The 115343-nt window shown below is 36.6% G+C and carries 115 protein-coding genes, 2 tRNA genes and 5 other annotated features (2 of these 122 only partly in view); of the genes, 25 read left to right on the top strand and 92 right to left on the bottom strand.

Features of this window, described 5'->3' with window-relative positions:
- The 29 genes from NSS74_RS02200 to hemA all read right to left on the bottom strand — a co-directional run.
- Nucleotides 1–389 carry the 5' portion of an ABC transporter ATP-binding protein gene (locus NSS74_RS02200; RefSeq protein WP_340813164.1) on the bottom strand. 388 nt of this gene lie to the left of the window's left edge, so 389 of the gene's 777 nt are visible here — the first part of the coding sequence; it begins with the start codon at nt 387–389; its stop codon lies off the left edge, out of view.
- A 93-nt stretch (nt 390–482) separates the two neighbouring features.
- Complete coding sequence (locus tag NSS74_RS02195) at nt 483–1565, bottom strand: HAMP domain-containing histidine kinase (protein WP_033707976.1); 1083 nt, start codon at nt 1563–1565, stop codon at nt 483–485.
- A complete protein-coding gene (locus tag NSS74_RS02190; protein WP_002034150.1) occupies nt 1555–2262 on the bottom strand; it encodes a response regulator transcription factor in 708 nt (235 codons plus the stop codon). Before NSS74_RS02190 ends, NSS74_RS02195 begins: the two co-directional genes overlap by 11 nt.
- Before the next feature lie 172 nt (nt 2263–2434).
- Nucleotides 2435–3718: a GTPase ObgE gene (gene obgE / locus NSS74_RS02185; RefSeq protein ID WP_002015378.1), complete on the bottom strand. Its 1284-nt coding sequence runs from the start codon at nt 3716–3718 to the stop codon at nt 2435–2437.
- A complete protein-coding gene (locus tag NSS74_RS02180; RefSeq protein WP_002015377.1) occupies nt 3718–4266 on the bottom strand; it encodes a sporulation initiation phosphotransferase B in 549 nt (182 codons plus the stop codon). Before NSS74_RS02180 ends, obgE begins: the two co-directional genes overlap by 1 nt.
- Nucleotides 4267–4329: 63 nt before the next feature.
- The gene (gene rpmA, locus NSS74_RS02175; RefSeq protein WP_000944957.1) at nt 4330–4620 is read right to left on the bottom strand and encodes a 50S ribosomal protein L27; all 291 of its coding nucleotides are present in this window, start codon (nt 4618–4620) and stop codon (nt 4330–4332) included.
- A gap of 3 nt (nt 4621–4623) precedes the next feature.
- Nucleotides 4624–4968 carry a ribosomal-processing cysteine protease Prp gene (locus NSS74_RS02170; RefSeq protein ID WP_002138477.1) on the bottom strand — a complete coding sequence of 115 codons (345 nt, stop codon included), beginning with the start codon at nt 4966–4968 and terminating at the stop codon, nt 4624–4626.
- Nucleotides 4969–4979: 11 nt separating this feature from the next.
- Nucleotides 4980–5288: a 50S ribosomal protein L21 gene (gene rplU / locus NSS74_RS02165; RefSeq protein ID WP_000270907.1), complete on the bottom strand. Its 309-nt coding sequence runs from the start codon at nt 5286–5288 to the stop codon at nt 4980–4982.
- Nucleotides 5289–5302: 14 nt separating this feature from the next.
- Nucleotides 5303–5381: a sequence feature (ribosomal protein L21 leader region), on the bottom strand.
- A gap of 77 nt (nt 5382–5458) precedes the next feature.
- Nucleotides 5459–6868, bottom strand: a complete 1410-nt coding sequence (locus NSS74_RS02160; protein ID WP_113935649.1) for an Rne/Rng family ribonuclease — start codon at nt 6866–6868, stop codon at nt 5459–5461.
- A gap of 42 nt (nt 6869–6910) precedes the next feature.
- On the bottom strand, nt 6911–7771 hold the full coding sequence (locus NSS74_RS02155; protein WP_002088816.1) for a M50 family metallopeptidase: 861 nt from the start codon (nt 7769–7771) through the stop codon (nt 6911–6913).
- A complete protein-coding gene (locus NSS74_RS02150) occupies nt 7764–8510 on the bottom strand; it encodes a M23 family metallopeptidase (protein WP_002143261.1) in 747 nt (248 codons plus the stop codon). Before NSS74_RS02150 ends, NSS74_RS02155 begins: the two co-directional genes overlap by 8 nt.
- Before the next feature lie 133 nt (nt 8511–8643).
- The gene (gene minD, locus NSS74_RS02145; RefSeq protein ID WP_000503308.1) at nt 8644–9441 is read right to left on the bottom strand and encodes a septum site-determining protein MinD; all 798 of its coding nucleotides are present in this window, start codon (nt 9439–9441) and stop codon (nt 8644–8646) included.
- A 2-nt stretch (nt 9442–9443) separates the two neighbouring features.
- A complete protein-coding gene (minC, locus tag NSS74_RS02140) occupies nt 9444–10130 on the bottom strand; it encodes a septum site-determining protein MinC (protein WP_002015372.1) in 687 nt (228 codons plus the stop codon).
- A gap of 35 nt (nt 10131–10165) precedes the next feature.
- A complete protein-coding gene (mreD, locus tag NSS74_RS02135; protein WP_002015371.1) occupies nt 10166–10711 on the bottom strand; it encodes a rod shape-determining protein MreD in 546 nt (181 codons plus the stop codon).
- A gap of 14 nt (nt 10712–10725) precedes the next feature.
- Complete coding sequence (gene mreC / locus NSS74_RS02130; protein ID WP_002138478.1) at nt 10726–11577, bottom strand: rod shape-determining protein MreC; 852 nt, start codon at nt 11575–11577, stop codon at nt 10726–10728.
- Between the two features lie 41 nt (nt 11578–11618).
- Nucleotides 11619–12638, bottom strand: a complete 1020-nt coding sequence (gene mreB, locus NSS74_RS02125; RefSeq protein WP_002015369.1) for a cell shape-determining protein MreB — start codon at nt 12636–12638, stop codon at nt 11619–11621.
- 158 nt (nt 12639–12796) lie between these two features.
- Nucleotides 12797–13474 (bottom strand): DNA repair protein RadC, encoded by a 678-nt coding sequence (radC, locus tag NSS74_RS02120; RefSeq protein WP_002015368.1) that lies wholly within the window; start codon nt 13472–13474, stop codon nt 12797–12799.
- A 50-nt stretch (nt 13475–13524) separates the two neighbouring features.
- Nucleotides 13525–14100 (bottom strand): Maf family protein, encoded by a 576-nt coding sequence (locus tag NSS74_RS02115; protein WP_002143262.1) that lies wholly within the window; start codon nt 14098–14100, stop codon nt 13525–13527.
- Between the two features lie 217 nt (nt 14101–14317).
- On the bottom strand, nt 14318–15280 hold the full coding sequence (locus NSS74_RS02110) for a hypothetical protein (RefSeq protein WP_002143263.1): 963 nt from the start codon (nt 15278–15280) through the stop codon (nt 14318–14320).
- 164 nt (nt 15281–15444) lie between these two features.
- The gene (locus NSS74_RS02105; RefSeq protein WP_002143264.1) at nt 15445–16746 is read right to left on the bottom strand and encodes a bifunctional folylpolyglutamate synthase/dihydrofolate synthase; all 1302 of its coding nucleotides are present in this window, start codon (nt 16744–16746) and stop codon (nt 15445–15447) included.
- A gap of 94 nt (nt 16747–16840) precedes the next feature.
- Complete coding sequence (locus tag NSS74_RS02100; protein ID WP_002143265.1) at nt 16841–19486, bottom strand: valine--tRNA ligase; 2646 nt, start codon at nt 19484–19486, stop codon at nt 16841–16843.
- 38 nt (nt 19487–19524) lie between these two features.
- Nucleotides 19525–19756: a binding site (T-box leader), on the bottom strand.
- A gap of 134 nt (nt 19757–19890) precedes the next feature.
- Entirely contained in the window at nt 19891–20916 is a 1026-nt protein-coding gene (gene ysxE, locus NSS74_RS02095) for a spore coat protein YsxE (RefSeq protein ID WP_002088823.1), read from the bottom strand.
- 72 nt (nt 20917–20988) lie between these two features.
- Entirely contained in the window at nt 20989–21996 is a 1008-nt protein-coding gene (gene spoVID / locus NSS74_RS02090) for a stage VI sporulation protein D (protein ID WP_198286135.1), read from the bottom strand.
- Nucleotides 21997–22075: 79 nt separating this feature from the next.
- Entirely contained in the window at nt 22076–23365 is a 1290-nt protein-coding gene (gene hemL / locus NSS74_RS02085) for a glutamate-1-semialdehyde 2,1-aminomutase (RefSeq protein WP_002143269.1), read from the bottom strand.
- Entirely contained in the window at nt 23365–24354 is a 990-nt protein-coding gene (hemB, locus tag NSS74_RS02080; RefSeq protein WP_002143271.1) for a porphobilinogen synthase, read from the bottom strand. Before hemB ends, hemL begins: the two co-directional genes overlap by 1 nt.
- A gap of 172 nt (nt 24355–24526) precedes the next feature.
- A complete protein-coding gene (gene hemD / locus NSS74_RS02075) occupies nt 24527–25279 on the bottom strand; it encodes a uroporphyrinogen-III synthase (RefSeq protein WP_002015357.1) in 753 nt (250 codons plus the stop codon).
- Nucleotides 25280–25281: 2 nt separating this feature from the next.
- On the bottom strand, nt 25282–26211 hold the full coding sequence (hemC, locus tag NSS74_RS02070) for a hydroxymethylbilane synthase (RefSeq protein ID WP_002143273.1): 930 nt from the start codon (nt 26209–26211) through the stop codon (nt 25282–25284).
- A 17-nt stretch (nt 26212–26228) separates the two neighbouring features.
- Complete coding sequence (locus NSS74_RS02065; protein ID WP_002015354.1) at nt 26229–27062, bottom strand: cytochrome c biogenesis protein; 834 nt, start codon at nt 27060–27062, stop codon at nt 26229–26231.
- 17 nt (nt 27063–27079) lie between these two features.
- Entirely contained in the window at nt 27080–28411 is a 1332-nt protein-coding gene (gene hemA, locus NSS74_RS02060) for a glutamyl-tRNA reductase (protein ID WP_002143275.1), read from the bottom strand.
- 417 nt (nt 28412–28828) lie between these two features.
- Here hemA and NSS74_RS02055 point away from each other — a divergent pair, with 417 nt between their 5' ends.
- Both NSS74_RS02055 and NSS74_RS02050 read left to right on the top strand, forming a co-directional pair.
- A complete protein-coding gene (locus NSS74_RS02055; protein ID WP_002034199.1) occupies nt 28829–29281 on the top strand; it encodes a MarR family winged helix-turn-helix transcriptional regulator in 453 nt (150 codons plus the stop codon).
- A gap of 2 nt (nt 29282–29283) precedes the next feature.
- A complete protein-coding gene (locus tag NSS74_RS02050) occupies nt 29284–29700 on the top strand; it encodes an organic hydroperoxide resistance protein (RefSeq protein WP_002015349.1) in 417 nt (138 codons plus the stop codon).
- 35 nt (nt 29701–29735) lie between these two features.
- Here NSS74_RS02050 and yihA read toward each other — a convergent pair whose 3' ends face one another.
- The 7 genes from yihA to NSS74_RS02015 all read right to left on the bottom strand — a co-directional run bounded on the left by yihA (nt 29736) and on the right by NSS74_RS02015 (nt 39179).
- Nucleotides 29736–30332, bottom strand: a complete 597-nt coding sequence (gene yihA, locus NSS74_RS02045; protein ID WP_002088829.1) for a ribosome biogenesis GTP-binding protein YihA/YsxC — start codon at nt 30330–30332, stop codon at nt 29736–29738.
- Nucleotides 30329–32659, bottom strand: coding sequence for an endopeptidase La (lon, locus tag NSS74_RS02040; RefSeq protein ID WP_340813158.1), 2331 nt, complete (start codon nt 32657–32659; stop codon nt 30329–30331). Before lon ends, yihA begins: the two co-directional genes overlap by 4 nt.
- Before the next feature lie 185 nt (nt 32660–32844).
- Nucleotides 32845–34515: an ATP-dependent protease LonB gene (gene lonB / locus NSS74_RS02035; protein WP_002015346.1), complete on the bottom strand. Its 1671-nt coding sequence runs from the start codon at nt 34513–34515 to the stop codon at nt 32845–32847.
- Between the two features lie 106 nt (nt 34516–34621).
- The gene (clpX, locus tag NSS74_RS02030) at nt 34622–35881 is read right to left on the bottom strand and encodes an ATP-dependent protease ATP-binding subunit ClpX (protein ID WP_000472285.1); all 1260 of its coding nucleotides are present in this window, start codon (nt 35879–35881) and stop codon (nt 34622–34624) included.
- Nucleotides 35882–36145: 264 nt separating this feature from the next.
- Nucleotides 36146–37423, bottom strand: a complete 1278-nt coding sequence (tig, locus tag NSS74_RS02025) for a trigger factor (protein WP_002034203.1) — start codon at nt 37421–37423, stop codon at nt 36146–36148.
- 310 nt (nt 37424–37733) lie between these two features.
- Nucleotides 37734–38732, bottom strand: coding sequence for a hypothetical protein (locus NSS74_RS02020; protein WP_063218781.1), 999 nt, complete (start codon nt 38730–38732; stop codon nt 37734–37736).
- A 198-nt stretch (nt 38733–38930) separates the two neighbouring features.
- A complete protein-coding gene (locus NSS74_RS02015) occupies nt 38931–39179 on the bottom strand; it encodes a hypothetical protein (RefSeq protein WP_001983650.1) in 249 nt (82 codons plus the stop codon).
- A 315-nt stretch (nt 39180–39494) separates the two neighbouring features.
- On the opposite strand from NSS74_RS02015, the gene NSS74_RS02010 reads away from it, so the two are divergent.
- Nucleotides 39495–40109 carry a PH domain-containing protein gene (locus NSS74_RS02010; protein ID WP_000473869.1) on the top strand — a complete coding sequence of 205 codons (615 nt, stop codon included), beginning with the start codon at nt 39495–39497 and terminating at the stop codon, nt 40107–40109.
- A gap of 51 nt (nt 40110–40160) precedes the next feature.
- On the opposite strand, the gene NSS74_RS02005 is transcribed toward NSS74_RS02010, so the two are convergent.
- The 10 genes from NSS74_RS02005 to NSS74_RS01960 form a co-directional block, all read right to left on the bottom strand.
- Nucleotides 40161–40234: transfer RNA gene (locus NSS74_RS02005), tRNA-Arg, on the bottom strand.
- A gap of 1 nt (nt 40235) precedes the next feature.
- Nucleotides 40236–40309 (bottom strand) — tRNA-Gly (locus NSS74_RS02000).
- A 108-nt stretch (nt 40310–40417) separates the two neighbouring features.
- Entirely contained in the window at nt 40418–40921 is a 504-nt protein-coding gene (locus NSS74_RS01995) for a metallophosphoesterase (protein ID WP_002129278.1), read from the bottom strand.
- Between the two features lie 13 nt (nt 40922–40934).
- Nucleotides 40935–41543 carry an XTP/dITP diphosphatase gene (locus tag NSS74_RS01990; protein WP_002143277.1) on the bottom strand — a complete coding sequence of 203 codons (609 nt, stop codon included), beginning with the start codon at nt 41541–41543 and terminating at the stop codon, nt 40935–40937.
- A gap of 11 nt (nt 41544–41554) precedes the next feature.
- Nucleotides 41555–42292, bottom strand: coding sequence for a ribonuclease PH (rph, locus tag NSS74_RS01985; RefSeq protein WP_002015340.1), 738 nt, complete (start codon nt 42290–42292; stop codon nt 41555–41557).
- A 131-nt stretch (nt 42293–42423) separates the two neighbouring features.
- Nucleotides 42424–43473 (bottom strand): GerMN domain-containing protein, encoded by a 1050-nt coding sequence (locus NSS74_RS01980; protein WP_002143278.1) that lies wholly within the window; start codon nt 43471–43473, stop codon nt 42424–42426.
- A gap of 130 nt (nt 43474–43603) precedes the next feature.
- A complete protein-coding gene (racE, locus tag NSS74_RS01975; protein ID WP_002015338.1) occupies nt 43604–44416 on the bottom strand; it encodes a glutamate racemase in 813 nt (270 codons plus the stop codon).
- Between the two features lie 383 nt (nt 44417–44799).
- Entirely contained in the window at nt 44800–45024 is a 225-nt protein-coding gene (gerE, locus tag NSS74_RS01970; RefSeq protein WP_000659484.1) for a spore germination transcription factor GerE, read from the bottom strand.
- A 165-nt stretch (nt 45025–45189) separates the two neighbouring features.
- A complete protein-coding gene (locus NSS74_RS01965; protein ID WP_002143280.1) occupies nt 45190–46485 on the bottom strand; it encodes a purine/pyrimidine permease in 1296 nt (431 codons plus the stop codon).
- A gap of 112 nt (nt 46486–46597) precedes the next feature.
- Nucleotides 46598–47839: an amidohydrolase family protein gene (locus NSS74_RS01960; protein WP_002143281.1), complete on the bottom strand. Its 1242-nt coding sequence runs from the start codon at nt 47837–47839 to the stop codon at nt 46598–46600.
- A gap of 213 nt (nt 47840–48052) precedes the next feature.
- Here NSS74_RS01960 and NSS74_RS01955 point away from each other — a divergent pair, with 213 nt between their 5' ends.
- Nucleotides 48053–48238, top strand: coding sequence for a PspC domain-containing protein (locus NSS74_RS01955; protein ID WP_002088845.1), 186 nt, complete (start codon nt 48053–48055; stop codon nt 48236–48238).
- 74 nt (nt 48239–48312) lie between these two features.
- On the opposite strand, the gene NSS74_RS01950 is transcribed toward NSS74_RS01955, so the two are convergent.
- Nucleotides 48313–48885, bottom strand: coding sequence for a helix-turn-helix domain-containing protein (locus NSS74_RS01950; RefSeq protein ID WP_002034214.1), 573 nt, complete (start codon nt 48883–48885; stop codon nt 48313–48315).
- A gap of 101 nt (nt 48886–48986) precedes the next feature.
- Here NSS74_RS01950 and NSS74_RS01945 point away from each other — a divergent pair, with 101 nt between their 5' ends.
- Complete coding sequence (locus NSS74_RS01945) at nt 48987–49976, top strand: DMT family transporter (protein WP_002143282.1); 990 nt, start codon at nt 48987–48989, stop codon at nt 49974–49976.
- Nucleotides 49977–50093: 117 nt separating this feature from the next.
- Complete coding sequence (locus NSS74_RS01940; RefSeq protein WP_002129292.1) at nt 50094–50759, top strand: MIP/aquaporin family protein; 666 nt, start codon at nt 50094–50096, stop codon at nt 50757–50759.
- A gap of 61 nt (nt 50760–50820) precedes the next feature.
- On the opposite strand, the gene NSS74_RS01935 is transcribed toward NSS74_RS01940, so the two are convergent.
- From NSS74_RS01935 to NSS74_RS01925, 3 genes are all read right to left on the bottom strand, one after another.
- Nucleotides 50821–51252, bottom strand: coding sequence for an Rrf2 family transcriptional regulator (locus NSS74_RS01935; protein WP_002088848.1), 432 nt, complete (start codon nt 51250–51252; stop codon nt 50821–50823).
- A gap of 270 nt (nt 51253–51522) precedes the next feature.
- Entirely contained in the window at nt 51523–52746 is a 1224-nt protein-coding gene (locus tag NSS74_RS01930; RefSeq protein WP_002143287.1) for an ABC transporter permease, read from the bottom strand.
- A gap of 2 nt (nt 52747–52748) precedes the next feature.
- Nucleotides 52749–53633, bottom strand: a complete 885-nt coding sequence (locus NSS74_RS01925) for an ABC transporter ATP-binding protein (RefSeq protein WP_002088851.1) — start codon at nt 53631–53633, stop codon at nt 52749–52751.
- A gap of 353 nt (nt 53634–53986) precedes the next feature.
- Between NSS74_RS01925 and NSS74_RS01920 the strand changes: the two genes are divergently transcribed.
- Entirely contained in the window at nt 53987–54814 is an 828-nt protein-coding gene (locus NSS74_RS01920; RefSeq protein WP_002143288.1) for a 5'-nucleotidase, lipoprotein e(P4) family, read from the top strand.
- A gap of 28 nt (nt 54815–54842) precedes the next feature.
- Here the strand turns inward: NSS74_RS01920 and motB are convergent, their stop codons facing one another.
- The gene (gene motB, locus NSS74_RS01915; protein ID WP_002088853.1) at nt 54843–55628 is read right to left on the bottom strand and encodes a flagellar motor protein MotB; all 786 of its coding nucleotides are present in this window, start codon (nt 55626–55628) and stop codon (nt 54843–54845) included.
- Complete coding sequence (gene motA, locus NSS74_RS01910; protein WP_002088856.1) at nt 55618–56412, bottom strand: flagellar motor stator protein MotA; 795 nt, start codon at nt 56410–56412, stop codon at nt 55618–55620. The genes motB and motA overlap by 11 nt, the downstream gene beginning before the upstream one ends.
- A 264-nt stretch (nt 56413–56676) precedes the next feature.
- Here motA and NSS74_RS01905 point away from each other — a divergent pair, with 264 nt between their 5' ends.
- Complete coding sequence (locus NSS74_RS01905) at nt 56677–57456, top strand: M15 family metallopeptidase (RefSeq protein WP_002088858.1); 780 nt, start codon at nt 56677–56679, stop codon at nt 57454–57456.
- Nucleotides 57457–57492: 36 nt separating this feature from the next.
- On the opposite strand, the gene NSS74_RS01900 is transcribed toward NSS74_RS01905, so the two are convergent.
- The 4 genes from NSS74_RS01900 to sdhC form a co-directional block, all read right to left on the bottom strand.
- Nucleotides 57493–57936, bottom strand: coding sequence for an acyl-CoA thioesterase (locus NSS74_RS01900; RefSeq protein WP_002088859.1), 444 nt, complete (start codon nt 57934–57936; stop codon nt 57493–57495).
- Nucleotides 57937–58181: 245 nt separating this feature from the next.
- The gene (gene sdhB, locus NSS74_RS01895; RefSeq protein ID WP_002088861.1) at nt 58182–58943 is read right to left on the bottom strand and encodes a succinate dehydrogenase iron-sulfur subunit; all 762 of its coding nucleotides are present in this window, start codon (nt 58941–58943) and stop codon (nt 58182–58184) included.
- Nucleotides 58936–60729: a succinate dehydrogenase flavoprotein subunit gene (gene sdhA / locus NSS74_RS01890; RefSeq protein ID WP_002143291.1), complete on the bottom strand. Its 1794-nt coding sequence runs from the start codon at nt 60727–60729 to the stop codon at nt 58936–58938. Before sdhA ends, sdhB begins: the two co-directional genes overlap by 8 nt.
- Nucleotides 60730–60742: 13 nt before the next feature.
- Nucleotides 60743–61369, bottom strand: coding sequence for a succinate dehydrogenase cytochrome B558 (gene sdhC / locus NSS74_RS01885; RefSeq protein ID WP_002015407.1), 627 nt, complete (start codon nt 61367–61369; stop codon nt 60743–60745).
- 298 nt (nt 61370–61667) lie between these two features.
- Here sdhC and NSS74_RS01880 point away from each other — a divergent pair, with 298 nt between their 5' ends.
- Nucleotides 61668–62117 (top strand): YslB family protein, encoded by a 450-nt coding sequence (locus NSS74_RS01880; protein WP_002015405.1) that lies wholly within the window; start codon nt 61668–61670, stop codon nt 62115–62117.
- Nucleotides 62118–62232: 115 nt separating this feature from the next.
- Here NSS74_RS01880 and uvrC read toward each other — a convergent pair whose 3' ends face one another.
- The 8 genes from uvrC to NSS74_RS01840 all read right to left on the bottom strand — a co-directional run bounded on the left by uvrC (nt 62233) and on the right by NSS74_RS01840 (nt 71054).
- Nucleotides 62233–64017: an excinuclease ABC subunit C gene (gene uvrC, locus NSS74_RS01875; protein WP_002129304.1), complete on the bottom strand. Its 1785-nt coding sequence runs from the start codon at nt 64015–64017 to the stop codon at nt 62233–62235.
- A 148-nt stretch (nt 64018–64165) separates the two neighbouring features.
- Nucleotides 64166–64480 carry a thioredoxin gene (gene trxA, locus NSS74_RS01870; RefSeq protein ID WP_000974757.1) on the bottom strand — a complete coding sequence of 105 codons (315 nt, stop codon included), beginning with the start codon at nt 64478–64480 and terminating at the stop codon, nt 64166–64168.
- Between the two features lie 211 nt (nt 64481–64691).
- Nucleotides 64692–65669, bottom strand: coding sequence for an electron transfer flavoprotein subunit alpha (gene etfA / locus NSS74_RS01865; RefSeq protein WP_002143292.1), 978 nt, complete (start codon nt 65667–65669; stop codon nt 64692–64694).
- 36 nt (nt 65670–65705) lie between these two features.
- Nucleotides 65706–66479: an electron transfer flavoprotein subunit beta gene (gene etfB / locus NSS74_RS01860; RefSeq protein WP_002184882.1), complete on the bottom strand. Its 774-nt coding sequence runs from the start codon at nt 66477–66479 to the stop codon at nt 65706–65708.
- A 78-nt stretch (nt 66480–66557) separates the two neighbouring features.
- Nucleotides 66558–67334 (bottom strand): enoyl-CoA hydratase, encoded by a 777-nt coding sequence (locus NSS74_RS01855; RefSeq protein WP_002088868.1) that lies wholly within the window; start codon nt 67332–67334, stop codon nt 66558–66560.
- An 11-nt stretch (nt 67335–67345) separates the two neighbouring features.
- Nucleotides 67346–67933, bottom strand: a complete 588-nt coding sequence (locus NSS74_RS01850; RefSeq protein WP_012261773.1) for a TetR/AcrR family transcriptional regulator — start codon at nt 67931–67933, stop codon at nt 67346–67348.
- Nucleotides 67934–68039: 106 nt separating this feature from the next.
- Nucleotides 68040–69725: a long-chain-fatty-acid--CoA ligase gene (locus NSS74_RS01845; RefSeq protein ID WP_012261774.1), complete on the bottom strand. Its 1686-nt coding sequence runs from the start codon at nt 69723–69725 to the stop codon at nt 68040–68042.
- Between the two features lie 192 nt (nt 69726–69917).
- Entirely contained in the window at nt 69918–71054 is a 1137-nt protein-coding gene (locus tag NSS74_RS01840) for a BclA C-terminal domain-containing protein (protein ID WP_340813155.1), read from the bottom strand.
- Between the two features lie 405 nt (nt 71055–71459).
- Here NSS74_RS01840 and NSS74_RS01835 point away from each other — a divergent pair, with 405 nt between their 5' ends.
- The 4 genes from NSS74_RS01835 to NSS74_RS01820 all read left to right on the top strand — a co-directional run bounded on the left by NSS74_RS01835 (nt 71460) and on the right by NSS74_RS01820 (nt 75507).
- A complete protein-coding gene (locus NSS74_RS01835) occupies nt 71460–72434 on the top strand; it encodes an ABC transporter substrate-binding protein (protein WP_340813154.1) in 975 nt (324 codons plus the stop codon).
- A 7-nt stretch (nt 72435–72441) separates the two neighbouring features.
- Entirely contained in the window at nt 72442–74478 is a 2037-nt protein-coding gene (gene fhuB, locus NSS74_RS01830) for a Fe(3+)-hydroxamate ABC transporter permease FhuB (protein ID WP_002143296.1), read from the top strand.
- 58 nt (nt 74479–74536) lie between these two features.
- Nucleotides 74537–75040 (top strand): DinB family protein, encoded by a 504-nt coding sequence (locus tag NSS74_RS01825; RefSeq protein WP_000284970.1) that lies wholly within the window; start codon nt 74537–74539, stop codon nt 75038–75040.
- Between the two features lie 134 nt (nt 75041–75174).
- Nucleotides 75175–75507: a YfjL-like protein gene (locus tag NSS74_RS01820; RefSeq protein ID WP_340813151.1), complete on the top strand. Its 333-nt coding sequence runs from the start codon at nt 75175–75177 to the stop codon at nt 75505–75507.
- 63 nt (nt 75508–75570) lie between these two features.
- On the opposite strand, the gene NSS74_RS01815 is transcribed toward NSS74_RS01820, so the two are convergent.
- The 7 genes from NSS74_RS01815 to NSS74_RS01785 form a co-directional block, all read right to left on the bottom strand.
- The gene (locus NSS74_RS01815; RefSeq protein WP_088040209.1) at nt 75571–76266 is read right to left on the bottom strand and encodes an ABC transporter permease; all 696 of its coding nucleotides are present in this window, start codon (nt 76264–76266) and stop codon (nt 75571–75573) included.
- Between the two features lie 24 nt (nt 76267–76290).
- Nucleotides 76291–77160, bottom strand: coding sequence for a DUF4097 family beta strand repeat-containing protein (locus NSS74_RS01810; RefSeq protein ID WP_002143300.1), 870 nt, complete (start codon nt 77158–77160; stop codon nt 76291–76293).
- A 37-nt stretch (nt 77161–77197) separates the two neighbouring features.
- A complete protein-coding gene (locus NSS74_RS01805) occupies nt 77198–77902 on the bottom strand; it encodes an ABC transporter permease (RefSeq protein ID WP_002143305.1) in 705 nt (234 codons plus the stop codon).
- 34 nt (nt 77903–77936) lie between these two features.
- Nucleotides 77937–78098 carry a hypothetical protein gene (locus NSS74_RS01800; protein ID WP_002143307.1) on the bottom strand — a complete coding sequence of 54 codons (162 nt, stop codon included), beginning with the start codon at nt 78096–78098 and terminating at the stop codon, nt 77937–77939.
- Nucleotides 78091–79014: an ABC transporter ATP-binding protein gene (locus tag NSS74_RS01795; RefSeq protein WP_002143308.1), complete on the bottom strand. Its 924-nt coding sequence runs from the start codon at nt 79012–79014 to the stop codon at nt 78091–78093. Before NSS74_RS01795 ends, NSS74_RS01800 begins: the two co-directional genes overlap by 8 nt.
- A gap of 126 nt (nt 79015–79140) precedes the next feature.
- Nucleotides 79141–80076: a HAMP domain-containing histidine kinase gene (locus NSS74_RS01790; protein ID WP_002143309.1), complete on the bottom strand. Its 936-nt coding sequence runs from the start codon at nt 80074–80076 to the stop codon at nt 79141–79143.
- Nucleotide 80077: 1 nt separating this feature from the next.
- Nucleotides 80078–80770: a response regulator transcription factor gene (locus tag NSS74_RS01785; protein WP_002143310.1), complete on the bottom strand. Its 693-nt coding sequence runs from the start codon at nt 80768–80770 to the stop codon at nt 80078–80080.
- 169 nt (nt 80771–80939) lie between these two features.
- On the opposite strand from NSS74_RS01785, the gene NSS74_RS01780 reads away from it, so the two are divergent.
- The gene (locus NSS74_RS01780; protein WP_002015431.1) at nt 80940–81113 is read left to right on the top strand and encodes a hypothetical protein; all 174 of its coding nucleotides are present in this window, start codon (nt 80940–80942) and stop codon (nt 81111–81113) included.
- Nucleotides 81114–81308: a YwbE family protein gene (locus tag NSS74_RS01775; protein WP_001014315.1), complete on the top strand. Its 195-nt coding sequence runs from the start codon at nt 81114–81116 to the stop codon at nt 81306–81308.
- Nucleotides 81309–81351: 43 nt separating this feature from the next.
- On the opposite strand, the gene NSS74_RS01770 is transcribed toward NSS74_RS01775, so the two are convergent.
- Together NSS74_RS01770 and NSS74_RS01765 are read right to left on the bottom strand one after the other, a co-directional pair.
- Nucleotides 81352–82551 (bottom strand): class I SAM-dependent rRNA methyltransferase, encoded by a 1200-nt coding sequence (locus tag NSS74_RS01770; protein WP_340813150.1) that lies wholly within the window; start codon nt 82549–82551, stop codon nt 81352–81354.
- Nucleotides 82552–82643: 92 nt separating this feature from the next.
- Complete coding sequence (locus NSS74_RS01765; protein WP_002143311.1) at nt 82644–84434, bottom strand: cation:proton antiporter; 1791 nt, start codon at nt 84432–84434, stop codon at nt 82644–82646.
- A 256-nt stretch (nt 84435–84690) separates the two neighbouring features.
- Between NSS74_RS01765 and isdG the strand changes: the two genes are divergently transcribed.
- Complete coding sequence (gene isdG, locus NSS74_RS01760) at nt 84691–85014, top strand: heme oxygenase (RefSeq protein ID WP_002143312.1); 324 nt, start codon at nt 84691–84693, stop codon at nt 85012–85014.
- A 69-nt stretch (nt 85015–85083) separates the two neighbouring features.
- Here the strand turns inward: isdG and srtB are convergent, their stop codons facing one another.
- The 12 genes from srtB to zapA form a co-directional block, all read right to left on the bottom strand.
- Nucleotides 85084–85848 carry a class B sortase gene (srtB, locus tag NSS74_RS01755; protein ID WP_002129321.1) on the bottom strand — a complete coding sequence of 255 codons (765 nt, stop codon included), beginning with the start codon at nt 85846–85848 and terminating at the stop codon, nt 85084–85086.
- Between the two features lie 31 nt (nt 85849–85879).
- Nucleotides 85880–86650, bottom strand: a complete 771-nt coding sequence (locus tag NSS74_RS01750; protein WP_002088890.1) for an ABC transporter ATP-binding protein — start codon at nt 86648–86650, stop codon at nt 85880–85882.
- The gene (locus NSS74_RS01745; protein WP_002143313.1) at nt 86640–87623 is read right to left on the bottom strand and encodes a FecCD family ABC transporter permease; all 984 of its coding nucleotides are present in this window, start codon (nt 87621–87623) and stop codon (nt 86640–86642) included. The genes NSS74_RS01750 and NSS74_RS01745 overlap by 11 nt, the downstream gene beginning before the upstream one ends.
- Nucleotides 87624–87650: 27 nt before the next feature.
- The gene (isdE, locus tag NSS74_RS01740; RefSeq protein ID WP_002143317.1) at nt 87651–88526 is read right to left on the bottom strand and encodes a heme ABC transporter substrate-binding protein IsdE; all 876 of its coding nucleotides are present in this window, start codon (nt 88524–88526) and stop codon (nt 87651–87653) included.
- 75 nt (nt 88527–88601) lie between these two features.
- On the bottom strand, nt 88602–91835 hold the full coding sequence (locus NSS74_RS01735; RefSeq protein ID WP_340813149.1) for an NEAT domain-containing protein: 3234 nt from the start codon (nt 91833–91835) through the stop codon (nt 88602–88604).
- A gap of 19 nt (nt 91836–91854) precedes the next feature.
- Nucleotides 91855–92598, bottom strand: coding sequence for a heme uptake protein IsdC (gene isdC / locus NSS74_RS01730; RefSeq protein ID WP_002143319.1), 744 nt, complete (start codon nt 92596–92598; stop codon nt 91855–91857).
- A 460-nt stretch (nt 92599–93058) separates the two neighbouring features.
- On the bottom strand, nt 93059–94384 hold the full coding sequence (brnQ6, locus tag NSS74_RS01725) for a branched-chain amino acid transport system II carrier protein BrnQ6 (protein WP_002143320.1): 1326 nt from the start codon (nt 94382–94384) through the stop codon (nt 93059–93061).
- A 113-nt stretch (nt 94385–94497) separates the two neighbouring features.
- Nucleotides 94498–94748 (bottom strand) — a binding site (T-box leader).
- A 107-nt stretch (nt 94749–94855) separates the two neighbouring features.
- Nucleotides 94856–95545, bottom strand: a complete 690-nt coding sequence (locus tag NSS74_RS01720; protein WP_002143321.1) for a 23S rRNA pseudouridine(2604) synthase RluF — start codon at nt 95543–95545, stop codon at nt 94856–94858.
- 196 nt (nt 95546–95741) lie between these two features.
- Nucleotides 95742–98102, bottom strand: a complete 2361-nt coding sequence (locus NSS74_RS01715) for an endonuclease MutS2 (protein WP_002143323.1) — start codon at nt 98100–98102, stop codon at nt 95742–95744.
- Between the two features lie 19 nt (nt 98103–98121).
- Complete coding sequence (gene polX, locus NSS74_RS01710; RefSeq protein ID WP_002088901.1) at nt 98122–99840, bottom strand: DNA polymerase/3'-5' exonuclease PolX; 1719 nt, start codon at nt 99838–99840, stop codon at nt 98122–98124.
- A 55-nt stretch (nt 99841–99895) separates the two neighbouring features.
- Complete coding sequence (locus NSS74_RS01705) at nt 99896–100435, bottom strand: CvpA family protein (RefSeq protein WP_002034246.1); 540 nt, start codon at nt 100433–100435, stop codon at nt 99896–99898.
- A gap of 2 nt (nt 100436–100437) precedes the next feature.
- Complete coding sequence (gene zapA, locus NSS74_RS01700) at nt 100438–100707, bottom strand: cell division protein ZapA (protein ID WP_002088902.1); 270 nt, start codon at nt 100705–100707, stop codon at nt 100438–100440.
- Between the two features lie 123 nt (nt 100708–100830).
- Between zapA and rnhC the strand changes: the two genes are divergently transcribed.
- From rnhC to NSS74_RS01685, 3 genes are all read left to right on the top strand, one after another.
- Nucleotides 100831–101766, top strand: a complete 936-nt coding sequence (gene rnhC, locus NSS74_RS01695) for a ribonuclease HIII (protein WP_002143324.1) — start codon at nt 100831–100833, stop codon at nt 101764–101766.
- Between the two features lie 137 nt (nt 101767–101903).
- Nucleotides 101904–102158, top strand: coding sequence for a hypothetical protein (locus tag NSS74_RS01690; protein WP_080019783.1), 255 nt, complete (start codon nt 101904–101906; stop codon nt 102156–102158).
- A 13-nt stretch (nt 102159–102171) separates the two neighbouring features.
- Nucleotides 102172–102423 carry a hypothetical protein gene (locus NSS74_RS01685; RefSeq protein WP_002143326.1) on the top strand — a complete coding sequence of 84 codons (252 nt, stop codon included), beginning with the start codon at nt 102172–102174 and terminating at the stop codon, nt 102421–102423.
- A gap of 42 nt (nt 102424–102465) precedes the next feature.
- On the opposite strand, the gene NSS74_RS01680 is transcribed toward NSS74_RS01685, so the two are convergent.
- The 5 genes from NSS74_RS01680 to NSS74_RS01660 form a co-directional block, all read right to left on the bottom strand.
- The gene (locus tag NSS74_RS01680; protein WP_000039594.1) at nt 102466–102600 is read right to left on the bottom strand and encodes a YuzL family protein; all 135 of its coding nucleotides are present in this window, start codon (nt 102598–102600) and stop codon (nt 102466–102468) included.
- Nucleotides 102601–102691: 91 nt separating this feature from the next.
- A complete protein-coding gene (gene asnS / locus NSS74_RS01675; protein ID WP_002034242.1) occupies nt 102692–104083 on the bottom strand; it encodes an asparagine--tRNA ligase in 1392 nt (463 codons plus the stop codon).
- A 51-nt stretch (nt 104084–104134) separates the two neighbouring features.
- Nucleotides 104135–104386: a binding site (T-box leader), on the bottom strand.
- A 235-nt stretch (nt 104387–104621) separates the two neighbouring features.
- A complete protein-coding gene (gene pheT / locus NSS74_RS01670; protein WP_159147142.1) occupies nt 104622–107042 on the bottom strand; it encodes a phenylalanine--tRNA ligase subunit beta in 2421 nt (806 codons plus the stop codon).
- Between the two features lie 18 nt (nt 107043–107060).
- On the bottom strand, nt 107061–108095 hold the full coding sequence (gene pheS / locus NSS74_RS01665) for a phenylalanine--tRNA ligase subunit alpha (protein ID WP_002015457.1): 1035 nt from the start codon (nt 108093–108095) through the stop codon (nt 107061–107063).
- A gap of 43 nt (nt 108096–108138) precedes the next feature.
- Nucleotides 108139–108367: a binding site (T-box leader), on the bottom strand.
- Between the two features lie 92 nt (nt 108368–108459).
- On the bottom strand, nt 108460–109257 hold the full coding sequence (locus NSS74_RS01660; RefSeq protein ID WP_002034240.1) for a TrmH family RNA methyltransferase: 798 nt from the start codon (nt 109255–109257) through the stop codon (nt 108460–108462).
- An 82-nt stretch (nt 109258–109339) separates the two neighbouring features.
- On the opposite strand from NSS74_RS01660, the gene sspI reads away from it, so the two are divergent.
- From sspI to NSS74_RS01635, 5 genes are all read left to right on the top strand, one after another.
- On the top strand, nt 109340–109549 hold the full coding sequence (gene sspI, locus NSS74_RS01655; protein ID WP_000009511.1) for a small acid-soluble spore protein SspI: 210 nt from the start codon (nt 109340–109342) through the stop codon (nt 109547–109549).
- A 179-nt stretch (nt 109550–109728) separates the two neighbouring features.
- Nucleotides 109729–110286, top strand: a complete 558-nt coding sequence (locus NSS74_RS01650; protein ID WP_002143328.1) for an HD domain-containing protein — start codon at nt 109729–109731, stop codon at nt 110284–110286.
- Nucleotides 110287–110425: 139 nt separating this feature from the next.
- Nucleotides 110426–111139, top strand: coding sequence for a CPBP family intramembrane glutamic endopeptidase (locus tag NSS74_RS01645; RefSeq protein ID WP_340813147.1), 714 nt, complete (start codon nt 110426–110428; stop codon nt 111137–111139).
- 142 nt (nt 111140–111281) lie between these two features.
- Nucleotides 111282–111653: a hypothetical protein gene (locus NSS74_RS01640; RefSeq protein ID WP_002165001.1), complete on the top strand. Its 372-nt coding sequence runs from the start codon at nt 111282–111284 to the stop codon at nt 111651–111653.
- Between the two features lie 24 nt (nt 111654–111677).
- Nucleotides 111678–112034, top strand: coding sequence for an ammonia permease (locus NSS74_RS01635; RefSeq protein ID WP_340813145.1), 357 nt, complete (start codon nt 111678–111680; stop codon nt 112032–112034).
- A gap of 21 nt (nt 112035–112055) precedes the next feature.
- On the opposite strand, the gene NSS74_RS01630 is transcribed toward NSS74_RS01635, so the two are convergent.
- Nucleotides 112056–113849 (bottom strand): DHA2 family efflux MFS transporter permease subunit, encoded by a 1794-nt coding sequence (locus NSS74_RS01630; protein WP_002143335.1) that lies wholly within the window; start codon nt 113847–113849, stop codon nt 112056–112058.
- Between the two features lie 12 nt (nt 113850–113861).
- Nucleotides 113862–114515: an HlyD family secretion protein gene (locus tag NSS74_RS01625; RefSeq protein ID WP_002190842.1), complete on the bottom strand. Its 654-nt coding sequence runs from the start codon at nt 114513–114515 to the stop codon at nt 113862–113864.
- A 296-nt stretch (nt 114516–114811) separates the two neighbouring features.
- Here NSS74_RS01625 and NSS74_RS01620 point away from each other — a divergent pair, with 296 nt between their 5' ends.
- Nucleotides 114812–115343 carry the 5' portion of a TetR/AcrR family transcriptional regulator gene (locus tag NSS74_RS01620; RefSeq protein ID WP_002015467.1) on the top strand. It continues 86 nt past the right edge of the window, so only the first 532 of its 618 coding nucleotides appear in the window; it begins with the start codon at nt 114812–114814; the stop codon falls past the right edge of the window.

Genomic DNA, 115343 nt, shown 5'->3' with positions numbered 1-115343 from the left:
CTCGCAATTTCAAGTACTTTCGCATCAATTTCTTTTACAGATTTCTTCGCCATTACAAGCGGCAAAATAATATTTTCTTTAATCGATAATGTATCAAGTAAGTTGAAATCTTGGAAAATGAATCCTAGATGTGTACGGCGAAATTCCGCCAATTTTGTAGCACGCATTTGATTAATTTCTTCACCATTTACAAGCACATGACCTGAAGTTTGCTTATCAATTGTTGCTAATAAATTTAAAAGCGTTGTTTTTCCGCTTCCTGAAGGCCCCATAATCCCTACAAACTCGCCTTCTTCAATTTTAAAATTTATATCATTTAAAGCAGTCGTCGCTACTGAACCTTTTGATTGATACACCTTTGTTAACCCTTTTACTTCAAGAACACTCATTTCTAATCCCCCTACGTGTTTTCTTCTTACATTTACTATAAGAAAAATAAGAAAAAGAAACGAGTGATTTCCCTTACAAAACGTTTTGTTATCTTACAGTTTTGTCATTTTTCTCATTAATGTATGATATTCTTCATCTTTTGCAAATTGGAACGTAACTGTTGTTCCTTCCCCTTCAGTTGATTGTACATACACTCCATGATGTAAATTACCGCAAATTTCCTTCGTAATATATAAACCCATACCTGTCGCTTCCCTTGTTTTACGGCCGTTTATTCCCGTAAAGAACGGATCAAATATACGCTTTACATCTTGCTCAGGAATACCAATCCCATTGTCCTTAATATGTAATAACACCTTTTGATCTTTCTCTTCAATTTGAAATTGAATTTCTTTTTTCTCTGCTTCTGAAATTTTTGTATACTTAATTGCATTCACAACAATTTGGCTCATCGCGATACTAAGCCACTTTCTATCAGACGCAATCATACAAGTCTCTTCTTCAAACATCATTTTCGGAAATACAGAAGATTGAATGAACGACTTCCGATTTTCATTAATAATATCTCGAATGACCTCTATAACATTTACTACTTCTACTTTATAGTCTTTCGAAAATTGATCTAACCTTGCCATATGTAACGCTAAATCTAACCCATTTAAAATACGGTTATTTTCTTCACGAATACTTTCAATCGTTCCCCTTGCTTCACGGTGTTCCTTACCATATTTCTGTAACAATAATTCAATAACAGATACTGGTGTTTTCATTTGATGGATCCACTGGTTCATAAAAATCATTTGCTGTTGCTCTTTTGCATGCTGCTTATGAACTTCATTCATATATTGCTGCCTTAATAGCGTAAACGCTTCAACGACCATTTCTTGCTCTGACGTATAAGAAGTATCGATAAGTAAAGAGTCATGTAATGTATGTCCACCGGCAATATACTGTTCTATCCTCTTTAAAAACACACTTCGTTTTCGGTAATCGTAAATAAGGTATACACTAAACACAACTGTCCCTAATAAAAGTCCGTATAACCATGTACTCCAGTCCAGCGCACGCTTTTCTAAAAGGCTTTGCAACTGCAATACGAGTCCAAATAAACAAAGGCTTATAATGTAAGAAAGGATTAAGGAAAAACGTTCTATGAGGTAATTTTTAACCTTCATGCCCTTCGCCCCACTCAGTAAGAAGAGCATAACCGTACCCACGCTTTGTGACAATTGCATTTTTAATGCCTAACTCCTCAAGTTTCTTCCTTACACGCTTTACATTCACGGTTAATGTATTATCATCAACAAAAGCTACTTCATCCCATAAAGCCTCTAACAGCTCTTCACGTGTCACGTATTGATTTGCTTGTTTCATTAAACATTCTAATAAATAAAACTCATTTTTTGTAAGTTCCGTTTGTTGACCTTTCCACTCTACTGTGTGCTGTGATGGGAATAATAACAATCCATTAACACCTAAGCAGTCACTTTCCGCGGCCAAAGCATACTCACCATACCCGCGGCGGAGTGCACTTTTCACCTTTGCCATTACGATATCTAAATGGAATGGCTTTGTAATGTAATCATCTCCGCCATTTTCAATCGCCATTACTTGATCCATTTCCCCTGTTCTTGCAGAAACAAAAATAATCGGTGCATTCGATACAGTGCGGATTTGGCGGCACCAGTAGAAGCCATCAAAGTATGGTAAATTAATATCAAGTAACACAAGATGAGGACTTACTTTTACAAACTCATCTTTTATATGCCGTAAATCGCTCACTCTGAAAGATTGATATCCATACCTTTCTAAATGCTCCTCTAATATCTCTGCAATTTTTTCATCATCTTCTACAATTAATATTTTATACATATTCCTTTTCTCCCCATAAAATATTCTTCTAAAATCACTCCTTTTTCTATTATAAATTGAAACTTTAATCAATGGGGATTTTTTCCTATATCGACTTATGGTTCACCTATATGAATTGGGTTTTTACTGGACTCAAATAACGAAAAAAAAAGACCGCCATATTTCGGCAGTCTTAATCGATAAATTCAAATTGATATTCAAGAATTTTCACAATATCTCCGTCTGTTGCACCACGTGCACGAAGGGCTTCATCAATACCCATTCCACGCATTTGACGAGCAAATCGGCGTACAGATTCATCACGTGAGAAGTCTGTCATCTTGAATGTTTTCTCAATGTCATAACCAGAAATAACAAATGTGCCATCACTTTCGCGTGTAATTTCAAAATTAGATTCAGATTCAAATTTGTACATTACACTTGCTTCAGATTCTTCTACATCATCGTACATTGGGAATTCTGGTGTTGTTTCTAATAAGTTCGCTACTTCAAATAGTAAGTCACGAACACCTTGTTTCGTTACAGCTGAGATTGGGAAAATTTTCACTTCGTCTCCCAATTTCTCTTTAAATGCTTGTAAATTTTCTTCTGCATCTGGCATATCCATTTTGTTTGCAACAACAACTTGTGGACGCTCAGTTAAACGCATATTGTATTCTTTTAGTTCATTATTGATTGTGACATAATCTTCATATGGCTCACGTCCTTCTAAACCAGACATATCGATAACGTGTACAATTACACGTGTACGTTCGATATGACGTAAGAATTGGTGTCCAAGTCCAACGCCGGAGTGTGCGCCTTCAATTAGTCCAGGAAGGTCAGCCATAACGAAGCTGCGGTTATCACCAGTTTCAACAACACCAAGATTCGGAACGATTGTTGTAAAGTGATATTCTGCAATTTTCGGACGTGCTGATGATACAACAGATAATAATGTAGATTTACCTACACTTGGGAATCCAACAAGTCCAACATCTGCTAGCACTTTAAGTTCTAGCGTGACATCACGTTCTTGACCTGGTTCCCCGTTCTCAGCGATTTCTGGCGCTGGGTTCGTCGCTGTTGCGAAACGTGAATTACCACGGCCACCACGGCCACCTCTTGCGATTACAGCTGTTTGTTCATGCGTTACTAAATCGGCAAGAATTTCACCTGTTTTTTCATCTTTCACTATTGTTCCTGGTGGAACCTTTACGATTAAATCTTCAGATTTACGACCGTGCTGACCTTTACTCATTCCGTGCTGACCGCGATCAGCTTTGAAATGACGTTGGTAGCGGAAGTCCATTAATGTACGTAAGCCTTCCTCAACAACAAAAACAACATCTGCACCTTTACCACCGTCGCCACCTGCTGGGCCACCTTTAGGTACATACTTCTCACGACGATACGCAACCATTCCGTTACCACCGTCGCCGCCTTTTACATATATCTTGACCTGATCTACAAACATTATTTCACCACACTTTTTTCGATTAGTTGTAATATAACTGAGACTTCTTCGTCTCGTACTGTATAAGAAATGGAATACCATTTATTGTTTTCGTTCGCAAGCCACGTTTGTAGTTCTTCTACATTCGTTAGCTTTCCACGAAAATCAAAAAAGAAACGAGCATTCTCCGCGTCACTTTCAATTGTGATACAAACATAATTTTCAACATATACGTCTAAACTATGCTGAAGCATTAAGAAAAACTGATTCGTCCATGTACATACAGTCTCATCTAGATGAGATAAGTTATGTAATTTCCCTAATACTTCGTACTCCAATAAGCACGGTTGCTGTTTCCAATTATATGTTAAAATCCACTCTGAAAATAAAGGCATTGATAGCCCCATCAGATTGGATTCTTGTCTCGCTTCTTGGACAAAACGATCGATGAGCCTATGAATCTCTTCCACTTTTCCAAGGGAAAGATTTCCTTTAACCATCTGCAAACGATTGAGCCAATCATGTCTCGAGTGGCTCAACGCATCTATAATTGTCCATTTTTCATTCATTTAGATACCCCTTAATATAGAAAAACTCTAACCTGCACTCAGGTTAGAGTTTTCCGTGAGTTCTTATGCTTCTTGAGCAACAGGATATACGCTCACTTGTTTGCGGTCACGACCAAGACGCTCAAAGCGTACTACGCCGTCAACTTTCGCGTATAAAGTGTCATCGCCACCACGACCAACGTTAACACCTGGATAAATTTTTGTACCGCGTTGACGGTAAAGAATTGAACCACCTGAAACCGTTTGACCATCTGCGCGTTTAGCACCAAGACGTTTTGACTGAGAGTCACGACCGTTCTTTGTACTACCTACACCTTTCTTAGATGCGAAAAACTGAAGATCTAATCTTAACATACGTTACACCTCCTGCACTTTTTCTATTAAACGGATATACTTTCCGTAATCAAGTTCAATCGTCTTAAGTGAAACAACCAATCCTTCTAAAAGTATTTGTGCTTTTTCTGCTGTATGAACGTCTAAATCATTAGGCAATTCATACGTCAAGAATCCGCCATCACTTCCGAGTTCAATAGTTGCCTGCACATTACAAAGTTCTTCCACTGCATTTATAGAACCAAACACAACCGCTGTAGTTCCAGCACAGACAAGATCTTGTCCATGTGGCGCATAATTGGCATGTCCAGTCATTTTAAATGATCGGATACTTCCTAGTTTCGTGCGACTTATCGTAATCTTAATCATCTTAACCAGAATTAAGCGTTGATAGCTTCAACTACTAGCTTAGTGTAAGGTTGACGATGACCTTGTTTCTTACGATTGTTCTTTTTCGCTTTGTATTTGAAAACGATGATTTTCTTAGCGCGACCTTGTTTTTCAACTTTCGCAGTAACTGTTGCACCCTCTACAACTGGGCTACCAACTTTCACGTTTTCGCCACCAACGAAAAGAACTTTGTCAAAAGTAACAGTTTCACCAGCTTCAACATCTAATTTTTCAATGTAGATTGCTTGACCAGCTTCAACTTTAATTTGTTTTCCACCTGTTTCGATAATTGCGTACATACTTGCACCTCCTCTTAATTACTAAGACTCGCCAAAAACGAGGTAGACATAAAATGTCTTTAGGGAACCTGTCTTGTGCGGTTGTAGCATATAGCAGTTTAGGTGCTATAAACTATAACATAAAAATATTACCATGACTCATTGACTATTGTCAATGAATGTTCTGCTAACTATTTTTTCCGTTCTACAATTTCTTTCTTACTTCCAAAACGGATAATAGCGTACTTTTCGATAATATCATCTTTGAAATAAATTTCAAATGGAATATTTTTTTGTAATTCTTTTTGTGAAAAATGTTTTTGTACTTTTTTTGAAGCACCAATCAATACAGCTTCATCCTCTATATTACCATAAGTAATAAGCTCTCTCTCTAGCTCATACGCAATTGTTTCATTAGATATAACGTAACCTGTCGCTTTACAAGGCGCACACTCTTCTAATAATACGTCACGTAACGAATGTTTCTTGCGCTTACGCGTCATCTCTAAAATACCTAACTCTGTAAACCCAAGCACTCTTGTATATGTGCGATCATCTTGTAAAGCTATCATTAAACGCTCTCTTACCTTCTCTTTATCTTCTCGTCTTTTCATATTAATAAAATCAATTAATATCATCCCGCCAATATCACGAAGTCTTAATTGACGAGCAATCTCTTCAGCAGCCATTTCATTTGTGCGAAATACGGTATCTTGTAAATTTTGTTTTCCAGTAAATTTACCTGTATTCACATCAATTACAGTCATCGTCTCCATTTGTTCTACAATTAGATAGGCACCATTTGGTAGCCACACAATTTTTTGAAGTGCTTTCTCGATTTCACGATCTATTCCAAAATGGTTAAACATCGAAGATTTTTCATTATAAAAGGATACTCTTTCTTTCCCTACTTTTTCTTCTAATTCTTTTACTATACTTCTCGTATCTACAACTATTTTTTCAATTGTTTCAATTGGGTTCTCCTGAAATACACGATCTAAAAACGTCGCTGGTTGATGAAGTAGTAAGGGCGCCTTCCCTTGATCTTCTTTTCTTTTTAGCTCTTCATATAACTGCTGCAACCCTTGCATTTCAGCTTGTATTTCATCGATCGTTCCTTTTTCAGAAGCAGAACGGAAAATGTATCCACCTGTTCCTTCTACTTCAATTCCCAGTAACTGTTGTCTTCTTTTATTATTTTTTATTTTCCGAGAAACAGCGCGCATGTCATCATAGGGCATGTAAACGACATATTTTCCGGTAAATTCTATCTTCGCCGTTAATTTTGGCCCCTTCGTATCAATTGCCTCTTTCACAACTTGTACAAGTATCGCCTGTCCTTCATGTATGCGATATGAAGATGGTACATCATCAAATGAAAGATATGCATGTTTTTCTAATCCGATATTTACAAAGGCTGCGTTCATTCCAGCAATTGTTCTTACGATACGCCCAACATAAATATGTCCGACAATCTCCTGCTCTTCATTCCGTTTCCATAAAAGCTCGACAACTTTTTGCTTCTCTTCTATCGCAACACGCTTTTCCGAACCAGTGTAGTTAATATATAACGTCTTCAAAATTCTTTCCTCACTTTTCATTTCTTTTCCTTACAATATAAAAGGTTAGTGTCGTCGTCAACACTAACCAATTAATTCTTCAACAGATGAGGTTGTTCGTTTTTCAGCAAAATACGCATACAACAATTCATTTTCGTCCAATGTGTAATGCTCTTTATATTTTCCATGGACGATAATAGAGTGTTTATATCCTCTGCGAAATTTTGTGAAAATCGTATATAAATGATCTTCCGTTTTCACCTCAATAGGTGCTATTTTTTCAATATCTCTTTTATTCCCATAATAACGCTCTAATAAAAAACGCATAAATGCGTACCGTCTTTGTTTCCATTCTTGATATAAAGAAATCGCTAGAAAAACGAGTAATACCCACATCATAATGTTATTACTATTCCAAAGTAACTGCCATCCTAATATTACACTAAAAAAAACACATGACAATTTCATCATCTTTTCATGTGCTTGTAAATAGGGAAAACGATATGATAATACATTAAATAATACTTTTCCACCATCAAGTGGCCAAATAGGCAATAAATTAAACCCTAAAATAATGACATTATTCCATACAAAGAAATGGTACAAATCGTCAGTTACCCAGCCCGCTTTATACAAAATGTAAGCGACCGCAATCATCCATATATGCTGAATTGGCCCCGCCATAACGACAATTAATTCTTCTTTTAACGATTTGTTCCCATGTTCTTCCATCTCAACTACGCCACCAAACGGCAAAAGCTGAATTTGTTTAATACGCCAATTATAATACGCTGCGGCAAATGCATGCCCAAGTTCATGAACTAAAACGATACAAAATAGTAATAGTAACTCTTTAAAACGTGCTGTAAAAATACCAATGACAATAATAACCCAAAACAACGGATGCACAGAAATTTTCGTGAAAACATCCCTATATTTAATCAAATGAAATCACCTGAATTGGATCAATAAATTTTTCATTCTTTTTTATTGCAAAATAAAATTTGCCATTTTTATTATTTTCATCATTACTCACTATTCCAATTTTTTGTTTCTTTGAAACGTAATCATATAATTTTACTGACATATCATTTAAATTTGCATACCATGACTCCGTGCCATCAGCGTGCTGAATTTGAACTGTATTTCCAAGTTCCTCTTTCTTGCCCGCAAAAACAACTATACCTTCATTTACTGACTCCACCGTTGCATTTGTAGCCGTTTGAACAAATACACCCTGGCCGTTTTTTTGAAATCCTTGCATCACCTTTCCAGAGGCAGGAATCGCATAATCCTTTTGCTGAATAGCCTCTTCTTTTTTCTCATTTGGAGAAAAGAACACGAGAGGTTTTCCAAACTGATTTTCATACCATTTCGATATAGTAGCAAATTGAAATTCTTCTTGCATAACTTTTTCTGTAACAGCTCTAGTACCATCAAAAGAAGAAGGTGCGTTCTTAAATAAAATAGCAACCGAAAGAACTAATATTGCTGATAGCAAAACTTTGAAGAGAAAAACTTCTTTTCGAAATAGAGGATGAATTTCCTTCTCCCCCTCTTCAATAAAGACCGTTTCGCTATCAAAATCTCCTCCCGCAAAATACCGCTCTTCTTCTAGCAATTCTTGCTCTGCTTTCCTTTTCGCAATCCGCTTTTTAATTTCTTCCACACGTCTATTCTTCATACTGTCTCCTTTCTTTCGTTAGCCTTATTCAAATAGAAACAGTTATATACAGTTTGTACATATGTATGAGTTATAGAAGGAAGATATTCATGCGAAGAAAAAAGAAAGCACTCCGCATTTATGCGAAGTGCTTTTAACGGATTCCAAAGAAATTTTTCATCTTTGTAAATACCGATACTTTTTCTTGTTCAAATGCTTGTAATGGTACATTCTCACCTAACAAGCGTCTTGCAATATTACGATAAGCTATTGCTGCTTTTCCGCTCGGTTGCAGCGCTACAGGTTCACCTGTATTCGTAGCACGAATAACTTCATCATCATCCTCGACAACTCCAAGAAGCTCGATTGACAGTGTACGTACGATTTCATCAACGTCTAACATATCCTGTTCATGAAGCATATGACTACGCACACGGTTAATGACAAGTTTCGGTGGTTCAATATCCTCTTTCTCTAAAAGCCCGATAATACGATCCGCATCACGCATTGAGGATACTTCTGGTGTTGTTACAACGATTGCTTTATCCGCACCTGCTACTGCATTTTTAAACCCCTGCTCAATCCCCGCAGGACAATCAATTAATATGTAATCATAATCTTGACGTAATACTTGTATTAATTCATCCATTTGTTCAGGTGTTACCGCCGATTTATCGCTCGTTTGTGCTGCAGGTAATAAATAAAGATCATCAAAACGCTTATCTTTAATAAGAGCCTGAGGTAAACGACAACGCCCTTCAACGACATCAACAAGATCAAATACAATACGATTTTCTAGCCCCATTACTACGTCTAAATTGCGTAAACCGATATCTGTATCAATTAAACACACTTTTTTTCCAGATAACGCAAGGGCTGTACCAATGTTCGCGGACGTTGTAGTTTTACCTACTCCGCCTTTTCCAGATGTAATTACTATTGCCTCTCCCACAGCTATACAATTCCCCTTTCTAACTTTGTTAAATTAGGTCTAAGATGAGTGAGAAGTTGCAGGCGATCGACAACAATGTGATTATTCTCATTAATGTACGCACATTCTGCCGCCTCTGCTCCGTCTTCTTTCTCTTCCGGAGCCCGCATTGTCACATCACTAATTCGGAGTTGCATAGGATTCATAATAGATGCAGCAATAACAGCTTCTGAATCTCCATCATACCCCGCATGTGCAATTCCTCTTAATGATCCCAAGACAAAAATATTCCCCCCAGCGATAACCGTTCCGCCTGGATTAACATCTCCAATTAATAATAAATTGCCTTTTACATGTAACACTTGTCCAGAGCGAACAATTTTGGAAATAGGGACAATTTCTGTTTCTTCTTTCCAAGCTATTGCTTCTGCTTTTGTTATAACATCACTTTCGATTGATTCTACAACAAGGTTCTTCTTATTGCGAATTAACGTACGAATCTCTTCTTGTTGTACTTCTGTTAAATAGCGATTTCCTACTTTAACACGCACTTCAATTAAAGAACGTCCGTCACTCTCATAGTAATGTGTAGAAAGCTTTTCATCCAATTCTTTTAGTAGCTCAGAGAATGAACAGCAATCATCTAAATGAAGTGTTATTCCATCTTTTGTCCCTTTTATCGTTACATTTTGTTGCTTTTTTTCTTCCACTAAAGTTCACCCCACCGATTCAATTCGACATAAAATTAGAAAATCCTTTTTTCTTTTTCTTCTATCGCTTTTGAAAGACGCACTAAATATCGTCTCAGTGGGAAACAAACTATTAATAAGAAAATTCCATTTAGCAATAAAGTAGCAAGGAGACGATCTGTGAAAAAGACAGATGCTGACATGTGAGTACGTCCTAACAAAGTTAAAAACCCATACACATAATACTCTAATGCTGCAATGCCAGCCAGTACGATAGAAGCGACAATAAATAAATTCAATTGTAATACTTTCATCACACTATAAACTAAATAAGCTAAAATCGGATAAGCAAATATATATATACCGACAAGTTCCGTGTATACGGTATCAAATAAGAAACCAAATAATAGTCCGTAGTAAATCCCTTGAACCGGACTATAGTACACTGTAATAAAACATAACACAATTATAAAGAAATGCGGTGCTGCTATACTGCCTTTCCAAAAGACGTCTGTTGGAACAACAGTAGAGAACATATTTTCAAATAAAAAAACAAAAAGGAGCAAAAGAGGAAGAGCTGCTCTTTTTAAAATCGTCATCATCTCTTCTCTCCCTCCTATTCTAACGGCGCTGTAGGCATATCACGTTTTGCAACTATAATATGCTCTACATCATTCAAATCAGCGGATGGTTTTACATAAGCTGTTTTTGTTAAACCGTATGGATCTGGCTGAACATCAACAATTTTCCCAATCGCAAGACCTTTTGGGAAGATATCACCAAGTCCAGATGTTACAACTAGTTGATCTTTTTCTACTTTTGCATCAGAGCTAATCTTTGTGAAAAGAAGTAGTTGTTTTTCTTTATCGTAACCTTCAATTAATCCAAAGATATTTTCTTGTCCTTGTACAATAGCAGAAACACGGTTTGTTCGGCTCATCGAACTTAACAACTCTACTGAAGATGTAAACTGAGATACACTTTTTACGCGTCCAACTAAACCTTTCGGAGTTACAACAGCCATATCTTTTTTGATCCCTTGCTGTGCTCCTTTATCAATTCCAACTAAATCGTACCATTTATCGGGATTACGAGAAACCACACTAGCTTGTACTTCCGTATAATCACCACGGGACTTTTCTTTACCAGTTAATTCTCGTAGTTTTTTATTCTCATCGTCTAAATTTTTCACTACTGCAGATAAATCTGCGGTAGAATCTAATTTTGCTTTCAGCTTTTTATTCTCTTCATACGTGCGCTTTACATCTTCTACGTTCTCGAAGAATCCGGCAACATAATTCGCTGGCTTTTGGAATACACGTTCTACAACACCGACAGTATCTTTTATAAACTGCTCTGGCCATGATAAACTGTTCCGTTCTTTCAATGAGATTCCAATCAATGCCACGAGAAGAATAATACTAACTAACAAAACAATTAATCTTTTGTTTAAGAAAAACTGTGGCACGTTCACACCCTCTTAATTTCATTGATTTTTATTTTGCAATATTATCGAGCAGCAGTTTTGAAAAGGTCGATATTGTCTAATGCTTTACCCGTTCCAATTGCTACGCAATCTAATGGATCCTCTGCAACAAGAACTGGCATATTTGTTTCTTCACTAATAACTTTATCTAAGTTACGTAGTAATGCCCCGCCACCCGTTAATACGATACCGCGGTCCATAATATCCGCTGCTAATTCAGGTGGAGTTTTTTCTAACGTATTTTTAACTGATTCTACAATTGCATCTACTGTATCTTTTAATGCATCTGCAATTTCTTCTGGTTGAATTAGTACTGTTTTAGGTAAACCACTTACTAAATCACGACCGCGAATTTCCATAGGCTCAATACCTTCTGGCTCGCCTGCAGAACCGATTTCTAATTTTAGTGCTTCTGCTGTTCTTTCACCAATCATTAAGTTGTAGCTTTTCTTAATGTACTGAATGATTGAATCGTCCATATCATCACCAGCAACACGAACTGATTGACTTGTTACAATACCACCTAAAGAAATAATTGCAACTTCTGTTGTACCACCACCGATATCAACAACCATACTACCAGTCGGCTCCCAAACAGGTAAGTTTGCACCAATTGCTGCTGCAAATGGCTCTTCGATTGGATAAGCATCACGAGCACCAGCTTGACGAGTCGCATCGATTACTGCACGTCTTTCTACAGCTGTAATACCAGATGGTACACATACCATTACATATGGTTTACGTGAGAAGAATCCATTTGATTTTTGAGCTTGTTGAATGTAGTATTTCATCATTATTGCTGTTGTTTCGTAATCAGCAATTACACCATCTTTCATAGGGCGAAGTGCCACTACATTTCCTGGTGTACGACCAATCATTTGTTTTGCATCGCTACCTACCGCAACGATTTGTTTCGTATCAGTTTGTAATGCTACTACTGAAGGTTCACGTAAAACTACACCTTTCCCTTTCACATATACAAGCGTGTTCGCCGTTCCTAAGTCTATTCCAAGATCGCGAGTAAATCCACCAAATCCAAACATATCATTTATCTTCCCTTCTTATTTTCACGGACTCATTTTTCTTACTTTATATTTATAAAAACAGTACGTTTTTTTATATCTGCATCCTTTTTGTAGATAATTTTCTACAAAAAACTCATAAATCACATTATAAAACAAAATAAGTAAAAAGAATAGTCTTAAATATGACCTTTTTCCTTTAAACTCACGAATTTATGGTCACCTATTATGATATGATCAAGTACTTCAATTCCGATAATTCGACCACATTCTACTAATCGTTTTGTAACTTCAATATCTTCACGGCTCGGCGCCGGATCTCCTGAGGGATGGTTATGAAGACATATAATAGAGGCTGCTGCCCGACGGAACGCTTCTTTAAAAACTTCCCTTGGGTGCACAATCGACGTATTTAAACTTCCAATAAAAATAGTTTGCCTATGTATAACTTGATTTTTCGTATTCAAATATAAACAAACAAAATGCTCCTGTTGCAAAAAACGCATCTCTTCCATCATATAACTCGCACAATCTTCTGGACTTCGAATACTATATCTATTTTGATATTCTAAACGTACCATTCTTCTACCTAATTCAAAAGCAGCCATAAGCTGCGACGCCTTTGCAATCCCAACACCATGAATGCTCATCATCTCTTCTAACGTTGCATCCTTTAACATTCGTAAGCCGTCAAAATGATGTAGAATATTATCTGATAACGTTAACACCGTTTCTTCTTTAGAACCCGTTCTGAGTAAAACTGCAAGAAGTTCTCGATTCGATAAACTTCCTGCTCCTTCTAACAATAAACGCTCCCGTGGCTGTTCTTCTCTCACAACATCACGAATACCGTTCATCTCTCCACCCCTTTTTTTACGATTTCTCCTAAAGAAAACCCCATGCAATTTTACACATGGGTTACATCGCTATCAAACTGTTTTAATTCACGGACAAGACGTGCAATTGGCAAGCCAACTACACTGTAGTAGTCCCCTTGAATATGTTGAACAAAAATAGACCCTTTACCTTGAATTCCATAGCTTCCTGCCTTATCAAGTGGTTCCTTCGATGCAACGTATACGTCTATTTCTTCTTCTGTTAATCCCCAAAATGTTACTTCTGTACGTTCATAAAAAGTTACAGTTTTTTCTTTCGATATAATTGCAACACCTGTGTATACTTCGTGTGTTTTCCCTGATAATAATTGTAGCATTTCTTTCGCCTCAGCCCCATTAGACGGCTTTCCAAGAATACGCGAATCATATGTAACAATTGTATCTGCACCTAGTACAACTTGATTACTATGGTTTTCTGCCACAGCAGATGCTTTTTGCAAAGCAAGCGACATGACAATATCAGAAGGTGATGAATATGCACCAATCTTCTCTTCTACTTCACTAACAACGATGTCAAATGGCACATCTGCTAATTCAAGCAGTTCCTTCCTCCTAGGTGACCCTGAAGCTAAAATAATTTTCCTCATATTTTCTCCTTCCCTTCTCACATGAAGCAGAATAATTCAAATCAATCGTATCAAAGGAATAGTTTCCCCACAAATTCTAGAAATATCATTTTCTCTAAACAAAATAATAGTTCTTTTTAAATACGATTATATGCTGCCCATACAGAAAGCACTTTGTTCTAAATTCAAAAGAAAAGAAAGAAGTATATGTACTTCTTTCCCCTTCATCATTATCTTATTATTTTACTTTTTGTGAAACCATTTTTTCATACGAAAGTATACCATCAATAATAACTTGATTTAATTTAGCTACAGATTCCTTATCGCTCTTCCCTTCCTTAATCGTTTGCACCGCTATTGACGTATACGTATAAAGCTTCTTTGCATCTTCACGCTTCATACTCTTCCCTTCCTTTTCCATAGCTTTCCACTCTTTTTGAATCGCTTCTATATCTTTTGGATTACTTTTTCCACTAGTTTGTACGCTGGACACATATTTTGCTAAATGAGTATATAATGGCTGCACTTTCGCTAAAAACATTCCTACTTCTTTATCATTTTTGAGCAATGCTTTATCTGTAATATCCCAATTTTTTTTCAAAACTGAAACACCATCTTGCTTATACTGATCTATTAATTGATTAACAGCCTGTTCATCGCTCGTAATAGCAACAACTAACGCATACTTATCACCACTCGGTTTCAAAGTAGCCACGCCCCCATTACTTTTCCACTCTTCAATAGCAGCCTGTCCTTTTTCTTCAGAGGAATAAAGCCCTCCTTGAACGAAAAATAGTTTCATTGGGTCTAATGACGTTCCTACCTGTGCTTTTGGTTTTTCCTCTTTCGGTGTTGGTGTTTGTTCTGCCGTTCCACCCACCTTTTGTTCCTCATTACCTGCCTGCTTCGAAGCCGTTACCTTCCCTTCTCCTGTCGTCCCTTGTCCAGTTAATAAATGAATCATACCCATCCCAAATGCAGTACCAATAATTATTGCAGTTGCAACGATTGCGATTATTGTATTGCTCCACTTCTTTCGATATTTTTCCATAGATACTGATTTCGCTTTTTGAAACGGAACGACATTTTTCGGTCTCTCACTTTCTGCTACCATCCAGTCAAACTCATCCTTCTTTTTTTCCTCATACTTCGCTTCTGTTCCATTTACTTTCACCGAGATCGTTCGTGATTGCTTGTCCATACACTCACACCTCACCTCTTGTCATTGTCCGCATCATATCATATTCATTCCACAAAAAAACGAGATATTTGTCAGAGGAATTCGTCAAATAACCCTATATTATTATCTTATATGTATGCATTTGACTTCATTTGTAGAACAAAAAACTAGATAGCAAAGACTATCTAGTTTTTCTCGCGAATATATTTTCGAACTTCAGAAATGAAATAAAGAGAACCTGTTATGATAAAGACATCATTTTCTCCAATCATATCAACTTTTGTATCAATTGCCTCTTTCCAATCTTCAAAAACTAATTTTGATTCTTGTTGTGAATACGATGCAAGCTTGTCAGCAGAAATGGCACGATCAAAGGCAAACGTCGTAAATATTATTTCATCAGCAACTTTTTCTAATTGCCCTACCATGTTATGTAACTGTTTGTCACCAAGAGCAGTAAATAAAACTATTACATTCTTCTTTTTATAATGTGCCTCTACTGTTTTTACAAGACTTTCAATACCTTCTGGATTATGAGCACCATCTATTATAATATCTGGATTACTTTGTAACTTTTCAAATCGACCAATCCAGTATGCTTCTTGTAAGCCAGCTTTTATTTCCTCTTCATTAATTAAAAATGATAAATATGTTTTTAAATACATGACTGCCATAAGTGCTAGCGCTGCATTGCCTACTTGATGAATACCTTTCATTGAAATCCGAACATTTTCAAACGAGGCGAATGGACAAGCAAAATCAAAATGTTCCCCATCTTTATTAGAATGTTTATGTAATGTTGTAAACTGTTTTCCAAATTCATATAAGCTTGCATGATTTTCCTTAGCAACCTTTTGAATTACTTGCAATGCTTCTTCATTTTTCACACCAGTAATAACTGGAACACCAGACTTAATAATCCCTGCCTTTTCATATGCAATTTCTCCTAGTGTATTACCTAAAATATGCATATGATCGTGACCGATATTCGTAATAATCGTGAGAACCGGATGAATAACATTTGTAGAATCAAATCTTCCCCCAAGCCCCGTTTCAAATAAAACGACATCACAGAAATTAACTTTACCGAAATAATAAATTGCCATTACTGTAATAATTTCAAACTCAGTCGCTTCTCCTAAATCCGTCTCATCTAATTTTTCAACGACTGGCTTTACCATATTTACAAGTTCTGCAATCTCTTCATCTGCAATCGGTATTCCGTTTACACTAATACGTTCATTGAATGTTTCTATGTAAGGCGATGTAAACGATCCTACTTTATATTTCGCACCTTCTAACATGTAGCGCATGTATGTTAAAGTTGAACCTTTTCCATTTGTGCCGGCTAGATGAACACATTTTATATGACGCTCTGGATTTCCGAGTTCTTCTAACATCCATTGCATTCTTTCTAGCCCTGGTTTTATCCCAAATTTCAATCGGCTATGAATCCAGTTTATCGCTTCTTCGTATGTATGTATCACGTGTGTTATTCCCCTTTCAAAAGACAACCTTCATACTTCTATTATACGCAAAGAAAAGAGACTCACCAATATAGTGAGTCTCTGAAAAACATTTTTATTTCTCAAGATCAGCTAGACGTTGACGAACCGCTTCGCGTTTTTCTAGATAATCTTGCTCTTTCGCACGCTCTCCGTCAATAACTTCTGCAGGAGCTTTCGCTACGAATCCTTGGTTTGAAAGTTTCTTCTGTACACGTTCTACTTCTTTACCAAACTTCTCAAGTTCTTTTTCAAGACGCGCTTTCTCTTCATCAAGATTGATAAGATCAGCTAACGGTAAGAATAACTCTGCACCTGATACGATTGCAGTCATCGCTTTTTCTGGCGCTTGTAAATCAATCTTAATTGTTAGTTCACTTGGGTTACAGAAACGCTCAATGTAAGAGCTGTTTTTCGTAAGCTGGGCTAGTACTGCCTCGTCTTTTGCTTTAATTTGCATTTGAACTTTTTTGCTCATTGGCGTATTTACTTCCGCACGGATGTTACGAACAGAGCGAATGATATCAACTAGAAGGTGCATTTCCGCTGCCGCTTCTTTATCTTGTAAATCTTCGCGAACTGTTGGCCATGCTGCTACTGTAATAGACTCGCCTTCATGCGGTAAATGCTGCCAAATTTTCTCTGTTACAAATGGCATGAATGGATGTAATAGACGCATTGTTTGGTCTAATACGTAAGCTAAAATCGAACGAGTTGTTTTCTTAGCTGCTTCATCTTCACCGTATAGTGGAAGTTTCGCCATCTCAATGTACCAGTCACAGAAATCATCCCAAATGAAGTTGTATAATGAACGACCAGCTTCACCGAACTCATATTTATCCATGTTACGTGTTACACTTTCGATTGTTTCGTTTAAGCGAGTTAAAATCCACTTATCTGCAACTGATTTTTCACCAGTTAAATCGATTTCTTCATACTTCATGTCATCCATGTTCATTAATACGAAACGTGATGCGTTCCAAATTTTATTAATGAAGTTCCAAGTAGATTCTACTTTTTCCATGCTGAAACGTAAATCTTGACCTGGTGCACTTCCTGTTGATAAGAAGTAACGCATCGCATCTGCACCGTACTTCTCGATAACATCCATCGGATCAATACCGTTACCAAGAGATTTACTCATTTTACGTCCTTGCTCATCACGAACTAAACCGTGAATTAATACATCTTTAAATGGACGCTCTCCTGTAAACTCTAAACCTTGGAAAATCATACGAGATACCCAGAAGAAGATGATGTCATAACCAGTTACTAAAGCATCTGTTGAATAGAACTTTTTAAAGTCTGCTGCATCTTCATTCGGCCAGCCAAGTGTTGAGAATGGCCATAATGCTGAACTGAACCATGTATCAAGCACGTCATTATCTTGATTCCAGTTTTCAAGATCTGCTGGCGCTTCTGTACCTACGTATACTTCACCAGTTTCTTTATGATACCAAGCTGGAATGCGGTGTCCCCACCATAATTGACGAGAAATACACCAGTCATGAATGTTTTCCATCCAGCGTAAGTATGTGTTTTCAAAACGCTCTGGTACGAACGTTACTTTTTCTTCTTCTTTTTGTTGAAGTTCTACCGCTTTTTCTGCAAGTGGAGCCATTTTTACGAACCATTGTGTTGATAAATAAGGCTCAACAACTGCACCGCTACGCTCACTATGACCTACTGAGTGCATATGAGGCTCGATTTCTACTAATACGCCAGCTTCTTGTAAGTCTTTCACTAACTCTTTACGGCATTCGAAACGATCCATACCGTTATACTTACCAGCTTTTTCGTTCATCGTTCCATCTTCGTTCATTACTAAAATACGTGGTAAGTCATGACGGTTACCTACTTCAAAGTCATTCGGGTCATGAGCTGGTGTAATTTTCACAACGCCTGTTCCGAAGTCTTTTTCTACGTATTCATCAGCAATAATCGGAATCTCTCGGCCTACGATTGGAAGTGTAACTGTTTTTCCGATTAAATGTTTGTAGCGATCATCTTCTGGATGAACTGCTACCGCTGTATCACCAAGCATTGTTTCTGGACGAGTAGTTGCAAGGCGAATGTGACCAGAACCGTCTGTTAGCGGATAGTTCATATGGTAGAATGCACCTTGAACTTCTTTATGAATTACTTCAATATCAGAAAGAGCTGTGCGTGTTGCTGGATCCCAGTTGATGATATACTCACCGCGGTAAATTAAGCCTTTTTCATATAATTGAACGAATACTTTATTAACAGCGTTAGATAAACCTTCGTCTAATGTGAAGCGTTCACGAGAATAGTCTAGTCCTAAACCAACTTTCCCCCATTGTTGACGAATGTGAGAAGCGTATTCTTCTTTCCATTCCCAAGCTTTTTCAAGGAATTTCTCACGACCAAGATCGTAACGTGAAATACCTTCTTCACGAAGTTTCCCTTCTACTTTCGCTTGCGTTGCGATACCAGCATGATCCATTCCTGGAAGCCATAATACATCGTAACCTTGCATACGCTTTGTACGAGTTAAAATATCTTGAAGCGTCGTATCCCAAGCGTGACCTAAGTGTAACTTACCAGTTACGTTCGGAGGTGGAATTACAATTGTATATGGTTGTTTCTTCTCATCTCCTGTTGCTTCGAAATATTTGCCTTCAAGCCACCACTTGTAAAGGCCTTCTTCAACGGACATATGATCATATTTAGTTGGTAAATTATTTTCCGTGTTTGACATTATTTTCCCTCCTTAAAATAAAAAATGCCCCTCATCCAAAAAAGGACGAGGGACATCGCGGTACCACCTTTATTTACAAACAAATTCAGAATTTGCTTATACTCTTAATTTGATAACGGACAAATCCGTCTTTTCCTAATAAGAATCATTCCGTTCAGAAAAGATGCTCCAGGGCTACCTTCTAACATAACTATCTAGAGAACCTCCCAGCCAATGGTTCCCCTCTCTGAAGACGTTTCATGTTATACTCTTCCCCTTCAATGCATTTATGTGATTGTTAATTATTATATACAATAGTGTAAAAAACGAAACCTTATTCGTCAAGATAAATTTGAAACTACGGCTTTTATCTCTTTATGGAGCTAATAAAAAAAGATAAGCAGGGTTCTCCCTACTTATCTTCTTTATCCGTTCCCTTGCTGGGCAGCTTGTAATTGCGAAAGGAAATATTCTGTATTACTAATGAGCCAATGCGATTGCTGCAGAATTTTCACCCCGCGAAGCTCATTTTCTTCATTACGACTCTTTCTTCTTTTCGTATACGACTGAATTTGCCGAATAAAATGCGACGGGTACGTCATATACGCAAACATAAGAAGCTGCTCCTCTTTCGTAAATGGAAAATTTTTTTGATACATTTGATACCATTCAAAGCGGTCGCTCCGCGCAATTGGATATGTGTTCAAAGACCTTGAATAAAAGCTGACGATATCCTGTACCGGTGTAGCAAACTGAGACTTTTCTAAACTAATAAAATAACCGTTTCGTTCATAATCAAATAAAAAGTGATTAAGCGATACATTTCCATGAACGAAAGTAGTACGTGTTTTTTCCTTTTCTTTCATTGCATCATGCCATTCACTTAATTGTTTCGTTGCGAACTCACGTGCTCTCATAACGTGGTGATAATACGTACAATATTGTAATTCAAATGGAGACATATACCACTTCGCTTCAGATTCTATGAGAAACTCTTCTAATATCTCGCCATCATTTTCCCAACGGTCGGATATATTTGTATAATGTTTTTCTAAATCTTCTTCTGTATAAGTCTCCTCTTTCACCGTTTTTTGATGCAACGTCCCGAGCGTTTGAAACATCTTATGGTATTGATCATTATCTTCGCCGTTTCCTTCCGCACGTTCTAACCAAGGCATTAAATAATAGCTATACGCCCCATCACTTAAAACATAATTCCCGTCCGTCGTGTGATAGATAGGTACATAATTCGAAAAACCTTTCTCCTTCAAATACTGAATATGGTGTAAAAAATTATTCCGCTCTAATTTTCTATCTTGTATTTTCTTTAACGCATACGGACCTTGATTCGTATAAATTTTCATTACACTTCCGTGCTCTTCCATATGCTGAGTGTCCAATCTATATTGCCTCACAATGGGTTCATAGCGATTTCGTAATTCAATATCCATACGAATAACCCTTTCTTATTCAAAACATAGCTTCTAGGAAAAGAAAAGAGGTGAGTGAAAAAACTCACTCACTTATTTCACTGTTGCTTTTGAAACAGGAATATATATAATTTGCCCTGTAGTTAAATATATATCTTCTGATTGATTTACACGATATAAGCTTTGTACAGTCGTTTCATAACGTTCTGCAACCGATTCAATTGTATCTCCTTCTTGTACGAAGTACATTCTTACCTTCGTAAATTCTTCTTCTGGTTCTTTCGTAAATAATTTCGTTAAATAAAGTGCATTTTCATCTCGCTGTGAATATGCTTCTTCCTCTGGCTCTTCCTGCTTTTTCGCTTTTTCTTTCTTGAAATTTTTCCGCCCGAACAATTCAAATTGTGGCATCTTTTCTTGCTCCTCTTCACGCTCCACAAGTTCATGTTCTTCTAATTCCTCTTCTTCTATTTCTTGCTCTTTTCTTTCTTCTAACTGAAACGGCTCAAATGCATAATCTTCCCATCCATCTGATTCTTTATAGGCTGGTACCTCTTCGTGCGGCGCAGGTCTACTTTCATCTTCTTCAGCTGAATCAGCTTCCAACTCGGCATACACCGTCTCTTCCTCTTCATCCTCGGTTCTTTCTTCGTCACATAAACCTGTAATAGATATATCCGCTAATAGTTGTAAGCAACCATTTTCCTTTAATTCATAATCAAATTCCTCGATTGATACATATAATTCTTCAATTACTTTCACTCGATTTCTTGGAATTGATATTTCGAGCGGAAAGGAATGGACAAGCTCATTAACCCCGTCTGCCCTTGTTTCTACATAATCAATTGCCTTTGCTGGTGATAGCTCTCTTAATGAATAAGCTGAATCATCTTGCCTTGCAACATACTCTCCCGTTAAATCTAATTGCCCCCTCACGATAACTTCATGATCGAGCTCCTCTATCTCAACGTCTGGATCTAACGAAATTGACAAAAGTTCTTCGACTTCCTGTCCCTTCTGGAACCAAACAGATTCTTTTAATGAAAATCGTAATGAATGATCTGTTGCCACTTCTTTTCCCCCTCCCAAACTATATGTCATTACAGATTTATGTTCCCTAAGGCTACTTTATGAATAAAAAAAATCGCTCCCCTAATGGAAAGCGATTTTCTCTAAGAAATTATGCTTTTAATTTTGACATTGCAATTTCGGCCGCCGCAATTGTCGCCTCAATATCTGCATCACTATGTGCTGTCGATAAGAATAAACCTTCAAATTGAGAAGGTGGTAAAAATACACCTTGTTCTACCATTTCACGATAGTAAGCTGCAAAGAATTCTAAGTTTGAAGATTTTGCTGCATCATAATTAATAACTTGCTCATCTGTAAAGAAAATACCAATCATAGAACCTGCACGATTAATGTGATGCGGGATATTATGCTTTTCAGCTGCCTTACGTAGTCCAGCCTCTAACATTTCTGCTTTACGCTCAAATTCCACATATGATTCTGGCGTTAACTGCACTAACGTTTCATAACCTGCTGTCATTGCAAGTGGATTACCCGATAATGTTCCAGCTTGGTAAATCGGTCCGCTTGGTGCAACTTGACGCATAATCTCTGCCTTCCCACCGTATGCTCCTACCGGCAAGCCACCACCGATTACTTTACCTAAACAAGTTAAGTCAGGAGTTACACCGTAGTAACCTTGTCCACAATTATAAGCAACACGGAATCCTGTCATTACTTCATCAAAAATAAGTAGTGCACCGTTTTGCTCTGTCACTTCACGAAGTCCTTCTAAAAACCCTGGTTGCGGGGGAACAACACCCATATTCCCTGCCACTGGTTCTACAATTATACAAGCGATGTCATCACCGAATTGTTCGAAAGCATATTTTACACTTTCTAAATCGTTATACGCTACTGTAATCGTATTTTTCGCTACATCTTCTGGTACACCAGGGCTATCTGGTAAACCTAGCGTTGCTACACCCGAACCTGCTTTAATCAATAAAGAATCACCATGACCGTGATAACAACCAATGAATTTCAAAATTTTGTTACGTCCAGTGTAACCACGAGCTAAACGTAGTGCGCTCATTGTCGCCTCTGTTCCAGAGTTAACCATACGCACAATCTCAATTGATGGTACACGCTCGATAACAAGCTGCGCTAATTTATTTTCAATTTCTGTTGGTGCACCAAAGCTTGTTCCTTTTTCAGCAACAGCTTTTAAAGCCTCAACAACACGATCATTCGCATGACCATGAATTAAAGGTCCCCACGATAATACGTAATCGATGTATTCATTCCCATCGATATCATATACTTTAGAGCCTTTTCCGCGCTCCATAAACAGCGGATTCATACCAACAGACTTAAAAGCACGAACAGGGCTGTTTACGCCTCCAGGCATTAAATTTTGAGCCTCTTCAAACGCCGCAATCGACTTATCAAATTTTTTCATTATTTAGCGCCTCCTTCTTGTAACCATCTTGCTGCATCTTTTGCATGATACGTAATAATTAAGTCTGCTCCTGCGCGTTTCATGCTAATTAATTTCTCAAGTACAACTTCTTTTTCATTAATCCAACCATTTTGTGCTGCTGCTTTAATCATCGAATATTCACCACTTACGTTATAAGCAACGACTGGTAAGTTAAAGTTATTTTTCACATCACGAACGATATCTAGATAAGAAAGAGCTGGCTTTACAATTAAGAAGTCGGCCCCTTCCATTACATCTGATTCTGCTTCACGGAATGCTTCCATACGGTTCGCTGGGTCCATTTGATATGTTTTACGGTCACCAAACTGCGGTGCACCATGTGCTGCATCACGGAACGGTCCGTAAAATGCTGATGAATATTTCACAGCGTACGACATAACTGGTACGTGCGCGAAACCATTTTCATCTAATGCATGGCGAATTGCTGTTACGAATCCGTCCATCATGTTAGATGGTGCAATAATGTCTGCCCCTGCTTTCGCTTGACTTACAGCTGTTTTTGCAAGAGCTGCAAGAGACTCATCATTTAAAATAACGCCATCTTCAATAACACCGCAATGACCATGGCTTGTAAATTGACATAAACATGTATCTGCAACTACTACTAGCTCTGGGAACTCATCTTTAATTTGCTTAATTGCACGCTGTACAATTCCATGCTCACAATATGCCGATGATCCAACTTCGTCCTTTTCAGCAGGTAAACCAAATACAATAACAGAACGAATACCTAAATCAACGACCTCTTGCATTTCAGCTTGCAATAAATCTAAAGACATTTGATATACGCCTGGCATAGAAGGAACTTCATTACGAGTATTTTCTCCTTCTAATACAAAAGTAGGGTAAATAAAATCTTCTGTATGTAAAAATGTTTCACGTACAAGCGCACGCATGCCCCCGCTTTGTCTTAAACGACGATGACGATTAAATTGTAAAGAATTCATAGATTTCTATCCCCATTCTTTTATTTTATCCCGCATTAACGGGCAGTAAGACCCCCACCTCAAAATTCGGCTGGAGCAAAGAAGTTAGGTGGGAGATCAACTGCCCGTAAACGCCCGATTGGTTCAACTAATAATCAGTGGGGGATGAACAAAACCCCCACTGATTAAAGTTTCACTTTATAGATTCACAAATGCATTGTAGTAATGCTTCTACAGTGTACTCTTTTGGCACAATAACATGTGGAAAATAGAGGTTCGCCTCTTTTTCCGTAATAGGCCCTATACAAGCAATTGTACATTTTTTCGTCCATTCTCTCCAGTTTGTACCCTCAAGTAAACGAACAAAACTATCAACAGTTGAAGGGCTCGTAAATGTAATAATATTTACTTCCCCTAATTTCAATGCTGTTATAAGTTCTTGTTTTTTCTCTACATTCACCTTCGTACCATATACAATTAACTCATCTAGAAAAACACCAAACTCCCTAAGTTTAACCGGGATTACATCTCTTGCTAAATTCCCTTTCGGAAATAAAATACGCTCGTTTCCACTTAATTCTTTTAGAAACTCTTCGGCAAATGTTTCTGCAACAAATGCAGTGGGAACAAACTCTACTTGATAGCCTCGCTTTTCTAACTCTAACTTTGTTTTCACGCCTACTGCAGCAATTTTAATCGGTCCGGGGAGCTTCTTTCTCAAACTATCTAGAAAAAAAGCTACACCATTTTTACTCGTGAAAATAACCCAGTCATACGAATGTAGCTGCCCTGCTATATGTTGAATTTGCCTATGAGACGTACCTTCCATACGCAAAAGCGGAATTTCCAATGGAATTCCGCTCCTTTCTTTCACTGCTACACTCATTTGTTTCGCTTGGTGCTGGGCACGTGTAATCAATACTGTTTTGCCAGCGAGAGCGTTCATATTTATTGTTGCTCCTTATTTGCAGCAAGGATGAGCTCTTTTGCTCCTTGTTTAATTAAACGGTCCGCAGCCTCTAATCCAACTTGCTTCGGATCATTACCTATTACTATCTCTTTCAATAAAACAGAACCGTCCATAGAACCGACAAGCGCTGTTAATTCGATTGCATCATTTTCTTTAAGAGTTGCATATCCAGCGATTGGAACTTGGCATCCACCTTCAAGTTTATGAAGAAATACTCGTTCAGCAGCCACTGTTCTTTCTGTTACTGCATCATTAATATGTGCTAACAACTGAAGTAAATCCGTATCATCCTCACGACATTCAATCGCTAATGCACCTTGTCCTACGGCTGGTACACACAACGTTTCATCTAAATGTTCTGTAATAACTTCTCCGTCCCAGCCCATTCTCTGTAATCCAGCTGTCGCTAAAATAATTGCATCGTAATCTTCATCTTTTAACTTACGTAAGCGTGTATCGATATTCCCACGAATCCATTTTACTTGTAAATCTGGTCTCGCAGCTAGTAGTTGTGCACTACGTCTCAAACTACTCGTTCCTAAGATCGCGCCTTCTGCTAAGTCTTTAAACGATTCTCCGTTTTTAGAAATAAAAGCATCACGAGGGTCAACGCGCTTTGGCGTACAACCAATCGTTAATCCATCTGGAAGTACAGCGGGCATATCTTTCATACTATGTACAGCCATATCAATTTCTTTCGTAAGTAACGCATGTTCAATTTCCTTTACAAATAAACCTTTTCCGCCTACTTTTGAAAGAGTAACATCTAAAATAACATCACCTTTTGTGACGATTTCTTTCACTTCAAATTCATATGGTAAACCAAGCGCTTTTAATTGATCAATAAACCAATTAGTTTGTGTTAATGCTAGTTTACTCTTTCGTGAACCTACAATAATTTTGCGCATAATTCTCTCTCTCCTCATTATAAATACCAAAAGTGGAAATTAGATAAACTGCTTAATAGAAAAATGTTAACTAGCATTACGAGAAATGCCCCGATATTCCACTGCACAATTTTCTTACCTTGCAACACATCTGCTGCTCGTAAATATAAGCCCACGCAATATACAAATAGAACGACAAAAGACCCAATTACTTTCGTATCATACCAATGGAAATTATCCAATTTTGTATATCCCCATATGCATCCTAATATAATTGCTAGTAAGAAAAACGGAACAGAAAATAAATTTAATCCGTAAGACATAGATTCAAGCTTCGGCAAATTTCCTAATCTTCTTAATCTCGCATTCCACTTTTTCTTTTTTAATAGTCGGTATTGCAATAAATACATAATAGAAAAAATAAACGATACAGTAAACGTTGCATAAGAAATAATCGCCATACCGACATGCACGTATACAAGTTCTGAAACTAATTGCTCTGCAAGTACTGGCGACATCTTTCCGAGCGGTGTAAAAATAGAAAAAGCGCTTACGCCAAATGCTACAACATTTGTAAAAAAGACTAAAAAGTCAATACGCATAAATCGATTAATGACTAATGACATCGTAATCAATAACCAAACATAAAAATAAATCCCTGATAATAAAGTTAAAATAGGATTCGTTTCTGAATCTGTAGCCCTAAGCAACATAAAGATAGACTGCAGAACCCATACAATCGAAAGTAACCAAAAAGCAAAGCGGTTCGCCTTTCGGTTACTTTGGAAATAATCTATAAAATATAAACTAATGCTACAAGCATATAAAATAATTGCAATATGATAAATAATACTGTTATTTAAAAAACTCATCCGATCATCCTTCCAAGTTATAAAGATGGAACGGATGGTGTCCACGCTCTTTTATGTTCTACTTCTTCCGTATTTCCCGCTTCTTCCACTTCTAAATCAAAAATCTTCGCAAATAAAGCTAATTTTTCGCCAGCTCCCTCTTCAACAGCTAATTCTTTAGCTACTAAAATTGGGTCTTTTAACAATTGGTTAATAATACTTTTCGTATGTTTACTAATTACTTTTTTCTCACGATCACTAAGGTTTGGTATTTTTCGCTCAAGACTTTCCATCGTATCACTTTGAATTGCTAGCGCTTTATCACGAAGAGCTGATATTAACGGTACAACACCTAGCGTACTTAACCACGTTTTAAATAAAACCATTTCTTCTTCAATCATAAATTGAATTTTCTCTGCTTCTTTTAAACGTTCAGCACGGTTTGCTTCAACTACACCTTGCAGATCGTCGATATCATATAAGAAAGAGCCTTCTAATTCATCAATCGCCGGATCAATATCACGTGGTACTGCAATATCAACCATAAATAACGGACGACCAGAGCGCATTCTCTCTACTTTTGTCATCATTTCTTTCGTAATGACATATTCTGATGCACCCGTTGAACTAATTAAAATATCCGCTTCTAATAATGCACATTGCAATTCACTTAAAGGCTTTGCATGTCCCATATATTTCTCAGCCATCACTTCCGCTTTCGTAAGCGTCCTATTCATAACCGTTACTTTACGAGCTCCACTTCCGTATAAGTTTTGCAGTGCAAGTTCACCCATCTTACCCGCACCAAGAATAAGTACATGACAATCTGTTAAATCGCCAAATATTTTCTTTCCGAGCTCAACAGCAGCATAACTAACAGACATCGCACTTTCACCAATCGTTGTTTCTGAGTGCGCACGTTTTGCTAACGTAACCACTTGCTTAAACAACTCATTAAAAATTGTACCTGTCGCTTTTACTTGTTGTGCTTCTAAAAAGCTATCTTTTATTTGACCTAAAATTTGCGTCTCTCCAACAACCATAGAATCCAAACCGCACGTTACGCGGAATAAATGATCTATTGCGCCATCTTGTTCAAAAATAGACAAGTATGGTGCGACTTCTTCTATTTCAAGCTGAAACCAATCAGCTAAAAACTTCTTAATGTAATACCGTCCCGTGTGTAATTGATCGACAACAGCGTAAATCTCAGTGCGATTACAAGTTGATACAATGACATTTTCTAGCACGCTCTTTTGGTTTTGTAATGTATTCATTGCTTGCTCTAGCTCTGCTGCCTGAAATGTGAGTTTCTCACGAAATTCTACAGGGGCTGTTCGATAATTTACACTAACAACAAGAATATGCACGCAGCATGTCCCCCTTCACCCGTTTTATCACTTTATCTACTATCATAATACAACTTTCCTCTTATGAATCTGACAATCGTGTGAACAACTGATTATTTTTTATTTATTCTCCATATGTAATAAAGGAGCTTCAGTAAGATTAATAAAGAACTTCCTACTTTATAATAATTATAAAATAATAACTCTATTTGTACGTTACCAAAAAAAGTCCTCATAATCAAGTGATGGAAACTATTCCATATTAATTATAACATCATCTTTTCTATCTTCTTTCATCATGAAGGAAAATATGTATGATTGTTCCAAAATATAGTACTCACTTTCTCGATGCAATGCATTTGACATTGTATTTCTTTTTCGTTATATTGGTTTTACAAAATTAAATTGCGCACAATTTAAAAATACAAGGAGTTGCCTATGAAAGAAAATCCTTTGCATCTAGATAACCAACTTTGTTTTTCTATTTACGCTTGTTCTAGAGAGGTTACCCGTTTTTACCGCCCCTATTTAGAAGAAATGGGCATTACGTATCCCCAGTACATTACTTTACTCGTACTCTGGGAACAAGACGGACTAACAGTAAAAGAAATTGGAGAACGTCTATTTTTAGATTCTGGTACTTTAACACCTATGTTAAAACGTATGGAATCATTAAAACTTGTACAACGTGTTCGTTCAAAAGAAGACGAGCGAAAAGTTTGTATTGAATTAACAAAACAAGGTAAAGATTTAAAAGAAATAGCTTGTTCATTACCAACAACGATGGCTACAAATTTAGGAATTACAGAGCAAGAATATCATTCTTTATTAATCCAATTAAACACATTAATTGAAACAATGAAAAAAATTAATGACAGAAAAGGGGAATAAACATGGATAAATTATATACTGCTTCAGTAACAGCAACAGGTGGAAGAAACGGTAAGGTAGTTTCAGATGATGGCATATTAAATCTTGATGTAAAAATGCCAAAAGCACTAGGTGGCGCAGGCGGAGAAGCAACAAATCCAGAACAATTATTTGCAGCTGGTTATGCAGCTTGCTTTGATAGTGCATTACAACTTGTAATTCGTACAAAACGTATGAAGGTGGAAAGTACAGAAGTGACTGCACACGTTTCTATCGGTAAAGATACAGATGGTGGTTTCGGACTATCTGCTGTACTTGACGTACATGTTGCTGGTGTTTCTCATGCCGAAGCACAAGAACTTGTAGAAGCCGCTCACGGTGTATGTCCTTACTCTAAAGCAACAAGAGGAAATATTGAAGTTACATTAAACGTACGCTAAAAGTTTAGTAAATAAAAAAAAACGCGCGACATTCGTCACGCGTTTTTTGTTTTTGTCATTTTATGAATTGCTTTCCATGCTTCTTCTTTTCCAAGTCCTGTTTCAGAAGAGAATAGAACGATTTCATCGCCAATTTCAACAGCAAGCGTTTCTTTTACAACTTTTAAATGCTTTTGCCATTTCCCTTTCGGAATTTTATCGGCTTTCGTTGCAATAATAATTGTTGGGATTTCATAATGCTTTAAGAAATCATACATCATAATGTCATCTTTTGTTGGTTGGTGACGTAAATCAACTACTAATACAGCTGCGTCTAATTGCGTACGTGTTGTAAAGTAAGTTTCAATCATTCTGCCCCATGCCGCGCGCTCTGTTTTAGATACTTTCGCATATCCATAACCTGGAACGTCAACAAAATGCATCATTTCATTGATTAAGAAAAAGTTCAGCGTTTGCGTTTTTCCTGGTTTAGAAGAAATACGTACTAACTTTTTACGATTTAAAATTTTATTAATAAAGGAAGACTTCCCGACATTAGAACGACCTGCTAAGGCAATTTCTGGTAAATCACTGTCTGGATATTGTTCCGGTTTAACGGCACTAATTACAATATCTGCTTTTGTTACTTTCATTGTTTCACTCCTACTAATGCGTGCTCCAATACTTCGTCTAAATGAGATGCAAGCACAAACGTAAGGTTTTCTTTTACGCTCTCTGGAATATCATCTAAATCTTTCTCATTTTCCGCCGGTAAAATAATTTTTGTTAATCCCGCGCGGTGAGCACTTAATGTTTTTTCTTTCAAGCCACCAATCGGTAAAACACGACCACGAAGTGTAATTTCACCTGTCATACCAACTTCTTTACTTACAGGAATACCTGTTAGTGCAGAAATAAGTGCCGTTGCCATCGTAATACCTGCTGACGGTCCATCTTTTGGAACTGCTCCTTCTGGAACATGAATATGAATATCGTTTTTCTCATGGAAATCCTGATCAATATGAAGTTCTTCTGCACGAGAACGAATATAGCTAAACGCGGCTTGTGCGGATTCTTTCATAACATCCCCAAGTTTCCCTGTTAAAATTAATTTCCCTTTTCCTGGCGCTACAGACACTTCAATTGCAAGTGTATCGCCGCCCGCTGCTGTGTAAGCTAAACCTGTTGCCATACCAACTTGGTCTGTTTTTTCAGCTTGACCATAACGGAATATATGCTTACCAAGTAAATCAACAATATTTTTCTCTGTTACAACAATGCGCTTGCGTTCTGCTGTAACGATAATTTTTGCTGCTTTACGGCAAACTTTTGCAATTTGACGCTCTAACGTACGAACACCAGCCTCGCGTGTATAATAACGAATAATTTCAAGAAGCGCTTCATCACGTACTTGCAAATTACCTTTTCGCAAACCGTGCTCTTTTAATTGTTTCGGCAATAAATGCTCACGAGCAATGTGCACCTTTTCAAGTTCTGTATAACCAGCAATTGAAATGATTTCCATACGGTCAAGCAATGGACCCGGAACACTTGCAAGTGTATTAGCAGTTGCAACGAACATAACTTTCGATAAATCATATGGCTCTTCAATGTAATGATCACTGAAGTTATGGTTTTGTTCTGGATCTAACACTTCAAGTAACGCTGCTGATGGGTCTCCCCTGAAATCGTTAGACATTTTATCAATCTCATCTAATAAGAAGACTGGATTAACTGTTTTCGCCTTTTTCATACCTTGAATAATACGTCCTGGCATCGCTCCTACATACGTACGACGGTGACCACGAATTTCAGATTCATCACGCACACCACCAAGAGAAACACGTACAAAATTACGGTTTAACGATGTTGCAATAGAACGTGCTAACGAAGTTTTCCCAACCCCAGGAGGTCCTACTAGACAAAGAATTGGCCCTTTTAATGAATTCGTTAACTTCTGTACAGCTAAATATTCAAGTACTCGCTCTTTCACTTTTTCAAGACCGTAATGATCTTTATTTAAAATTTCTTCCGAATGAATGAGGTCAATCATATCCTCTGTTGCTGTTGTCCAAGGGAGAGCTAATAACCAATCAATATAATTATGAATGACACCACTCTCAGCAGAACTTACAGGTAATTTTTCATAACGATCTAATTCTTTCAGTGCAGCCTTCATTGTTTCTTCAGGCATTCCCGACTGTTCAATTTTCTCACGAAGTTCTTCAACTTCCCCGCCCTTGCCTTCTTTATCACCAAGTTCAGTTTGAATCGCCTTCATTTGCTCACGTAAGAAATATTCTTTTTGCGTGCGCTCCATTGAACGTTTCACTTTTTGTCCAATTTTTTTTTCTAGGCTAAGTAACTCTTGTTCATCTTGAATAATTGAAATAAGTGTATGTAGTCGCTCTTTCACAGATACAATCTCTAAAATCTCTTGTTTCTGCTTCGTTTTAATCGGTAAGTGAGAAGCAATTAAATCAGCTAGTCTTCCCGGTTCTTCTACATCAGCTACCGTTGCAAATGTTTCATTTGAAACTTTTTTCGAAACTTTAATATATTGTTCGAAATGCTCCAGTAACGTACGCATAAGAGCCTTCTCTTCTAAATCATCTTCTACTTCTTCCGTTACCGTTTTAATAGAAACTTGCACTATATTTTCTTCTTCGATAAACTCTACTACTTCTGCTCTATGTAAACCTTCTACAAGGACACGAAGCGTACCGTTCGGCAATTTTAACATTTGCTTCACTTTCGCCACTGTACCTACACTATATATGTCATCTTCTTTCGGATCGTCGATATTCATTTCTTTTTGCATTGCTAAAAAGATGATATTTTCATCCATTGCCGCCTGCTCTAGTGCTTGTATCGATTTATCACGTCCTACATCAAGATGCAGAACCATCGTTGGATATACGAGAATGCCTCTTAATGGTAGGAGGGGCACAATTCTTTCATTCGTATTCATACTAGACATAGCACCTCCATAATAAATTAAACTCCTGTTCAACTATTTTATATTACAATACATCTAGATGCAATTGCAGAGATTCTTCGCAATTGTTAATCCCCTGTTTTTTTGTGCCTCACGAAAAGAAAAAAGACTCCGCTTAAGCATACAAACTTAAACGAAGTCTGGCAAATTTTTATTATTGTATATTCTCACATTGATTGTGCATCTGTTTCGCCCAAATCATTATGTGCATCAAGCTCACGATGCACATTTTCCTGCATAAATGTTAATTCAAATACTTCTTTTAATTTGCGAACAGGAATGATCTCAATTCCCTTTATTGTATACAAAAATGGTTGCATGTTTTCAGCCGGAATGATGACTTTCTTAGCTCCCGCTTTTTTCGCAGCTTTTATTTTTGCGTACACACCACCAATAGGCTTCACTTCTCCGTGGATACTTATCTCACCTGTCATCGCTACTTCATTATTCACATACGTACGATGCACTGCTGAATATACACCTGTTGCCATAGCAATACCTGCTGAAGGACCATCAATCGGGATACCACCAGGAAAATTAATATGTATATCATACCCTTCTGGCAACACATCTAGAGAACGAAGTACTGTTAACACATTATCAACAGAACCTTTCGCCATACTTTTACGGCGGATTGATTTCGTTTGATTTCCAATACTTTCCTCTTCTACAATTCCAGTGACATTTACTGATCCTTTATCTTTCGCAGGAATAGCTGTTACCTCAATTTCTAATAACGCACCTGTATTCGGCCCATATACAGCAAGCCCGTTCACAAGACCGATTCTCGGAATTGGATAAATACGTTTTTCGTACTTTGGTGTAAGCTGACTAGAATGAACAACCCACTCAATATCTTCATCTTTAATGAAAGGTCGTTCTTCATTTATCGCCATACCAGCAGAAATTTGCACGAGATTAATTGCTTCTCGCCCATTTCTTGCATACATTCCAATCATTTCGATACCGTTCTCACCTACTTGCATCTCCACTTTGTCAGCTGCATTTTTCGCTACTTTTTGAATTTCTTCTGTATCTAACTCACGGAAGAACACTTCTAAACAACGCGACCTAATTGCAGGAGGAATTTCCTCTGGTGAACGTGTCGTTGCACCAACTAAACGAAAATCTGCAGGTAAACCTTTTTGAAAAATATCATGTATATACGTTGGAATCATCGAATTTTCTTCACTATAATACGCACTTTCCAAAAACACTTTCCGATCTTCTAACACTTTTAGCATTTTATTCATTTGAATTGGATGTAATTCACCAATCTCATCAATGAACAAAATACCACCATGCGCATCTGTTACAGCCCCTTTTTTCGGTTGCGGGATACCCGCTTGTCCCATTGCACCTGCTCCTTGATAAATAGGATCATGCACTGAACCAATTAATGGATCCGCAATACCACGCTCATCAAACCTAGCTGTTGTCGCATCAAGTTCGATAAATGTTGCATTTGTACGAAATGGAGATTTCGGATTTCGTTTCGCTTCTTCTAATACAAGGCGTGCTGCCGCTGTCTTTCCGACACCTGGCGGACCGTATATGATCACATGTTGCGGATTAGGACCACAAAGAGCCGCTTTTAACGACTTAATCCCGTCTTCTTGCCCTACAATGTCTATAAAGGATGTAGGACGTACCTTTTCCGCAAGCGGCTCTGTTAAAGAAACCTCACGCATTTTACGAAGCTGCTCTAATTCTTTTTTCGATTCTCGATCAATTGAAACTTTTTGTGTTCGCTGATTTCGAAGTAAATGCCAAAAATACAATCCGACAATTACGCCAAAAACAAGTTGAACAAGTAAAAATATATTTGTCCAGCTCATAATTCATTTCCTCCCGCTATGTTTTACCTTTTAGTATTTCCTGGGAGGAATAGTGCTAAACATAAAGAAAAACAGCAATTATAAAAATTGCTGTTTCTTCTTCGCATTATGCAGATGTTTTTGTATCAAGTACAGTACCGTCTTGTAACACCAATTTCGGCGGTTCATTATCAGCTACTGTTTCTTTCGTAAGAATACACTTCTCGATATCTTTGCGAGATGGAAGTTCGAACATTACATCAAGCATCAAGCCTTCAATAATAGAACGAAGTCCACGAGCACCTGTTTTACGTTCAATTGCTTTTTTCGCAATCTCAACTAGTGCACCTTCTTCAAACTCTAACTCAACATCGTCAAGCTCCAATAATTTTTGGAATTGCTTAACAAGTGCATTTTTCGGTTTAGTTAAAATATCTACAAGAGCATCTTCATCAAGCGGCTCTAGGTTCGCAATAACTGGAAGACGACCGATAAACTCCGGAATTAAACCGAATCTTAAAAGATCCTCTGGTAAAACGTGAGATAAAACATGCTTCTCATTTACATCAGCATTTTTCTTCTCAGCACCAAATCCAATTACTTTCTCACCAAGGCGACGTTTAATAATAGGCTCGATGCCATCAAACGCTCCACCACAAATGAATAGGATGTTCGTTGTATCAATTTGAATAAACTCTTGATGCGGGTGCTTACGACCACCTTGAGGTGGAACGCTCGCTACAGTACCTTCTAAAATTTTCAGAAGTGCCTGCTGTACACCTTCACCAGATACATCACGTGTAATTGATGGATTTTCGGACTTACGTGCCACTTTATCAATCTCATCAATATAAATAATTCCTTTTTCCGCTTTTTCTACATCGTAATCAGCCGCTTGAATTAGTTTTAGTAAGATGTTTTCTACATCTTCCCCAACGTATCCAGCTTCTGTTAAAGATGTTGCGTCCGCGATTGCAAATGGAACATTTAAAATACGCGCTAATGTTTGTGCCAATAATGTTTTACCACTACCAGTTGGCCCAATAAGTGAAATATTACTCTTCGCTAATTCTACATCATCAATTTTGCTGTTAGAATTAATGCGTTTGTAATGGTTATATACCGCTACCGCTAGTGCTTTTTTCGCGTTATCTTGTCCGATGACATACTCATCTAAGATTTCACGAATTTCTACCGGTTTCGGTACATCTTTGAATTCTACTTCTTCGTCCTTCGCAAGCTCCTCTTGTACAATTTCAGTACAAAGCTCGATACACTCGTCACAAATGTAAACACCTGGACCTGCAACTAACTTTCGAACTTGCGTTTGTGTTTTACCACAGAAAGAACATTTTAATTGACCTTTTTCATCATTAAATTTAAACATATTTTCACACCCCTTACAAAGTGCTAACCTCTTGCCTTCGTATGTACACGATAAATGTATCGTATGTAAATACATATTATGTCACTACGTAGCGAGAAATACAAATAATATGACTAGTTATGTACAAATAAAAAAATTTTAAAACTTTTGAAATATGTATATTCGACTTACAAAGGCACTTTTCCTTCTTCATCGAAAAGTTTTATAAATATATTTCTATATTTATAAAACAAGGCACGATTAAAATCGCGCCTTGTTATTTTATTATGCAGCGTTGTCTACTAAGAAGTCTACAGCTTTACGCACTTTAAGATCTTCAGATAAAGCGTCTACGCTTCCAAGAGCTTGCTTGATAGCGTCTACTGGCATACCGTACATTTCAGCCATTTTTTCAACTTCTGCAGTTACTTCTTCTTCAGTAACTTCGATGTTTTCAGCTTCAATGATAGCTTCAAGAACAAGATTGATTCTTACACGTTTTTGTGCGTCCTCTTTCATTTGCTCTTTTAATTTGTCAGCGTCAGTACCTGTGAATTGGTAGTAAAGCTCAAGGTTCATACCTTGTTGGCTTAAACGTTGCTCGAATTCACGAACCATACGATCTAACTCAGTGTCGATCATAGCTTCTGGAATGTCGATTTCAGCGTTAGCAGCAGCTAATTCTACTACTTCGTCACGTACTTTGTGCTCAGCTTCGTGCTTTTTGCCTTCTTCTAAGTTTGTACGAAGTTTTGTTTTTAATTCATCAAGAGTTGCAACTTCTTCGTCAGCATCTTTAGCGAACTCGTCGTTTAACTCAGGAAGTTCTTTTGTTTTGATTTCGTGAATTGTTACTTTGAATGTTGCTGGTTTACCAGCTAATTCAGCAGCATGGTACTCTTCTGGGAATGATACTTCAACTTCTTTAGAATCACCAGATTTAAGACCAATTACTTGCTCTTCGAAACCTGGGATGAAAGTACCAGAACCGATTGCAAGAGAATAGTTTTCGCCTTTTCCGCCTTCAAATGCTTCGCCATCAACGAAACCTTCGAAGTCGATTACAGCTGTATCACCATCTGCAGCAGTTCCTTCTTCTTTAACAACTAGTTCAGCTTGACGCTCTTGTAAAGCTTTTACTTCGTTCTCTACATCCTCGTCAGTTACAGTTGTTTCAACTTTTTCTACTGCTAAACCTTTGTAATCACCTAATTTAACTTCAGGTTTTACAGTAACTTTTGCAGTGAAAATTAAGTTTTGGCCTTTTTCGAATTTCTCGATGTCAATCTCAGGATGAGCAACTGGGAAGATACCAGCTTCATCGATTGCTTCACCGTATGCTTTTGGTAAGATGATATCTAAAGCATCTTGGTATAAAGATTCAATACCAAAGCGTTGTTCGAATAATGGACGAGGCATTTTTCCTTTACGGAAACCTGGTACATTAATTGTTTTTACTACTTTTTTGAATGCAGCGTCGATAGAGTTATTTACTTCTTTAGCATCAACTTCGATTGTTAAAACGCCAACGTTACCTTCTAATTTTTCCCATTTTGTAGACATTTATTCTTTCCCTCCAACTATAATAATGTATGCACATACCTCTATAGATCAAAATTTTTATTATCTCTTTCTTGAAATAACAAATGTACAAATAACCCTCTAGCAAAAAGCTTTCAGATACAATGTTCCAATCTACTAATTGTCTAAAAGACAACTACGGTATATTTTGTTCGAGACTAATATGAAACATATTAAGTAAGAGAATTATACTCCTCTTCTCTTACAAACAGGCAGATTTCTGCCTTTTGCAACCCTTACATTATAACATAGAATGTGCTCGTTTCAATAACTGAACGATTCTTTTTCATAATTATACGGGCAAATACCCTTCTCTTTCAATGCGCAGTAACCATTGATAGGCAATATGAAATTCCTCAAACTCAATATTGTATGCTGTCATAAGTTCTTCTTCATCAATAGCCAATCCGAAACGCTTTCTTCCAATTCTCTCTAAGACAGCAGCCCAAATTTCTACTTTATCCATTAATAGAGGGAACGGAAAAACGCTAATTTGTAATTCTTTCCAGTATGTAACCATCGTACTAAATATATCTGGATAATTTTGCTCTAATCGGTTTGAGAATTTATGTATAATTTTATCGGATTGCTCCTCATTATGACCTGTAAATGCTGGAATCACCTTTATCGTATTTCCAAACTTCTCTACTTCTATCTCTTCTTCTATTTGATTTTCTACCATTTTATACAAAATAGAAGTTTTTAAATAAGGGTGCTGATCTTCGTCTATTAAAAATTTCTTTAAAGTAGGAAGTGCGAGATCCAGGTCTTTTAACGAAAGTTTCTGGATCACTCTTAGCTTTTGACCAAAGTTTTCTCCAAAAAGCCCATCGGTAAATTCTTCTAATTCAAAATTCGAATCCACTAGCGGTGTATCTTCTTCATTCAGCATCCCTTGCGCAAACAAAGCAAGCTGCGCCAATTTTTCCTTTTGCTCAGGAATTATATCTTTCGTTTGCAAAACTTCCTCAACAGTTTCAATGACACCTTCATAATCATTTGTTTGAACTAAAATAGTTACATACGTTTCAAGAATATCACCAAATAATACAGCTCCTGTTTCAAGCAACTGCTCACATTTTTCTTTCGCTTCTTCCATACGTTTTAATTCTAGCAAACAAATAACGGAAGCTAATTCTGTTTGTTCCGTTTCTGCATTATACTGACGTAATATTTCAAAGCAGCGCAATGCATCTTCGAATTCCCGCTCTTTCAACGCTAAAAAACCTTTATCAATATAGCGTTCTGATAGTTGCGGAAACAATACGACCGTATTTTCTTTTTTATCCATACGTCCGCCTCTTTTTCTAGATTTTAATGATCTTCAAAGTAAATATATCAAATGCGTAATGAGAACACAACATTCTAAAATTATTTATTTGAAATATAGGAATATTCTATTTTCATAACGAAAAAACAACAAACTTCTAAATAAAATTCATTTTTCACAAACAAAAACCCTCAGCAACAGACGGCAGAGGGTTCATCATTAATGGAAAGCTTTTATAATTGTGGGGTATATAACAAGGGTAATAATTTGGAGAACAATAATTGCCATAACAATCATGCTAAAATAGAAGATTGGTTTACTTCGCTTCATTAAAAACATAATAATAAGCATCGTACAAGCAAACAAACTTAAAAAGAACAAACTCGTTGTCGAACTAAGTATACCACTCGGGACAAAGAACAATAAAACTACACTACAAGTACCTATAATTCCAAATAACCATTCCATTCATTCACTCATTCCCTTTCCCTCTCATGGCAGTTTTTTCTACGCTACTAAATGTTTTACAACATCAATTACATATGTTAACTTTTCATACGCCACAAACCCAAAAGCTACTGTTAAACCCGTTACGATTAATCCTTTCATCATCTCTTCCTCCTCATTTATCGTTGTTATCTTCATTATATAAGATTAGTAATTTGTTACCATCGAACTTCCTTACACTTACCTTACAGAGTTGTAAGATTTCAAAAATAAGTTTAAAATCATGTTAATATATTTTTGTACAATTAAGAATTTAATTTACAAGGGGGATTATATATGTTCAAAAAAATGGCTGCTGATGTTTTAGGATTAAGCGATGTAGGTTCTGTCATTACACCAAAAGATTATGATAAGGTTGATGCTGATGATTACGTAATGCATGAAGATGGGGAGAAAATTTACTTTCTTATTAAATCAAAATCGGATGAATATTGCTTTACAAACAAAGGATTAATTCACCTAGATGGTACAAGTGCCACAAGCAAAAAACGTACATTACGCCGCTTTAGCTATAGTAAATATCAAATTAAAAACGTAGCACTTGAAACTGCAGGAACGATTGATTTAGATGTAGAAATTAAATTTCAAATGGGAGATGAGCATTACTCAATTGATGTTCATAAAAAACATATTGAAGAATTAAAAGATTTATATAAGGCTCTTCTTAAAATCGAAGAAATTTCATACGACAACGACATTACATTGCAGTATGCACATAAAAGTTTAGATATGGCATCTAACGCTTTCAGCCGTATTTCAAATGCACAAGTAAATTTAGCAGAACAGTTTAAAGAGATGAACGAGATCGCCTTTAACTGGCTCGTTGATACGAAAAAGCAATATAACGTGAAAGATTACGGTTTTGTCTTTGAAAAATTTATTAATAACTAATTTAAAACAAACAAAAAACCTTGTTATCAAAAGATAACAAGGTTTTTTTAGCGTCCCAGGAGAGATTCGAACTCCCGACCGTACGCTTAGAAGGCGTATGCTCTATCCGGCTGAGCTACTGGGACATGGAGCGGGTGAAGAGAATCGAACTCTCGACCAGAGCTTGGAAGGCTCTTGTTTTACCACTAAACTACACCCGCATATGTTATTTTATTTTTCTTCGTTAGCGCCGTTGCCCTATCGACAATATTTATTATATTCATAACTACTTATAAAGTCAACACTTTTTTAAAAGAGGATAATTTTTCTTATCCTCTTTTAAAAATTGCTTGTTCCACCAGCTGTCCATCTAATGTTTCAAAACGAACTTCTATATGATTTTCATCCATTTCTAATAAAGCGAATGTCTTTTCCACACGAGAGCGCGGGAGCAAAATACTTCCTGGATTAATAAATAAAATCCCATCAAGTAATTCTGCCCCTAATACATGAGAATGTCCAAAGCACGCTACTTGTGCTCCTACTTCTTCTGCATGATACGCTAACGTTTGTAACGTCATTTTCACATCATGACGATGACCGTGTACAACTAAGAAACGAATTCCATCTACATCAGTTACAATTTCATCTTGAAAGTTAGCATAATCACAATTCCCTTTTACAACTTGGAAACCTTGTAGCTCTTCGTGAGCAGGCGTTAGCTCTGAATCACCACAATGAATCATGACATCTACTTTCCCTTCATATTTCTCTTTTAACTGCTGTAATTCCTTCACAGAGCTATGACTATCGCTTACGATTAAAGCTTTCATCAATCTCTCTCCCTTATTCTTCTAAAAACCATTCCGGGATTTTCTCTTCTAATTTACGAAGAGCGCGTCCGCGGTGGCTAATGGCATTTTTCTCATCTGAGCTTAGCTCCGCCATTGCCTTTTTATATTCTTCTACATAAAAAATCGGATCGTATCCAAAACCATTTTCCCCGCGGCGCTGTTCTAAGATTTTCCCTTCACACGTTCCGTTTACAATAACCGGCTCTTTATCTGCCTCAGGGAAAGCAACCGCTAGTGCACAGTAAAAACGAGCTGTACGTTTTTCTAAATCGATGTCAGTTAACTCTTGCAACACTTTATCGATATTCGCTTGGTCATCTTTCGGCTCTCCAGCAAAACGAGCTGAATATACACCTGGTTTCCCGTTTAAGGCATCTACAATAAGACCTGAGTCATCCGCAATTACGATGGAATTCAACTGTCTACTAAGACTGTCCGCTTTCAAAATTGCGTTTTCTTCAAATGTTTCACCAGTTTCTTCGACTTCTTCAATATGAGGAAAATCGTGTAAAGATTTCACTTCTAAGTCAAATCTCTCAAATAACTCAGCAAACTCACGTACTTTCCCAAGATTTTTCGTCGCTACAACAACTTGCTTCATATTTTCCACCTCTACTCTATATGAGATACGATGTCACCTAACGCTTCTTTTTGCTTTTCAACAAGTTGGAAAATCCCTTGTTCAGCAGCATCAAGTAATTCATTTAATTCAGCTCTGCTAAACGTCGCTTCTTCTCCAGTTCCTTGCACTTCAACAAACTGACCTTTTCCAGTCATAATAACGTTCATATCAACGTCTGCTTTAGAATCTTCAGCATAATTTAAATCTAAAACAACACCTTGTTCTTCAACAACACCTACTGACGTTGCCGCTAAATAATCTTTCACCGGAATTTTAGATACTTTTTCTGCTTGCAATAATTTTTCAAAAGCTAATACCATCGCTACATAAGCACCTGTAATAGAAGCTGTTCTCGTTCCGCCATCCGCTTGAATTACATCACAGTCAATCCAAACCGTTCTTTCGCCAAGCGCTTCTAAATCAACAACCGCACGTAATGCTCGTCCAATTAAACGCTGGATTTCCATTGTACGCCCTGTTACTTTCCCTTTACTTGACTCCCTGATTGTACGTTGCTCTGTCGCACGTGGAATCATTGAGTATTCTGCTGTTACCCAGCCTTTTCCTTCTCCGCGCATAAACGGCGGTACACGCTCTTCAATTGTCGCTGAACAAATTACCTTTGTATCCCCAACTTCAATTAGTACTGATCCCTCTGGATGTTTTAAATAATTTGTATGAATATGTATATGGCGTAGCTCTGCTTTTCCTCTACCATCTACTCGCATAAAAATAACCCCCTCATAAATACTCTCATTAGTATAGCCAAATTTAAATGTACGATATGTATAACAATAAAAGAAGGGGAACTCAAAAAGCAATTCCCCTTTCTTACATAAGTATATCAAATTATTCGCGATTAAAAACTACCTGTATTCACGTTTTGTGGACGATCAACAGGTTTTATTAACTTTTCACCTTTCTCATCCATAAGATTTGCTTTCCCATTCACTTCAATAGAAACATTTTTCACACCTTGTTTTTCCGTTAAAGATAAGACTAACGATTTCAACACATAATTTGAAATCATGTTTTTGTCTGGGTTCACAAATATATTTTCATTAAAGTTTAATGTAATATTTCCGTTCTCCACTTTTGGATTCGTAATAAGCTTAGCTCCTGGATTAAAATCATTTAGTAGCGATCCTTGAATCGGACCTTTTACAAGCTCATCCACAATTGCCGAGTAATCATTTTCTTTTCCTTCTGCAACGCGCCTTGTTACCGGTACGTAATATTGCTGCTTATTATTATTTTGCGCCATAAAGTAAAGTGTAACCGGTTTTGTATGCGTCACATCTGCTACTTGTTCATCATCAAAGTTAATTCCATTCGCACGACTTACACCTTCACCAAGCGGTGTACCCGCAACAGGCATCTTCGCTAACTTTTCACCATTTATTTGGAACTGCACTTGTTTTATTTCTGTAAATTGAGTCAAAGTCCACGCTACTGATTCAACAATTTGACGTTCTTCTTCTTTTGAATAATTTTTCATCTCTTTAGAGAAATCAATTACTGCTGTCCCGCCTTTTTTCAAATTCAAGGTCATCGTCGTATTCGCTGGAAGGACTGCTCGAAATCCATTTGGCAATAAATTTGTGACTGGTCCATCTTTCACAAGATACTCTAACGTTTGCTGTACAACTTCATTCGCTTTCGGAGTAGGCATTGCAATAGTTTGCGGTACGACATATCCATTTTTATCAACGAGGTATAACTCTCTATTTACTGTTTGCTCTTGTTTATCTTTTTTAGCAGTTTCTTTCTTTTCACCTTCTGTATACGTAACTTTTTTTGGCGGATCAATTTGTTCTGTCGCTTTCTCTTGATTTAACAAGCCACACCCTGATAATAAAATCGCACTCACAGTAGCACCAACAACCCATTTAAAAGTGGATTTAGGCATGCCATTCCCCCCTAAAATCTAAGTTTGTACTATTATGTATACGAGCTGTTTCATGTTTTAGAACAAGCTATGGCTACTTATACAGAAAAAACCCCTGATTTCTCAGGAGTTCTCTTATATGAATCTACTATTATTCTGTTTCTAAATTGATATGCTTCACATTTTCAATCGGCTGACCGAACCACTTTGATGCAATTTCTTTAAACAGGCCTATTTTACCAGTCGTTAAGAAGAGATGATCACTTTGTTCTTCTCCCTCATTTAGCATCTTACTATGGTATAAAATCGTGCTTACCTCACGCGCTGTTTCATCACCCGAACTAATTAATTGTACTTGATCCCCCATTACCTTTTTAATAACAGGACCTAAAATCGGATAATGTGTACATCCTAGAATAAGCGTATCAATGTCAGTACTTTTCAACGGTTGCAATGTTTCTCTTACAACTTCATACGCCATTTCACTTTCGAAATTCCCACTCTCTACAAGCTCAACGAAAGGTGGGCACGCTAAACTTTCTACCATAACACGGTTATTAATAGACTTTAGCGCCTCTTCATAGGCGCCACTTTTTACTGTTCCAATCGTTCCAATAATCCCAACATGATACGTATTTGTCACTTTTAAAGCTGTACGTGATCCTGGATGAATAACTCCAACTACTGGAATTGGTAATTGTTTCTGCATTTCTTCTAATACAACCGCAGTTGCTGTATTACACGCAATAACTAACATTTTGATATTTAAATCTAATAAATGCTCCGTCATTTCCCACGTAAATTGACGCACTTCTTCACGAGAACGCGGACCATAAGGGCAACGTGCTGTATCCCCTAAATATATAATACGCTCTTTCGGCAACTGACGAATTAATTCCTTCGCTACTGTTAAACCGCCCACTCCTGAATCAATAACACCGATCGCTCTATTCAACTTAATCACCCGTTTTCTCATTCATCATCTTTTATGTTTATCAGTATATTTTACACACTTTAAGTTCGCTAACTTAAAGTGCCCCTGTATAAAAATTTTCATTTGTACCTATATAGATCAGGACATTTTTTATTTTGCTCCTTTTTTTCATAATTTGCAAGACAGAAAAATAACCGACCTTCTATATGAAAGTCGGTTTCTTCTATATAAAATGCTCATTCAAAATAAAACTCCCGCTACCTTTATTAATAGCGGGAGTTTTATTTCTATAATTTATTTATCGCGTTCTTTATAGCCTTACCTATTTATATAGGAAACATTCTTATCATTCACATGGAGCATGAAACAAACAGAAAAATAGCCGACCTTTTGTATAAAAGTCGGCTGCTTTCTTATAGTTCTAGCTCTCCCATACGAAGAAGCTCAACAACTGCTTGTGAACGTCCTTTAACCCCTAGCTTTTGCATTGCGTTTGAGATGTGATTACGTACTGTTTTTTCACTTATAAACAGTTCACCTGCAATTTCCTTCGTCGTTTTATCTTGAACCAGTAATTCAAATACTTCTCTTTCTCTCTTTGTGAGTAACGGTTTAGATTGATACGCTTTTTCCTTCAACTGGTATAACCCTCCTTGCTTAAGCCAGAGCTGTATATGTGTAAGTTGGGTGTTTATTTAGTCAAGATATTGTATGAACGAAATGTGCAGGTGGTGAATGAAAATGGGCTTTATTTCTTATGTTATTTTAGACTTTTATACAGTGCGTACACTCTTTTTATCCACTTACTTTTCAGTACGCCATATTTGTTCTAGTAATATGCTGACAACTGTACCTACGAACAAACCATTTCCGAATATATATTGCATCACAGACGGCAAGGATTGGAGTGCTCCAGACGGTAAAAACATAACACCACTTCCAAATAATATAGCAACTCCTAAAATCGTTACATTCCTTTCGCTGAGCTCCACTTGTTTTATATTATTAAATCCAATTCCAATTAACTGTACGAACGAAGCCATTAAAACCGCAGATGCGACCGCGGATGGCAGAGAGGCTAAGTAGCGGATAATACTTGGAAACAGCGACATACCGACTAATAGTACACATGCAAATAAGAATGAACGCATGTACTTTTGATTTGTTAAACGTATGAAACCTGCCGTTGCTGGTAATGGAACGACACCTACAGTTGAAAACAAAGAGGAAATCATATGCGAAATCCCTCCGACCCACGTACCATTTCTCAACTGTTTTTGTTCAATAGTCGCTTTATGAATCGTAGCTTGATTAATTGCTATAATAGCTGCCACTGTATTTGAAACTAAAATACATACCATAACGAAACTTGATACAGCCATACCTGTATTCCATTTTGGAATTCCCCACGCGAATATATGTGGAAGTTGCACAAAATGAGTTACTTGAGATGGGATCGTCACTTTTCCTGTAATGAGAAAAATAATCCAGCCACTAATTAGCCCTATTAAAACCGCATAACTTTTAACAAACCCTTTTCCGAAGTTGGAGAGTATGACTACGAATAAAAATATGCCAAAAGCAATTAATGCTGTAAATCCATCAATTTGAGAAACAGTAGCTGTAATTCCTAGCATTCCTTTTAAAAATACACCACTTAATTGTAAACATAATAAAAGTAAGAACGTCCCTGTCACGAGCGGCGTAAATAAAAATAAAATACGCCCGATAACTCCCGTTACTCCTAGCCCTATTAAAACAACTCCCGCAACCATCATTCCTAATTCTAAAATTTGCAACGTACTATGTAATTGATCCTGCCCTACAGTTGCATAAGCAAGCACGGTAAATACACCAACCCAAGATCCAGCTGGTCCATCCGCAATCGGAAGCTTATGTCCAAGCCATCCTTGTAAAAAAGAAGATATACCAACTACGAAAAACGTACGCTGCATTAAATAAAATACTTCTTCCGTCGTAAGATGAAATAATCCGCCAACGACAATTGGTAGCGCGATTGAGTTTGCTAATAAAAAAATAAACCATTGCAAAGTTCCCATAATATGATTTTGATTATGTTGATTGTCCAAACTTTTCATCCCTTCTTGCTTCCTTATAAGGAAGTATAGTACTTCCCTGTTTCTACTAAATAAAAAAGAAGGGTTCTATTTTCACAATTAGAACCCTTCTCAAAACATCTAAACGATTCCTCTATACAAGATTATCAGATTTCACTTGATCTAAATCCCCTATAACAACATTCCCTTTATACATAACTACACGCTTCTCTGTTTGACGAGCCACTGCTTCCGCGGCGCATGTTGCATTCGTTAAAACAAAACTTGCCTCATCCCCTACATTCGGCCACACTCGTTTCCCTTCATTATTTAACGTTTCTTTCCCTCCAGTAATAAAACAAAGAGCTTTCCCTAAAGACCTTTCATCACTCCAACCAAATCGTTCTGCCAATCGATTTGCCTTTTGAAGCATATCACCTGTGCCGAACGGAGACCAATGATCTGTAATACTATCATTTCCTAATGAAACTTTAACTCCTTTTCGATCTAATAATGGAATTGGGATTACTTGTTTACCGATTGGAACGGTTGAAGTGATATCAATCTTTAATGCTGCTAGTCTTTCTGCCACTTCTTCAGCTTCTTTATCAGTAACACCACCAAGTCCAAGCGCATGACTAATTGTTACACGACCTTGCCATCCTGCTTCTTCCGTTAGACTTGCTAATCTCTTCATTGTAAACGTTCCAAGATTATTCGCATCGTGCAAATGAATATCAACATCCGCATTAAATTCTACCGCAATGTCCATAATCGTATGTAATGATTTTTCAATATCATTATCTACTGTAGCTGGGTCCACTCCGCCAACTAATTGTGCGCCCATACGCATCGCATCTTTCACAAGTTGCATAGAATTACTTCGCAATAATCCATGTTGCGGAAATGCAACTATTCTACCAGACAACCGATCTTTATATGTTCCTAAAGCCGCTAACGTTGCCTCTAAATTACGAAGTCCAATAACCGGATCCACATTACAATGCGTTCTAATATTTGTTGCGCCATTTCGAAGCAATAACTCTAGCATATTTTCCGCCCTGTCTTGAGCAGTTGCTAATTGCTTTGGTAAAATCGTTTTTTCTTCATTAAAACGTGTAAAAATATTTTCTGCTGGCATACAAGCTTTCCAAGGCCCACTATAATATGTTTTATCAATATGAATATGCATCTCTTCAAAAGCTGGTAAAACTAATAAACGATTAGCATCAAAAGTTAACGTTCCTTCCTCTTGGGCGATTCCCGATATAATTCTTTTAATTCGCCCATCTTCAATAAGAAGACTGCATATCTCAGTTTCCGTTTGTGAAATTTTCGCTTCTTCATATGTATAACCTGTTTCAAGCTTTACATTAGTCAACCAATATAATGTCATTACCATTTCCCCACCTTATATTAGAAAATACGTCACACCCTCATTTTCATTTTAATACCAACTGAAAATTAAGACAATTAATCCACTGTATTGTCCTTTCACAAAAAAATGTAATATAACCTAATGGTCTTCTCATAAATTTCCATATAGAATAAAAGTACACTGTATCACTCATACATAACAGCGGTGATATAAAAAGGAGAGGATCATAATATGTCGAAGAGGTTATATAAATCCGAAACTGATAAAATGTTATTTGGTATATGCGGTGGTTTAGGAGAATATTTTGATATTAGCTCTACTCTCATTCGTATTATTTGGGTCATTGCTATTCTATGTTTTGGAACGGGATTTTTAGTTTATTTTATTTGTTTATTACTTATGCCACGCGCGTACTAACTGGTATCATTCCATATACTTAAGAAGAGCATATAAAAAATCACCTATAGAATTCTTTTCTATAGGTGATTTTTTCATGAAGAATATTTCATCGTTAAATGTAATACCGCTACTTCATCCTCTTCATTTTTATAACTATGTTTCTTATTAGCTTCAAACTGAATGGAGTCAAACTCATTTAGCACATATACGTCATTCTCAACTTGAATAGAAACTTTCCCTTTCATTACTGTTACAAGCTCAATTGCGCCTTCATGATGAGCTTCCGGTTCATATATACTATTCGCTCTTAAACAAGCACGGTGCATTTCCATCCCTGTTTCTTTCGTGTAACGGAACATCGTTTCTAAATGCCATGCTTGTCCTACATCTACTGCAAATCCTTCTCCGCAGCGCGCAACAGCTACAGGTTCTCCAACAACCATTAATCTCGATAAAGGAATCGATAACCCTTTCGTTATTTTCCAAATGACAGCTAACGTTGGATTCGTTTCGCCTCTCTCAATTTTCCCTAATGTTAATTTACTAACCCCTGTTTTTTGGGCTAATTCTTCTAAACTTAATTTTTGTTCATTTCGAATTTGTCTTAATAGCTGACCTACTTGCTGAATTACTTCTTTCGTTTGCATATCTTCATTTTCTTTCATATATAAAAACCACCTTAAAATATAAAATAGTTTACTTTTATTATCTTTAAGTATATTATACTATACATAAATACTCAATTCCGAAAGGAGTGCCATACTTCATGCGCGCAATATTACTAGGTCTTTTATCATCGGCCTTTTTTTCTGCAACCTTTATTATTAACAGAGCAATGAATGTATCTGGAACAAGCTGGGCTTGGACTGCTTCCTTCCGTTTTCTATTTGCTCTCCCTATTTTATTCCTTATCGTTTTATTTCGCAAAAACTTAGGAGCTTTATGGGCAGAATTAAAAAAACATCCATTTGTATGGATCGGGTGGGGCTCGGTCGCTGGCATCGGCTTCTATTCTTTATTAAGTTTCGCAGCTGTTTTTTCTCCAGCTTGGCTCGTTGCTGGAACTTGGCAAGTTACGATATTAGCAGGTTTACTTTTATCGCCATTATTCTTCATTAAAATAGAAACAAAATCAGGTACAAAACTTGTACGTGGAAAAATTCCACTACGCAGTTTATACGTCGCTTTATTTATTTTACTTGGTGTACTTTGTATGCAAGCTACTGAAGCCGGTCATATTACAATGACTCAATTCATTTCTGGTTTTTTACCTGTCGTTTTAGCAGCTTTCTTATATCCCTTCGGTAACCGAAAAATGATGGAACTTGTTGGCGGGCGTCTTGATACATTCCAACGTGTATTAGGAATGGCAATCGGAAGTCTCCCTATTACAATCCTACTTGGTATATATGGATTTTCCACTACCGGTATTCCATCATCAAGTCAAATGATGCAAGGATTTTTGTTAGCATTATGTTCCGGAGTTATTGCGACGATGACATTTTTCTTTGCTACTGACTTAGCAAAAGACAATCTTGCTTTACTTGGAGCTGTTGAAGCAACACAAGCTGGAACGATGGTCTTCACTGTGCTTGGTGAGATTATTTTCTTAAATGGTTCATTCCCTAGCGGACTGTCACTGATTGGGATGATTATTATCATGCTAGGAATGATCGTAAATAGTGTTTTAAACCGTTCTGTTCCAGTCATTAAACAAAAAAATCAGCATAAAAATAGATATGGTTCTTCTTCATAGAACCATATCTATTTTTATTATCTCCCTATTTCGCCTTATCAGAATAGTATTTCATTAGCTGTTTATACTAAAACCTATGTTATAATACCTTTCATGTGCATTAATAGGAGGTAAATTATGTTAAAAAAAGCAATTGCTGAATTTATTGGTACATTTGTACTTGTATTATTCGGAACTGGAGTAGCTGTCATTGGTGGCGGAATTGAAGGAATTGGAACATTAGGTATCGCTATGGCTTTCGGATTATCTATCGTGGCTATGGCATATAGCATTGGAACAATTTCTGGATGTCATATTAACCCAGCAGTATCAATCGCTATGTTCATCAACAAAAGAATGAACGCTATGGAACTTAGCTATTATTTATTAGCTCAAATTTTAGGTGGTTTATTAGGAACTGCAACGTTAGTAACAATTTTACGATCTGCTAAATTACCTTTAGATAATTTAGGACAAAATAGTTTTGGAACTCTTGGTTTATCTGGAGCATTTTTAGTTGAATTCATTTTAACTTTCGTATTTGTTTTAGTTATCGTTGCTGTAACAGGTAAAAAGGGAAGTTCTTCTTTAGCTGGACTAGTAATTGGTTTCACATTAGTATTAATTCACTTATTAGGTATTCCGTTAACTGGAACATCTGTTAACCCTGCTCGTAGTATCGCACCAGCTTTATTTGCTGGCGGAGAAGCACTTTCTCAATTATGGGTATTCATCGTTGCACCAATTCTTGGTGGTATCGTAGCAGCTATTGTAGGTAAATTCATTTTAAATACTGAAAAATAAAATTTTTAATATTTCTGAATAAAAAAAGGCGAGCCCTCATCATGAGGAAGCTCGCTTTTTTTTATTCTTTAATTTTCGACTTTAAATTTGTAACTAATTGCTGCACCGTTACATTTGCAAGTACGTTTTCCATCGCTTCTTGCGATTGTATTAAAATAATCTCTAATACCGATTGAATATTAGCTCCTACTGGACATTCAATGTTGGGATTTTCATGGAAAGAAAATAGATGTCCTTCTTCTACAACTTCCACAGCTTTATATACATCAAGTAATGTAATTTCATCTAAATCACGAGCAAGTGTCGTACCACCTTTACCAGCTTGTACATCAACAAGTCCTGCTCTCTTCAACATTCCTGTAATGCGACGAATCACAACTGGATTTGTATTCACACTACCAGCAATCCATTCAGAGGTACAGCGAGAGTTTCGATCTATTGCAAGTAACGTTAACATATGAACACCTACTGTAAAACGACTACTAATTCCCATCTGCACACCCTCCTTTTTATTCATTCTATTAAAAGACGACTCTTATCATTATATACTATTTTTAATTTATACATAAAGTGAAACTTTAATCAGTGGGGGTTTTGTTCATCCCCCACTGATTATTAGTTGAACCAATCGGGCGTTTACGGGCAGTTGATCTCCCATCTAACTTCTTTGCTCCAGCTGAATTTTGAGATGGGAGTTTTACTGCCCGTTAATGCGGGGTAAAGAAAAAGCATGATTCCATTAGAAAATCATGCTTTCCCTCTATTATTGACGCTTTATAAATTTCGCCAAATCTTTAAACTTCACTTTATCAGAGTAATTCATTACACCGTTTACGTAAATGCGGCTTGTAACAGCACTTAATATACCGATTGTCGCTAAAAGACCCGCCAATGTTATCGTAATTTCTAACATACCAGCTTCACCAGCTACAAAGCGTGAGAATGTAACCATCGGGGTGAAGAACGGAACATAAGAGCTTATAACAACAATAGTACTATTTGGGTCACCTAACGATTTAAGACTTATAAAGAATGCTGCAATTATTAAAATTGACACCGGTAGCATTACACCTTGCAAATCCTCAGTCTTAGAAACAACCGCACCAGCAGCTGCATACATCATCGCATACAGGAAATACCCTGTAACAAAATAAATTAGGAACATACCGATAACTTTTGCATCTAACTTTGTAACATCAATTACGCCAAATAATGAACCATTTTCTAAATCTACCCAACCTAGTAAATAAGGAACTAAATAACCACATGCCAATATGACAAGTTGTAATAACGCCGTTGAAACAACCGCTAAAATTTTTGCATACATCATCGTAAGAGGTTTTACTTTCGGAATCATAACTTCCATAACGCGAGAAGCTTTTTCAGAAGCAATATTCATCGCAATTGTGCTTCCGAACGCAACAATAAACATATATAAAGCGAATATAAAGAAATATGCAACTCCGGCAGAGGCAGAACGATCTTTTATTGCTTCTTGTTTTACAGAAATTTCCGTTTGTAATTGTTGTGCAATTTCCGGTGAAACATTATGTTTAGCAACCGTTACCGCCATATATTGTCCCTTTAAATAACTAGCTATAATAGTAGAAGTTGTTTCACTGGCGAACCCATTAAACATATACGTGACTTCTGGAACTCCATTCTTTTCAGTTACACGAAACAAACCGTCTAACTCGCCTTCTTCTACTTGTTTATGTAGTTTATTAAAATCTTCTTTTGAACCAATTGTTAGTTTAGCTGATGGTAATAATTTATTTAACTCTTCTTTTTGTATTTTATATGTGGAACTCTCTGTCACAACTGCAATTTTATCTTTATCCTTATTTTTATCATTACTTGAAGTGAAATGATTAAATGCAAAAATACCAAACACAACTAAAAATAAAATCGCACTCGTAATTAATGATTTTTTAGATAAAAACGCTTCCTTAAAATAAAATGAAAATACATGAGAAAATTTACGCATCTTTATTTCGCCCTCTCTACAAAGATTTCGTTTAACGTCGGCTCTAACATTTTAAATTGTCGTAAGCTAATACCTTGCTCTTGCAACTGTTGCAAAATCTTTAGAGCTTCTGCATCACCTTGTACTTTTACATAAAGAAGGCCTTGTTGTTTTTCATACGGAACGTGTATAGCTTCTAATCCCTTTTCATTCTCTACTGTATCTTCAATAGTTAAATTACGGAAACCGTATTCTTTCTTAATATCACTTAACTGCCCTTCTACGACCGCTTCGCCTTTTTTCAAAATACATACATGTTGGCAAAAAGCCTCTACTTGCTCCATACGATGACTTGATAAAATAATTGTCTTCCCACTCTGTACTTGTTCTCCAATAATATTAGCTAACATTCCCGCATTAACTGGATCAAGTCCGCTAAATGGTTCATCTAAAATAAGAAGTTCTGGATCATGAAGAAGAGCAGCAATCAATTGAATTTTTTGTTGATTCCCTTTCGAAAGCTCCCCTGCCGTTTTAAATTTATATTCTGGGATTGCTAATCGCTCTAACCAGTGATCAATTGCAAGATCCACTTCTTTTTTCGTCATTCCTTCTAATCTGCCAAAATATCGCAACTGATCTATTACTCTACTTTTTGTATATAATCCTCTTTCTTCTGGTAAATATCCAATTGTTACCCCGCTATCACCAAATGATTTTCCATCCCACGTAATAGAACCTTCATTTGGCGTTAATAAACCTAGTAACATTTTAATTGTCGTTGTTTTCCCTGCACCATTTCGGCCAAGTAACCCTAACACTTCACCTTTCGGTAACGAGATTTGCAAACCATTAACTGCTTTAGATTCTCCGAATATTTTTGTTAAGTTTTGAATTTGTAAACTCAATGTATAAAGCCTCCCCTTTAGTATCATTCGTACCCTCTGTTAAAGCCTATGATTGTTCAGAATGAAATATAGTACTATATTTCATTCTCTTATATGTATCACTACACCTAACCCATGATTTGTTTCATTTAGTTAAAATTGTAAATAAAAATCCCGTTTTTGTCAATTATAATTGTCATTACGACAATAAAACTTGTCAAAATAATTATTATTATTTAACCCATCTTTCTAATATAGGACAAACTACTACATATACAAAAGACAATATGCAAATGTTCATAAAAAAAAATATAAAAAGCATTATATTTTAATATATAATATTAAATGATTTACTAACATCAAGGAGGATACATATGAAGATGAAGAGGGGTATTACCACTTTATTATCTGTAGCCGTTCTTTCCACATCGCTTGTAGCATGTTCAGGAACAGCTGAGAAAACAGTGGCGAAAGAAGAAAAAGTAAAATTAACAGACCAGCAATTGATGGCTGATTTATGGTATCAAACAGCTGGTGAAACGAAAGCACTATACTACCAAGGATACAATATTGGTCAATTGAAGCTTGATGCAGCTCTTGCAAAAGGCACAAACAAAAAACCTGCTATCGTACTTGATTTAGATGAAACTGTTTTAGATAACAGTCCCCATCAAGCAATGAGCGTAAAAACAGGAAAAGGCTATCCTTATAAATGGGACGATTGGATTAATAAAGCTGAAGCTGAAGCTCTTCCAGGCGCGATTGATTTCTTAAAATATACAGAGTCTAAAGGTGTAGATATTTACTACATCTCAAATCGCAAAACGAATCAACTAGATGCAACTATTAAAAACCTTGAGCGCGTTGGTGCTCCACAAGCAACAAAAGAGCATATCTTATTACAAGATCCGAAAGAAAAAGGGAAAGAAAAACGTCGTGAACTTGTTTCTCAAACACATGACATCGTCCTATTCTTCGGTGACAACTTATCTGATTTCACTGGTTTTGATGGGAAATCTGTAAAAGATCGCAATGAAACAGTGGCAGAATCAAAAGCACAATTTGGTGAGAAATTCATCATTTTCCCTAATCCAATGTACGGTGATTGGGAAGGTGCTCTATATGACTATAATTTCAAAAAATCAGATGCAGAAAAAGACAAAATCCGTCGTGACAATTTAAAATCATTTGATGCAAAATAACAAAGAGGATGGCCTTCGCCATCCTCTTTTATTGCATATTTCTTGTTAAAGGTAAAATAAATACTTCTACACGTCTATTTTTCGCTTTTCCTTCTGGCGTATCATTTGGTGCAATTGAACGGTATTCTCCATAACCAACTGCACTAAATTTTTCTGGTTGCAATTCTTTATTTTGAAGTAACACCTGCATAAAATTAACTGCACGCTGCGTACTTAATTCCCAATTCGATGCAAACTGTGCGTTTGAAATAGGAACATTGTCTGTATGGCCCGATACGGTAATTTCACGAGGTGATGCTGAAACAAGTAGGTTAGACATCTCTTTTGCAATCCCTAACGATTCCAATTTCACATCTGCTTTCCCTGAGTCAAATAGTACATTTTCTAATATTGTTACCATTAAACCTTTTTCGGTTAAATCGGTTTTAAAAGAAGAAGATAATTGCTTTTCCTCAATATACTTATCAATACCTTTTTGTACTGCTTTTAATTCATTCATTTCTTGCTTTTTCACTTCAGCTTCAGCATCTTTTTTGATCTTCTCAGATTCCAAACTACTTGCCGATAACTCTTTTTCTTCCTTTGGTTTTTGATCACTTAAAAACTCTTTATTTCCTGTTCCACCTGCTAGTTCACTTCGAAAAGCTACTGCCATCTGTTTAAATTTCGCAGCATCTATACTACTCATTGCGAATAATACGATGAACAATGCAAATAACAACGTTAACATATCAGAATATGGAATTAACCAAGTTTCATCGATATGCTCTTCATGTTTTTTCTTTTTGCCTCTTCTATTTTTCTTACTCCGCATTTTTTTCTGCTCCTTTTTCTAGCTTTTTACGCTCAGTTGCAGAAAGTGCACCTAAAATGCGGTTCTTCATAATAAACGGATATGTACCTTCTTGTAACATTAATAAACAATCAATAATTAAACGTTTCTTCTCTAATTCAGCAGCAGACTTTTGCTTTAATTTATTTGCAAACGGATGCCATAATACGTAACCTGAAAAAATACCGAAAATCGTTGCAATAAACGCACCTGAAATAGCATGCCCTAGCTTTTCAATATCAGTTAAATTTCCAAGTGCAGCTACAAGACCAATAACAGCACCTAAAACCCCTAGTGTAGGTGCATATGTACCAGCTTGCGAAAAAATAGCAGCCCCTTTTGCATGTCTCTCTTCAATCGCTTCTAATTCGGCTTCTAAAATTTGTTCTAAGTCCTCTGCAGATACACCATCAATAACAAATTTCATACCACGCAAAAGAAATTCATCTTCAATTTCATCTAATTGTTGCTCTAAAGACAAAATACCGTATTTTCTACTCTCAGATGTCCAATGAACAAATAATTCTAGCAATTGTTCATAACTTAAATCTTTTTTATTTGAACCAAAAAGAACTTTAAATAATTTTGGAACTTTTTTTAGCTGATTCATCGGAAATGCAATACACACTGCAGCAAATGTACCGACGAAAATAATTAGTGCTGCGGCAGGATTTAGTAAAGCTGTTATGTCAGCGCCCTTGACGACCATCCCTACGACTACCGCTAATACTCCTAAAATGATTCCAATAATTGTTGCAAAATCCATTCCCATTCACTCCTAGTCTATACAAGAGGTCTTTTATTCTCGATAATCGCTACATCTTCTTATATACATATATTACATAAAAAATGCACTTCATGAAAGATAAGAAATGAATTATATGAAAAAATACTACATTTTCACACATTTTCTGACATTTTCTTTGCGTTTCTATTACGTTACGACTCTTATATTTCTTTTTCAACAAACTAGACTTATAATAAAAACGATACATATTTTATTAAGAAAGGACAGTGATTACAGGGCATCATGAAAAAAATAATAATTATTTCTGCCGCTACTATTGTAATCGGTATCACATCTTTCGTTTACTTTGGTTCTAAATCACCACTACAAAACGAAGCGAAAGCTGTCGAAAATCAAAAACATAATAACCACCAAAAAGAAGAGATTCCTGCTTTTCAAAAAGCTGATCATAATGCAAAGAAACTAGATGATAATTTTTCCGTTGTAACAAATCCAGATTCTGCTCTTGTATTAGTCAATAAACATCGTAAATTACCAGATGGGTACATTCCAGAAGATTTGACGAAACCGAACGTACCATTTACTAGTCCAAAAGATAAAGAGAAAACATTACTTCGCAAAGATGCTGCAGACGCTCTTGAAAAAATGTTCCAAGCAGCGAAAGAAGAAGGTTTAGAACTTACAGCAGTTTCAGGTTACCGTTCTTACAAACGCCAACAGTCATTACATAATACATATATTAAACGCCAAGGAAAAGCTGAGGCTGATTCGGTAAGTGCAATTCCTGGAACAAGTGAGCATCAAACCGGTCTAGCAATGGATATTAGCTCAAAATCTGCTAAATTCCAATTAGAACCAATCTTCGGAGAGACAGCAGAAGGAAAATGGGTTGCAGAACATGCCCATGAGTTCGGATTTGTCATTCGTTATTTAGAGGATAAAACAAAAACAACAGAGTATGCATATGAACCGTGGCACTTACGCTACGTCGGTAATCCATACGCCACATACATATATAAGCACCACCTAACATTAGAAGAGGCGATGGAGGACAAAAAATAAGAGAGCGAATCGCTCTCTTATTTTTCTTTTATTCTATTATAATAGCAATTCCTTCCATTCCTCAGGCCACGGTTCGCCTCTTCCAGTTTTTTTCGATGCTTGGACCATCATACCGCGTCCAACTAAACAAACTTCTCCTTCTGCATTTTTGACCATATAGTGTAAATCTAAAGAGGAATTCCCAACCGCTCCCGCCTTTACATATACTTTCAACTGCTCATCAAAATAAATTTGTTTAATAAAATTGCATTGTAGATCTGCGACGACTATCATCGTTTCTGATGATTCATGTGTCCATTCTTGCATAAATCCGAGTTCTTTAAACAATGCGATACGCGCTTCTTCAAAATATGTAAAAGCAACGACATTATTTACATGTCCAAACATATCTACTTCACCAAAACGAACTTTGACAGGATTATAAAATGAAAAACCACTTTCCCATTGCTCAAAGTCTTCAATATAAGAAATTCTCTTCATCGTTCCCTCTCCTTTTCGCCCTTAAAATAAAGTGAAACTTTAATCAGTGGGGGCTTTGTTCATCCCCCACTGATTATTAGTTGAACCAATCGGGCGTTTACGGGCAGTTGATCTCCCACCTAGCTTCTTTGCTCCACCTGAATTTTGAGGTGGGAGTTTTACTGCCCGTTAATGCGGGATAAACTGAATAAACAGAAATATAAAGTTATAAATATTGCCTCTTCAACATGAAGAGGCAATATTTATTAATAGTTATTGTCGCTACCAAAGAAATCTTTGAACGATTGAATTGTTGTATCACGGTTTAATGCTGCAATTGAAGTTGTTAATGGAATACCTTTCGGACATGATTGCACACAGTTTTGAGAGTTACCACAGTTTGCAAGTCCTCCATCACCCATAATTGCACGTAAGCGATCTGCTTTATGCATTTCACCAGTTGGATGCGAGTTAAATAAACGTGCTTGTGAAAGCGGTGCTGGACCAATAAAGTCAGACTTACTGTTTACGTTCGGACATGATTCTAAGCAAACACCACATGTCATACATTTCGAAAGTTCATATGCCCATTGACGCTTTTTCTCTGGCATTCTTGGACCTGGTCCTAGGTCGTACGTACCGTCGATTGGAATCCAAGCTTTAACACGTTTTAACGCGTTAAACATACGGCTACGGTCAACTTGTAAATCACGTACAATCGGGAATGTCTTCATCGGCTTTAAGCGAATTGGTTGCTCTAACTGGTCAATAAGGGCTGTACATGATTGACGTGGTTTTCCGTTAATCACCATCGAACATGCTCCACATACTTCCTCTAAGCAGTTCATATCCCATGCAATCGGAGTTGTTTGGTTCCCTTTTGAGTCGACAGGATTACGGCGAATTTCCATAAGCGCCGAAATAATATTCATATTAGGACGATATGGAATTTCAAACTCTTGGTCAAACTCTTGTGCATCTGGGCCATCTTGTCTCGTAATGATGAGGCGGATTGTTTTCTCAGACATGTTGTTTATCCCCCTTCTCTTCACCCTTAGCAGCTACATCATGTTTTGAGGAATAGTCACGTTTACGTGGTTTAATTAATGAAACATCCACTTCTTCGTAATGGAATGCTGGTGCCTTTCCTTCTCCCTCAAATTTCGCCATCGTAGTTTTTAAGAAGTTTGCATCATCACGATTTGGGAATTCTGGTTTGTAATGCGCTCCGCGGCTTTCATTACGGTTATATGCGCCAATTGTAATAACACGTGCTAACTCGAACATATTTGCAAGTTGGCGTGTAAATGAAGCACCCTGGTTACTCCATCTTGCTGTATCGTTAATGTTAATGCGTTTGTAACGCGCCATTAACTCTTCAATTTTCGCATCAGTTTCTAGTAACTTTTTATTTTCACGAACTACTGTAACGTTATCTGTCATCCATTCTCCAAGCTCTTTATGAAGAACATATGCATTTTCGTTACCATCAAGCATTAAAATATTGTTAAATTTCTCTGTTTCAATTAATTCATTTTGCTCATATACAGTAGATGCAACAGCATCAGATGATTTAGAAAGACCTTTCATATACTCAATTGCGTTCGGTCCTGCTACCATACCACCGTAAATTGCTGATAATAATGAGTTCGCACCAAGGCGGTTACCACCGTGCATAGAATAATCACACTCACCTGCTGCAAATAAACCTGGAATACTTGTCATTTGCTTATAATCAACCCATAATCCGCCCATTGAATAGTGAACTGCTGGGAAGATTTTCATTGGTAGTTTACGAGGATCATCACCTGTAAATTTCTCATAGATTTCAATAATTCCACCAAGTTTAATATCTAGTTCTTTCGGATCTTTATGAGAAAGATCTAAGTACACCATGTTTTCACCGTTAATACCTAGTTTTTGCTCTACGCAAACATCAAAGATTTCACGCGTTGCAATATCACGAGGTACAAGGTTTCCGTAAGCTGGATATTTTTCTTCTAAGAAGTACCATGGCTTACCATCTTTATACGTCCAAACACGTCCACCTTCACCACGTGCAGATTCACTCATAAGACGTAACTTATCGTCTCCAGGAATTGCCGTTGGATGAATTTGAATGAACTCACCGTTCGCATAATATGCACCTTGTTGATATACAGCAGACGCTGCTGTACCTGTATTAATAATAGAGTTTGTTGATTTTCCAAAGATGATACCAGGGCCCCCTGTTGCCATAATCACGGCATCAGCTTGGAAACTTTTTATCTCCATAGTTTGTAAGTCTTGCGCGACGATTCCTCGGCACACACCTTCATCATCTACAACAGCTCGTAAGAAATCCCAACCTTCATATTTCGTTACAAGTCCTGCTACTTCATGACGACGTACTTGCTCATCTAATGCATATAGTAATTGTTGACCAGTTGTTGCGCCAGCAAATGCTGTACGGTGATGTTGTGTTCCACCGAAACGACGGAAATCCAGAAGTCCTTCTTCCGTACGGTTGAACATAACACCCATGCGGTCCATTAAATGAATAATACCAGGTGCTGCATCACACATCGCTTTAACTGGTGGTTGGTTCGCTAAGAAGTCCCCACCATAAATTGTATCGTCAAAGTGGATCCATGGAGAATCCCCTTCACCTTTTGTATTTACGGCACCGTTAATTCCACCTTGGGCACATACAGAATGTGAACGTTTTACTGGTACTAAAGAAAATAGTTCAACATTTACTCCTGCTTCTGCCGCTTTAATCGTTGCCATTAAGCCGGCCAAGCCACCGCCGACTACTATAAGTTTCCCTTTCATGCTCTCCCACTCCTTACTGGTTTGCTAGCTGTGGATCGATGAACGCTAATAATGCACTCACACCTACATAAGATAGACCTAAGAAAATAGCTAATGTTACATAAGTAGAGATTCTTTGTGAACGTGGAGATACTGTAATTCCCCAGCTTATACAGAATGTCCATAGTCCATTTGCAAAGTGGAAAATTGTTGAAACAACACCAACTAAATAGAAACCAAACATAAATGGGTTGTTTAAAATATCTGCCATCATATCATAGTTTACCTCTTTACCTAACAATGCTTGAATACGAGTTTCCCAGACGTGCCAAGAAATGAAGATCAGCGTAACGATACCTGAAATTCGTTGGAAGACGAACATCCAGTTACGGAAATAGCCGTAAGATACCGCATTGTTCTTAGCTGTAAATGCAATATATAAGCCATATATAGCATGGTACAGTATAGGTAAAAAGATGATGAAAATTTCTAGCGCATACCGGAATGGAAGGAGCTCCATAAAGCCTGCAGCTTTGTTAAAAGCCTCTGCTCCTCTTGTTGCAAAGTTGTTTACAATTAAATGTTGCGTCAAAAAGACACCAACCGGAATGACCCCCATTAATGAGTGCCACTTACGAAACGTATACTCGCGGCCTTTCATGTCCCCATTACCCCCTTGAATGTTTGACTGCTGTTTTCAGATTAATTTACAACAATAATGTTTTTTCACTATTGGCATAAGAAAAACTGAAAAAATTATTCAAAATATTTCAGCATAATTTAATACCAAGTTCATTTTACCCCTATTTTTGTCGAAGCGTCAAGAAAACGTATACATAATTTGCATATAATTTGCCAATTCTTTTTTTTTCTTATATATTCAGATTTCCCCAAAGAAAAATCTATTTTTATAAATGAAAAATGTTATATAATAATCCCTATAGAAAGAGGGGAATATTGTGAGCAAAAATACAATCGATATAACATCTTTAGAAGATGTTTCATTGAACGCCTTCGCTTATGAATTGCTACGTGAAGAATTACTACCTGATTTAATTGGTAACGATTTAGATGGTATTTTATACTGGGCCGGTAGAAACCTTGCGAGAAAATATCCGCTAGAAACAATTGAAGAAGTCATTCAGTTTTTTGAAAAAGCTGGTTGGGGCACTTTAAGCATCATTGAACATAAACGTCGTGAAATGCAGTTTCAACTTAAAGGTACACTTATTACTGAGCGTCAAAAACAAAAAAGACATTCATCTTATCAATTAGAAGCTGGATTTATCGCCGAGCAAATTCAAAGACAAAGAAACGTCGTTGCAGAGTCCTATGAGGAACAGAAAAAGCGTTCAGACTCTATTACATTTCTTGTTAAATGGGATATAAAAGATCTCATTGAAGTGTAGCATCTACCTACAGTCAACTAGACATATAAGTTTAGTTGACTTTTTTGTATATTCATTCAGATGAGTTTATTTTAAATCTTCAGAAATTATACCAAAAAACAGAAGACGTTGTAAACTACAACGTCTTCTTATCTGTTAAATAAGTATATATCATCTCTGCAACATTTTTCGGCATACCTGCTTCGACAAATTCAGCTATGGAAGCTTCTTTCATCTTTTTTAACGAGCCAAAATGTTTTAACAATACCTTTTTTCGTTTATCGCCGATTCCTGGAATATCATCCAATGCTGATTGAATGACCGATTTCCCGTGCAACTGGCGATGGAATGTAATTGCAAATCTATGCACTTCATCTTGAATGCGTTGCAATAAATAAAATTCTTGGCTATTCCTCTCAAGCATCACAGGTTCAGGTGGATCTCCAATAATTAAATGGGAGGTTTTATGTTTGTCATCTTTTACAAGCCCTGCCATCGGAATATATAAACCGAGTTCGTTCTCCAGAACATCACTTGTAGCGGCCAGATGGCCTTTTCCACCATCAATAATGATTAAATCTGGTAAAGGTAAATTCTCTTTAAGCGCCCTCGTATAACGGCGTCTTACAACTTCCCTCATAGATTCGTAATCATCAGGACCTTGAACCGTTTTAATTTTATATTTCCGATATTCTTTCTTTGCTGGTTTCCCATCGATAAAAGCAATCATTGCGGAAACGGGATTTGTCCCTTGAATATTCGAGTTATCAAACGCTTCAATACGATATGGGGTTTCAATGCCCAGCTGCTTCCCTAAATTATCAATGGCTTTAACCGTCCGCTCTTCATCACGTTCAATTAAGTGAAATTTCTCTTCTAGTGCAATTTTTGCGTTTTTATTTGCTAATTCTACAAGGTCTTTTTTCTTCCCACGCTTCGGCTGTGTCGCTTCAACTTCTAAAAAGCGCTCTACTAATTCTGAATCTATACTTCCTGGAACAACAATTTCCTTCGGCTTGAAATGACTACTGTTTTCATAAAATTGACCGATAAAAGTTAAAAATCCCTCTTCTGGTTCATCATAAATCGGGAACATAGAAACATCACGTTCAATTAGCTTTCCTTTTCGAACGAAGAAAACTTGAACACACATCCACCCTTTATCAACTGCATATCCAAACACATCACGATCCACTAAATCACTCATAATCATCTTTTGCTTTTCCATAATTGCATCAATATGAGCAATTTGATCTCGCAACTCTTTCGCCCGTTCAAATTCTAGCTTTTCTGAAGCCTCATACATCTTCGTTTCTAATTCTGAACGAATTTCTTTATGCCCACCGTTTAAGAATTTAATAATTTCATCAACAATTTCTTTGTTTTGCTCATCCGTTACTTCTTTCACACAAGGTGCTAAACATTGACCCATATGATAATACAAGCAAACTTTATCTGGCATATTTGAACATTTACGAAGTGGATACATACGATCTAATAATTTCTTTGTTTCATGTGCCGATTGTGCATTTGGATAAGGCCCAAAGTACTTTCCTTTATCCTTTTTTACATTTCGCGTAATGAGTAAGCGCGGCTGTTTTTCAGCTGTAATTTTAATGAAAGGATATGTTTTATCATCTTTTAATTGAATATTATATTTTGGATCATATTTTTTTATTAAATTTAACTCTAAAATAAGAGCCTCCAAATTTGAGGAAGTCACAATATATTCAAAATCAACAATTTCTCCAACAAGCCGAAGTGTTTTCCCATCATGCGAACCAGTAAAGTACGAGCGCACACGATTTTTGAGTACCTTTGCTTTTCCGACATATATAACCGTTCCCTGCTTATCCTTCATTAAATAACAACCAGGTTGATCGGGCAAAATTGCTAACTTCTCTTTTAAATGCTCGTGCACTCGTCTCCCTCCATTTCTACATGCTTATCATTTTTATTTTCACATAAAAACATACTATGCCAAAACACCCAACATACGTTCTTTTATTGTAACGGAAAGGTTGTAAAAAAGAAAATAAAAAAAGCTACCAAATGGTAGCTTCTTTATTTTAGAAGTGTTTAGAAACTAATTCTACTAACGCTTCTTTCGGTTTATATCCTAACGCTTGATCAACCACTTTACCGTCTTTTAATACGAAAAGAGCTGGAATGCTCATTACTTCGAATTGACGAGCAGTTTCTTGGTTTTCATCAACGTCCACTTTTACTACTTTTACTTTCTCGCCTAACTCTGAATCGATTTCCTCTAATACAGGAGCGATCATTTTACAAGGTCCGCACCAAGGCGCCCAGAAATCTAATAGTACAACACCTTCGCTAGTTTCAGCTGCGAAGCTTTGGTCATTTGCATTTATAATTGCCATTTTATTTCCTCCTTCAAGTATATTCTACCAAGAGTATATCATTAACTTTTATACGTGGCGAATATTATGTATCGTTATGTATTGTAACAAAAAAATGTTCCTTTATACTATATAAAAATATGGATGAAATACTAAAAAGATGAGAGACAGGGGATCTCTCACCTTTTTCTATATATAGGGGTACTTCACTTGGAACTCAAGGGTACTCAAATCATGAATGTACTTTTAACTTTTTAAACTCTTCTGTTAAAAGAGGTAATACTTCAAACAGATCACCGACAATACCATAGTCAGCTACTTTGAAGATACTAGCTTCTGGATCTTTATTAATCGCAACAATTATTTTTGAATTAGACATACCAGCTAAATGCTGAATCGCACCAGAAATCCCGCATGCAATGTATAGGTCTGGTGTAACAACTTTACCTGTTTGACCAATTTGTAATGAATAATCACAGTACTCTGCATCACAAGCACCACGAGATGCTCCAACAGCGCCGCCTAGTACGTCAGCTAATTCTTTTAACGGTTTAAATCCTTCTTCACTCTTCACACCACGTCCGCCAGCTATAATAACTTTCGCTTCAGAAAGATCAACACCTTCTGCAGTTTTACGGACAACATCTTGAATGATTGTACGTAAATCTTTCACATCAACTGTAATAGAAGACACGTCAGCTGTGCGAGACTCGTCTTTTTCAAGAGTTGCAATGTTATTTGGACGCACTGTCGCAAATAATATACCATCTGTTACAATCTTCTTCTCAAATGCTTTACCAGAGTAAATCGGACGAGTGAAGATAACATTTCCACCTTCAACTTCTAAAGCCGTTACGTCAGAAATTAAACCAGCTTCTAATTTCGCTGCTAATTTTGGTGATAAATCTTTACCAAGTGCCGTATGTCCAAATACAATGCCTTCTGGCTTTTCTTCAGCATATACAGCTAAAAACGCTTGTGCATATCCATCAGATGTATATGATTTTAATTTATTATTTTCAACTGTCACAACGCGATCTGCACCGTAATGAATCAATTCATTTGCAAAAGAGGCAACGCTGTCTCCAACTAGAAGACCTACCACTTCACCGCCTTCTGCAATTGTTTTTGCTGCTGCTACCGCTTCAAACGAAACGTTACGTAGCGATCCATCACGAACTTCACCCATTACTAATACTTTACGAGCCATAGATTTTCCCTCCTGCATATATAATTTCGTATTTTATTAGATTACTTTCGCTTCTGTATGGAGCAACGATACAAGTTCTTTTACTTGATCTTGCAGCTCGCCTTGTAACACTTTTCCTGCATCTTTCTTAGGAGGCAAATAGATTTCAATTGTTTTTGTTTTTGCTTCCACATCATCTTCTTCTAGATCTAAATCATCTAATTCTACTTCTTCTAGTGGCTTTTTCTTCGCTTTCATAATACCTGGAAGCGATGGATAACGCGGTTCGTTTAAACCTTGTTGTGCCGTTACTAAAACTGGTAATGACGTTTCAATAACTTCTGTATCACCTTCAACGTCACGCTCAATCTTCACGTTTGTACCGTCAATCTCAAGTTTTGTAATTGTCGTTACGTACGGAATATTTAACGCTTCAGCTACGCGTGGACCAACTTGTCCAGATGCACCGTCAATCGCAACGTTTCCGCCTAAAATTAAATCTGCATCTTTATCTTTTAAATATTCAGCAAGCACTTTTGCTGTTGTAAATTGGTCACCATTCTCAACATCATCTTCAATGTTAATTAGTACCGCTTTATCGCAGCCCATCGCTAATGCTGTGCGAAGTTCTTTTTCACTATCCTCGCCACCAACTGTTATAACAGTAACTTCTCCACCTTGTGCATCTCTTACTTGAATCGCTTCTTCAATCGCATATTCATCGTAAGGGTTGATGATGAATTCCGCTTCGCCATCGTAAATTGCACCGTTTTTAATTACGATTTTTTCTTCTGTATCAAATGTTCGTTTCATGAGTACGTAGATGTTCATTCCATTTACCCCCTTATTTTTCAGAAAGATTCTATCAATTTTAAAATTCTGTTAATTTTTATTAAAAAAATAATTGGACTACCTACCACTAAATGAAGGCTTACGTTTTTCTAAAAACGCTGCTACGCCTTCTCTTCCATCTTCACTCGTAAATACTTCACCAAAAATCTGTGATTCACGCTGTACACCTTCATAATAATGAGACGATTTTGTCGTTTGTAATAACTCTAGCACAGCACGAGTTGTTGCTGGGCTTTTTCCAGCAATCTGTTTTGCAATTTTAAGCGTATCTTCTAAAATGGATTCTTCAGAAAACACTCCGTTAACAAGTCCCCATTGTAATGCTTCTGCACCAGTAATTGGTGTACTTGTTAACATCATTTCACAAGCTTTCGCTTTACCAACATAACGTGGTAAGCGCTGTGTACCTGCAAAACCAGGAATTAATCCAAGTGTTAATTCAGGTAAACCAAGCTTTGTACTTTCAGTTACAAAGCGCATGTGGCAAGACATAGCAAACTCAAGGCCGCCGCCAAGTGCCGCTCCATGAATTGCCGCAATAACTGGTTTTGAGCATTTTTCAACACGCTCAAACGTAACTTGTCCAAGCTGTGCTAACTCTGTTGCTTGCTTAGCTTCAGTAACAGATGTAAATTCTTTAATATCTGCCCCTGCTGAGAAGAAGCGTCCTTCACCATGTAAAACAACAACACGAATGTTATCATCCTTTTCCACTTGATCGATTAATTCAGTAACGTCATGCATAACTTGTGAAGACATCGCATTAGCTGGCGCATGATTTAACGTCGCCACCGCGATATGATCTTCAACTTTTACAGATAGGAATTTCAACATGATCCCTCCCATTATTGACGATAACCACAAGCTGCAATAAGTAGCCCATGTACCGTTTTTGAAAGTGCGACCAGATCATACTTATGATCGCTCATTACCCAATTGGTCACAACTTCATCTACTGTTCCAAAGATCATTTGTCTTGCCACGCGAACGTTTAAATCCGCCTGAAATTCACCTTGCTTTATACCTGTCTCTAAAATCTCATCCATAACTTGTAAGTAGCCTTTTAATACTTCATTTATTTTAAGGCGCAAGTCTTGATTGGACTGCCTTAGCTCTAATTGCGTAACGATAGCAAGAGGATCATTTTGTGACAACAGCAAGAAGTGCGTTTCTACCAACATGAATAACTTCGCTACAGCGCTTTCAATTCCTGCTATTTTTTGACGAATTGTTTCAACAAATTCTCCCATCTTCTCTTGGAATAAGGATATTAATATATCTTCTTTATTTTTAAAATATAAATAAATCGTGCCATCAGCTACCCCAGCTTGCTTTGCAATTTTAGAAACTTGCGCTTGATGGTATCCATTCTCCGCAATCACAATGACTGCAGCATCAATAATCTGATTGTATTTCGGTCTATTTTTCTTCACTTTACTGTCCCCTTCAAGAAGATGACTGAATGAATAGTCATTCATATTCTTATAATACTGACTATTTAGAAAAGTGTCAATCCTATTTTTTCAAAAAGAAAGGGCCTTAGCCCGTTTGCTCATCCTCATTCTTTCTCTTCTCTTCATCTATTAGGACACGGCGTAAAATTTTTCCGACTGTCGTCTTCGGCAACTCACTTCTAAACTCATATACCTTCGGAACTTTGTAAGCTGCTAAATATTTACGTGCAAACTGATCTAATTCCTCTTCAGAACATTCAGCGCCTTCTTTCAAAACAACAAATGCTTTTACAGTTTCCCCTCTGTACGGATCAGGAACACCAATCGTCACTACTTCTTGCACCTTTTCGTGTTCATATAACACTTCTTCTACTTCCCGAGGATATACGTTAAAACCGCTAGCAACAATCATATCTTTCTTACGATCTTTCACATAGAAAAAGCCATCCTCATCCATGTATCCTACATCACCTGTATGAAGCCAGCCATCTTGCAATACAGCCGCCGTTTCTTCTGGCTTATTCCAATACCCTTTCATAATTTGTGGGCCTTTGACAACTATTTCACCAATTTCACCTGAAGGTAATGCCTCTCCTGTTTCAAGTGACATGATAATTGCCTCCGTATCTGGCCACGGTACCCCAATACTTCCTGGTACACGTTTTTCCCACAAGAAATTCCCATGCGTAACAGGTGATGACTCCGTTAATCCATAACCTTCTACTAGTTTACCACCTGTAACGCTCTCAAACTCCTCCTGTACTTCTACAGGAAGCGGTGCAGAGCCACTAATACAAGCCTGAATAGAAGAAATATCATATTCTTTTAAAAGAGGGCTATTTAAAAGAGCAATATAAATGGTCGGCGCTCCTGGAAATAGTGTAACTTTATGTTTTTTAATTGCTTCAAAAACCATTTTCATATCAAACTTCGGAATAAGCACCATTTTATACCCTTGCATAATACTTAAATTCATTACAGCTGTCATTCCGTACACATGAAAAAATGGAAGGACACCAAGGATTACTTCTTCTCCTTCTTTACAATTATATAACCAATGCGCTCCCATTAAAGTGTTCGAAACGAGGTTTTTATGCGTTAACATAACCCCTTTTGGAAATCCTGTCGTTCCCCCCGTATACTGCAAAAGAGCTAGATCATTTTCAGGATCACAGGGAACCTCAACATCAGTATTACTTTCCCTTTCTACTGATTTCCATAGATGAATCGTTTCGCTTTCCGACACATTCACAACAAGATTCGCCTGCTTTTTTTGTACAAATGGATAAAGTAAATTTTTAGGGAATGGTAAGAAATCTGCAATACGAGTTACGATAATGTGCTCCAGCTTTGTGGCATTTTGAACATTAGTAACTCTCGGAAACACTAAATCAAGACAAAGAATGACTTTTGCCCCCGAGTCATGAAGTTGATACTCAAGCTCTCTTTCTGTATAAAGAGGATTCGTTTGTACAACAATCCCCCCCGCAAGCAAAGTACCATAATAACCGATTACGGATTGCGGACAATTCGGCAACATAATCGCAACTCTATCTCCCTTTTCAATACCAAGCCTTTGAAGATAATTCGCAAACTTCTTTACCTTGTCATGGAAATCTGAAAATGTAACATCTTTACCTAAAAAATGAAGCGCTTTCTTTTCTGGATAACGAGAAGCTATTTTCTCTAAATATCCATGAAGTGGCTGAATATCATAAGAAATAGTACTAGGAATTTCCTCTGGATAACTTTTCAACCAAGGTTTTTCCACCTTCATTCCCCCTTCAAATACATAAAAAATAAATGAATGTTCATTCATGATGGTTGTTTTCATTATATTATAGTCATAACAACGTTACAATCATAATATTCTGACTCTTTTATAACTATGCTTTACTTCCTTAACTTCTTATTATATGTAGAAACTCTCCTAATTTTAAAAGAATAAGAGAGTTCACGTTACTTAGCTTAATCTTATAATCGTTAAAACTGCACCAGGTGTAGTCGTTGATAATGTGGCAACAGCTAACAATCCAAACAACTGCAAACTAATTGCACTCCCCGCTGCAAGAGTCGTAATAATTGTCGCACTAAATGAAGTCGTTGCTAATGCGGGAGAATTGATAGTCCCAGCAAGCGGTGCACCATTAATTGTAATTCGCGAACTAACTAATAATGAAGCCGTTATATTAATTGTATATGAAATATAATAATTCCCCGCATTTGCGGCCGTAAATACTGTGTTCCCCCCCGACACTGTAATTCCCGGACCGATATTCTGATTATTTGGAAGTGGGACATTTGTTCCACCAAGAAGCACTGATATTGCCGCTCCTGATGTATTATTCGCAAATGCATACGTCGCAGTTATACTTGTACCTGTTACTCCCGTCGCTCCTGTTTCACCTGTTGCTCCCGTTGCTCCTGTTGGACCTGTTGGACCTGTTGCTCCTGTTGCTCCTGTTGGGCCTGTTGGACCTGTCGCTCCTGTCGCTCCTGTTGCTCCTGTTGGGCCTGTTGGACCTGTTGGACCTGTTGAACCTGTCGCTCCCGTTGCTCCTGTTGCTCCCGTTACTCCCGTTGCTCCCGTTGCTCCTGTTGCTCCTGTTGCTCCTGTTGCTCCTGTTGGACCTGTTGAACCTGTTGAACCTGTTGGACCTGTTGAACCTGTCGCTCCCGTTGCTCCTGTTGCTCCCGTTACTCCCGTTGCTCCTGTTGCTCCCGTTACTCCCGTTGCTCCTGTTGCTCCTGTTGCTCCTGTTGCTCCTGTTGAACCTGTCGCTCCCGTTGGACCCGTTGCTCCTGTTGCTCCCGTTATTCCCGTTGCTCCTGTTGCTCCCGTTGAACCTGTCGCTCCCGTTGCTCCCGTTATTCCCGTTGCTCCCGTTATTCCCGTTGCTCCCGTTGCTCCCGTTACTCCCGTTGCTCCTGTTGCTCCCGTTGAACCTGTCGCTCCTGTATCACCTGTCGCTCCTGTTGGACCTGTTGGACCGAGCTTAGGAACTGTCCCATCGCAACTAAAACAGCACGAATCAACATGTAAACCATTTTGATTATTACATCCACAATATCCATTTGCATTATTACTCCATAAAGACATGTTGACCCTCCTTCGTGTTCGATCTTTTAAGTAAGCCCACTAATTAAAAATATCTTTCTAATAAAAATCAGTTTTTATTTTCCTTATCAACTACCCGCTCTGGAACAAACCTTTTATAAACAAATTTTTTTCCTTACATTCTAATAAATATTACATGCAATACGCTCTCCTTTCGCTTGTACTTTCGCCTTCCTCATTAAAGGAATTTCAGCTCCTTCAACCTTGATACACGTATGCATTTCAATACGATATATTAAAATCCGTATAAATCATTATTTTTAGTCAAAATTTTAAAAAAATATTGACACTTAAAACGCCCTCATAGTATGATTTTGGTGTTGTAATTGATAACGATTTTCAATATCGTACATATTGCAAATAAAACATTTTATTTGGGGGCAGAAGATGAAGAAAATTTTCAGTATTTTCATAGTAGTTCTTCTATTCGCTGTTGGATGCGGGCAGCAAAAAGAGGAGAAAAAAGAAACAAAAGCGGACAATAAAAATCAAGCTATAACAATTAAACACGCTGAAGGGGAAACGAAGTTAGATAAACCAGCGAAAAAAGTTGTTGTACTTGAGTGGGTATATTCAGAAGACTTATTAGCGCTTGGTGTTCAGCCAGTAGGGATGGCAGACATTAAGAATTATAATAAATGGGTAAATACAGCAACAAAACCAGGTAAAGGTGTTGCCGATGTAGGAACACGTCAACAACCAAACTTAGAAGAAATTAGCCGTCTAAAACCAGATTTAATTATCACAGCTTCATTCCGTAGTAAAGCTATTAAAAACGAATTAGAGCAAATCGCTCCTACAGTTATGTTCGATCCATCAACAAGCAATAACGATCACTTTGCTGAAATGACAGAGACATTTAAACAAATTGCAAAAGCAGTTGGAAAAGAAGAAGAAGGTAAAAAAGTATTAGCTGATATGGATAAAACATTTGCAGATGCAAAAGCGAAAATTGACAAAGCAGACTTAAAAGATAAAAACATCGCAATGGTACAAGCATTTACAGCTAAAAACGTACCAACATTCCGTATATTGACTGACAATTCTACAGCTTTACAAGTTACAAAAAAATTAGGTTTAACAAACACTTTTGAAGCTGGGAAATCAGAGGCAGATGGTTTCAAACAAACAACTGTAGAATCATTACAAAGTGTACAAAATTCAAACTTCATTTACATTGTAGCGGATGATGATAACATTTTTGACACGCAACTAAAAGGTAACCCTGCTTGGGAAGGGTTAAATTTCAAAAAAGAAGACAAAATGTATAAATTAAAAGGCGACACTTGGATTTTCGGTGGTCCTGAGTCTGCAAAATCTTTAGCAACACAAGTAGCAGATGTAATGACAGCGAAGAAGTGATTACACGATGAATAGCTTACAACATACACTTCGAGCAAGTCTTGTATTCGGAGGAGGAGCAGCTCTCTTGCTCCTCCTTTTCTTTATTCATATCGGACAAGGGCAAGCAAACATTTCCTATAGTATGATTATTGATGCTCTTATCTCACCGAACCAATCACTAGAGCATCAAACTTTAATCATGCTTCGATTACCTAGAGCTGTAATTGCCATTTTAGCTGGAGGTGCTCTTGCTGCATCTGGAGTCATTTTACAAACGTTAACGAAAAATCCACTTGCTGAATCCAGTACAATGGGTATTCATTCTGGTGCATATTTCTTTCTAGTAGCGGCTACAATTTTCTTACCGAAAGGTCTGCAAGTTAACTCCCTTCTTTTCACATTTATCGGCGGTGCTATTACTGCTTTATTTGTATACCGTATTTCTGGTGGGAAAAAGGGAACCCCACTTAGAATGGCACTAGCTGGTATGGTCGTTACATTAATGCTTTCTGCCTTTACCGGAACGATGCAGCTTTTCTATGAAAATGAAACAGCTGGTTTATTTTTATGGGGAGCTGGATCTCTTATTCAAAATAACTGGGATGGCGTTCAATTTGCCTTTCCATTTATCATTATTTCTTTCCTAGTTTTACTATTTATGTCTCGTAAACTCAACATCCTCTTACTTGGTGATGATGTTGCTGTTTCTCTTGGTGAAAAAACAGCAGTAACACGTCTTATCGCCTTCATTGCTGCGATCTTTTTAACAGCAGTAATTGTAACTGTTGTTGGACCGATTGGGTTTGTCGGCTTAGTTGCACCACACTTAATGCGCCTTATTGGTTATCGGCAACACTTTACCCTCCTTCTCTCCTCTTTCTTATGGGGAGCAATATTATTACTAGGAGCAGACGTTGTTGGTAGATTAATAGATCCAACTGGTGCAGAATTACCTGTCGGGGCAGTTACAGCAATGATTGGATCACCTTGGCTTATTTATTTAGTGTATCGAATGATGAAATCGAAACAATATATGAATGATAACGGCGCAAATGCAGCTGGAGCTAGTTCTCGCTATTACTCTTATAAAAAGGTAATCATTATCTCTATCACACTTTGCATTGTGACGATTGCTCTTGGTGTTACAATCGGTAGTAACGCTTATATCGAAAGTATTACAAATGTTATATCAGGACAATTAACACAATTTGATAAAAATATGATGATGAACCTTCGTTTACCAAGAATGCTCGTTGCTGCTATTGCTGGAGCATGCCTTGCGATAAGCGGACTTGTTTTCCAAGGTATATTACGAAACCCACTTGCCGATCCTTCTATTATTGGTATTTCATCGGGAGCAGGTGTTGGCGCTTTAACTATTATGTATGTCTTTCCCGCACTTCCTGGTTTCTTCCTACCAATTGGTGCATTTATTGGTGGACTACTTGCAGTTGGAATTGTCCTCTTCTTCTCATGGAAATCAGGATTTAGTCCAACAGCTCTTGCTTTAATAGGAATTGGCATTTCAGCGCTCGGCTCAGCGATTATTCAAATCTTTATCGTTAGAGCAAATTTGAATGTTGCTGCGGCCTTAACATGGTTGTCAGGCAGTACGTATGCAAGAGGATGGAATCACTTAGAAAATATCATTCTATATCCATCTCTTATTCTTATACCAATTATCTTTTTCTTAATGAAACAACTTGACGTTCTTGTACTTGGAGATGATTTAGCAACCGGACTCGGGCAGCCTGTAAATAAAACGCGTCTTGCTCTAATTGTGTTAGCGACACTACTTGCATCTGTAAATATCGCAGCTGTCGGTACGATTGCCTTTCTAGGTCTTGTTGCACCACACTTAGCACGAATCGTCGTTGGTATGAATCATCAAAGATTATTCATTTGCTCCGCACTATTTGGAGCAATCCTTCTTTCCATTGCTGATTTACTCGGACGAACAATTGCATACCCGAAAGAAATCCCTTCTGGTCTTGTCGTTGCTGTACTTGGAGCACCTTATTTCTTATGGTTGATGAGGAAGAGCGGGAAGAAGGTTGGTTAAAAGGAAACTATCTTTTTTTCACGAATGTAACCTATGAACATAACTAGGAGGGATAAATATGTACCAAACTATTGAAGGTTTTCTACAATCATGGACATACGAGGCTGAGTCTACTCAGAAGATGCTCGATGCATTAACCGATGAATCTTTATCACAAGAAATTGCACCTGGGCACTGGACTTTAGGGAGAGTCGCTTGGCATATCGTTACAGCACTTCCTGTTATGCTATCAGGGACAGGGCTTAAGTTTGAAGGAGAAACGAAAGATTATCCTGTACCAACTTCAGCAAAAACAATTGCAGATGGGTATCGCAAAGTGAATACGGCTTTTATTGAAGCACTTCAAAGTGAGTGGACTGATAAAGACTTAGCTACTATTAATAACTTCTTTGGTCGTCCTATGCCGAATTCTATATTTTTAATGACACTCATCAATCATCAAAATCACCACCGCGGACAGATGACTGTTTTAATGCGTCAAGCTGGCTTAACAGTCCCTGGCGTTTATGGTCCTGCAAAAGAAGAATGGGCTGCTACTGGAATGGAAGCTCCCCAAATGTAACGACAGAAAAAGACAAGGTGTTTATGCACCTTGTCTTTTTCTGTAACTTGTTTCATGTGAAACTATTTTCTACTAAATGGTATTTTATGAGAAAATACGTTAAGATAAATTCATATTAATTGGAGGGAACTAAATTGAATACAAAAAACAAAAAAATAACAATAAGAACTCTCTTACTAACTTCTATCATTGGAGTTATCGGTGTATCTCTTTATTTCACAAGTTATGGTACCCCTTGGGGAAAACAAACAGCAATCGCTGAATCAAAAGAGTATATTACAAAATACTTTGATCTAGATGCAAAAGTCAAAAATACTTCTTACGATTCTAAAATGAATAGCTATGCAATCGCCTTTGAAACAATTGAAGATGGAGAATTTACTATCGAATATAAAGGTCCTAATAACTTTAACATTTCTCCAGGAGTGCAAGAATATTTAAGCAAACACTATAAATTTAAAGAGTAGTAACGAAGCATACATATACAAAAAAGAGTTGGTATAACGCCAACTCTTTTTTACGTATTCTTGTCATACTGTTATATCTTCCTTCTCTATATTTTTAATTCCGTAATATGCAATCGCAGCTCCAATCGCAGCAAGTGCTAGTTGAAGGGGAAGAAAAGTTGCTGTAGAAAACATAGGAGTGTTATTAATTGCAATTGATACAACAATCAGAGATGAAACAATTGTAGTTGGCACCGAACGTTTACGCATTCCGAAATATAGAGGGATTAAACTTATTCCCGCAGTTGCAATGGCTAAAGGAACAAGGTTTATCCCTTCTTGCTTCAATTGATCTATTGTGAATGAATTAGGAAGAATTGAAAAATAGCTATCTATCCCAAAGAAAACTCCTACTACTAAAATGTTAGATAAAATAACTGTTATAAATGTTACTATCGCTATAATGGCCAACTTACTACTCATCATTTTCCTCCGATTAATAGGATAAGAAAACATAAGTAGGATTGTTTTGTTTTTATATTCACTAATTATTAACCTTGCGATTAATACACTACCAAAAATAATAAATGTTGCTCTTACTAATGTACTAGCCGTTAATAACATCATCTGCGGATCCCTTATTTCCGGATCACCTTCTACTTGAGCAACGATGCTCGTAAAGATCATTAATGCCAGTATAGCGATATTTGCAATAATCGCTCCCCTTACATACCATCCAAGCTTAAACTTCTTCATTTCTAGCTTCATAAGATGTAGCATAATAGTCCTCCTTTCATTTACATTTTAATCGATATAAATCGCTCCTGTTTTACTTAAAATCTTCACTTCGTTTTTTGCATCACCAATGGTTCCCGCTTTTATTTTTTCTGTATTTTTATTTTTCTTAAGTCCATTTACATTCACCATTACGTCAGACGAATTACTTTTGGCCGTAAGTTTTAAAGATGTCGGAACACCTTTATACCGTACGCCAATATCTCCTGATTTTGTTTCTACAAATAACGATTTTCCTTCTTTCATATCTTTCAGTAATACTTCACCGGATGTTGAAGTGATGTTTATATTTGAGTTACTTACATTTGTTATATAGTTATCACCAGTCGTAGACTTTATATTTAATTCTTGTACTGAACTATCTTTTACAGCTAACTCTCCACTTTGCGATATGAATTCACCTTTCTCGGCTAATAGTCCTACAACCATTTCATCTCCAGACTCACTTTTTGTCACGATATTTTTCACTTCTATATCGCTTATTTTCACATCACCCGATTTATTATTTAATACAATTTTATCTATTTCTTTCTTCGGAATAGCTATAGATATACTATTTTTCTTCCTAAATGTAAAACCATTAAAAAATTTGGTCACCTTTTGTTTTTGCTTAATCACAACTTTATTACCGTCATTTTCTATTTTGACGGGATCTATCTCTTTATCTACTTGTTGACCTTGGGCGAAAACTACTATTTTATTAGAGTCTGTACTTTTAAATTCAATATCCCAGTTTTCATTGTCTACTTCTATTTCTTTTATATTATTTATCTCAAAAGACTTTTCTTTCTTAAAATCTTTCCCCTGAAACACCTTAAAACCAAAAACTACACTAGCAATTGTAATAAGTAAAATTGCAATTACTATTATTTTTTTCACTATTCATACCCCAATTCGTTGTTGTTTTAAGCTTACTTCACACCACATCAATCTTGTCGATTTTACGATATGAAAGATAACTAATGAAAATCCCTAATAAACAGAGCACTATTGGGATACCGATAAAATTAAACATACTTACTTGACCGTTTCCAGAACCAACGTTACTACTAATTAGCATCCCAATTATTACTGCAGAAGTAATTGTTGTCGGTGTCGATTTCTTTCTCATCCCAAAAAATAAAGGAATTAAACTTATACCAGATATCATAAATGCACTTATAAAAGTAGTTGGAACGATAGCTATTATTTCACCTATCGTAGCTGGCGTTTCAATCAGTCCCATCATTGGACTCACAAAATATACGAGTAAACTAATACTGAAAGTAGCGATAATCGTGCTCACAAAACAAAAACAAAAAACAATTGTTAATTTCGCCCTCATTAGCATTTTTCTTTGCAGTGGGTACATAAACAATAGTTGTATTGTTTTGTTCTTATACTCATCAATTATTAAACGTGATAAAATGACCGAACTAAAAATAATGAATGTTATCCTAATAACAGTGTTTATTAAAACCATTTGTTGCGTGAAGTCAGAGAATAGCCCATCTACCTCGTCTTTCGCTCCCAACGCCATGAGGTTTACTACGGTGAAAATTGCTATAATACAAATTGCTACACTTTTAAAATAACTAGATAATTGATGTTTCTTCCATTCAAGCTTCATTAATTTAAACATGTAAACCATGCCTCCATTCCTTATATAACTGCCTCTACGCTACTAACATTCTAATTCCAGCAGTAACTACGCTTAACATTCCTATCACTAATAAAATTAAAATCCATTTCCGCTCAGGTTTTCTATAATATAAAATCCCACTTATGAACATTACGATCAATCCACTTACTATATTCACTAACAACCCATTAAGCATGAATGCCCTCTCCATCCATTACATTTAAGAAATACTCCTCTAAAGAACTATGTTTCTTATTAATACTTTCAATTTCTACATCGTTCATAATGAGTGCTTTTGAAATGGCTTGCTGCGTCGCCTTCAATTCATACACACGAATCATGGTTCCACTCATTATTTTGTAGTTTTTTATACCAAGTTTATCTTCTAAAATATAAGCTGCACGTTTCACATCAGGAACAGTGATTTCAATGTACTCTGTTTGCTTTCCGTTAATACTCTTCATTGAAACTTCTTTTATTAGTTTTCCATTTTGAATTACACCAATTGTATCCGCCATTTGTTCCATCTCGCCTAAAATATGACTAGAGACTAATAACGTAATACCGTATTCTTTGCAGAGCATCTTAAATAAATCTCGTAACTCTTTAATACCAATTGGATCTAAACCATTAATCGGTTCATCTAAAATGAGTAGTTCTGGCTTTGTCATGATCGCCCTTGCAATACCAAGTCGTTGCTTCATCCCTAATGAAAAATCTTTTACTTTTTTATCATCTATACCGTGCAGTTTTACTAAATTTAAAGCATGATCAATTGCGTTTTTATCGTAATACCCCATATATTCACAATGTAATTCTAAGTTTTCCTTCGCCGTTAATTTATCATAAAAGATTGGATATTCGATAATTGTCCCCATTCTTTTTAATACTTCATAAGATGTGTCTGTTAACTTCTCACCGAAAATTTCAATATCACCGCTCGTCGGTTTTATTAAATTTGTGATCATCTTCATAATCGTTGTTTTACCTGCACCATTCGGTCCTAAGAAACCGTATATCTCACCTTTTTTCACATGCATGTTAACACTAGAAATAACTTCTTTCCCTTTAAACACTTTCGTTAACTGATTCGTTTTTAATATATATGTCATGTCACTGTCTCCTTTCGCACTACTTTATATTTCTATAATAGACAACGGAAATCTCTTTTTTCTTACCCGTTCCTTACAAATTCCTTACGCTGAAAAAAAAGCTTGTAGAATCTACTTCTCTACAAGCTAAAACAGCATCTTTGTTAATACAACTGTAAAAATTGTTTTTTCATACGGCTTACTAGAAAGATGTATTTCTCCGTCCATCGCTTCCACAAGCCTTTTCGTAATCGTTAACCCTAAACCGCTTCCTTGGTACAATCTATTTCTTGAATCTTCAAGTGTGTACATACGCTCAAACACTTTATCAATGTGAGATTCATCAATTCCTTTTCCTGTATCCCATACATCTATATACACACTCGTTTCATCATCTCTTAACGTCATACCAAGTGTCTTTCCATCGTCACCATATGTAATCGCATTTGATATTAAATTATTCAATACTCTACCTAATACTTCTACATTTCCAAGTGCATATATATTTCTTTCTGGTATATCAATATGAACTTGAAACCCTTTCGTCGTCACTAAATCATAAAAAGATAAAATCTTCTCGCGGCAAACTTCATTCATATTTACTTTTGTCATCTCAATTGCTTTGTCACCGGATTCTAATTTTGCTAAATCAAAAAACTTATGAATCAGTTCCATCACTTCTAGTGTTTTTACATGCACCTTTTCGAGTAATATTTGCTTCTCTTCCTCATTTATCGTTTTATCCTTATTTAACATTTCGGTATATCCAAGAATAACTGTTAGTGGTGTTTTCAAATCATGTGAAATATTTGAAAGCATTTTTCTCATCGAAATTTCCACTTTCGCATGATCTGCATTCGTTTTCTGTTTTGCATCTAATAAATGATTAATCCCCACTAATAAATTTCGCAATTCTAGATCATCTGTCATAATTAATAGCTTCTCACCAGTTTGTTCTTTTACAATTCGATTTAACTTCTCATACGTGTAGCGTAAATTCCTACTACTATTTTTCCTAATTTTATATTGCACGTAAATAACGATAAGCAATATAATAATCACCACTGTTAAAAATACAACCATACTACATCACTTCCAACTTATAGCCGATGCCCCATAATGTTTTAATATATTCTGGATTAGATGGATCACTTTCAATTTTCTCACGTAATCTTCTCATATGAACATTAATAACATTATCATCACCATAATATTCTTCATTCCAAACAAGCGTATATATTTGTGCTTTCGTAAAAACACGATTTTGATTCTTCACGAATAGCTTTAAAATCTCAAATTCTTTTAAAGTAAGTTTAAGCTGTCTTCCCTTTTTCTCCACAGTAAAATTAATTGGGTCAATTATTAAATCACCAATCTGAATCGCCTCATCTTTTGATTCCACAGCTGAATACTTTGTAGACCTCCGAATACCCGCTTTTACACGTGCAGCTAGTTCAATCATAGAAAACGGCTTACAAATGTAATCATCTGCTCCAAGTCCTAATCCAACAGCTTTATCAACATCTGTATCTTTTGCCGACATCATTAAAATCGGAACTGCACTCTTCTCACGAATAATACGTACAACCTCTAAGCCATCTAGCTTTGGCATCATAATGTCGAGGATAATCAAATCAAATGAACCTTTTAAATATGTGTTCACGCCCTCTTCTCCATCAGATGCGATTGTAACTTGAAATCCTTCTTTTATTAAATACTTTTCCACCATCTCTTGAATTGAAATATCATCTTCAACTAATAAAATATGATGTGACATATGTCTATCCCCTTTTTTACAAACATTAACATTTCAATTGTATCGTAACGAATGAATACTGTGAAGAATTATATGAATTTTCAAACCAACTTCCCTTCCTTCCATAACAATGATATGATGAAATTCACTACGATTGTTCATAATTAACTTTATATAAAGGAGACTTATCATGTCAGAAAACAAAAAAGTAAGCTTAGCTGATTTAATGCGCGAACAACTTGCGAAGAAAAAGCAAGGAAATGGAAACGGCTCAAATAATGGAAGTCAAAGTCAAGAAACGAAAAAATTACAAAACCAACAAACGAAGAAAACAAACAACCAACGTAGACGTACAGGTGTATAAATGAACGGGCAAAAACGATCTAACATTTCATCAGGTCTTGAAGTTGATATTGTATTAAAACAAGATCAACGTACAGGTAAGCTAACAAGAGGAATTGTAAAAGATATTTTAACGAACTCACCTTCACATCCGCACGGCATTAAAGTAAGATTGCAAGACGGACAGGTTGGCAGAGTACAAAATATTATTCAATAAGAAAAGGAGCTCATTTAAACTTGAGCTCCTTTTCTTATTTTCATTAACCTTTAATTTTTTCGATGAAAGCTACTTTTAAATAGTCTCCCTCTTTAAATTGATCAATTGTACGGAAATCTTCTGGTAAAGAATGTTCTTCTAATATTTTATATTTACCGTTCATTTCTTTAAATGCTGTATCGATAAAGCCATTAAACTTTTTCATATCGAATGCGCTACAATTTGTAGAAGCAACGATAATACCGTTATTTTCTGTAATCGCAATTGTTTCTTTTAATAAGTTTTTATAATCTTTCGCCGCACTGAACGTATATTTTTTCGAGCGTGCAAAGCTTGGGGGATCAAGTACAACCATATCAAATTTCATCTTTTTCTTAGCTGCATATTTGAAATATAGAAATACATCTTCTACAATAATATCTTGTGCTTCATAATCAATTTCATTTACACTAAACTGCTCAATCGTTTTACTTAAACTACGATTTGCAAGGTCCACACTCGTTGTTTTACTCGCTCCGCCAAGCGCTGCAAATACAGAGAAAGCCCCAGTATAAGAGAACATATTTAAAACCGTTCTTCCTTTTGCATATTTATCACGAATTTGTTTTCGAACGTTACGCTGATCTAAAAACACACCAACCATCGCCCCGTCATTTAAATATACAGCAAAGTTTACACCGTTCTCTTTTACGATAAGTGGGAACTCACCGCGCTCTCCTGCGACGAAATCATCACCTTCAATGTATTTCCCTTTCGTATCAAAACGCTTTTTCTCATAAATCCCTTTGAAATTTGCTACTTTTTGAAGTGCTGCTATAATCTCATCGCGGAAAGTATAAACCCCTTCACTATACCAACTTATTACGTAATAGCCGTCATAATAATCGATGATTAAACCACCAAGGCCATCGCCCTCACCATTCAGGGCACGAAATGCTGTTGTATCATTTGATTTATAAAAATCTTTTCGTTTATGTAAAGCAGATTTGATTTTACTTTCAAAGAAAGGTTGATTAATTTGCTCTTTCTCTTTTCTCGTTAAAATCCATCCATATCCTTTATTTTGTTTTCCATAATAGCCTTTTCCGATGAATTGGTTCTTCTCATCTACTACGTTGATGATTGTTCCTTCTTCACGTACATCATTTAAATTTTGAATAGCATCTTTTAAAATAAGTGGATATCCACTTTTAATTTCTTTTATAAACTTCGGTTTTATTTTTATAGTTACTTCAGATCGCATGTAATGTCTTCCTTTCCATTTGAATGCTTTCTAATTAGTAGGAAGCAATGTAAAAAACGAGGCTGAAAAAAGCCTCGTTTCACTATACCATATTATTGCTTTGCTAGTACAACTAGCTCATCTCCTGGTATAACCGCTATATATTTATACAATGTTGAAAAAGTAAGACTACCATCATCTTGACGAATAAATAATATTACATCCTCTGAATCGCTCTCTTCTTTATTAATTTTGTGTTCTTCCTCAACTTGTATCGTTTTAAATGTATAACCCTCTTCAATTTTTCTATCTAACTCTTCATAAATTTCATTTTGACCAAACAGTAAATGAGCTTTTTTCGAAAGAGAGATGCGTTCTTGCTCAATCTTTTCCACATCATGAATCGGAAGTAAAAATGTATTATGATGTCCAAACTGCGGTACATATGTGTTTGCGACTAATACATTGTAAGAATCCGTATCTGTAACTGAAATTAAGTATTCATACTGATTCATATCTACTTCAAATTGCAACTGCTCTGAGAGTACTTGGCCGTTATATGTATTAAGCCCTTTCACCTTTGCGCATTGCAAATGTTCTTCCGATACATCTACGATTAAGCTCGGAATCCCCATCTCTTTACAATGCATAGCGAATGCAGTTGAGAATGTACTAGCTCCTGAAATTAAAATACCTGGTGGCTGTGTATTGGCTAATCCTAATTTTTTTGCTAAAAATCCAATTGAAAATCCATGAGCACAAACGGTCGTAATTACGAGTGCAAATGTAAGTGCTGTTAATATAGAAGCATCTTTATACCCTTCTTGTAATAACTCCGTCGCAAAGTAACTTGAAACCGTTAATGCAACAATACCTCGCGGCGCAATCCAACCAACTAGCGCCCTTTCTGATTTTGTTAACTCTGTTCCGATTGTCGATACCCAAATTGATAAAGGACGAACAACAAATATCATCATAAGTACGAAGCTAATAATAGGCCAGCTAAAAATCTCCATAATCGTCGTTCTTGGAAGTGATGCTGTTAAGATGATGAAAACAGTCGATGTTAATAGTACGGAAATATTTTCGTTAAAATGACGAATATCACCGATAGAAGAAATATATTTCTTCATCCGTGCAAGTGTAATCCCCATTACTGTTACGGCTAGCATACCTGTTTCATGCATGACTTCATCTGCAATGCCGAAGCATAGTAATACCGTAACGAGCAAAATCGGTGCCTTTAAATATTCTGGTACTTTCCCTTTTAAAATCATATAACTCATAAAAATACTAAACGCATACCCAAGTACCATTGCAAATAACGAACCTGCAAAGAAATATAGTAATGTATGTAAGTGTACATTTTCTTTCGTTAAGAAATTTACAATTTGAAAGGCGAATACAGCAAGTAATGCTCCAAACGGATCAACGATAATCCCTTCCCACTTTAAAATTGCAGCTGTCCTTGGCTTTAATCGTGCTTGGCGTAACAACGGAATAATTACAGTTGGACCTGTCACAATAAAAAGTCCTCCAATAATAAATGCAACCGCCCAATCTAATCCAGCGACGTAATGGGCTGCAAGTGAGCCAGCAATCCAAGCAATAAACGCACCAAACGTAACAATACGAAATACTGGTTTTGATAGTCCCCTCAGTTCACGTACATCTAAACTTAAACTACCCTCAAACAATATAATGGCAACAGAAAGTGATACGAGTGGACTAAAAACATCTCCAAGCACCTCTTTTGGATTAATAATACCGAAAACTGGACCAATTAATAATCCGGCAACTGCCATAACAACAATAGCAGGGAGCTGGAAGCGCCATGCAGTCCATTGTGAGGCGATGCCTAGTGTAATAATAATAACGATACTAAGTAACAGTGATTCGACCATAATACCCTCCTTGTTCATAGTATTGCGAAAGCAAGGTATAAACCATACTTTGCTTGTGTATATTTCTTATTTTGTTTTATTTTAATAATATATAACTTCATTAACTATATGGTCAAATTATTTATATAATAGTAAATTCATCCTTAATTCTACATTTATATGAAAATTACTATTGACAATGATAATGATTTTCATTATCATTTAATGTATATGAGTTCTTGAAAATAAAGGCTACACATTTATAGGAGGAATAAACATAATTATTGTTACAAATACAACTAAAATTACAAAGGGAAATGGCCATAAATTAATTGAGCGTTTTAATAAAGTAGGTAAAGTCGAAACAATGTCAGGATTTTTAGGATTAGAAGTTCTTTTAACGCACAATACAGTTGATTATGATGAAGTAACAATTAGCACTCGCTGGAATGCAAAAGAAGATTTCCAAGGTTGGACAAAGAGCTCAGCATTTAAAGATGCTCACTCACATCAAGGCGGGATGCCAGACTATATTCTTGATAATAAAATTGCTTACTATGATGTAAAAGTTGTACGTATGCCAATGGCTGCAGCACAGTAAGCATATTTCTTTTTTAAAGTATAGAATATGAAGAGTGTTACCACTTCTCATATTCTATACTTTTTTTATTTAATGTCTTTTTACTAGTTTCGCATGTACTACTAATCTTCCCGCTTCTGGATCAAGTGCATAGTCACACGTCGAAAGTGTTACGATTTGATCACTTTCTGTCACTTTTGTATCCGTTTTGTACAGCGATTTTTCTTGAATTTTCTCCAAAAATGATGTGTATTCCGTATCACTACTAAAATCCGTTTCAATGTAATAAAAATCAGTTGTTGTTGTATACACCGAAAACACTTCAAGATCATATCCTTCAAATAATGTATCGTAATATAATTTACGATGCGACATGAAGAAATCTTCATCCAACATTTTCTTTAAACTTCCAAACATAGAACCATCTTTCATACGGTGACCATATAAAATAGTATTTCGATTTTGCGATTTCACATCATTACGATAGTCCATAAAAATGCTTCCTGCTCTCATATCTTCACCTTTATAATTTCGAAATAAATAGTAATCATTGTCTTTTGCTTGAACGATTGGATAATTAATTTGTGTATCATCCATCGTAATCCATCCAACTATTTCTTGGTTAATTTGCTGCAGAACTTTGAACTGTTTACGCACTTCCCCGTCTTGTGATTGCTCTTCCATCGGACTTTTTTCATAAATGTTTTGTGCTTCGGCCATTACTTTACGATTTTCATAGTAATCCATGAAAATATCACCTAATTCATATACTGAATAGAAAAAGGTACCTAAAAAAACAACTGTAAGTATTCGTTGAAAAAAAGAATTCTTCTTCCTTTCTTTTTTGCTACTCAAATTATCACCTCAAAACGGATTGTTCGCATGTTTAAATACCCATTGGGACCATATACAATCCTGTATCTTCATCTTGCTTTACAACGACATCTACACCGTATATCGTCTTTATCATACTTTCTGTCACAACATCATTCGGCTTGCCTTTTGTAACAATTTCGCCGTCTTTCATAACAATGATATGATCACTATAGCGAATCGCCTGATTAATATCGTGTAATACCATAACGATTGTCAATCCTTGTGCTTCATTTAATTCTTTTACTAACTCTAATATTTCAAGTTGATAATAAATATCTAAATATGTTGTCGGTTCATCTAAAAAGAGCATTGGCGTCTTCTGAGCTAACGTCATGGCAATCCAAACACGCTGTCTTTCTCCACCAGATAAAGCATGAATTTCCTTATCACGTTTACTTAGCAAATTCGTACATGCTAAAGCCCTTTCTATTGCTTCTCTATCTTCATCAGTTTGCGAAGAAAATATATTTTTATGAGGCATACGGCCAAAGCTTGTTAATTTCTCTACCGTCATATCTGCCGGTGCTTCATTTTGTTGATGGACAACGGCTAACTTTCTAGCAAACTCTTTCGGTTTATATTGGCTAATTGCCTTCCCATCAAGTATTACCTCTCCACTACGAGGATCGTGATTTCTTGACATCACACCAAGTAATGTTGATTTCCCGCAACCGTTTGGTCCAATAATTGTTGTAATTTTACCAATCTCTATTTCACTACTAACCGACTTTAATCGATCCGTTACATTATCGTACGAAAAGGTTACATTTTTAATTTCCATGAACTTTATCACTCTTTCTAAGCAAGAATATTAAGAATGGGCCACCAATAACTGCCATAATCGTCGCTGCTGGAATTTCGTTAGGTGGCACAATTAACCTTCCAATCGTATCCGCCGTCAAAATTAATAACGCCCCTGCAAGAGCAGAAAATGGAATTAATGCTTTATGGTCTGAACCAACTAGTTGTCTTGAAATGTGCGGAACGAGTAATCCTACGAAAGCGATAACACCTGCAATTGCTGTTGATACTGCCGCTAAGAGTACTGCAATGGCAGAAATAATAAGACGAACTCTCGTCACGTGCAAGCCTAAGTTTTTTGCAGTCTTATCTTGTAGAGATAATAAGTTACACCAAGCTCCGACAAACAGTGCAAGAATAAGACCAATTGTTCCATAAGTAACCATTATTTCTACATCGCCCCACGTCTTCATCGTTATATTAGAAGTCGTCGTTTGCTTAATACTCTTAATGAAGTATCCACAAATCGTAATGAACGATTCATTTAATCCAGTGAACATCGCATTAATGGCAATACCAATTAAAATAATGCGAAGCGGACTTAATCCTGATTTCCATGAAAACGAATAAACGAGATAACACGCAAACGCACCACCTAGAAAGGCGAATACCGGCGTCCAGAAAAAGAATTGCGGGAATAGCGTAATAATAACAAGTGTCATAAAACTTGCTCCTGAAGATATCCCGATTACCCCAGCATCAGCAAGTGGATTTTTCATGACAGCTTGGAAGAGCACGCCCGAAACAGCAAGAGCTGCTCCAGTAAATAGTGCAATAATAATACGTGGGAAACGTAAATCTTTAATCACTTCAACATCTTCATTTGCCCCTGTAAATATTCCTTGTACAAGGTCAATAATACCTACTTCTAAACTACCTTTCGTCGCTGACAACAAAGTCATAATGATGAGTAATACAGTAACAATAAAGAAACTCCATAATTTTTTATTCATGCTAATCTTCCTTTATATTAAAATGCATCACGGATACATCATTTTTTTCAATTCATCTAGCGCTTCAGTCGCTGCTAAATTTCCTGTCGTTCCAAATAAACGCTCTTCTAAATCGTAAACACGATTATTTTTAACTGCAGCGAAGTGTTTCCAAATATCATTTGTTTTAAATTCTTTATCAAACATTTTTACAACTTCATCAGGCATACCATGTGCCGCTCGTAAAATAATGTCTGGATCAGCTTTTTTTAAATACTCTGTATTAGAAGCTAAATACTCTACTTGTTCACCTTGTACAATGTTTTTACCACCTAATTGTTTCACTAAATCTCCAATATAAGAATGCTCTGTTGCTACTAAATAACTCCCCGGTACACCTAATAAAATAAGCACTGTCGGTTCTTTCTTTCCCTTTACTGCTTTTTGAATCTCTGCAACCTTGTTATCTAACTTAGTTACAACTGCTTCAGCCTGCTTTTCACGTCCATATTGCTTACCTAAATTACTAATGGAATTTTGCATATTTTTTAAACTTGTTAGATCTAAAAAGTTTGCTTTCATACCTACACCATCAAAAACTGGCTTTAATTCATATTCAAGTGTTGTCACTGATAATACTTCTGACGGCTTTAATGATTTTACCTTTTCCATATCAGGACTCATCGGATTCCCAACTTCAGGTAAACCTTTATATCTCTTTGGTAAATCTTTAGTACTTGTTGGTACACCAATTAAATCTACTTCTAACGCATCCATAATTTCAGTAACAGCAACTGTCGTTGCGACAATCCTCTCTTTACCCTCACTCTTTACCTGCTTCGCTGTTTCTTTTTTGGGCGCCTGGCATCCAGCTATACTTACTAATAAAATGATAGCCATTAGTACACTTACAATTTTCTTCACTCTTAATCACCACTCCTTTCCAAACAATATGAAACAAGTCTTGATGCATGCAAACATGCATCAAGACTCCAAAAATTACAATCTACCTGCTCTATATTTACGAACTAGTAAAGCAAGTGACCCAAGCAATAGCACCATGTTTAAACCTAGTTGTGCTGTATCTGCCGTTTTTGAGTTTTTCTCTTTTTTCGAATCATTTTTTTGATCTTCTTTTTTCTTCTTATCATCTGCATTTCGGTTAAAATCAGGATTATCTACTTTTTTTACATTATCTACTTTCGGCGTAATCACTGGATTGTTCGGATCATTTTTCGGATCTTTTTTTGGATCCTCTTTAATCGTTCCTAACGCACCAATATTATTTGTATCAAATTGAATTTGGACATCGTAGAAGTGGTGGTAGTTCATCTCATCAATGTCTACTTTCACTTTTGCATTTAATTTTTTAAATAAATCTTCTACTTCAAATTGTACTACTCGCGTATTTGCATTTTTATCTTCACTTACTACTTTTGCATCAGCAAAAAGACTATTGTTTTCTGTTTGGAATTTCGTAATCCACGCACTATTTTTCAGCGTCATCTCAATGTACTTTTTACCATCTTTAACGATTAATTTTGCTGGATTTACAGTATAGTCATGCATCTTTGAAAGTTCTTCTGTTTTGTTTTTTAACACTTTAAATGTAATATCATATTGACCATCTACTAAATTTTTCGGATCAACTATTACTTTCGGTGTATTATTTCCACCTTGATTGTCATTTCCGCCTTGGTTATCGTTTCCACCTTGGTTATCATTTCCGCCTTGGTTGTCGTTTCCGCCTTGGTTGTCGTTTCCGCCTTGGTTCCCTAAAGCTTTGATACTATCTTGATCAAATACAAATTGAACATCGTAGAAATGGTGATAATTCATTGAATCAATATCTACTTTTACTTTTGCATTTAATTTTTTAGACAAATCATTTACTTCTACTTCTACTACTCTTGTATTTTGCTCTTTATTTTCACTTAATACTTTTGCATTAACGAACGAGCCATTCTTCTCAAAATCAAACTTTGTAATCCATGTACTATTTGTTAATGTAAACGATACATATTTCTTACCATCTTTTACTTTCAATACACCTGGGCTTTTTGTGTATGTATTCATCATTGATATTTCATCTGTTTGATCTTTTAATACTTTAAAGCCAATGCTGTATTCACCGTCTTTAAGAGCGTTTGGATCAATTGTTGTATTATTGCCTTGGTTGTCGTTTCCGCCTTGGTTGTTGTTTCCACCTTGGTTATCATTTCCGCCTTGGTTGTCGTTTCCGCCTTGGTTGTCGTTTCCACCTTGGTTATCATTTCCGCCTTGGTTGTCGTTTCCGCCTTGGTTGTCGTTTCCACCTTGGTTGTCGTTTCCGCCTTGGTTGTCGTTTCCACCTTGGTTGTCGTTTCCGCCTTGGTTATCTAACGGTTTAATGCTATCTTTATCAAATGCAAATTGAATATCATAGAAATGATGATAATTCATTGAATCGATATCGACTTTTACTTTTGCGTTCAATTTTTTCGATAAATCTGCTACTTCCACTTCCACTACACGCGTATCAGCTTTCGTATCTTCACTCAATACACTCGCATCAACAAACGAACCATTTTTATCAAATTCAAACTTTGTAATCCAAGCGCTATTCGTTAATGTGAATGATACATATTTTTTACCATCTTTCACTTTTAACACGCCTGGACTCTTTGTATACGTGTTCATCATTGAAATTTCTTCTGTTTGATCTTTTAAAGCTTTGAAATTGATACTGTATTCACCATCTTTAATTGTTTCAGCATCTGGATTTTTGTTTCCATCTGGTTTTTCTACTTCCGGTTTCTCTACTTCTGGTTTCTCTACTTCTGGTTTCTCTACTTCTGGTTTTTCTACTTCTGGTTTCTCTTCATTTTTAATTTGTTCAAGCTTATCTTGTTCAAATAAAAGTTGCACATCATGTGTTTGCTTATAGTTTCTTGATGCCATTTCGATAAATACTTTTGTATTTAGTTTTTTAGATAAATCGTTTACTTCAAACTCTACTACTCTTGTATCTTTTTCTTTATCTTCACTCACTACTTTTGCATCAACAAACGCACCATCTTTTTCCGTTTGGAAATTTTTAATTAATGAGCTACTTTTTAGTGTTACAATTGCTTTTTTCTTACCATTTTCTACTTTTAATACCCCTGGATTTACCATGTAAGTATTCATCTTAGATTCTTCATCTGTTTGATCTTTTAACACTTTAAACGGAACGCTGTACTCACCATCTTTAATTGTTTCAGTATCTGGTTTTTCTACTTCCGGTTGTTTCTCTTCATTTTTAATTTGTTCAAGTTTATCTTGTTCAAATAAAAGTTGTACATTATGTGTTTGCTTGTAACCTTGTGATGCCACTTCAATAAATACTTTTGTATTTAGTTTTTTAGATAAATCGTCTACTTCAAATTCTACTACTCTTGTATCTTTTTCTTTATCTTCACTCACTACTTTTGCATCAGCAAATGCGCCATCTTTTTCCGTTTGGAAATTTTTAATTAATGAGCTATTTTTTAACGTTACAATTGCTTTTTTCTTACCGTTTTCTACTTTTAATACCCCTGGATTTACCATGTAAGTATTCATCTTAGATTCTTCATCTGTTTGATCTTTTAACACTTTAAATGGAATGCTGTACTCTCCATCTTTAATTGTGTTAGAATTTGGTTGTTGATCTGGGTCAGGCTTTTGGTCGGGCTTCTGACTCGGATCCGGATTTTCATTTGGATCTGGCTTATTAGCTGGGTCCTCTTTTTCATTTGGTTGTTCTACATGAATCGGTGTAATACTATTTTGATCAAATGCAATACGCACATCATAGTCATGATGATAATTTAAAAAATCAATGTCTACTTTTACTTTCGCATTTAATACCTTCTCTACATCGTCCACATCGAATTCTACGACTCTTGTATCTTTTTCTTGATCTTCACTAATTACATTTGTCGCAACAAACTGACCACTTTTTTCCGTTTCAAACTTTGTAATCCATGAACTATGTTCTAACGTAAAGGATACTTTCTTTTTCCCATTCTTCACTTTTAAAGTTCCTGGACTTACAGAGTATTGATTCATCATGGATTCTTCATCTGATGTGTCTTTAAGAACTTTGAAACCGATTGAATATTCACCGTCAGCTAGTTGACTAGCAGCTTGAACTGCAAGGGGTTGTAATGTTGATGCGAATGTAAATACCATTAAAAACATCGCAACAACAATTTTAAGATATTTATTCAATAGAATACCGCTCCTTTATTTAGTTTTGACGTACTTTACGAATTAAGAAAACACCTGAAATAAGAAGTAATGCTGCAAATAATCCGATACGTGCTTCATCACTTGTTTTTGGGTTATCTGTTTTTTCAGCTTTCCCACTTTCATTTGTTCCTTTATTTACATCTTTATTTACATCTTTATTTACATCTTTGTTTGTTTCTTTGTTTGTTTCTTTGCTCTCTTCTTTCTTCACTTCTTCTTTTACTTGTGTATTTTTTTGAGTTTGATCTTCATTTTTTGTTGCAGCAGTTGCCTTATTCTCTCCACCTACTGCTTTTACATTTGCATCAAACGCAAAGCGAATTGTGTAGTTATGGTCATAATTTACGTTCGGTACAACAACATGAATTTTTACAGCTGCTGGTTTAGATAAGTCGTCTATTTTAAACTCTACAGTTCTTTTATCTGCAGATTCATCTTTACTAACAACTTTTGCATCAACAAAGTTCCCGTTCTCTGGTGCTTTAAATTCTGTAATCCAAGCACTATGATTCATAGGAATTTGTACTCTCATCTCACCATTTTTTACAATTAACTTAGCTGGTTTTTCAAAATAATCATTTGCCATTGAAGCTGAATCATTTTCTGCTTTTTGTATGACATAGTTAATATCGTAAGTACCGTCAGCTACATTTGCCGAAGCTTGTCCGAATGGTACTACGAGAAAAGCTAGCATACATACGAATGTCATAATAAAAGCGGGTAATACCGAAAACTTTCTCATTTACCTTACTGCCTCCTTGTTTTCCTTTTTTGAAAATGATAATTATTCTCAATATATAAGAAAAAAAATAATCTTTCTATCTCTATTTTATAACGAGTAACACTATGTAGTTAGAAATATATTGATTATCATTCTCATTGATAGACAAAAAAATAATCCCACCAATTTTTCCTATAAGAATAAACATAAAACTCTTTCATCATTTTATTGATTATCATTCTCAACGAATTTCAAAAAAAATAAACCGCCTAATTCTATCGTTTTATCACCTCTTCTTACAAAAATGATATAGTCATAGAAAACCTCTTCCCTTCCAATATTTCCACAACTAAGTCAATCTTAGCCTACTGGTAATTTTTTTGTCAACTATATTACGTATAAAATTTTTAATATCTGAATTCTTCTATATATAATTTTTCTACAAAAAAAGAGGCTTTCTTTTAAAGAAAGCCTCTTTCCCTTATTTTTCTACAGCAATTTCTTGCTTTTGAAATAAAGAAACTACATATCCAATTGCAATTCCAATGATACCCGGAACTAACCAACCAATCCCTACACTATATAATGGAATTTTATCTAAAATAGGAGCAAGGGCCGCTACTTGAAGATTGGCATTATGCAATCCATCAAAGAAGCTAATTGCAAATGCGCCTACAATACCGCCTACATACATAGCTAATGGAAGACGAATATAGTTTTCAACAAGTGATAATACGATCAGTACGATACCAATTGGGTAAATTGCAATTAAGATTGGTAATGCTAATGCGTTTAACTGAGTTAAACCAAGATTTGCTACCATAAATGCTAATAAAGAGAAAATGAAAATGACTTTTTGATAAGAAAGCTTTGGTAATAACGAAGAAAAATATTCTCCACAAGCTGCAACAATACCGACAGAAGTTGTTAAGCATGCTGCTGTAATTGCGATCCCTAGTAATAATGTTCCGTAGCTACCAAATAAATGATTCACGACGTTTGTTAAAATAATTCCGCCGTTTGCTCCCATTCCAAGTGAAACACTAGAAGCTCCAAGGTAAGCAAGTGCTAAATAAACAAGAAGTAAGCCAAGTGCTGCAATAAATCCTGCAAAGATTGTTACTTTTGCAATACTGTTCTTATTTGTAATGCCTTTTGCTTTTAAAGCATTGATCACAACATTTCCGAAAACAAGTGCTGCAAGTCCATCTAAAGTTAAATATCCATCAATAAAACCTTTAAAGAGCGGGGCACTATACGCTTCTGTAGGGGCACCAAACTCCCCCATTGGAGTCATAATTGCTTTCGCTACAATAATTGCAATAACAGCTAATAAAATTGGAGTTAACACTTTACCAATGCGCCCCACTAATTTCGATGGGTTTAATGCTAAATAGAAAGTTACCGCAAAGAAAATAAATGTAAAGATGACAAGTGGATAAGCCTGACTAGCTACCTCACTTGGTAAAAATGGTGCAATGCTCATTTCATAAGCAACAGTCCCTGTACGTGGCACACTAACAAATACGCCTAAACATAAATAAATTGCAGTAATGAAAATTAGCGCGAATACAGGATGTACACGTCTTGCTAATTCATTAATATCTCCCTTTAGAGCTATAACAATAACTCCTAATAAAGGCAGTCCTACACCTGTTACGATAAAGCCAAATAACGCGATCCATACATCTGTTCCAGCACCTTGCCCTAACGCTGGTGGAAAAATCATATTACCGGCACCGAAAAACAGTGCAAATAACATTAAGCTTATTGCAAACATCTCAGAAAACTTTAAAGATGACTTCATTTCTACTACCTCCTAATTATTTTATTGACAAAATATTCTGAATTAAAATCCGTCACATATCCTCTTTCAAGCATACTTCCCCGTAAAAGAACGCAAAAAACACCCGTCCCTAACAAAGGGACGAGTGTTGAAATCGTGGTTCCACCCTTATTCTAATAAAATGAATTTATAACGAAATAAGCTCATTTTATAGCTCGTGTAAATTGATAACGGTTTTATCCGCCAAGAATTACAATGCATCTGCAGTTCACTCTTGAAGTTTAGAGGTGGTAAGTTTGTCTTTCCGTATTAGGAAGCTCACAGCCTAAGGCTTCCCTCTCTGAGAATCGTCAAAAACAACTCATGTCCTCATCATTACTTTTATAAAATATGTTGTCGAAACTTGTTGTTTTTTATTATATGGGCTATTTTTTAAAAAATCAATAGTTTTATTTTTTCTGACAAAAAAATATAGGGAGAAAACTTTCCTCCCTATAACTGCCCTATTAATATTTCTAATTCCTTAGGTGTAATGTCTCGCCATTTTCCAGCTTCAAGCTCATTTAGCTCTATATTCATAATGCGTACTCGCTTTAGCTTTGTTACAGTAAATCCGAAAGCACGACTCATTCTACGAATTTGCCTATTCATTCCTTGCGTTAAAACGATGCGGAATGTAGACTGATTAACTCTCGTCACTTTACATGGCTTCGTCATTCCATCTTTAATCTTTACACCGCTGGACATCTCATCAATAAACCAATCTGTAAACGGCTTATCAACAGTGACAACATATTCTTTCTCATGCTCATGATCACCGTGCAAAATTTGATTCGCAATCGCACCGTCATTCGTTAATAAGATGAGTCCTTCCGATGCTTTATCTAATCGTCCAACAGGAAAGATTCGTTCTGGATAATCGATATAATCAATAATATTATCTTCAATATGTTCAGCTGCTGTACAAGTAATTCCGACTGGTTTATGGAAGGCAATATACACCTTTTCTTTCTCTTCTTTTACAATAACTTGCTCATCAATCGTTACAATATCACCTTCATTAACGAGTGCACCGTGCGTACATACTTCACCGTTAATACAGGCACGTCCTGCTTTAATGAGACGGTCTGTTTCACGTCTTGAGCAGGATTTTGCTTCGCTTATGTATTGGTTGATTTTCATGTTTTGTTCCTTTTCTTATAGATTAAAAGCGTCAATCCATGGCGATATCATTATGCCAAGATTGACGCTCCTTTACTTCGCAAAAACAACTAAATAAATAACCCCAATTACCAAAAATATTCCGCAACAAGCTAACAATACTTTTGCAAGTTTGTCCATAAACATATAATGGTTTCCCCTTTTGTTTGGTTGTTTGCTATTTTAATTCGACAACTGTTACGCCTAGGCCTCCCTCGCCCATGTCACCGTAGCGGTAGGTTTTCACACCGCGATGTTTCTTCAAGTAATCTTGTACACCTTGGCGAAGCGCTCCTGTTCCTTTGCCGTGAATAATTGATACACGAGGATAGCTTGCAAGCTGTGCATCGTCTAAATATTTTTCAACGCGCATCATTGCATCTTCATAACGTTCGCCGCGAAGGTCTAGCTCTAACGACACGTGATAATCTCTACCCTTCACACTTGCGACTGCTTTTTTCTCAGTTTGCTTCGGTGTATTAATGTATTCCATATTGGATTCTTTCACTTTCATCTTCAGAATACCAATTTGTACGCTCCACTCTGTATCACTTACTTTTTTAAGCAATTGACCTTTTTGACCGAACGTTAACACTTTTACTTCATCACCTGCGCGTAATTGTTGTTTTGGCGCTGTGTTTTTCACGTTTACTTTTTGTTTCTTCACAAGCTCTGGCGCCGCACCTTCTAGACGGCTCTTCGCTTCAATAAGCTCATGGTCTTTCACGTTTATAAGCTGTGCTTTACGCAATTGACGAAGTTCTTGAATAATGCCTTCTGCTTCTTGCTTTGCAGCTTCGACTTTTTCTTCCCCTTCTTTTTGCGCTTTTAATAATTTTTCATCGCGCTCATCGTTAAATTCAATAATTTGACGTTGTAATTCACGATGAAGTTTTTCAGATTGCTTACGATGCTCTTCCGCTTCTTTTCGTTCGCGCTCTGCATTTTTTTGGCTTTCTTCTAGCTTTGCAATCATATTTTCGATTTTGTTCGTATCTGTACTAATATGGTTACGAGCGCGATCAATAACGCGATCAGACAAACCAAGACGCTTCGAAATTTCAAAGGCGTTACTACGTCCTGGTACACCGATTAATAATTTGTACGTTGGGCTTAATGTATTCACATCGAACTCAACGCTCGCATTAATAACTTGATCACGATTGTATCCATATGCTTTTAATTCTGGGTAATGCGTCGTTGCAACAACGCGAGCACCACGGTTACATACTTCATCTAAAATAGAAATCGCTAGTGCAGCCCCTTCTTGCGGATCTGTCCCAGCACCTAATTCATCAAAGAGGACTAAACTTTCAAAATCAGCTTTTTCTAAAATATCTACAATGTTTACCATATGAGAAGAGAATGTACTTAAATTTTGTTCAATCGATTGCTCATCACCGATATCAGCAAAGATGTTTTTAAATACACATATCTCTGATTCATCCATTACTGGAATATGAAGACCAGATTGCGCCATTAAGACACAAATACCGACTGTTTTAAGTGTAACTGTTTTACCACCTGTATTCGGTCCTGTAATAACGATTGTTGTAAAGTCTTTACCAAGCATAATGTTATTTGGCACGATAATTTCCGGATCAATAAGCGGATGGCGTGCTTGTTTTAAATCCATGTAGCGTTCATTATTTACGATTGGCTTCGTCGCTTTAATTCGCTTCGCATAAAGAGCTTTCGCAAAAATAAAATCAAGATTTGCAACTACTTCTACGTTTGATAAAACAATATCAGCTTCCACTGCTACTTCTTCCGTTAACATCATTAAAATGCGTTCTACTTCTTGTTTTTCTTTCACACGTGCTTCTTGAAGTGCGTTATTTAATTCCACGATTACTTGCGGTTCGATAAATAATGTTTGTCCAGAAGCAGATTGATCGTGGACAATACCACCATATACGCCGCGGTATTCTTGTTTTACCGGGATTACGTAGCGTTCGTTACGAATCGTTACAATTGCATCTGATAACATTTTTGGCGCGTTTGAAGAACGCGTCATGTTTTCTAATTTCTCACGAATACGGCTTTCCGCAGTACGAATTTGATTACGAATACCACGCAATTTGTCACTTGCGCTATCGACTACTTCACCGCTGTCACCAATACAATTTGTAATCTTCTTTTCTAAATCATATAAAGACACAATTTGCGCGACATGTGTTTCTAAAATTGGAAGCTCAACACCGTTGTCAATCATATCGTCAATGAAACGTTTCATTTGGCGACTACCGTACATCGTACTTGCGATTTCAATTAATTCATGAGGACTTAACATACTTCCAATTTTCGCACGCTTAATATTTGAACGAATATCAGAAATCCCTCCAAGTGGTACATGTCCTTTTAAACGGATGACTTTCGCTGCCTCATCCGTTGTTTCTTGCAATTCCACAATTTCTTCAAAATCTGTGCTTGGCACTAAATTCTTCACTTTATCACGACCAAGTGAAGATGCTGTATGTTCAAGCAATTGTTCTTTTACTTTATTGTATTCTAATACACGCAACGTTCGTTCTAACATGTTGCAGGTCCCCCCTGTATTACTTATTACGTTTAATATAGTCTAATAAACGTTCAATATCCCATGTGTTAATCACGTTATCTTTTTGAATCCAACCTTTACGCGCTGCTGCTACACCTGTTTCCATATCTTCTAACATTTCAAGTGTATGGGCATCCGTATTAATCGCTACTTTTACACCAGCATCTTGTGCTTGTTTTAATAATTTCGCGCTTAAATCTAGACGGTTTGGATTTGCATTTAATTCTAAAACTGTATTTGTTTCTTTTGCGAGCTGGATTAATAAATCTGTATCTACATCGTAACCCTCACGGCGCCCAAGAAGACGTCCTGTCGGATGGGCAATCATTGTGACATGCTTATTCTCAAGTGCAGTGCGAAGACGCTTCATAATCGTTTCACGGTCTTGTGAGAAGCTAGAGTGAATGGCTCCAATGACATAATCTAGTTCTGCTAATACTTCATCGTCAAAATCAAGTGTCGCATCTGGTAAAATGTCCATTTCAATCCCGCGCAAAATTGTAATGTCTGGATACTTTTCATTCATACGTTCAATTTCTTTCGCTTGTTCACGAAGACGCTCTTTCGTTAAACCGTTTGCTACTTTCAAGTATTGCGAGTGATCAGTAATTGCCATAAATTTATATCCACGAGCGCGGCACGCTTGCACCATTTCTTCAATTGAAAAAGCACCGTCACTCCACGTTGTATGCATATGTAAATCACCCTGTATATCAGAGAACTGAATTAAGTTGGGATACTCTTTAATTAATTCAATTTCTTTTCCATCTTCACGCACTTCTGGTGGGATGAATGGAAGGCCAAAGTGGGCGAAGAATGCTTCTTCTGTTTCGAATGTTTTCACTTCACCTGTCTCTAAGATTTCCACACCGTATTCACTAATTTTCTCGCCTCTATCTTTCGCAATTTGGCGCATTTTTACGTTATGGTCTTTTGATCCTGTGAAATGGTGAAGAGTTGTAATAAATTCTTCTGGTTTTACTAAGCGGAAGTCAATTGAAATATCATATTCATATTGAAGACGAACAGATACTTTCGTATCTCCACTTGCAATCACTTCAATCATATTATCAAATTGTAGTAAATGTTCACGCACTACTGCTGGCTCTGTCGTTGCAATGATGAAATCTAAGTCCTTCACTGTCTCACGAACACGGCGTAAACTACCAGCGCGTGAGAAACGAATTATTTCAGCAACATTCGACAATTTCTCCTCTATTTCCCCGGCAATAGGCAATACCATCGCAATTGGTAAACGCTCTGGACGAGAGCCTACTTGATCAATTGCTTCTAATATTTTCTCTTCTGTTTTCTTACCGAATCCAGCTAAAGCTTGTACTTTATTTTCTTCACAAACAGCTTTTAACGTTTCCATATCAACAACACCAAGTTCTTTGTATAACTTGGCCACCTTCTTACCACCAAGGCCTGGTAGTTTTAATAGTGGTAATAAACTGCTTGGTACTTCTTTTTCAAGTTCTTGTAGTACTTCAGATGTTCCCGATTCTATATATTCTTGAATAACTGCTGCCGTTCCTTTTCCGATACCTGGAATCTTTGTGAAATCTTCAATTTCAGAAAGACTACGGTCATCACTTTCTAGTGCTGCCGCCGCTTTACGGAATGCAGATATTTTAAATGGATTCGCGCCCTTTAGTTCCATAAATAGGCCGATTGTCTCTAGTAATTTGATAACTTGTTTTTTATTCACTTTCATCATTGCCCCGCCTTTCTTTCATAGAAAAAAACTTCTCTTTCCGAAAAAAGAGAAGTTACACTCTGCTACCTGTCTGCCATAGTTCCTTCACCTTTTCAGAAAGAATCGGTGTATCGTCTACAATTATTTTGCTAATTGATGATTTTTGTAATGGTGTTTGTATTTGTTCAATTGGAAGAATTGTTCCAACAATAATTAAGACAAACAGAATGATATACACTTCTAAAAAGCCAAGAAGTGCCCCAGCAACCGCATTGACTTGCTTTAAAACTGGGATTTCTGCAAACATATTCAGTAAATTACCAAGTAGTGAAAGTGCGATTTTTGTAATAATAAATAATACAATAAACGCAATTGCTTGATAGAAGACACCCTCAATATTATTCGCATCTATCCATTCTGGAACAGATACATTCTTATCGAATGGATACGGAATAAATTTCGCAAGCGTTGGCGCTAAATCTTTACAGTACCAGTATGCAACGAGGTATGCGATAATAAAGCTTGTTAACTTTACAAGTTGCAAAATAAATCCTCTGCGTAAACCGAGGAAAAATCCCATAACAAGCAATAAAATGATAATAATATCAATCATGTTTATTCCATTCCTTTTTGTGTCATACTTTCTTTCAACTTCTCATGTTCTTCTTTTAATTTTATGTAATCGTGTATGACGTTTACCGCCGTCAATACCGCTAGTCTACTCGTATCAAGCGAAGGATTCTTGGCATTGAGTTCGCGCATTTTATCATCCACAATCGCTGCTACCATGCGGATATGACTTGTACTTTCATCGCCAACAACTGAATACTGTTGGCCATATATTTCTACATTAATTCGACTTTTATTTCCCTTTTGTTGTGACAACTCACCGGCCTCCAATCACGTACAGAATCCTAAAGTTTATCATACCATGAACCATCATAATATGGAAACAGAAAGAACAATCCGATATGATAAAAATAACAACATAAAAAAGGAGCGACCATTTTGTCAAATTCTATCGTAATACAAACAAGTTCTACAGTAATTGAAGACATGAAACAACAATACAAACAAGCACTTAGCCCCAAAATTCCGCAAGGCGGTATCTTTATGGCAAAGGTTCCATCTTGCACAATTACAGCTTATAAATCAGGGAAAGTGATGTTTCAAGGTGGACGTGCTGAAGCAGAGGCTTCTCGTTGGCAAACTGTCTCTCAAACACCAAAATCAGCTGTAAAAAAATCGGTCAATTCACATCGTTATGCGCCGCCCGCTTCCATCGGCACAATGTCTATTCTAGGATCAGACGAAGTAGGTACTGGTGATTACTTCGGACCGATGACAGTAGTTGCTGTATATGTGGATGCGAAGCAAATTCCACTTTTAAAAGAACTCGGTGTAAAAGACTCCAAAAACTTAAATGATGCTCAAATTGCTGAGATTGCAAAACAACTCCTTCACGTTGTTCCTTACAGCTCCCTCGTTCTTCACAATGAAAAATATAATGAGCTATTTGACAAAGGAAACAACCAAGGTAAACTGAAAGCTTTACTGCATAATAAAGCAATTACAAACTTATTGGCAAAAATTGCACCTACAAAACCAGAAGGCATCTTAATCGACCAATTTACACAGCCTGATACATACTATAAATATTTAGCGAAACAAAAACAGGTACAGCGTGAAAATGTGTATTTCGCTACGAAAGGCGAAAGCGTCCATTTAGCAGTAGCCGCCGCTTCCATTTTGGCTCGTTACTCATTCGTAAAACAATTTGACGAACTAAGCAAAAAAGCTGGTATGCCACTTCCAAAAGGTGCAGGTAAACAAGTTGATATCGCCGCTGCTACATTAATTCAAAAGATCGGAAAAGAAAGACTACCTGAGTTTGTGAAACTGCATTTTGCTAATACAGAGAAGGCGTTTCGCTTATTAAAATAGTATCGACAAAAACAGGAGCCTACAAACTCCTGTTTTTTGTTTCACTTTAGTCCACTCTACTATCGCCTGTGTATTTTTGTTATAATTAAAATATACATATTTTTCAAACATATGAGTTCCTATTACTACTTCTACAAATGATTCTAGATATTTTACTAGGTGATCCACACGAAAGACAGTTCGAAATTAGAGAAAACATTCAGCTACTAAGTGAACAACCAGTGTTCAACGATTTAATAGAGCGCTATGGCCGATCTTTCTTATTAAACTTTCGGATTCGAAGATTTATCGGGAAACACGATGCCCGCTTGTTAATACATAATCCAGTAAAGCTGCAACACTTCTGTGAGGAACTTGAATTTATGACTAGAAAAAGAGGATTGTTTAAATAAGGAGGTAATTCATATGAACTCTGTTAAAGTTAAAAAGATATTATATATTTTAGTACACCTCGTGTTCCCTCTTTCTTACCTTACAATCTCTATCATTTGGGGAGCTTTTTTCACTTCCAAATCCACATTCGAAAATATATCTGATAATCTTTGTGTTATGGCCATCTATTACGTTCTCATGAGCTTACTGTGGTTTTTCTATTTAGATCGATTAGACAAAGATGTAGATAAAATTACAAAAGAGATTAATGATAATAAGATGTAATACATAAAAAAAGGGGAGCCGCCAAGACTCTCCTTTTTTATGTTAGCTTCGTTTCTGCTTCTTATTTGATGAAGATACTTTATGAGAACCTGTTTCATGTGTCGTCGTTCCTTGTCCTTCTACTTCTGGAGAACCTAGGCTTGATCTTGAATGATCTTTTTTCACTTTTTTACTCATTTATATTCACCCCTTCGCGTTACTTTTTGCTACGAGGTAATAAACTATTCAAAATAAAAAGCGAGAGGAAATCCTCTCGCTTTTTTATATCTTAAAACTCAGAAGAACCTGGAGTTCTTGGGAATGGAATTACGTCACGGATGTTAGCCATGCCAGTAATGTACATTAGGAAGCGCTCGAAACCTAGACCGAATCCAGCGTGTTTTGTACCGCCGTATTTTCTAAGTTCTAAGTACCACCAGTAGTCCTCTTCGTTCATACCTAATTCTTTAATTCTGTCTACTAAAACGTCCATTCTTTCTTCACGTTGACTTCCGCCGATTAATTCGCCGATGCCAGGAACTAGAAGGTCAGTAGCTGCTACTGTTTTACCATCTTCGTTCATACGCATGTAGAATGCTTTAATGTCTTTCGGATAGTCAGTTACGAATACAGGGCGTTTGAAGATTTCTTCTGATAAGTATCTTTCGTGCTCTGTTTGTAAGTCAATACCCCATTCTACTGGGTATTTGAATTCAGCACCTGATTCTTGAAGTACTTTAATTGCTTCTGTATAAGTGATGCGACCGAAGTCAGAGTTGATTACGTTGTTCATGCGCTCTAGAACTGTTTTATCAACGAAGCTGTTGAAGAAGTCCATTTCTTCTGGTGCATGCTCTAGTACGTATTTCATTGCATATTTCAGCATATCTTCTGTAAGATCCATTACATCGCCTAACTCAGCGAATGCAATCTCAGGCTCAACCATCCAGAACTCAGCTGCGTGGCGAGTTGTGTTTGAGTTTTCTGCACGGAATGTAGGACCGAATGTGTACACATCACGGAATGCTAACGCATAAGCTTCAGCATTAAGCTGTCCACTTACTGTTAAGTTTGTTTCTTTACCGAAGAAGTCTTTTGATTCGTCAACTTGTCCGTCTTCACCTTTAGGTACGTTGTTTAAATCTTGCGTTGTTACGCGGAACATTTCGCCTGCACCTTCTGTATCACTACCAGTGATGATTGGTGTGTGAACATGTACGAATCCACGCTCTTGGAAGAACTGGTGAATCGCAAATGCTGCGATAGAACGCACACGGAACGTTGCAGAGAATGCATTTGTTCTTGGACGTAAGTGAGCGATTGTACGTAAATATTCAAACGTATGACGCTTCTTTTGAAGTGGGTAATCAGAGTCTGATAAGCCCTCGATATCAATTTTTTCTGCTTTAATTTCAAATGGTTGCTTCGCTCCAGGCGTTGCAATTACTTTACCTTCTACTTTAACTGAAGAGCTTAGTGGAAGCTTTGCAATTTCTTTGAAGTTCTCTAATTCTGTATCGAAAACGATTTGAACACCTTTGAAGAAGCTACCGTCGTTTAATTCGATGAAACCAAATGCTTTTGAATCACGTAAGTTACGAATCCAACCCGATACTTGTACTGTTTGATCTGCGTATTTATCTGTATCTCTATACAGACTTTTTACTAATGTGTTTTCCATAGTAAAATTCTCCTTTACTCATATATTTAAATACAAAAAACCTTTCATCCATAAAGGGACGAAAGGTTAAACTTCGCGGTACCACCCAATTTGTCATAAAGACCAACTTTAACTCGTATGTAATACATACTTCCCGGTTTGTAACAGGCCGGATTCCCGTCTAAGTCTACTCTTGAATACAAGTTTCAATTTCGGTTAGCAACTCCAAGGTGTTCTTCACATATACCGCCTCATCAGGCTCTCACCGTCCCTGACTCGCTTTGGATTATAGTATATACTACTTTTCCTTATCATCGTCTTTCGTTTTGTTAAACTAAAATTAATGTACTACATTCGAGAGAAAGATGCAAGATGCCAGAAAATATATCAGCGATTTTCGCAATATATCGACCGTAACTCCAAATATATCAGCGATTTTTATAATATATCGATCATAACTCCAAATATATCGGCGATTTTTATAATATATCGACTTACCGACATTTTCCGACAATCGTGCCATAAAAAAAATTGCCGGACTTAATCCGGCAATTTTTTATTACTTACGTAACTCCGCACCAAATTTCTCTTCTACCGCTGTTAATACACGGTTATGTGCTTCTGTTACTTCTTCGTCTGTTAATGTACGTTCTGCATCGAAGTAGTTCATAGAGAATGCAAGTGATTTCCTGCCTTCTTCCATTTTTTCACCTTCGTATAAGTCGAATAGTGCTACGTCTTTCAGAAGTTCTCCGCCAGCTTCAGCAATGACTTGCTTCATTTCACCAGCTTTTGTTTCTGTTGTTACTACAACAGCCATATCACGTGTCATAGATGGGAAACGTGGAATTGCTGAGTAGTAAGTTCCCTCAGCGTCTGCACCGAATACTTTTGCAAGAGATAATTCGAATACGAATGTATTTTTCACATCTAATTGTTTTTCTGTTTCCGGGTGCAATTGACCGATGAATCCGATTGCTTCACCATCTAATACGATGTCAGCAGTACGGCCTGGGTGCATACCTTCACGTTTTGCTGGTGCATAAGTGATTTGATTTGCCACGCCAAGTACGTCGAATAATCCTTCTAATACACCTTTAACAACGAAGAAGTCTACAACTTTCTTCTCACCTTGCCATGCATGGTGAAGAGCAAGACCTGTCATAACACCTGCAAGATGTTGTTCTTCTTTCGGAAGTTCTCCTGCTTCTGTTGGTAAGAAGATAGAACCTACTTCATATAATGCAACGCTGTCGTTTTTACGTGCAACATTGTATGAAACTGCTTCTAACAATTGTGGCACTAAGCTTAAACGAAGTTGGCTACGCTCTTCGCTCATTGGAAGCGCAAGATTGACAGGAGCTTTTTCGTTCGGCTCAACCATATATTGTTTCGCTTTGTCAGCGCTTGTTAATGAATATGTGATTGCTTCATATAAACCAGCACCTTCTAGGAAGCGGCGTACTTTACGACGTTTCGTTTGTGCTGATGTTAATTTACCACGTGTCATTGTTCCAGATGGTAATGTAACTGGAATGTGATCATAACCATACAGACGACCTACTTCTTCTACTAAGTCTTCTGAAATTGTAATGTCAGGACGACGTGCTGGTACATTTACATGGAATGTTCCTTCTACTTCTGTGAATGGGAATTTTAAGTTTGTGAACATTGTACCCATTTCACTCGCAGAAATATCTGTACCTAATACACGGTTTACTTTTTCAGCTGTAACAGATACTGTACGTTCTTGTACTTGTAAGTTATCAGCTTCTACTACACCTTCAAGTGCTTCTCCACCAGCGTATTTTGCCATTAAAGCAGCTGCATGTTGAATTGCTTCAAATGTACGTGTTGGGTCGATTCCTTTTTCAAAACGTGCACTTGATTCGCTACGAAGACCTAAGTCTTTTGATGTACGACGCACTGTTTGACCTGCAAAGTATGCAGACTCAATTAGAACGTTTACTGTCTCGCTATCAACTTCAGAATCCGCTCCGCCCATTACACCAGCAACAGCTAACGCTTTTGTGCCGTTTGTAATTACAAGATGGTGGCTTTGTAACGTACGTTCTTGAGCATCTAATGTTTGAATCTTTTCGCCTTCTTTTGCAAGACGAACAACGATTTCTTTTGAACCTAATTTATCGTAATCGAATGCATGTAACGGTTGACCGTATTCCATTAAAATGTAGTTTGTAATATCAACTACATTACTAATTGGACGAATGCCAGCTGCCATAAGACGAGTTTGCATCCACATTGGTGATGGACCAATCTTTACGTTCTTCACCATTTTTGCAATATATAATGGGTTTTCTTCTTTCGCTTCTACACTTACAGAAATGTAATCAGAAGTTTTTTCTGCTGTTTCTTGTAAGTCGATAGCTGGAAGTTTTACTTCACGGCCGTAAATAGCAGCTACTTCATATGCAACACCTAACATGTTTAAGCAATCTGCACGGTTTGGTGTTAAACCAAGCTCAAGTACTTCATCATTTAAATTTAAAATTTCAAGTGCATCTGCACCAACTTCAGCATCACTTGGGAAGATGAAGATACCGTCTGCATATTCTTTCGCAACGAATTTCCCATCGATACCAAGCTCTTGAAGAGCACAAACCATACCGTGAGAAGCTTCCCCGCGTAGTTTTGCTTTTTTAATTTTGAAGTTACCAGGAAGTACAGCGCCAACTTTTGCAACTGGTACTTTTAAACCTTTTGCAATGTTAGCAGCTCCACAAATAATTTGAACCGGTTCTTCTTCACCGATATCGATTAAGCATTTGCTTAATTTATCAGCTTCTGGGTGTTTTTCACATTCTAATACGTGACCAACTACAACACCTTTTACACCTTTATTTAATACTTCAACACCTTCTACTTCAATACCACTTTTCGTGATTTTGTCTGCTAGTTCTTGTGCTGTTACATCTTTAATATCTACATACTCTTGTAACCAACGATATGATACGAACATATTTATCCTCTCCTTCCCTTACGCTCGTTTGAATTGTTGTAAGAAACGTACATCATTTGTATAGAAATGACGAATGTCATCTACGCCGTATTTCAACATTGCGATACGCTCTGCGCCCATACCGAATGCGAAACCTTGATATTCTTTTGAATCATAACCAGCCATTTCAAGTACGTTCGGGTGAACCATACCTGCTCCTAAAATTTCGATCCAGCCAGTCCCTTTACAAGTGCCACAACCTTTACCGTGACACATCATACAAGAAATATCCATCTCTACAGACGGCTCTGTGAATGGGAAGAAACTTGGACGAAGACGGATTTCACGATCTTCACCGAACATCTTTTTCACGAATACTTGCAGTGTACCTTTTAAGTCACTCATGCGAATGTTTTTATCAATTACAAGACCTTCAATTTGCATGAATTGGTGTGAATGCGTTGCATCATCGTCATCGCGGCGATACACTTTACCAGGACAAATAATTTTAATCGGTCCTTTTTCTTTATTCTTTTCCATCGTACGTGCTTGCACAGAAGATGTATGTGTACGTAGTAACGTTTCTTCTGTAATGTAGAATGTATCTTGCATATCACGCGCTGGGTGATCTTTCGGTAAGTTTAATGCTTCGAAGTTGTAGTAGTCTTTTTCTACTTCTGTTCCTTCAGCTACTTCATAACCCATACCGATGAATACATCTTCAATTTGTTCAACAACTGCTGTTAACGGATGGTGACAACCTGTTTCAACAGGACGACCTGGCAGTGTAACATCAATTGTTTCAGTAGCTAATTTCGCCTCAATTACTGCTTTTTCTAAGTTACCAATTTTGTCTTCTAGACGCGTTTGAATCGCTTCACGTACTTCATTTACTAATGCTCCCATACGTGGACGCTCTTCTGCTGATAATTTTCCCATGCCGCGTAATACTTCTGTAATTGGACCTTTTTTCCCTAAATACGCTACGCGTACGTCGTTTAAGCCCTTTAGCTCTTTCGCTTCTTCAATAAGCTCTAACGCTTTTTGCTTTAGCTCTTTTAAACGTGCTTCCATTTGGAACCCTCCTAATTTTAAAAATAAAAAAACCCCGCTCCCAAAAAGGGACGAGGTAAATTCGCGGTACCACCCTAAATTGACAGAACAAGTCTGCCCACTCATTAGTTATAACGATCAATTCTGACCGGAACGCCTTTACATATAAATGGTCCTGGCGCCAACTCCAGAGGTGAATTCACTTCCATCTACCATAAGAATGCTTTCAGTCTACGGCACTCTCTCCCTATATGGCGATTTTGTAAGCTACTCTTCTCTATCAACGTTTTTCATTAATATACTTTTATTATATGTTCAAAAAAGTTCGATACTCATTTCACCACTTTTTTATGAACATGCACTTCAACTTATTATAAGAAGTTTTTTATCGATTCGCAACTGGGCTTTGTAAATAATACGTTAAAATCCCTGCTGCAACCGCAACATTTAATGATTCTGCCCCGCCGTAAATCGGAATATACAAGTTTTGATCACTTTTCGCAAGAATTTCTTGGCGTACGCCGCTTCCTTCATTCCCTACAATTAATGCAAAACTTCCAGCCGGGGTTACTTCAGCAAATGGAACTCCATTTTCAAGAGCTGTTCCATATACAGGGACGTTATTTTCTTTTAACTTGTCTACCCATTCTTCTAAGTTCCCTTTTACAACCGGTAAGTGGAAAATAGAACCTTGTGTAGATCGTAGTACTTTACTATTATAAACATCAACGCACCCTTCTCCAAGCACAACGGCATGAATACCAGCTGCATCCGCTGTACGAATAATCGTTCCCAAATTACCTGGGTCTTGAAGGCCGTCTAATAAAAGAAATTTCCCATCAGTAAGAGCTACTTCTTTCTCATGTTTCTCACAAACAGCAAATACACCTTGCGTTGTTTCTGTTTCGCGAAGTACTTTTACAATTGCTTCAGGCACAATATACATTTCAACATCATTAACTGTCCAATCTTTCGGAAGATCTGTCTGATCTGAAACGATAAGTTCTGTTACAACTCCTGCCTTTAACGCTTCCTCTACTAAATGGAATCCTTCTACAAAAAATAAAGCTTTGTTATCGCGCTCTTTTTTCGTCTGCAGCTTTTTCCACTGCTTCACACGCGGGTTTTGTACTGAATCAATGTTTTTCATAATATGTATTTCCCTCTCTTCTTGTCTTATCATTATAGCCTATTTTTCATACATATTTACATAAAAAAGAACAAAAACTAACGTCAGTTTCAATTCTGAAGAAGAGGTGAAGATAATGAGTTTTAATTTACGCGGCGCGGTATTAGCGAATGTATCTGGAAATTCACAAGATCAATTACAAGAAACGATTGTCGATGCAATTCAAAGCGGTGAAGAAAAAATGCTTCCAGGTCTTGGCGTTTTATTCGAAGTCATTTGGAAAAATGCTGATGAAAATGAAAAACACGAAATGTTAGGAACACTGGAGCAAGGATTAAAAAAATAAGCAATAAAAGGTCACCTTAGAAAAAAAACTAAGGTGACCTTTTATTGCTATAAAATTTTTCTTCTCCTAAACATTTCTACTTTACTAACGCTACCCCGATGGAGTACAATGTTCAAAATACATTTAAACCGATCGATTTTTCTTCATGTACATCATTAGATAAAAGGAGTGAATGTTTTATGCAACGTATTACGCTTGAACAAGTTTTTAAACATCACATTACACAAAAATATGTAAACCGTTCTGGAATGGTCCACGCGATTGCTGTCGCTTACCATGCGTTTCACTTAGCCAAAAAGCATCACGCCTCAGTCGATGCTGCGACAAAGGCTGGCTTCCTTCATGATATCGGACATCATACGTGGTACACAGGCGGCGAATGGGACTATGACTTGTATAAAAAGAATGATATACATGCGATTAAAGGGGCAGAAAGATCTCATAAATTGCTTATTAGATTAGGAGAACATCCTAAACTAGCAAAAGAAATTTCTATTGCGATTCTTCTTCATACAGATTCTTTCTTAGTACAGCAAGAAATTGAAAGAACATCTCTTCAAAACATTATTAAATGGGCAGACGAAGCAGATGAAGAACCGGGCGGAGCGCACCATTATAGAACGATTTCTTACGAAAAAGCATTGAAAGCTATTCAGCAATTAGACCGATTGGTAGAGCGTGAATTACAAATAGAGCAAAAGAAATTGAATGACAAGGCAGAACATAGTTATCAATGAGAAAGAGGCATCACTATAGGGTGATACCTCTTTTATTATTTTGCGAAAAATACACCTTTGTATGTAATATTTAAATGTTACACCCAAAAGCAAAATACTTTATAATTAAATATACAAATATAAAGAGGTGATTTTACAAATGCAACCCGCTACACAACTTTCTAATGAACAGAAATACTCTATGTCATGGGGACAATTTATTAGCTCCGTTTTATTCGCTTTTTTCGGAACCGGACTTATTACTGTGTTCCTCGCAATGCCCTTAACAATTTATACAGCCGGTCTTACAGATAAAAAACAAATTGCCCTGTATAAATCTATTGCAAATACTGCAAGTATCATATTACAACTAGCCGTGTTGTTATTCTTCATTTTCAAATTCGAACCCGCAAAAAAATTACTACTAAAATCTTTTAACTTTAAAGTACTTAAAGAATGGCGTACATACGTATACTTACTTCTTTTCTTCGCTATAAACATTATACTCAATTACATCTTGTTAAATTATGTGTTCCAAGACGCAACGAAGCAGCAATCTTCCGCACTAAACTTAGACGTTTTTAAGCAGTATCAAATATTATTACTTCTCGGCTTCGCTATACTCACACCAATTTTTGAAGAGCTTATTTTCCGTGGTTTTATACTTCGCTTCTTCTCAGAACGCTTTCCATTTTGGATTGCAGCCATCATAACAAGCTTCTTCTTCGGTATCGCTCATACATACTCACTTGGAGTAATGGTAATTACTTTCTTCATGGGATTATTAATGGCTATTTTATGTAAAAAAACAAAATCCATTATTCCAGCTATGTTATTTCATATTATGAATAATATGTTAGCATTCTTGAGTTAGAAAGAGGTGTCATCGCGATACCTCTTTTATTAATTCGTATCATCACTTCTCATTTCTATCAATTTATACATATTTATTAATAATATCCAAAATAAACCTCATATAGTAAAATATAACTCATCACCATAGAAGGAGATTATTTATGTCGAGCTTACTTTGGATTTTTTATATGCCACTTCTTGTTTTATGCGGATTTTTCGGCGGTATTTTTTTAATTATTACTAGCATTAAACACCTTAAATTATTTGTGGGTTTAATGGGGCTACTTAGCCTATCTTTTGTCACACTACCTTTTGTTTTTTGGGGCATGGGGGTGAATAGCGATACGATCCTCCCTATTTCAACTACTTTATATTGGATACTGTTTTCTTTAACTGGATTATTGGCAGGATTAAATGGATTACAGGCAAAGATTAAAAGTATACGTAATATGGGATTCATTATTTTTATCGCTGGCATATTAGGGGTTATTTTCTGGGTACTTATGTCTGTAGGGGATTCATTCTATATATAATATTTTATCGGAGGTAATACAGAAGTGTTTGGAATATTAACTTGGATGGTTTTGGCTCTTACTTTGATGTTATGCCAATTCATCGTTGGCATTTTTTTAATTATTGCTGGCATTAAATATCGTAAATCACTTACTATTATAGCTGGTTTGATTAGCATATCGCTTATCTTTGTTCCTATCATTTGTATAGGTTTTGGAATAGATTTAGAGGGGATGGTTCCAATTTCAGGAACTTTATATTGGTGTTTCTTCTCTTTAGCTGGACTATTAGCTATTATAAGTGGAAGACAAATATCGAGTATTCGTTCTATGGGGACAATTTTGTTTATAACAGGGCTGTGCTCCGTAGCTGGTTATCATTTTTTATATCTCACTCTTTAAAAAGACAAAAAAGCAGGGAAATTAATTCCCTGCTTTTCTATTTGGTTTATTGCCTGATGGTAAGAAGAACGATAACACCCAAGCAATACCTGCGAGTATTGTTGCAATTAAGAAGGCATCGTTAATACCGTTAATTGCAGATAGCTTTGAAATTTGTCCGAATAATAGTTGTGTACTCATCGCATCTCCTGCTTGAGCTGATCCGGCTAATGCCGCTAAGCTTTGGCCCATACCGTGTACTTTATCAACTAAAATCGGGTTTGACGTTGTTAACATATTGCCGTAATCCGCTACGTGAGCAGTAGTTTGTTGCGTCATAAGCGTGATTAATATCGCTGTTCCAATTGAACCAGCTACTTGTCTTGACGTATTTTGCGTTGCTGTACCGTGAGAAATTAATTTCATCGGCAGTGCATTCATACCAGCTGTCATAATTGGCATCATAATGAATGACATACCAATTGAGCGTATAATATAATCCGTCATAATAACGCTATACGGTGTATCCATCGATAACGTTGTAAATTTATATGTCGCAAATGTTGTAATGGCTAATCCGACAATTGCTAACGGACGAATACCATACTTATCAAATAGTTTACCTGCAACTGGTCCCATGATCCCCATAATTAATGATCCTGGAAGTAATAATAAACCAGATTCCATCGGTGTAAAACCGCGAATGTTTTGCAAGTATACTGGAAGTAATAACATACCTCCGAATAAGGCCATCGTTACAATCGCGTTAATTACTAATGTGAAAGTGAACGTCGGATATTTAAACACTTGTAAATCAAGCATTTTATTGTCTGTTGTTAACTCTCTCCAAATAAATACAGCTAAACCAATGACACCGATGATAAGTGTTATAACAACTTCTGCACTAGTCCAGCCATTATTTCCAGCTTCACTAAATCCGTACAGTAAGCTACCTAGTCCAATACTTGAACTAATAACACCGAATACATCTAACTTTGTTTTGGACACTGGCTGAGCTAGTGTAAAGAATTTAAAAGATAAGAACGTAATAATTAAACCGATAACAAACATCCCATAGAACATTAAGTTCCAGCTATAGTTTTCAATTACCCAACCTGTTACAGTTGGTCCGATAGCTGGTGCTAAAATCATCGCTACCCCAAGTAACCCCATAGCTGCTCCGCGTTTATTAGGCGGGAATAATGTCATGAAGATATTCATACCAACTGGCATTAAAATACCTGCACCAACCGCTTGAACAACACGGCCTGTCATCATCATTGTAAAGTTTCCTGATGTAGCACAAATGATAGATCCTACAGTGAAGAATAACATTGCTGCTATGAATAATTTACGATACGTAAATCGTGAAACTAAAAATGCACTGATTGGTACTAAAATCCCGTTTACAAGCATGAAGCCTGTAATTAACCATTGTGCTGTTGAAGTTGATACGTTAAATTCATTCATTAATGGAGGCAGTGCAACATTAATGATCGTTTGGTTTAAAATAGAAACGAACATACCGAGAATTAATACAGCTACAACTGCCTTTACATTCACATTCTCTACCGGCAATTGTCTCTTCAGCATTTCTTTTTCCTGTTTTACTTGCTCTTGCTTCCCTGTTTCTAATTCCACTACGTTAGAAGCTTCTGTTTCTTGTTTTTGTTCAAGTTCTTTCTCTACTGTTTCTGCTTGACTTACTTCTATCTTACTTACGGCTGGGACTTGTTCTTCTCCCACATTCGTTTTTTTCTTTCGTAAAAGACGATTTACAAGGAAGAAGACGATTATACAAAATAGTGCATATCCTACAATTGCAATTGAGGACATCTCATCTCCCCCTTACTTATGAATACGAACTGACACATTCATTCCAGGAACAATATTTACTGATTTACTATGATCTAAAGAAACTTTAACTGGTACAACTTGCTTTACTTTCGTATAGTTCGCTGTTGCGTTACTTGATGGTAACATCGAGAATGTATTCGCTGTTGTTAATCCAACTTGTTCTACTTTTCCCGTTAACGTTGTATCTGGGTATGCGTCTACATACACATCTACTGTTTGGCCTTTTTGAACATCATCAATATTTGTTTCTTCAATATTTGCTGTTACCCATAAATTGCTCATATCAAATGCATAAGCAATTGGGCTACCTGCCCCAACGAACGCATTAGTTGTTGCATTTGATTGTACAACTGTTGCATTTTGCGGAATTGTTACATCTACTGTTTGCTCACCATTTGCTCCTGCTACAGTAACCGCACCTAATTTATCGTTCTCATTGTAATTTTTTCCGACTTCAGCTTTCCAGTCTGTTAATTTACCTGCTACTGGTGATGCAATTGGGATTACTTTCCCGTCAATCTTTGCATTTTCTGTTTTTAAATAGTTTTCCGCTTGATTGTAATAGTAATAACCGCCAATACCGCCGCCAACTAATACAATTAATGTGATAATGTTGATAATTACCATTCTTCGAAACTGATTCATTGCATTCCTCTCCTTATATCGCATATAATTTTTTTCTAAACTATTTATATCCTTAGTGTTTATATTGTTTAATTGTTAATTATATTAACCTTTAAACAAAAAAAGCACACCTTTTACGACGCAAACTATGTTTTGTCTGCATCCTAGCGGTGCTGATTTCTAAAGGACTATCGTTTATAATTATAAATAATTATCCCGAATCTACAACCAACAATTTAAACCTATATGTTGTTTAAACAACATTACACTATACATGTGTTGTTTAAGGTTAAAAAATTAAACGAGGTGAAGTAAAAATGTCTATTAAAAATACAAATGATCCACGTGTAAAACGAACGAGACAACTCATACAGGATGCTTTTGTCGCTTTAGTAGGCGAAAAGGGCTTCGAAAATGTAACTGTGCAACATATCGCGGAACGCGCTCCTGTAAATCGTGCTACATTTTATAGCCATTACCATGATAAATATGATTTATTAGAAAAAAGCATAGAAGAAATGTTAGAAAAACTAGCTGCAGTAATTAAACCACAAAATCGAAATAAAGAAGATTTTCAGCTCACTTTTGATTCACCGCATCCAACTTTTTTAGCTTTGTTTGAGCATATCGCAGACAATACTAATTTCTATAACGTTATGCTCGGCGATAAGGCAGCTGGAAACTATTCTTATAAAATGATGAAAACAATTCAAACACATTTAACATTAAGCCTATCTATTTCCCAGCCAGATGATGAAGACCTTATGGTCCCTCGTGATATTCTTATTAGTTATGTTACAGGCGCTCATATCGGAATGATTATGTCATGGTTAAAAAGAGGCATGATTT

It is taken from the genome of Bacillus sp. FSL E2-8868, from assembly GCF_038005505.1.
Lineage (GTDB): Bacteria > Bacillota > Bacilli > Bacillales > Bacillaceae_G > Bacillus_A > Bacillus_A mycoides.
The sequence above is the reverse complement of the archived record's forward strand: the minus strand, read 5'-3'. Positions and strand labels throughout refer to the sequence as shown.

What these genes read in the sequence shown, in the direction of transcription:
- NSS74_RS02195 (WP_033707976.1), bottom strand. Translation starts at nt 1,565, where the DNA reads ATGAAGGTTAAAAATTACCTCATAGAACGTTTTTCCTTAATCCTTTCT.
- NSS74_RS02190 (WP_002034150.1), bottom strand. Translation starts at nt 2,262, where the DNA reads ATGTATAAAATATTAATTGTAGAAGATGATGAAAAAATTGCAGAGATA.
- obgE (WP_002015378.1), bottom strand. Translation starts at nt 3,718, where the DNA reads ATGTTTGTAGATCAGGTCAAGATATATGTAAAAGGCGGCGACGGTGGT.
- NSS74_RS02180 (WP_002015377.1), bottom strand. Translation starts at nt 4,266, where the DNA reads ATGAATGAAAAATGGACAATTATAGATGCGTTGAGCCACTCGAGACAT.
- rpmA (WP_000944957.1), bottom strand. Translation starts at nt 4,620, where the DNA reads ATGTTAAGATTAGATCTTCAGTTTTTCGCATCTAAGAAAGGTGTAGGT.
- NSS74_RS02170 (WP_002138477.1), bottom strand. Translation starts at nt 4,968, where the DNA reads ATGATTAAGATTACGATAAGTCGCACGAAACTAGGAAGTATCCGATCA.
- rplU (WP_000270907.1), bottom strand. Translation starts at nt 5,288, where the DNA reads ATGTACGCAATTATCGAAACAGGTGGAAAACAAATTAAAGTTGAAGCT.
- NSS74_RS02160 (WP_113935649.1), bottom strand. Translation starts at nt 6,868, where the DNA reads ATGAAAAGTGAGGAAAGAATTTTGAAGACGTTATATATTAACTACACT.
- NSS74_RS02150 (WP_002143261.1), bottom strand. Translation starts at nt 8,510, where the DNA reads ATGAAGAATAGACGTGTGGAAGAAATTAAAAAGCGGATTGCGAAAAGG.
- mreD (WP_002015371.1), bottom strand. Translation starts at nt 10,711, where the DNA reads ATGATGACGATTTTAAAAAGAGCAGCTCTTCCTCTTTTGCTCCTTTTT.
- mreB (WP_002015369.1), bottom strand. Translation starts at nt 12,638, where the DNA reads ATGTTTGGATTTGGTGGATTTACTCGCGATCTTGGAATAGACTTAGGA.
- radC (WP_002015368.1), bottom strand. Translation starts at nt 13,474, where the DNA reads ATGAACGGTATTCGTGATGTTGTGAGAGAAGAACAGCCACGGGAGCGT.
- NSS74_RS02115 (WP_002143262.1), bottom strand. Translation starts at nt 14,100, where the DNA reads ATGAGGAAAATTATTTTAGCTTCAGGGTCACCTAGGAGGAAGGAACTG.
- NSS74_RS02110 (WP_002143263.1), bottom strand. Translation starts at nt 15,280, where the DNA reads ATGGACAAGCAATCACGAACGATCTCGGTGAAAGTAAATGGAACAGAA.
- NSS74_RS02100 (WP_002143265.1), bottom strand. Translation starts at nt 19,486, where the DNA reads ATGTCAAACACGGAAAATAATTTACCAACTAAATATGATCATATGTCC.
- ysxE (WP_002088823.1), bottom strand. Translation starts at nt 20,916, where the DNA reads ATGGATATTGAATTACGAAATCGCTATGAACCCATTGTGAGGCAATAT.
- spoVID (WP_198286135.1), bottom strand. Translation starts at nt 21,996, where the DNA reads ATGACATATAGTTTGGGAGGGGGAAAAGAAGTGGCAACAGATCATTCA.
- hemL (WP_002143269.1), bottom strand. Translation starts at nt 23,365, where the DNA reads ATGAAAAAATTTGATAAGTCGATTGCGGCGTTTGAAGAGGCTCAAAAT.
- hemB (WP_002143271.1), bottom strand. Translation starts at nt 24,354, where the DNA reads ATGAATTCTTTACAATTTAATCGTCATCGTCGTTTAAGACAAAGCGGG.
- hemD (WP_002015357.1), bottom strand. Translation starts at nt 25,279, where the DNA reads ATGAACGCTCTCGCTGGCAAAACAGTATTGATTACACGTGCCCAGCAC.
- hemC (WP_002143273.1), bottom strand. Translation starts at nt 26,211, where the DNA reads ATGCGCAAAATTATTGTAGGTTCACGAAAGAGTAAACTAGCATTAACA.
- NSS74_RS02065 (WP_002015354.1), bottom strand. Translation starts at nt 27,062, where the DNA reads ATGAGTTTTTTAAATAACAGTATTATTTATCATATTGCAATTATTTTA.
- NSS74_RS02055 (WP_002034199.1), top strand. Translation starts at nt 28,829, where the DNA reads ATGAAAGAAAATCCTTTGCATCTAGATAACCAACTTTGTTTTTCTATT.
- NSS74_RS02050 (WP_002015349.1), top strand. Translation starts at nt 29,284, where the DNA reads ATGGATAAATTATATACTGCTTCAGTAACAGCAACAGGTGGAAGAAAC.
- yihA (WP_002088829.1), bottom strand. Translation starts at nt 30,332, where the DNA reads ATGAAAGTAACAAAAGCAGATATTGTAATTAGTGCCGTTAAACCGGAA.
- lon (WP_340813158.1), bottom strand. Translation starts at nt 32,659, where the DNA reads ATGTCTAGTATGAATACGAATGAAAGAATTGTGCCCCTCCTACCATTA.
- lonB (WP_002015346.1), bottom strand. Translation starts at nt 34,515, where the DNA reads ATGAGCTGGACAAATATATTTTTACTTGTTCAACTTGTTTTTGGCGTA.
- clpX (WP_000472285.1), bottom strand. Translation starts at nt 35,881, where the DNA reads ATGTTTAAATTTAATGATGAAAAAGGTCAATTAAAATGTTCTTTCTGT.
- tig (WP_002034203.1), bottom strand. Translation starts at nt 37,423, where the DNA reads ATGTCTACAAAATGGGAAAAATTAGAAGGTAACGTTGGCGTTTTAACA.
- NSS74_RS02020 (WP_063218781.1), bottom strand. Translation starts at nt 38,732, where the DNA reads ATGGATAAAAAAGAAAATACGGTCGTATTGTTTCCGCAACTATCAGAA.
- NSS74_RS02015 (WP_001983650.1), bottom strand. Translation starts at nt 39,179, where the DNA reads ATGGAATGGTTATTTGGAATTATAGGTACTTGTAGTGTAGTTTTATTG.
- NSS74_RS02010 (WP_000473869.1), top strand. Translation starts at nt 39,495, where the DNA reads ATGTTCAAAAAAATGGCTGCTGATGTTTTAGGATTAAGCGATGTAGGT.
- NSS74_RS01995 (WP_002129278.1), bottom strand. Translation starts at nt 40,921, where the DNA reads ATGAAAGCTTTAATCGTAAGCGATAGTCATAGCTCTGTGAAGGAATTA.
- NSS74_RS01990 (WP_002143277.1), bottom strand. Translation starts at nt 41,543, where the DNA reads ATGAAGCAAGTTGTTGTAGCGACGAAAAATCTTGGGAAAGTACGTGAG.
- rph (WP_002015340.1), bottom strand. Translation starts at nt 42,292, where the DNA reads ATGCGAGTAGATGGTAGAGGAAAAGCAGAGCTACGCCATATACATATT.
- NSS74_RS01980 (WP_002143278.1), bottom strand. Translation starts at nt 43,473, where the DNA reads ATGCCTAAATCCACTTTTAAATGGGTTGTTGGTGCTACTGTGAGTGCG.
- NSS74_RS01965 (WP_002143280.1), bottom strand. Translation starts at nt 46,485, where the DNA reads ATGAAAAGTTTGGACAATCAACATAATCAAAATCATATTATGGGAACT.
- NSS74_RS01960 (WP_002143281.1), bottom strand. Translation starts at nt 47,839, where the DNA reads ATGACATTATATTGGTTGACTAATGTAAAGCTTGAAACAGGTTATACA.
- NSS74_RS01955 (WP_002088845.1), top strand. Translation starts at nt 48,053, where the DNA reads ATGTCGAAGAGGTTATATAAATCCGAAACTGATAAAATGTTATTTGGT.
- NSS74_RS01950 (WP_002034214.1), bottom strand. Translation starts at nt 48,885, where the DNA reads ATGAAAGAAAATGAAGATATGCAAACGAAAGAAGTAATTCAGCAAGTA.
- NSS74_RS01945 (WP_002143282.1), top strand. Translation starts at nt 48,987, where the DNA reads ATGCGCGCAATATTACTAGGTCTTTTATCATCGGCCTTTTTTTCTGCA.
- NSS74_RS01940 (WP_002129292.1), top strand. Translation starts at nt 50,094, where the DNA reads ATGTTAAAAAAAGCAATTGCTGAATTTATTGGTACATTTGTACTTGTA.
- NSS74_RS01935 (WP_002088848.1), bottom strand. Translation starts at nt 51,252, where the DNA reads ATGGGAATTAGTAGTCGTTTTACAGTAGGTGTTCATATGTTAACGTTA.
- NSS74_RS01930 (WP_002143287.1), bottom strand. Translation starts at nt 52,746, where the DNA reads ATGCGTAAATTTTCTCATGTATTTTCATTTTATTTTAAGGAAGCGTTT.
- NSS74_RS01920 (WP_002143288.1), top strand. Translation starts at nt 53,987, where the DNA reads ATGAAGATGAAGAGGGGTATTACCACTTTATTATCTGTAGCCGTTCTT.
- motB (WP_002088853.1), bottom strand. Translation starts at nt 55,628, where the DNA reads ATGCGGAGTAAGAAAAATAGAAGAGGCAAAAAGAAAAAACATGAAGAG.
- motA (WP_002088856.1), bottom strand. Translation starts at nt 56,412, where the DNA reads ATGGATTTTGCAACAATTATTGGAATCATTTTAGGAGTATTAGCGGTA.
- NSS74_RS01905 (WP_002088858.1), top strand. Translation starts at nt 56,677, where the DNA reads ATGAAAAAAATAATAATTATTTCTGCCGCTACTATTGTAATCGGTATC.
- NSS74_RS01900 (WP_002088859.1), bottom strand. Translation starts at nt 57,936, where the DNA reads ATGAAGAGAATTTCTTATATTGAAGACTTTGAGCAATGGGAAAGTGGT.
- sdhB (WP_002088861.1), bottom strand. Translation starts at nt 58,943, where the DNA reads ATGTCTGAGAAAACAATCCGCCTCATCATTACGAGACAAGATGGCCCA.
- sdhA (WP_002143291.1), bottom strand. Translation starts at nt 60,729, where the DNA reads ATGAAAGGGAAACTTATAGTAGTCGGCGGTGGCTTGGCCGGCTTAATG.
- sdhC (WP_002015407.1), bottom strand. Translation starts at nt 61,369, where the DNA reads ATGAAAGGCCGCGAGTATACGTTTCGTAAGTGGCACTCATTAATGGGG.
- trxA (WP_000974757.1), bottom strand. Translation starts at nt 64,480, where the DNA reads ATGGCAATTATAAATGCAAATGACCAAAGCTTCGCAGCTGAAACTAGC.
- etfA (WP_002143292.1), bottom strand. Translation starts at nt 65,669, where the DNA reads ATGGCTCGTAAAGTATTAGTAATGGGTGAAGTTCGTGATGGATCGCTA.
- etfB (WP_002184882.1), bottom strand. Translation starts at nt 66,479, where the DNA reads ATGAACATCTACGTACTCATGAAACGAACATTTGATACAGAAGAAAAA.
- NSS74_RS01855 (WP_002088868.1), bottom strand. Translation starts at nt 67,334, where the DNA reads ATGTTGAAATTCCTATCTGTAAAAGTTGAAGATCATATCGCGGTGGCG.
- NSS74_RS01840 (WP_340813155.1), bottom strand. Translation starts at nt 71,054, where the DNA reads ATGTCTTTATGGAGTAATAATGCAAATGGATATTGTGGATGTAATAAT.
- NSS74_RS01835 (WP_340813154.1), top strand. Translation starts at nt 71,460, where the DNA reads ATGAAGAAAATTTTCAGTATTTTCATAGTAGTTCTTCTATTCGCTGTT.
- fhuB (WP_002143296.1), top strand. Translation starts at nt 72,442, where the DNA reads ATGAATAGCTTACAACATACACTTCGAGCAAGTCTTGTATTCGGAGGA.
- NSS74_RS01825 (WP_000284970.1), top strand. Translation starts at nt 74,537, where the DNA reads ATGTACCAAACTATTGAAGGTTTTCTACAATCATGGACATACGAGGCT.
- NSS74_RS01815 (WP_088040209.1), bottom strand. Translation starts at nt 76,266, where the DNA reads ATGCTACATCTTATGAAGCTAGAAATGAAGAAGTTTAAGCTTGGATGG.
- NSS74_RS01805 (WP_002143305.1), bottom strand. Translation starts at nt 77,902, where the DNA reads ATGTTTAAATTAATGAAGCTTGAATGGAAGAAACATCAATTATCTAGT.
- NSS74_RS01800 (WP_002143307.1), bottom strand. Translation starts at nt 78,098, where the DNA reads ATGCTTAATGGGTTGTTAGTGAATATAGTAAGTGGATTGATCGTAATG.
- NSS74_RS01795 (WP_002143308.1), bottom strand. Translation starts at nt 79,014, where the DNA reads ATGACATATATATTAAAAACGAATCAGTTAACGAAAGTGTTTAAAGGG.
- NSS74_RS01790 (WP_002143309.1), bottom strand. Translation starts at nt 80,076, where the DNA reads ATGGTTGTATTTTTAACAGTGGTGATTATTATATTGCTTATCGTTATT.
- NSS74_RS01785 (WP_002143310.1), bottom strand. Translation starts at nt 80,770, where the DNA reads ATGTCACATCATATTTTATTAGTTGAAGATGATATTTCAATTCAAGAG.
- NSS74_RS01780 (WP_002015431.1), top strand. Translation starts at nt 80,940, where the DNA reads ATGTCAGAAAACAAAAAAGTAAGCTTAGCTGATTTAATGCGCGAACAA.
- NSS74_RS01775 (WP_001014315.1), top strand. Translation starts at nt 81,114, where the DNA reads ATGAACGGGCAAAAACGATCTAACATTTCATCAGGTCTTGAAGTTGAT.
- NSS74_RS01770 (WP_340813150.1), bottom strand. Translation starts at nt 82,551, where the DNA reads ATGCGATCTGAAGTAACTATAAAAATAAAACCGAAGTTTATAAAAGAA.
- NSS74_RS01765 (WP_002143311.1), bottom strand. Translation starts at nt 84,434, where the DNA reads ATGGTCGAATCACTGTTACTTAGTATCGTTATTATTATTACACTAGGC.
- NSS74_RS01750 (WP_002088890.1), bottom strand. Translation starts at nt 86,650, where the DNA reads ATGGAAATTAAAAATGTAACCTTTTCGTACGATAATGTAACGGATCGA.
- NSS74_RS01745 (WP_002143313.1), bottom strand. Translation starts at nt 87,623, where the DNA reads ATGAATAAAAAATTATGGAGTTTCTTTATTGTTACTGTATTACTCATC.
- isdC (WP_002143319.1), bottom strand. Translation starts at nt 92,598, where the DNA reads ATGAGAAAGTTTTCGGTATTACCCGCTTTTATTATGACATTCGTATGT.
- brnQ6 (WP_002143320.1), bottom strand. Translation starts at nt 94,384, where the DNA reads ATGAAGTCATCTTTAAAGTTTTCTGAGATGTTTGCAATAAGCTTAATG.
- NSS74_RS01720 (WP_002143321.1), bottom strand. Translation starts at nt 95,545, where the DNA reads ATGAAAATCAACCAATACATAAGCGAAGCAAAATCCTGCTCAAGACGT.
- NSS74_RS01715 (WP_002143323.1), bottom strand. Translation starts at nt 98,102, where the DNA reads ATGTTAGAACGAACGTTGCGTGTATTAGAATACAATAAAGTAAAAGAA.
- polX (WP_002088901.1), bottom strand. Translation starts at nt 99,840, where the DNA reads ATGAAAGTGAATAAAAAACAAGTTATCAAATTACTAGAGACAATCGGC.
- NSS74_RS01705 (WP_002034246.1), bottom strand. Translation starts at nt 100,435, where the DNA reads ATGATTGATATTATTATCATTTTATTGCTTGTTATGGGATTTTTCCTC.
- NSS74_RS01690 (WP_080019783.1), top strand. Translation starts at nt 101,904, where the DNA reads ATGATTCTAGATATTTTACTAGGTGATCCACACGAAAGACAGTTCGAA.
- NSS74_RS01685 (WP_002143326.1), top strand. Translation starts at nt 102,172, where the DNA reads ATGAACTCTGTTAAAGTTAAAAAGATATTATATATTTTAGTACACCTC.
- NSS74_RS01680 (WP_000039594.1), bottom strand. Translation starts at nt 102,600, where the DNA reads ATGAGTAAAAAAGTGAAAAAAGATCATTCAAGATCAAGCCTAGGTTCT.
- asnS (WP_002034242.1), bottom strand. Translation starts at nt 104,083, where the DNA reads ATGGAAAACACATTAGTAAAAAGTCTGTATAGAGATACAGATAAATAC.
- pheT (WP_159147142.1), bottom strand. Translation starts at nt 107,042, where the DNA reads ATGTTCGTATCATATCGTTGGTTACAAGAGTATGTAGATATTAAAGAT.
- pheS (WP_002015457.1), bottom strand. Translation starts at nt 108,095, where the DNA reads ATGGAAGCACGTTTAAAAGAGCTAAAGCAAAAAGCGTTAGAGCTTATT.
- NSS74_RS01660 (WP_002034240.1), bottom strand. Translation starts at nt 109,257, where the DNA reads ATGATAAGACAAGAAGAGAGGGAAATACATATTATGAAAAACATTGAT.
- sspI (WP_000009511.1), top strand. Translation starts at nt 109,340, where the DNA reads ATGAGTTTTAATTTACGCGGCGCGGTATTAGCGAATGTATCTGGAAAT.
- NSS74_RS01650 (WP_002143328.1), top strand. Translation starts at nt 109,729, where the DNA reads ATGCAACGTATTACGCTTGAACAAGTTTTTAAACATCACATTACACAA.
- NSS74_RS01645 (WP_340813147.1), top strand. Translation starts at nt 110,426, where the DNA reads ATGCAACCCGCTACACAACTTTCTAATGAACAGAAATACTCTATGTCA.
- NSS74_RS01640 (WP_002165001.1), top strand. Translation starts at nt 111,282, where the DNA reads ATGTCGAGCTTACTTTGGATTTTTTATATGCCACTTCTTGTTTTATGC.
- NSS74_RS01630 (WP_002143335.1), bottom strand. Translation starts at nt 113,849, where the DNA reads ATGTCCTCAATTGCAATTGTAGGATATGCACTATTTTGTATAATCGTC.
- NSS74_RS01625 (WP_002190842.1), bottom strand. Translation starts at nt 114,515, where the DNA reads ATGAATCAGTTTCGAAGAATGGTAATTATCAACATTATCACATTAATT.